This window comes from Paenibacillus pectinilyticus (assembly GCF_001700435.1).
Lineage (GTDB): Bacteria > Bacillota > Bacilli > Paenibacillales > NBRC-103111 > Paenibacillus_E > Paenibacillus_E pectinilyticus.
Window position 1 is genome coordinate 749,728 of record NZ_LYPC01000014.1, and the last position, 115,343, is coordinate 865,070.

Annotated in this window: 73 protein-coding genes (2 of these 73 only partly in view); 60 read left to right on the forward strand and 13 right to left on the reverse strand. The window is 46.2% G+C overall.

Annotated elements, in window-relative coordinates; genetic code table 11:
• The 3 genes in view from A8709_RS10315 to A8709_RS10325 are tightly spaced (at most 49 nt apart) and all read left to right on the forward strand, a layout consistent with a single transcriptional unit that may run on beyond the window.
• Positions 1–516 carry the 3' portion of an ATP-binding cassette domain-containing protein gene (locus A8709_RS10315; protein ID WP_065852264.1) on the forward strand. 507 nt of this gene lie to the left of the window's left edge, so the window shows 516 of its 1,023 coding nt (coding positions 508–1,023); the start codon falls outside the window, past its left edge; its stop codon occupies positions 514–516.
• Positions 517–536: 20 nt separating this feature from the next.
• Positions 537–2,237 (forward strand): putative 2-aminoethylphosphonate ABC transporter permease subunit, encoded by a 1,701-nt coding sequence (locus A8709_RS10320; protein ID WP_141692504.1) that lies wholly within the window; start codon positions 537–539, stop codon positions 2,235–2,237.
• Positions 2,238–2,286: 49 nt separating this feature from the next.
• Positions 2,287–3,072 carry a DeoR/GlpR family DNA-binding transcription regulator gene (locus tag A8709_RS10325; protein WP_065852266.1) on the forward strand — a complete coding sequence of 262 codons (786 nt, stop codon included), beginning with the start codon at positions 2,287–2,289 and terminating at the stop codon, positions 3,070–3,072.
• A gap of 23 nt (positions 3,073–3,095) precedes the next feature.
• On the opposite strand, the gene A8709_RS10330 is transcribed toward A8709_RS10325, so the two are convergent.
• Positions 3,096–3,983, reverse strand: a complete 888-nt coding sequence (locus A8709_RS10330) for a LysR family transcriptional regulator (protein ID WP_065852267.1) — start codon at positions 3,981–3,983, stop codon at positions 3,096–3,098.
• A 166-nt stretch (positions 3,984–4,149) separates the two neighbouring features.
• Here A8709_RS10330 and A8709_RS10335 point away from each other — a divergent pair, with 166 nt between their 5' ends.
• The 6 genes from A8709_RS10335 to A8709_RS10360 all read left to right on the forward strand — a co-directional run bounded on the left by A8709_RS10335 (position 4,150) and on the right by A8709_RS10360 (position 10,399).
• On the forward strand, positions 4,150–4,935 hold the full coding sequence (locus A8709_RS10335; protein WP_065852268.1) for a 3-hydroxybutyrate dehydrogenase: 786 nt from the start codon (positions 4,150–4,152) through the stop codon (positions 4,933–4,935).
• A 27-nt stretch (positions 4,936–4,962) separates the two neighbouring features.
• The gene (locus A8709_RS10340) at positions 4,963–5,670 is read left to right on the forward strand and encodes a CoA transferase subunit A (protein ID WP_065852269.1); all 708 of its coding nucleotides are present in this window, start codon (positions 4,963–4,965) and stop codon (positions 5,668–5,670) included.
• Positions 5,667–6,341, forward strand: coding sequence for a 3-oxoacid CoA-transferase subunit B (locus A8709_RS10345; protein ID WP_065852270.1), 675 nt, complete (start codon positions 5,667–5,669; stop codon positions 6,339–6,341). Before A8709_RS10340 ends, A8709_RS10345 begins: the two co-directional genes overlap by 4 nt.
• The gene (locus tag A8709_RS10350; protein ID WP_065852271.1) at positions 6,338–7,525 is read left to right on the forward strand and encodes an acetyl-CoA C-acetyltransferase; all 1,188 of its coding nucleotides are present in this window, start codon (positions 6,338–6,340) and stop codon (positions 7,523–7,525) included. Before A8709_RS10345 ends, A8709_RS10350 begins: the two co-directional genes overlap by 4 nt.
• A gap of 241 nt (positions 7,526–7,766) precedes the next feature.
• Complete coding sequence (locus A8709_RS10355; RefSeq protein WP_065852272.1) at positions 7,767–9,212, forward strand: hypothetical protein; 1,446 nt, start codon at positions 7,767–7,769, stop codon at positions 9,210–9,212.
• A 44-nt stretch (positions 9,213–9,256) separates the two neighbouring features.
• Complete coding sequence (locus A8709_RS10360) at positions 9,257–10,399, forward strand: winged helix DNA-binding domain-containing protein (RefSeq protein ID WP_244163152.1); 1,143 nt, start codon at positions 9,257–9,259, stop codon at positions 10,397–10,399.
• A gap of 276 nt (positions 10,400–10,675) precedes the next feature.
• Here A8709_RS10360 and A8709_RS10365 read toward each other — a convergent pair whose 3' ends face one another.
• Positions 10,676–11,512, reverse strand: coding sequence for an aminoglycoside phosphotransferase family protein (locus A8709_RS10365; RefSeq protein ID WP_065852273.1), 837 nt, complete (start codon positions 11,510–11,512; stop codon positions 10,676–10,678).
• A gap of 276 nt (positions 11,513–11,788) precedes the next feature.
• Between A8709_RS10365 and A8709_RS10370 the strand changes: the two genes are divergently transcribed.
• From A8709_RS10370 to A8709_RS10445, 16 genes are all read left to right on the forward strand, one after another.
• Complete coding sequence (locus A8709_RS10370) at positions 11,789–13,468, forward strand: sugar ABC transporter substrate-binding protein (protein ID WP_425262319.1); 1,680 nt, start codon at positions 11,789–11,791, stop codon at positions 13,466–13,468.
• Positions 13,469–13,539: 71 nt separating this feature from the next.
• Positions 13,540–14,514, forward strand: coding sequence for an ABC transporter permease (locus tag A8709_RS10375; RefSeq protein WP_065852275.1), 975 nt, complete (start codon positions 13,540–13,542; stop codon positions 14,512–14,514).
• 13 nt (positions 14,515–14,527) lie between these two features.
• Positions 14,528–15,439 carry a carbohydrate ABC transporter permease gene (locus tag A8709_RS10380; protein WP_065852276.1) on the forward strand — a complete coding sequence of 304 codons (912 nt, stop codon included), beginning with the start codon at positions 14,528–14,530 and terminating at the stop codon, positions 15,437–15,439.
• Between the two features lie 147 nt (positions 15,440–15,586).
• Positions 15,587–17,107: a response regulator gene (locus A8709_RS10385; protein ID WP_065852277.1), complete on the forward strand. Its 1,521-nt coding sequence runs from the start codon at positions 15,587–15,589 to the stop codon at positions 17,105–17,107.
• A gap of 32 nt (positions 17,108–17,139) precedes the next feature.
• On the forward strand, positions 17,140–18,963 hold the full coding sequence (locus A8709_RS10390; RefSeq protein ID WP_065852278.1) for a sensor histidine kinase: 1,824 nt from the start codon (positions 17,140–17,142) through the stop codon (positions 18,961–18,963).
• Positions 18,956–20,500 carry a response regulator transcription factor gene (locus A8709_RS10395; RefSeq protein WP_065852279.1) on the forward strand — a complete coding sequence of 515 codons (1,545 nt, stop codon included), beginning with the start codon at positions 18,956–18,958 and terminating at the stop codon, positions 20,498–20,500. The genes A8709_RS10390 and A8709_RS10395 overlap by 8 nt, the downstream gene beginning before the upstream one ends.
• A gap of 81 nt (positions 20,501–20,581) precedes the next feature.
• Positions 20,582–21,580: an endo-1,4-beta-xylanase gene (locus A8709_RS10400; RefSeq protein WP_065852280.1), complete on the forward strand. Its 999-nt coding sequence runs from the start codon at positions 20,582–20,584 to the stop codon at positions 21,578–21,580.
• 302 nt (positions 21,581–21,882) lie between these two features.
• A complete protein-coding gene (locus tag A8709_RS10405; protein WP_065852281.1) occupies positions 21,883–26,244 on the forward strand; it encodes a glycoside hydrolase family 10 protein in 4,362 nt (1,453 codons plus the stop codon).
• Between the two features lie 260 nt (positions 26,245–26,504).
• Positions 26,505–28,886, forward strand: a complete 2,382-nt coding sequence (locus tag A8709_RS10410) for a helix-turn-helix domain-containing protein (RefSeq protein ID WP_244163153.1) — start codon at positions 26,505–26,507, stop codon at positions 28,884–28,886.
• A gap of 234 nt (positions 28,887–29,120) precedes the next feature.
• Positions 29,121–30,761, forward strand: coding sequence for a type 2 periplasmic-binding domain-containing protein (locus A8709_RS10415; RefSeq protein ID WP_065852282.1), 1,641 nt, complete (start codon positions 29,121–29,123; stop codon positions 30,759–30,761).
• Positions 30,762–30,896: 135 nt separating this feature from the next.
• The gene (locus A8709_RS10420; RefSeq protein ID WP_065852646.1) at positions 30,897–31,832 is read left to right on the forward strand and encodes an ABC transporter permease; all 936 of its coding nucleotides are present in this window, start codon (positions 30,897–30,899) and stop codon (positions 31,830–31,832) included.
• A gap of 12 nt (positions 31,833–31,844) precedes the next feature.
• Complete coding sequence (locus tag A8709_RS10425; protein WP_065852283.1) at positions 31,845–32,717, forward strand: carbohydrate ABC transporter permease; 873 nt, start codon at positions 31,845–31,847, stop codon at positions 32,715–32,717.
• A 45-nt stretch (positions 32,718–32,762) separates the two neighbouring features.
• Positions 32,763–35,876 (forward strand): glycosyl hydrolase family 95 catalytic domain-containing protein, encoded by a 3,114-nt coding sequence (locus A8709_RS10430; protein WP_065852284.1) that lies wholly within the window; start codon positions 32,763–32,765, stop codon positions 35,874–35,876.
• A 104-nt stretch (positions 35,877–35,980) separates the two neighbouring features.
• Complete coding sequence (locus A8709_RS10435; protein WP_065852285.1) at positions 35,981–39,190, forward strand: galactose-binding domain-containing protein; 3,210 nt, start codon at positions 35,981–35,983, stop codon at positions 39,188–39,190.
• Positions 39,191–39,469: 279 nt separating this feature from the next.
• The gene (locus tag A8709_RS10440; protein WP_208607674.1) at positions 39,470–40,624 is read left to right on the forward strand and encodes an MFS transporter; all 1,155 of its coding nucleotides are present in this window, start codon (positions 39,470–39,472) and stop codon (positions 40,622–40,624) included.
• Between the two features lie 86 nt (positions 40,625–40,710).
• Positions 40,711–41,541 (forward strand): AraC family transcriptional regulator, encoded by an 831-nt coding sequence (locus A8709_RS10445; protein ID WP_065852287.1) that lies wholly within the window; start codon positions 40,711–40,713, stop codon positions 41,539–41,541.
• A 32-nt stretch (positions 41,542–41,573) separates the two neighbouring features.
• Here A8709_RS10445 and mgrA read toward each other — a convergent pair whose 3' ends face one another.
• The 3 genes from mgrA to A8709_RS10460 all read right to left on the reverse strand — a co-directional run bounded on the left by mgrA (position 41,574) and on the right by A8709_RS10460 (position 44,545).
• On the reverse strand, positions 41,574–42,566 hold the full coding sequence (mgrA, locus tag A8709_RS10450) for an L-glyceraldehyde 3-phosphate reductase (RefSeq protein ID WP_065852288.1): 993 nt from the start codon (positions 42,564–42,566) through the stop codon (positions 41,574–41,576).
• A 111-nt stretch (positions 42,567–42,677) separates the two neighbouring features.
• Positions 42,678–43,457, reverse strand: coding sequence for a class I SAM-dependent methyltransferase (locus A8709_RS10455; RefSeq protein WP_065852289.1), 780 nt, complete (start codon positions 43,455–43,457; stop codon positions 42,678–42,680).
• Positions 43,458–43,957: 500 nt separating this feature from the next.
• Positions 43,958–44,545 carry a hypothetical protein gene (locus A8709_RS10460; RefSeq protein ID WP_065852290.1) on the reverse strand — a complete coding sequence of 196 codons (588 nt, stop codon included), beginning with the start codon at positions 44,543–44,545 and terminating at the stop codon, positions 43,958–43,960.
• 318 nt (positions 44,546–44,863) lie between these two features.
• Between A8709_RS10460 and A8709_RS10465 the strand changes: the two genes are divergently transcribed.
• From A8709_RS10465 to A8709_RS10480, 4 genes are read left to right on the forward strand one after another with little or no spacing between them, the layout of a single operon-like run.
• Entirely contained in the window at positions 44,864–46,012 is a 1,149-nt protein-coding gene (locus tag A8709_RS10465) for a type III polyketide synthase (RefSeq protein WP_065852291.1), read from the forward strand.
• On the forward strand, positions 46,005–46,721 hold the full coding sequence (locus tag A8709_RS10470; protein ID WP_065852292.1) for an SAM-dependent methyltransferase: 717 nt from the start codon (positions 46,005–46,007) through the stop codon (positions 46,719–46,721). The genes A8709_RS10465 and A8709_RS10470 overlap by 8 nt, the downstream gene beginning before the upstream one ends.
• Entirely contained in the window at positions 46,721–47,860 is a 1,140-nt protein-coding gene (locus A8709_RS10475) for an NAD(P)/FAD-dependent oxidoreductase (protein WP_065852293.1), read from the forward strand. The genes A8709_RS10470 and A8709_RS10475 overlap by 1 nt, the downstream gene beginning before the upstream one ends.
• Before the next feature lie 28 nt (positions 47,861–47,888).
• Positions 47,889–50,042 carry an MMPL family transporter gene (locus tag A8709_RS10480; protein WP_208607667.1) on the forward strand — a complete coding sequence of 718 codons (2,154 nt, stop codon included), beginning with the start codon at positions 47,889–47,891 and terminating at the stop codon, positions 50,040–50,042.
• Between the two features lie 93 nt (positions 50,043–50,135).
• On the opposite strand, the gene A8709_RS10485 is transcribed toward A8709_RS10480, so the two are convergent.
• The 4 genes from A8709_RS10485 to A8709_RS10500 form a co-directional block, all read right to left on the reverse strand.
• Positions 50,136–51,593, reverse strand: coding sequence for an esterase-like activity of phytase family protein (locus tag A8709_RS10485; RefSeq protein WP_065852294.1), 1,458 nt, complete (start codon positions 51,591–51,593; stop codon positions 50,136–50,138).
• 236 nt (positions 51,594–51,829) lie between these two features.
• On the reverse strand, positions 51,830–52,549 hold the full coding sequence (locus tag A8709_RS10490; RefSeq protein ID WP_065852295.1) for a 3-ketoacyl-ACP reductase: 720 nt from the start codon (positions 52,547–52,549) through the stop codon (positions 51,830–51,832).
• 249 nt (positions 52,550–52,798) lie between these two features.
• Positions 52,799–53,782, reverse strand: coding sequence for an alpha-E domain-containing protein (locus A8709_RS10495; protein ID WP_065852296.1), 984 nt, complete (start codon positions 53,780–53,782; stop codon positions 52,799–52,801).
• A 43-nt stretch (positions 53,783–53,825) separates the two neighbouring features.
• Positions 53,826–55,298 carry a circularly permuted type 2 ATP-grasp protein gene (locus tag A8709_RS10500; RefSeq protein WP_084224809.1) on the reverse strand — a complete coding sequence of 491 codons (1,473 nt, stop codon included), beginning with the start codon at positions 55,296–55,298 and terminating at the stop codon, positions 53,826–53,828.
• A 278-nt stretch (positions 55,299–55,576) separates the two neighbouring features.
• Between A8709_RS10500 and A8709_RS10505 the strand changes: the two genes are divergently transcribed.
• The 3 genes from A8709_RS10505 to A8709_RS10515 are packed head-to-tail and all read left to right on the forward strand — an operon-like array spanning position 55,577 to position 60,920.
• A complete protein-coding gene (locus A8709_RS10505; protein ID WP_065852297.1) occupies positions 55,577–58,264 on the forward strand; it encodes a response regulator in 2,688 nt (895 codons plus the stop codon).
• 12 nt (positions 58,265–58,276) lie between these two features.
• A complete protein-coding gene (locus tag A8709_RS10510; protein WP_065852298.1) occupies positions 58,277–59,119 on the forward strand; it encodes a CheR family methyltransferase in 843 nt (280 codons plus the stop codon).
• Positions 59,091–60,920, forward strand: coding sequence for a response regulator (locus tag A8709_RS10515; RefSeq protein WP_065852299.1), 1,830 nt, complete (start codon positions 59,091–59,093; stop codon positions 60,918–60,920). Before A8709_RS10510 ends, A8709_RS10515 begins: the two co-directional genes overlap by 29 nt.
• Here A8709_RS10515 and A8709_RS10520 read toward each other — a convergent pair.
• Positions 60,904–61,725, reverse strand: coding sequence for a helix-turn-helix transcriptional regulator (locus A8709_RS10520; protein WP_167357048.1), 822 nt, complete (start codon positions 61,723–61,725; stop codon positions 60,904–60,906). The genes A8709_RS10515 and A8709_RS10520 overlap by 17 nt on opposite strands.
• Before the next feature lie 122 nt (positions 61,726–61,847).
• Here A8709_RS10520 and A8709_RS10525 point away from each other — a divergent pair, with 122 nt between their 5' ends.
• The 3 genes from A8709_RS10525 (at position 61,848) to ppdK (ending at position 67,026) form a co-directional block, all read left to right on the forward strand.
• Positions 61,848–63,875, forward strand: coding sequence for a beta-galactosidase (locus tag A8709_RS10525; RefSeq protein ID WP_065852301.1), 2,028 nt, complete (start codon positions 61,848–61,850; stop codon positions 63,873–63,875).
• A 293-nt stretch (positions 63,876–64,168) separates the two neighbouring features.
• Positions 64,169–64,345 (forward strand): GapA-binding peptide SR1P, encoded by a 177-nt coding sequence (locus A8709_RS34055; protein ID WP_167357049.1) that lies wholly within the window; start codon positions 64,169–64,171, stop codon positions 64,343–64,345.
• Positions 64,345–67,026, forward strand: coding sequence for a pyruvate, phosphate dikinase (ppdK, locus tag A8709_RS10530; RefSeq protein ID WP_065852302.1), 2,682 nt, complete (start codon positions 64,345–64,347; stop codon positions 67,024–67,026). The genes A8709_RS34055 and ppdK overlap by 1 nt, the downstream gene beginning before the upstream one ends.
• A 13-nt stretch (positions 67,027–67,039) precedes the next feature.
• On the opposite strand, the gene A8709_RS10535 is transcribed toward ppdK, so the two are convergent.
• A complete protein-coding gene (locus tag A8709_RS10535; protein WP_084224810.1) occupies positions 67,040–67,930 on the reverse strand; it encodes an AraC family transcriptional regulator in 891 nt (296 codons plus the stop codon).
• A 108-nt stretch (positions 67,931–68,038) separates the two neighbouring features.
• On the opposite strand from A8709_RS10535, the gene A8709_RS10540 reads away from it, so the two are divergent.
• The 3 genes from A8709_RS10540 to A8709_RS10550 all read left to right on the forward strand — a co-directional run bounded on the left by A8709_RS10540 (position 68,039) and on the right by A8709_RS10550 (position 72,916).
• Entirely contained in the window at positions 68,039–71,377 is a 3,339-nt protein-coding gene (locus tag A8709_RS10540; protein WP_065852303.1) for a DUF5107 domain-containing protein, read from the forward strand.
• Between the two features lie 11 nt (positions 71,378–71,388).
• Positions 71,389–72,315 carry an aldose epimerase family protein gene (locus A8709_RS10545; protein ID WP_065852304.1) on the forward strand — a complete coding sequence of 309 codons (927 nt, stop codon included), beginning with the start codon at positions 71,389–71,391 and terminating at the stop codon, positions 72,313–72,315.
• Positions 72,316–72,460: 145 nt separating this feature from the next.
• The gene (locus tag A8709_RS10550; RefSeq protein ID WP_065852305.1) at positions 72,461–72,916 is read left to right on the forward strand and encodes a GNAT family N-acetyltransferase; all 456 of its coding nucleotides are present in this window, start codon (positions 72,461–72,463) and stop codon (positions 72,914–72,916) included.
• A gap of 94 nt (positions 72,917–73,010) precedes the next feature.
• On the opposite strand, the gene A8709_RS34060 is transcribed toward A8709_RS10550, so the two are convergent.
• Both A8709_RS34060 and A8709_RS10560 read right to left on the reverse strand, forming a co-directional pair.
• Positions 73,011–73,577: a hypothetical protein gene (locus A8709_RS34060; RefSeq protein WP_141692486.1), complete on the reverse strand. Its 567-nt coding sequence runs from the start codon at positions 73,575–73,577 to the stop codon at positions 73,011–73,013.
• A gap of 103 nt (positions 73,578–73,680) precedes the next feature.
• Entirely contained in the window at positions 73,681–74,493 is an 813-nt protein-coding gene (locus A8709_RS10560) for a hypothetical protein (protein WP_065852307.1), read from the reverse strand.
• A gap of 329 nt (positions 74,494–74,822) precedes the next feature.
• Here A8709_RS10560 and A8709_RS10565 point away from each other — a divergent pair, with 329 nt between their 5' ends.
• From A8709_RS10565 to A8709_RS10670, 22 genes are all read left to right on the forward strand, one after another.
• Positions 74,823–77,078: a right-handed parallel beta-helix repeat-containing protein gene (locus A8709_RS10565; RefSeq protein WP_065852308.1), complete on the forward strand. Its 2,256-nt coding sequence runs from the start codon at positions 74,823–74,825 to the stop codon at positions 77,076–77,078.
• A gap of 169 nt (positions 77,079–77,247) precedes the next feature.
• Positions 77,248–82,167, forward strand: coding sequence for a carboxypeptidase regulatory-like domain-containing protein (locus tag A8709_RS10570; RefSeq protein ID WP_065852309.1), 4,920 nt, complete (start codon positions 77,248–77,250; stop codon positions 82,165–82,167).
• A gap of 70 nt (positions 82,168–82,237) precedes the next feature.
• The gene (locus tag A8709_RS10575; protein WP_065852310.1) at positions 82,238–83,938 is read left to right on the forward strand and encodes an S-layer homology domain-containing protein; all 1,701 of its coding nucleotides are present in this window, start codon (positions 82,238–82,240) and stop codon (positions 83,936–83,938) included.
• 527 nt (positions 83,939–84,465) lie between these two features.
• Positions 84,466–85,425 carry a carbohydrate ABC transporter permease gene (locus tag A8709_RS10580; protein ID WP_065852311.1) on the forward strand — a complete coding sequence of 320 codons (960 nt, stop codon included), beginning with the start codon at positions 84,466–84,468 and terminating at the stop codon, positions 85,423–85,425.
• The gene (locus A8709_RS10585) at positions 85,422–86,261 is read left to right on the forward strand and encodes a carbohydrate ABC transporter permease (RefSeq protein WP_065852312.1); all 840 of its coding nucleotides are present in this window, start codon (positions 85,422–85,424) and stop codon (positions 86,259–86,261) included. The genes A8709_RS10580 and A8709_RS10585 overlap by 4 nt, the downstream gene beginning before the upstream one ends.
• Before the next feature lie 84 nt (positions 86,262–86,345).
• Entirely contained in the window at positions 86,346–88,070 is a 1,725-nt protein-coding gene (locus tag A8709_RS10590; RefSeq protein ID WP_065852313.1) for a cache domain-containing sensor histidine kinase, read from the forward strand.
• Positions 88,071–88,083: 13 nt separating this feature from the next.
• On the forward strand, positions 88,084–89,640 hold the full coding sequence (locus A8709_RS10595) for a response regulator transcription factor (protein ID WP_065852314.1): 1,557 nt from the start codon (positions 88,084–88,086) through the stop codon (positions 89,638–89,640).
• 123 nt (positions 89,641–89,763) lie between these two features.
• Positions 89,764–91,095, forward strand: coding sequence for an ABC transporter substrate-binding protein (locus A8709_RS10600; RefSeq protein ID WP_065852315.1), 1,332 nt, complete (start codon positions 89,764–89,766; stop codon positions 91,093–91,095).
• A gap of 73 nt (positions 91,096–91,168) precedes the next feature.
• Positions 91,169–93,262 carry a glycosyl hydrolase 115 family protein gene (locus A8709_RS10605; RefSeq protein ID WP_244163154.1) on the forward strand — a complete coding sequence of 698 codons (2,094 nt, stop codon included), beginning with the start codon at positions 91,169–91,171 and terminating at the stop codon, positions 93,260–93,262.
• A 163-nt stretch (positions 93,263–93,425) separates the two neighbouring features.
• A complete protein-coding gene (locus A8709_RS10610) occupies positions 93,426–94,565 on the forward strand; it encodes a GntR family transcriptional regulator (protein ID WP_065852316.1) in 1,140 nt (379 codons plus the stop codon).
• A gap of 247 nt (positions 94,566–94,812) precedes the next feature.
• Entirely contained in the window at positions 94,813–96,141 is a 1,329-nt protein-coding gene (locus A8709_RS10615; RefSeq protein WP_065852317.1) for an ABC transporter substrate-binding protein, read from the forward strand.
• Positions 96,142–96,221: 80 nt separating this feature from the next.
• A complete protein-coding gene (locus A8709_RS10620) occupies positions 96,222–97,100 on the forward strand; it encodes a carbohydrate ABC transporter permease (RefSeq protein ID WP_065852318.1) in 879 nt (292 codons plus the stop codon).
• Positions 97,100–97,930, forward strand: a complete 831-nt coding sequence (locus tag A8709_RS10625; protein WP_065852319.1) for a carbohydrate ABC transporter permease — start codon at positions 97,100–97,102, stop codon at positions 97,928–97,930. The genes A8709_RS10620 and A8709_RS10625 overlap by 1 nt, the downstream gene beginning before the upstream one ends.
• A 44-nt stretch (positions 97,931–97,974) precedes the next feature.
• On the forward strand, positions 97,975–100,440 hold the full coding sequence (locus A8709_RS10630) for a glycoside hydrolase family 38 N-terminal domain-containing protein (protein WP_065852320.1): 2,466 nt from the start codon (positions 97,975–97,977) through the stop codon (positions 100,438–100,440).
• Positions 100,441–100,469: 29 nt separating this feature from the next.
• Positions 100,470–100,781, forward strand: coding sequence for an L-rhamnose mutarotase (locus A8709_RS10635; protein WP_065852321.1), 312 nt, complete (start codon positions 100,470–100,472; stop codon positions 100,779–100,781).
• Positions 100,782–100,817: 36 nt separating this feature from the next.
• The gene (locus A8709_RS10640; RefSeq protein WP_141692487.1) at positions 100,818–103,589 is read left to right on the forward strand and encodes a DUF7402 domain-containing protein; all 2,772 of its coding nucleotides are present in this window, start codon (positions 100,818–100,820) and stop codon (positions 103,587–103,589) included.
• Between the two features lie 76 nt (positions 103,590–103,665).
• Positions 103,666–107,235, forward strand: coding sequence for a carbohydrate binding domain-containing protein (locus tag A8709_RS10645; RefSeq protein ID WP_065852323.1), 3,570 nt, complete (start codon positions 103,666–103,668; stop codon positions 107,233–107,235).
• 44 nt (positions 107,236–107,279) lie between these two features.
• A complete protein-coding gene (locus A8709_RS10650) occupies positions 107,280–108,092 on the forward strand; it encodes an SDR family NAD(P)-dependent oxidoreductase (protein ID WP_065852324.1) in 813 nt (270 codons plus the stop codon).
• Positions 108,093–108,106: 14 nt separating this feature from the next.
• Positions 108,107–109,327, forward strand: coding sequence for an enolase C-terminal domain-like protein (locus A8709_RS10655; protein ID WP_065852325.1), 1,221 nt, complete (start codon positions 108,107–108,109; stop codon positions 109,325–109,327).
• Between the two features lie 15 nt (positions 109,328–109,342).
• Entirely contained in the window at positions 109,343–110,224 is an 882-nt protein-coding gene (locus A8709_RS10660; RefSeq protein ID WP_065852326.1) for an SMP-30/gluconolactonase/LRE family protein, read from the forward strand.
• Positions 110,221–111,267 (forward strand): DUF4432 family protein, encoded by a 1,047-nt coding sequence (locus A8709_RS10665; protein WP_065852327.1) that lies wholly within the window; start codon positions 110,221–110,223, stop codon positions 111,265–111,267. Before A8709_RS10660 ends, A8709_RS10665 begins: the two co-directional genes overlap by 4 nt.
• A gap of 340 nt (positions 111,268–111,607) precedes the next feature.
• Positions 111,608–115,343 carry the 5' portion of a DUF4082 domain-containing protein gene (locus tag A8709_RS10670; RefSeq protein ID WP_065852328.1) on the forward strand. The gene runs 683 nt beyond the window's last position, so the window shows 3,736 of its 4,419 coding nt (coding positions 1–3,736); its start codon is at positions 111,608–111,610; its stop codon lies beyond the right edge, outside the window.

Here is a 115,343-nt window from a genome sequence, read left to right on the forward strand (position 1 = left end):
GTGCGTGTGAAGCTGCGCGAGCAAATCTGCGATCTGCAAGAGAAGCTGGGCATTACGACGGTGATGGTGACGCATGATCAGGAAGAAGCCCTCACGATGGCAGATCGTATTGTCGTCATGAAGAACGCCGAAGTCATGCAGATCGGGTCGCCAGAGCAAGTCTATGACGAACCGAACTCGCCATTTGTAGCCGATTTTATCGGTTCTATTAACTTTTTGGGTGAAAATCAAACGAAAATCGCGGTAAGGCCGGAACATATTCGTATCTCCGCTCCTGGGTCGATGCAGGGGATTCCAGCTATCGTGAAACATATTGAATTCAGAGGCGCTTTCTACCGCTTACTCTTACAACCAGCTGGTCACCATGGCGGTCAACATGATTGGGAACTGCTCACGATTGACGTATCCGCGCATGTTTCACAGCATCTGAAACTGACTAAGCATGCGGAGGTAACGATCGAGTTTCCAGAGGAGAAACTAATTAATTTCAGTGAGGAAGCTGTGGTGAATCTGTAATGCAGAAGCAAGCCGTCATCATGAATACCACTCCGCGTCGCAATTGGAGCGAGCTGTTTTCCTTACAAAACCTACTGATCGTTGTGCTTGTTGTTACCCTTTCCATCAGTACGTTAATTCCACTTCTCTTGTTGTTTAGCAAGGCATTTCTCAATAAAGAAGCGGAATTCATTGGTTTGAAAAATTTTATTACCTATTTCTCCACGCCTGCCTTGGCACGGTCACTGGCGAATACAGTGTGGGTATCGGTCTTGTCCACAACGATCGCTGTCGTACTCGCATTCCTTTATGCGTATGGGATTAGCAGAGCTGCGATTCGTGGTAAAAGCTTTCTACACTACATCGCGTTGTTACCGCTCTTCGAACCAACGATGATGCATGGGATAGCCTTAACTTACCTGTTTGGTAATCAGGGGCTAGTTAGCACCGGATTCTTCGGATTGCTCCCGGAAATGCGTATTCCGATATATGGACCTATCGGGATTGTGATCTCGGAAGTCATTTACTTATTCCCGCAAGCATTTCTCATTTTTATCACGGCTTTATCGATTACGGATCAGCGGCTGTATGAGGCTGCAGAGTCCCTAGGCGCGAGTAAGTTCAAGTCCTTTATGAGTGTTACCTTGCCATCCGTTAAATACGGTTTGATCAGTGCAATTTTTGTCTGTTTTACGGCAAGCTTTACGGATTTCGGTGCGCCACAAGCGATTGGCGGCAAATTTAATGTACTGGCTACCGATATTTACAAGCAAGTGATCGGTCAGCAGAACATGTCGATGGGGGCAACGGTAGGCATTCTGCTAACGATTCCGGCATTTATCGCATTTGCAGTTGATCGGTTCGTGGATCGGAAGCAGCGCGCGATGACTTCCTCGAAGTCAACGCCGTATCAGATTCCAGAGGGGAAATGGCGTGACCGATTGTACCGTGTATTTTGCTGGATGATGACGATCGCCATTCTGATCCCGCTGTGTACGATTTTGTTCGCTTCCCTTATCAAGGTGTGGCCTTACAATATCAGCTTTAGTATGAAGCATTATAATTTTTCGACCGTTGCCGGCTCAGGTCTGGACCCTTTTTGGAACAGCTTAAAGGTATCGGGCCTCACAGCGATTGTCGGTACGATCGTGACGTTCGTTTTTGCCTATTTGATTGAGAAAACCAGGTACTTAAAAGGGCTGCGACAAGTTGGTTATTTCTTATCCATTCTGCCGCTTGCACTGCCGGGTATGGTTATTGGACTAGCTTATATTTTCTTTTTCAACGATCCTGCCAATCCTCTGAATTGGATATATGGAACCATGGCGATTATTGTGCTGGCGAATATCACCCATTTCTATGCAGTACCGTTCATCACAGCGACGACAGCGCTCAAAAAGTTAGATAAAGAATTCGAACTTGTTTCCGAATCGATGCGGGTACCCTTTTACAAAACATTTCTGAGAGTCACCGTTCCGATGTGCTTGCCATCCATTGTGGAGATCGCGATGTTCTTCTTTGTCAACTCGATGGTGACCGTTTCAGCAGTTGTGTTTCTGCGTTCTGCTGATATGAACTTGGCTGCGGTGGCGTTGGTGAATATGGAAGACGCTGGTGATGTTGCGGCCGCGGCTGCAATGTCGATGCTGATTGTGCTGACGAATATTGTGATTCGTTTTGCGTACGAGCTTGTGCTTAAGAAAGTGAAGAGAAGAACGGCAGCTTGGCAAAATCACAAGTAAAACCATATAATTACACTACAACGCAATAATAAATCGGGGGTTGCATGACATGTCATTGATTGGTGAAGAGCGCAAGGATTATATCCTTAACCAGCTGAATCTGGAAGGCAAAGTCAAGACGAATGAATTGGTCGAGAGTCTCGGTGTGTCTTCGGAGTCGATTCGCCGCTATTTAGAGGAGCTGGAGGAAGAGAACAAGCTTAAGCGGGTGTACGGCGGTGCGGTCAAAATCAACCTTTCGCGTGAAGAACCCTCGCAATTAAAGCGCGAAGTGCTGTACGCCGAGGAGAAACGTATCATTGGCCGAGCAGCGGCGACGCTAGTTGAAGACAATGATGTTATTTTCATCGATGATGGCACGACGACGCTCCATATGATTGATTATCTTTTGAACAAAAAAAATATTACCGTATTGACGAATTCCGTACCTGCTCTGTATTTACTGATCGATTATAAAAATAAAGAGCTATTCTCTGGCGATATTTTCTTTATCGGCGGCAAAGTAAGTTCTGTGCAATCTCGTGTGACAGGATCCTTAGCCGAAAAAATGCTAGAAAATTTCTACGCCGACAAAGCCTTCATCTCCATAGACGGGATCATGATCGACAAAGGCATCACCGGTTTTGACGAGGAACGCGGTCAATTAGCCCAAAAAATGATGGAACACGCGAAGCACATCATTGTCGCAACAGATCACTCCAAAATTGGACTCGTCCAATTTTATAAAATGGCTGATCTGAAAGACGTAGATATTATCGTCAGTGATGTCCCCGCGCCTAAGGAATGGGAAGAATATTTGGTGAAAAAAGATGTGACATGGGTAGCGGCTACTTAAGGTTAAATGATTGAATTCGATAACTAAGATCCGCTGTTAGCTATCTGAATAAATCGAATAAACTCCCTCATCGCGTAGGATTGATATTTATCTTTATGCCAAATAATGATCAGATTCCAGGGAATTGTAGGGTTCGTTAAACGTACCGTTGTCACGGATGGATTGTTGATTTTGCTGCAAATCGCTTGCGGAAGGATAGAGATACCCGTATTGGCCGCTACCATTTCAGCAAGAAGATCCCAGTGGGCGCTATTATAGATGACACGCGGCTCATAACCGATACTGCGACAAGCCTGCATAATATGCTTCCGAACAGCGAAGCCATCAGGAAACAAAATAAAGGGTTCATTTTTTAGTTCGCTAAGGTCGACAGCAGCCTTTTCCGCTAGGAAATGGGATTCATGGAGAATAAGCGCTAATTCCTCGTTTAAATAAGGCATGACTTCAAAATCATCCGATTCGACAGGCGCAACAACGACAGCAAGATCCAGGTTTCCCTCTAGAATGCGGCTCTCAACTTTCTTAGCGCCTTCTTCTACGATGTGGAAATCGATTTGTGGATAGGCCTTTTGGAATTTGGCAACAACGCTGGGAAAGAAGATCGTCCCAATGACTGGCGGCAAGCCAATTCGGATGGAACCGGTCTTCAAGTTGGCTACATCATGGAGTATGCTATGAAGATCTTGAACCGATTGCGTGATCAACTGAATCTGTTGGATGGCGGCGCTGCCTGCATCGGTCAATGATATATACTTTCCAGAACGATCAAATAGGATGACCCCGAGTTCTTCTTCGAGTCCCTTTACCATTTTACTCAGTGTTGGCTGAGTTAGGTGAAGGGACTCTGCTGCTTTTGTGAAGTTAAGCTGCTTTGCAATCTCAAGCAAATAGGATAATTGTTTGACATCCATTGTGTATACTCCAACCTATAGACTATTGGCATGATAATCATGCTATATATGAATTTTACCTATGGATCATAGGGTTGTAAAATAAAATTATATTTGTAAGCGTTTTATTACGTGCAGCCTGTTGAAATATTGCTTTCCTAATCTTTTTGCTGAGGAGGTACTTGCCGTGACAAGATTTTTAGAGAGTAGAGTCGCTTTAATTACAGGTGCCGCAAGTGGTATCGGTCTTGAAATCGCTCGAACTTTTGCACGAGAAGGAGCTAAAGTGATCGTTTCGGATGTCAATGCGGAGAAAGCTTGTTTGGCGGCAGAGGATCTGATAGCAGCTGGATGCGATGCCCTCGGACTAGGCTGCGATGTCACGGAGGAAGAGCAATTTCGTGAGGCCATTCTGACTGCAGAACGGACTTTCGGGCGATTGGATATTCTCGTCAATAATGCGGGTTTGCAGCATGTTTCGCCGATCGAGGAGTTTCCAGTGGATAAGTTCGATTTTATGCTAAAAGTGATGGTGACAGGCGCCTTTATCGGCATTAAGCACGCTTTTCCCATTATGAAACGCCAAAACTATGGACGCATCATTAACATGGCATCGATCAATGGTGTCATTGGATTTGCCGGTAAAGCTGCCTACAATAGTGCGAAGCATGGATTAATCGGCTTAACGAAGGTCGCGGCCTTGGAGTGCGCGTCACACGATATTACGGTGAATGCCCTATGTCCTGGCTATGTGGATACTCCGCTTGTGAGGGGCCAATTGGAAGATTTGTCTAGAACGCGAAATGTTCCGTTGAATCAAGTACTGGAAGAAGTGATTTATCCGCTCGTGCCGCAAAAAAGGCTATTACCCGTGGAAGAAATTGCTGAGTATGCCATGCTGATTGCCAGTGATAAAATGCGCGGGGTTACCGGTGCTTCTCTGCTCATTGACGGAGGATATACGGCGCAGTGATTGCCCAAATTGGAAGGAAGAGATCGCATGAATAAACTAGTTGCTTCTGTATCAGATGCCATAAAGGATATTCACCATGGAGCTACACTCATTGTCGGAGGATTTGGACTGTGTGGGATTCCTGAGAATTTGATTGGTACGCTCAAAGAACAGGGAACATCAGATTTGACCGTGGTCAGCAATAACTGTGGCGTCGATGATTGGGGACTTGGGCTGTTGCTGGCAAATAAGCAAATTAAGAAAATGATCTCTTCTTATGTTGGAGAAAATAAAACATTTGAGGGGCAATATTTAAGCGGAGAGCTAGAAGTCGAGCTAGTACCGCAAGGCACATTGGCGGAGCGTATTCGAGCCGGCGGTGCAGGTATTCCAGGATTTTATACCGCTACAGGTGTAGGCACTTTAGTCGCTGAAGGCAAGGAGCACAAAGTGTTCGATGGACGGACTTATCTGTTGGAGCGCGGAATTGTCGGTGACTTTGCCCTTGTCAAAGCTTGGAAAGCGGACACATTAGGGAATCTTGTCTTTCACTTGACATCGCGGAATTTCAACCCGCTTGCAGCAACCGCAGGGAAAGTGACAATTGTGGAAGCTGAGGAAATTGTGCAGGCTGGCGAGCTTCATCCAGATGAGATTCATACGCCAGGCATCTATGTGCAACGGGTTGTAAGAAGTGTCAGCAGTGAAAAGCGGATCGAACGCCTCACGGTACGAAGTGGAGGGCTGCGCAAATGAGTGATGATCGTAACAAAATTGTGATGCGCGCTGTTCAGGAAATTCATGATGGCATGTATGTTAATTTAGGCATCGGCATGCCGACATTACTCGCAAGCTATATCCCGCAAGACTTGACCGTCATGCTGCACTCGGAGAACGGACTGCTTGGCATTGGCCCCTATCCCTGGGAAGGAGAAGAAGATCCCGATTTAATTAATGCGGGCAAAGAAACGGTCACGGCAATCTCAGGCGCGTCTTGCTTTGACAGTGCGGATTCCTTCGCGATGATTCGAGGCGGGCATATCCACTTGGCTATTCTTGGCGGCATGGAAGTTGCTGGTAATGGCGATTTGGCGAACTGGATGATTCCAGGCAAAATGGTCAAAGGCATGGGTGGCGCTATGGATCTAGTCAGCGGCGCACAGCGCATTGTTGTTATCATGGAGCATGTCAATAAATATGGGGAGTCGAAAGTGAAAACGGCTTGCACGCTTCCTCTTACAGGGAAAGGCGTTGTGAACCGGCTCATTACTGATTTGGCGGTTTTTGATTTTATCGCTGGCGATATGGTTTTGGTTGAGCTCCAGTCTGGCGCTACGCTCGAGGAAGTACGTGCCAAAACGGAAGCTGCTTTTCTCATTTCCCCCCATCTGCATAATGGGCATATAACGGAGGGGACTCAAGGATGAGTAAAGATGCAGTAATTGTTAGCGCTGTGCGAACCGCAATTGGTAATTATATGGGAACTCTTTCATGGGTGAGTGCTCCTGAACTTGGCAGCATCGTTATCCGTGAGGCGCTTCAACGTGCTCAGCTTAATGATGATCAAGTAGATGAAGTGATCATGGGGAATGTGCTGCAAGCCGGATTAGGTCAGAATCCGGCTAGGCAAGCCTGGCTGAAAGCAGGCTTTAACCCATTTGTTCCTGCTATGACGATAAACAAAGTCTGCGGATCAGGTCTGAGTGCCGTTATGTTGGCGGCACAAGCGGTAAAGCTTGGCGATGCCGAGATCGTCGTGGCAGGCGGCATGGAGAATATGAGCCAAGCACCTTATCTGCTTCAAGGTGCGCGAGCTGGCCTTCGTATGGGTGATGCTCCCATGGTCGACGCGATGATTCGCGACGGATTATGGTGTGCGATAAGCGACACCCATATGGGCATCACCGCCGAAAATGTGGCGGAGCGCTATGGGCTTTCCCGTGCGGAGCAGGATGAATTCGCCGCTTGGAGTCAGGAGAAAGCGCAGCATGCGCTGCACTCCGGCCGCTTCAGCGATGAAATCGTGCCGGTTGCGATTCCGCAGCGCAAGGGTGAGCCACTGCTTTTTGGGGCGGATGAGTTCCCCCGGGCGGGAACAACGGTTGAAACGCTGAGTAAGCTGCGGCCAGCCTTTAAGCCAGACGGGACCGTCACAGCGGGGAATTCGTCAGGCATCAACGACGGTTCGGCCGCACTTGTCGTGATGTCCGCGGAGAAGGCGGCGGTGCTCGGTTTGAAGCCGCTAGCCCGCATTCGCGGCTATGCAAGTTCCGCACTTGAACCTGCGATGATGGGGCTGGGACCCATTGGGGCTGCTCGCTTGCTGTTTAAGAAAACAGGCGTTTCCGTAGGCGATATCGACCTGTTTGAGATGAATGAAGCTTTCGCGGCTCAATCGCTCGCAGTCGCGCGCGACCTCGGTATTCCATCCGCCAAGTTGAATGTCAACGGCGGTGCACTAGCTTTAGGGCATCCAATCGGAGCCAGTGGAGCGCGTATTCTCGTGTCACTGCTGCATGAATTAGCGAAGCGGAATGGCCGGTTAGGCTTAGCGGCACTATGTATTGGCGGGGGGCAGGGTATAGCTATGCTTGTGGAGCGAGGCGAGTAACAGAAGTCGAGAAAAAGATGCAGATTCGCATTTTTTTCTCGTCAGATGATCGTTTTCCGAGGCTGGCGTGACCGTTTATTTTGATCGATCGGTATGCGCCCCTCTGATGGTATCGATATGAATACCGGCAAGGGGCTATTTAGGACTTCTTCAGTAGAGTAAATTCCCAACTTTACAAACTTTCATTCTGCCCACATTTGGAAAACTATGGTATGATGGTGAAAACTTTTGGGGGAACTAGATGAAGAAGCTTGCCAATTTATTTGCTCTAATCATTGTAATTACTAGTACTGGCTGTAAAAATACGAATGAAGTAAATAGGCAAGCAGATTCTATCCATGCTGCTACTAGTCATGCTCCTATTTCCACTTCTTCTTCCTCTTCCTCGGTCGTGCAATCGCCTGTGCCGATTGTTTCCACACCTGCCAAAGATCAAGTAACCTCCATGAAAGACATGGATGTAATGACCATGACCGATTTCACGAGTTGGAATCACCCCATTAAATCCGTTTTGGACCATTACAATATGCTACCGGTTAAAATGGAGTTATCCCGAAATAAAACATATCCAACCTTCTATTTTAGTACGAATACGGGTTCCCTACTTCCGTTTGACAATAACGAAAACTATTACGGGCAATTGCTTCGAGAAATCTCGAAAGCCAACGGATACTGGGATTACAGTCTGGTGATTCAAGGCAGCAAACCGGCAACCATCGAGGTTATCGGAGATCGTGATGCCCTTAGAGTTCGAAGTATAAAGGTAAACGGCAGTGAAAAGGGATTTTTTTACTTTCCTGAGGATGACGAATTGTATCGCAGGCAAGATGAGGCAATTCGCACCTTACTTCTCTCCCTTAATCGAAATAACTGGCAGTTACAACAAATGCAAGATATTGACCTTGATCAAGACGGAATCCAGGAGAAGTTAGTATCTTTCAGTAAAAGCCTCAAAGATGAAAGTGCTGAGAAACAATTCTATGTCCTTCAAAAAAATGGTACGGGCTATCGGCAAGTTGGTGATCTGAACAGCGGATCTATTGGTTGGCTGAACGGGATGGATATACTCACACTGAATGGTGAAGGGCAGCCGTTCATCTATCTTGAACGAACGAATGGGTCCGGATCAGGCTTTAACCTATATAAGATGGAAAAGGGCACTATAGTAAGCGTTGATGGAAGTTTTCCGCCGAACGGTGATGGATTTCGGGGGATTGCTAAGGGGGCAGATGGACATTACATCAAGACTGCAGTTGAACTGTTCATCGATCGCAGGCTTATACAAACGTTCAAATGGGATGGAAACTCCTTTGTGATATCTTCAACGCAATATGAATATGGAAGGCAAGGGGATGCTTCTTTTGAGTACCCGGACTCACCAGAGAAAGTACTTGAATGTTTTCTAACGGATACTTTTTTCTTGGAGATAGGGGACGATGATCGGAATACGATTCAGAACGAGATGCAGCAGCTTGTTTTAGATCATAGTTTGCTTCAGCTGGACTTGCATCCCAATGACTTTGAAATATTTCCTTATTATGAGATGACACTAAAGACTGTACGCTTAGAAGTTAGTACGGACAGCGTTGTTTTGGTAATGGAAAAAGCGTCAAAGAAGCTTGTATCTGAATTGGTATTAGTAGAGGGACAGTGGAAAATTAAATCGATCACCGTTAAAGCTGCTTAAGCCTTAAGAAATATAATAATCCTTTATATAAGGGGGGCTTGTATGTGAATAAAGGGAAAATGAAGGAAGACATGTCCATATTAAAACAAGATGCTGTTCCCGTCCTTAGCAAGCGTGCTCTGAACCGCGCGTTACTCGCACGGCAGATGCTATTGAAACGCGTTAATTTGCCAGCACTAGATGTGATCGAACGATTAGTCGGTTTGCAGGCGCAGGCTCCGAATTCACCGTATTATGGTTTGTGGACGCGGATCGAAGGCTTCCGACAGGAAGAACTGAGCCGTCTGATTCAAGAAAAGAGGGCAGTGCGCATCGCGCTGATGCGTGCGACGATTCACTTGGTTTCTGCTCGCGATTATCGGGAGTTGCGTCCTTTGATGCAACTTGTCCTTGAGCGCGGACTTAAGGGGAACTACGGCAAGTACCTCTTGGGTGTAGATGAAAAAGCGCTTGCTGACGCAGGCCTTGCACTGGTCGAAGAGCAGCCGATGACATTCAGTGAGCTCGGCAAGCGGCTAAACGAACAATGGCCAGATCGAGATCCGGAGGCCCTCGCAGCGGCCATTCGGACGTGGGTGCCACTTGTCCAATTGCCACCGCGAGGCCTTTGGGGAGAAAGTGGACAAGCCTTGCACACTTCTGCAGAACGTTGGCTGGGATCATCCAACTCTTCCGAACCAGAGGTGGAGCAGATGATTCAGCGCTATTTGGGAGCCTTTGGGCCAGCCTCTGTCAAGGATATGCAAATGTGGTCGGGTCTAACCAGATTGCGCGATGTCGTCGATAAGCTTCGGCCCCACTTATTCCGCTTCTATGATGAGCAGGGGATTGAATTGTTCGACCTGCCTGAAGCTCCGCGCCCCGATACGGACACCCCATCGCCACCGCGCCTTCTTGGCGATTTTGACAATATACTGCTATCACATGCGGACCGATCAAGGATACTTGATGAGTCTTATCGGAAGCGGGTGTTTACCAATAACGGCATTATCCGCTCCGTGATCCTTATTGACGGATTGGTGAGCGGGTTATGGCGAATCAATCGAAGTCGCGGGACAGCTGTGCTAACCATTGAACCTTTCATCCCACTATCATCTGAGGAACAATATGAGCTAGAGCAAGAGGGGACTCAACTGCTGAATTTCGCGGCGGGTGAGGATCATACACATGAGATCTTGTTCATGTAATAACTATAAAAAACGCGTGTCGTTAACAAACGGCATGCGTTTGTTATATCTAAAAGTAAAAGGTTATTTCTGGCATGACTGGTCATTATTCAAGAAATCTGTTTATAATAACCTAAATTCATTCTGGAATCGTTAGGGTAGCAGGAACTACAACTATTGATTCTCTCGTTTATTTGCATTCTTTTACCGCTCTATATTCTCAGTATGGTCATTTACAATTGGGGAATCCAAACTTTGCAGTACGACTGCTTAAGAGACGATAATTTAAACGCTCTTCTACGCGAGTACCTTCTTTGCAACCTTAAACCAATGTTCTAACCATTCCGGCCAATGTTGAATACACCAACCTACTTGCCTCAGCAGTAAGTAGGACAAGTAGATTGAGATAATCTCCTTACCTACTTGATCCTCGGTGATCTTTTTCAATTTTATCCATGTTGCCGATTCAGGTTCTGAGTACAGCATTAAGGTTAGTAGATCAAAAGTACAATCACCTGCACACGGAAATTGCCAGTCGACAACGCCACTGATTTGATCATGATCTACCAGTAGGTTCTGGTGATGAAAATCAAAATGTACAATATCGTTTGTACGATATGGCTTATTTTCAAACTTCGCTGTTATAGACGTTAGAATGGTTAATAACTCTGCAGTTGTTGAAGAGAATTGGAGGAGCTGTTCATGGGAGCAAAACTCAGATTGTCCGTAAATGACAGCGTTTACAATCATTGAAGGCCAAGTACCTTGATCGGCTTCTCCTTTTTGAAGCTCGTTTAATTCCAAGATTTGTGGTAAATACTTGTGTAAATTATCAGGATTACAAGTAGTACCAGTAAGTTTTTCTTGTATTGTATATTTTCCTCCCAAAGCATGACCGATATGCGTGTAAAGAGGCAATGGATATCCCTTCCGTTTAAGCAAGGCTGTATACGAAGCTGCGTCATCTAGTCTGGCAAGGAGACTTGGGTGATCACTCCATTTTAAAACGTACGCTTCTCCTGATTGATCTTCAATGAAAAAAGCACCCTGTGCGCCATGATTAAATTTTGAAATGAGTCGAAAAGAAGTATCCTTATGCTCATTAATAATGTCTAGAAGATGGAGTGTATCCAAGCCAATCAGCCCCTTATTATGTGTAATGATAAATAGTTACGGTGCATGCATGTAGTGAGTTTCCTTATTATATATCACCCTATTTTTATCATGCCACTCCTGCTAAAATAAAAGGAATTCGTTTACAAGACTGCAATTCGTAGGGGTAAGACCTTTAGTTTGTGAATTGTAAGCGCATTCTTGAAAAGTATAATAAATAGTGTAAGCAGATAACGGATTCACCTAAACCATAATGAATTTTCATGAGAACAAAAAGGGAGGACTAGAAAAATGGTTATGCAAATGAAACGAAACACGTTAGCTGTAATGGTACCTGTTCTTGCCCTTGGATTGACGCTATCCGCATGCAGCAGCTCGAAGGATTCTGAGACTGTGAACAGCTCCGCTTCTCCAAGCGGCAGTCAGACAGCAACGCCTGCGGCAACGAAAAGTGATGCGATCAAACCTGTTACATTGTCGATGTTCATTGACAGCCCTTACCAACAGCCTACGCCTGATAACAAGATCTACAAGATGATTAAAGATAAAACAGGTGTGAGTCTGAAAATGGAGTTTCTGGTCGGTGACTTACAACAGAAACTTGGGGTCATGATTGCTGGCGGCGATTATTCAGATATTATGACTGGTAATGATAAGCTCATTGCGGCGGGTGCCTTTGTACCACTCGAAGATTTGCTTGACAAGTATGCACCGAATCTGAAAAAGCATTATGCCTCCGTGTGGAATCAGATCAAGGATCCTGCAAGCGGTCACATTTATGTGTTGCCAAATTTCAACGTGTTTAGCGGTCAATTTAATGAAACCACATATGAAGGCCCGGGTTTTTACCTGCAAAAGGATGTCCTGAAGGAAATGGGATATCCAACTCCGAAAACGTTGGACGACTATTTCGATATCATCGCAAAATACAAAGCGAAACATCCCGATATGATCGGGTTCGAGACGTTGAACTTCGACTGGCGAACATTCCCGCTGCAGAACCCGCCTGAACATTTAGCCGGTCACCCGAATGACGGTGGTGTTATCGTCGAAAATGGAAAAGCGCAAATTTTTGCGGACAAGGATATTGCTAAGAATTACTACAAGAAGCTGAACGATGTTAATGCACAAGGCTTAATGGATAGGGAAGCGCTCGTGCAGAACTATGATCAATATTTGGCGAAAATTGCTAGCGGTCGTGTTATTGGGATGTTTGACCAGCACTGGAATTTCGGTGACGGCGAGAATTCCTTGAAATCACAAAATAAAATCGGCAGTACGTATGTTGGGTTCCCACTTCTTTATCCAGGTGCCCAAGAGTACTATCGTGACCGTCCAGCGCTGAACATTAACCGTGGATACGGGATTTCGACGAAAGCTAAGGATCCTGTTCAAATTATTAAATTCCTTGACTCGCTGATGACGGAAGAGTGGCAGAAGACACTTCAATGGGGGATTCAAGGCGAAGATTATGAAGTGAAAGATGGCAAGTTCTACCGTACGCCTGAACAGCGCGCGAAAGCAGACGATAATACATGGAAGCTTGCGAATAAAGCAGAAGCGTTCTTCTTCAATTCGCCGAAGATGCAAGGGACGTATAGTGATGGAAATGCAACAGATCCGGGCACACAGCCGCAAGAATTCTTCGACAGCTTGAAGCCGCAAGATCAAGAAGTGCTGAAGGCCTACAACCATAAGACATGGGCGGAGTTCTTCAAAACACCTGTTGATAATCCAATTTACTATCCAGCGTGGAGCATTGACTTAGTGGATGGTTCACCGGCGAAAGTGGCCCAAACGAAGCTGAATGACCTCTCCGTGAAATATTTACCGAAAGCCATTTTGGCCAAACCGGATGACTTTGAAGGGGTATGGAAGGAATACACTGAACAGATTAGCAAGAACAATATGAAAGCATATGAAGATCGTATTAATGATCAAATTAACTGGCGTATTCAGAATTGGAGCAGTAAATAAGAGGACAACACACGCTGCAGAGTGGGGGAGACTCAGGTCTTCTCCGCTTTACTTCCTAGGAGGGAATGTCGATGGCCGAGACCGTACTGACCAAGAAACCAAAGAAAAAGCAAAAAATCGATCCGGAAATCGGCGTCGGTATAAGTTGGAAGACGATCAAAAATCAAAAGCAATTAATTCTAATGTCATTCCCGATCTTGATTTATGTAGTAATCTTCAATTATGTACCGATCTGGGGCTGGTTAATGGCGTTCCAGAACTATCGTCCCGCTTTGAAATTTTCCAAGCAGCAGTGGGTGGGGCTTAAGCAGTTTAAATTCTTATTTCAGGATGATACGTTTTTGACGGTGCTTCGCAACACGCTTGCTATGAGTATAATCAATTTGGTTCTTAGCTTTGGGACGGCTATTCTATTAGCCCTTCTATTAAATGAAATTAAAGTTCGTTTCTGGAAGCGTTCCATTCAAACGATTTCGTATCTGCCCCATTTTCTCTCCTGGATCATTGCTGCGGGGATTGTAGCAACATCGTTATCGGTTGATGATGGGATTGTTAATCAGTTGTTGATGAAGCTGCACGTGATTAAAGAACCCGTGATGTGGCTTAGTGAAGGCAAGTATTTCTGGGGAATAGTAGGTTTGTCTAATGTGTGGAAAGAGGTAGGCTGGAACACGATCATTTACCTGGCAGCCATCACCTCAATTGATCCGTCGTTATATGAATCTGCGGGGATCGACGGTGCCAACCGTTACCAAAAGATTCTGCACGTTACATTGCCCGGGATTAAGTCGACGTTTATCATTTTATTAATTATGAACATTGGACATATCCTAGATGCAGGTTTTGAAATTCAGTACCTGCTCGGTAACGGATTGATCGTCGATTGGTCACAAACGATTGATATTTTTGTACTCAAGTACGGGATTGCTTTAGGTAACTATTCGCTGGCAACAGCAGCAGGTATTTTCAAAACAGTTGTAAGTATAATCCTTATTGTAATTGCAAATTCTACCGCCAAACGCCTTGGTGAAGAGCGGTTGATATAAAGGAGAGATGATGATGGGAACTACGACAGCGCGCAGAACTCGGATGGAGCCGGTTCTGTTCCATACGATTAACGGCATCTTCATGCTCATTCTTGCTATAGTGACACTTTATCCGTTTCTTCATACCTTAACGATTTCATTCAATGAAGGCAACGATGCACTGCGTGGGGGCATTTATTTATGGCCACGATCCTGGTCGTTGCAAAATTATAAGGCGATATTTATTTCGGGGACGATTTACCATGCCGCTTGGATTTCCGTCGCTCGTACGCTTACAACGACTGTATTGGGCGTGTTTCTCACAACGATGCTTGCCTATACTTTAGCGCAGCCACAATACATTTTTCGGAAAATGATCGGCTTAATTTTTGTGCTAACGATGTATTTTAATGCGGGGCTTATTCCTAATTACTTTCTGATCAAAAGCCTGGGGCTGCTGAATAACTTTTGGGTGTATGTGTTTCCAGGCATGGTGAGTGCGTTTAACCTCATCGTGATTCGAACCTACATTCGAACCCTGCCATCAGGCTTGGTTGAGTCTGCGAAAATGGATGGAGCCGGTGATTTCACGATTTTTATACGGATTATTTTCCCGCTCTGTACGCCTGTTTTAGCTACCATTGCCTTATTTATTGCAGTAGGTTCTTGGAATTCCTGGTTTGATACATTTTTATATGCCTCTTCAGATTTGAAATTGAGTACACTTCAATATGAAATGATGAAGCTTCTTGGCTCAACGATGAACAGCAACAGTGATCCTGGCTTGTTGGCGGGGGCAAACACGAATCAAACCAAAGCAATGGTAACTCCATCTTCTATCCGTGCGGCGATCACGATTGTGGCTGCGGTTCCGATCCTGTTCGTGTATCCTTTTTTACAGCGGTACTTTATCGTCGGGATGAACTTAGGAAGTGTGAAGGAATAGCTAGATAAAATAAATAACGTTTTCCAATCATTACCTGCCGTTTAAGCCCTGTGCTGAGCGGTTTTATTTCCATTTAGGTAGGCTATTCCTATATTAAGATTTTCCTATATAATAGTCATATATATCCTCTAGAGTGAGGTGTTTTCCATGTTGAGGGTCCTATTTGCCGATGATGAGCCCTTCATGTTAGAGGGACTTCGGTCAATGATTGATTGGCATAAGTTAGGCTTTGTCGTGTGCGGTGAAGCGTTGGATGGGGAAGATGCGCTAGCCCTGATGAACGTGACTGAACCTCATTTGGTGCTAACTGATGTGCGCATGCCCGTTATTGATGGATTAGGTTTGATTGAACAAGCCTCATTCCTCTATCCAAACACGAAATTTATTATTTTAAGCGGCTATGCAGATTTTGACTATGCCAAAAGAGCGATGCGACATGGCGTAGCGAATTATCTAATGAAGCCCCTTATGGAATCGGAGCTTGAAAAAGCTGTGGAAGCGGTAACCATAACGATTCGAGAACAGGAAACTCGCAGTCAGTACGAAAACACGGCCTTAGATCGCATTCGAATGGAAACGATTTCAAGGCTGCTGAGAGGAGAAAAAAGGCAGATCTGGATCGAACAAGCGCAAGCTTTGCTTGATCTCGATGAGCATGTTCGATTTCGTTGTCTTTTGCTCGAACCAGCAGATGAAGGAACCATTGACTCCAATCCTATCGAGATGATTTTAGAAACGCTACAGTTTTCGCAAGCGACGCTTCTTCCATTCGGAGTAGGCAAAGAGCGTCAAGGATTTCTACTCATAGCGGGTCCAGAGAATCAATCGCTTACCCCTGCAGTGACTATGGAGATGATTGGCAAAATCCGCAGTAGTAGCGGCAGTGCTCTTTCGATGGCTGTCAGCAGCGAACATCGGGGACCTCACGCTTTAAATGAAGCATTCTGCGAGGCGCTAATGGCTGAAATTTGCAGATGTCCATCTGATTTTGATGGCGTCCATTTCTATCAAAGGGAACGCATAGCTGACACTGCGGATGTGCCTATCGGGATGACACAGTCCATTCTAGATGCCGTATCGAATGGAAATGGGGAAGCGGTGCGTGACCATGTGCACCAGTTATTCGTAGCACTTTCCAGGCAATCTGTCTCGGTGTCATGGGTGGGGGCTTATCTATCGAATATTAAGTTCGATATCCTTCGCGTCATTACCCAGTGCGGCGGTGAGCCTGATCTATGGGTCAGAAAATGGTTTGTTCCCGCACTTGCTGCGGATCTGGGTATCTTGGAACGAAGAATAACGCAGGAATTCCTGCAAGCCGCAGCGTGGATTGGCCAAGAAAAAAGCAACAAGCAAGATGCGGTCATTTCCGCAGCGGAAGACTACGTCAAAGCGCATTTCAGCGAAAAGCTGCAGCTCCAACATGTCGCAGAGCATTTCCGGATGAATTCGGCCTATTTTGGCCAGCGGTTTAAGAAACAAACGGGTCTCACCTTTAATGAATATTTGCATGTGGTCCGCATTGACGAAGCCAAAAAGTTACTTCGACGTGAAGAACTGAAAATATCCGATATTGCTGGCCGAGTTGGGTACTCGGATTCAGAGCAATTCGTATCCAAGTTCAAATCCCTTACCGGCAAGCTACCCTCCGCCTTCAAGAAGGGCTAACTAACGACTTATGACTGACAAGGAGAACGAAAATGAACCGGAGATGGAAGTTGTTGGGAACCGTTAATGATATTCCTCTTAAATTTAAATTTCTAATCATCTACTTACTGTGCGTTCTCCTGCCAATTATGTGTATCAACAGCTTATTTTATATGCAGGATAGTAAAAATACGGAACGAAGAGAGATGGACAATCTACGGATTTCTTTGGATCGCGCCGGAAATGAAATTATGCAAATGATCAATGAGGGTGTCGTGATTGGCAACGCCGTATCCGCTGATCGTGTCTTTAATGAAATGCTCGAATATACCTATTCGGATAATGTTGCCTACTACGAAGAATATGATAGTTACCTCCGAGATAAATTAGGACAGTATCCCAATATTTATCCCTATATATCTTGGATCGGAGTGTATACTTCGAATCCAACACTATCGAACGGTGGAAGCTACTTTATGCTGAAGCCTAATGATTTGCAAAGTGAATGGTATCGGAAAATGAACGATGAGAAAAATAAGGTAACCGTGACTTCCTATCTGGATACCAATCCGATGAATCCCGAGGAGAAGCTGGTGTATGTCAGTATCATTCGGAAGCTGGACAATTTCCCGGATCTCATGAAATTCCCGAAATATTTGCGCATCGACATTCGCATGGATAAGCTGCTTGAGCTTTTTGAGAAAGAGCACAACTACTTGCTAATCAAACTGGTGGATGAGGAAAATCGTCTTGTTCTGGAATCATCTGGCGCCTATAAAGGCGTAGGAGAGCTGCTGCCGACTCTACCTGTCAATAGCGCAAATCAACTGACAGGCTTGCCATCGAAGAGCTTCGTCAGTCCCCTTGGCACAGCGAGCTTTGTGCTAAACTGGCGGCTAATCGGGATTCCAGAAGGAAGTCGGGCGGCGGAAGAACGGAAAGGAGTTCTTCATTTCTTCACATGGTTGACGCTTATTAGCACGATTATTCCGACCCTCTTGATTTATATTATTATGCATTCCTTCAATTTCCGGGTTAGAAAGCTTTCTAAGCATATGCAACTCGTGAAAAATGAGCGATTTGAGCCAATCACGATGTATGAGGGTAAGGATGAGATAGGCGGACTCCTGCGCAGCTTCAATCTCATGACGGAGAAGATCCGTAATTTAATTCATGATGTTTACAAGCTGGAGATTCAAAAGAAAGACTTAGAGCTCGAACGTGTGCAGGCTGAGTTGAATTATTTGCAGAGCCAGGTCGATCCCCATTTCCTATTCAATACGTTGAATGCGATTCTTGTCGTTTGTAAGAAATATCGCTATGAGCATGTGACGGAGATCATCCAAAACTTATCTCAAATTTTAAGAAGGCTGCTCAGCTGGAAAGAGGATTTGGTGACATTGGAGGAAGAGCTGAGTTTCACAGAAATGTATTTACAGATCGAGAAATTCCGCTTCCAAGACCGGTTTCATTATGAATTGATCGCCGATGAATCGGTTCTTCCTTACCGTATCCCGAAAATGAGTATTCAGTCACTTGTTGAAAATTCATGCAAGCATGGGCTCCAATCGGTCAAAGGGAATCGTCGAATTCGCATTTCCGTAGAGATCGTAGGGGCGAAAATGCGGATGAGGGTTGAAGATAATGGCATAGGAATGAAAGCAGAGAAGCTGGACGAGATTGTGGGAAGCCTGTTCAAAGGCGAAGACAATGGCAAAAATGTCGGGCTGCGCAATGTGTACCGTCGTCTCAATCTGTTTTACGCAGAACGTTCCCTGTTTCAGATTGAAAGCATCCCCTATGAGAAGACGAGTGTTACAATACAAATTCCTCTGAGTTTAATTAAGAAGCAGGAGGAGGTACGAGAACATGTATAAGGTGATGTTTGCTGATGATGAGCCTTTCGCGTTAGAGGGGATAAGTTTCATGGCCGATTGGGAAGCGCTTGGCTTTGAGATTGTCGGTATGTGTGAGAATGGGGAGGAAGCGTTGGCTTGCATAGAAGCTCATAATCCCGATCTTGTGGTAACAGATATTCGGATGCCGGTAATCGATGGATTAGAATTGATTGAAACTGTGCAAAAGACAGGCAGTGACCCGATCTTCATCATTTTAAGCGGCTATAACGATTTTGAGTACGCAAGATCCGCTTTGAGGTTTGGTGTTAAGCATTATTTGCTTAAACCGGCCTTAGACAGCGAATGGGATGCCATCATGGGGCTCGTTATTCAGGAGCTGCAGCACCGCGAAAAGCAAAAGGTACAGCATGATCTCGTTTCTAACCTGCTCGTATCGACGATCCTTGCACAGATACTTCGAGGGGAAATCTCGGCAGCAGACGAGAACGTTAGGGAATCGCTGCAGCCTTTGGAGCAAGAAGGTGGGGGCTGGAGGTACATCCACATCGAATGGTTGAATGGAACTCCTCAGGGATTGGATTCCCACCATTTGCTCTCTGAAAATGCCATGCTCATCGATTTATCTGAGAATCAGAACGGACTTGTGGTACCCTCTTTTCCCGATATGAAGGAATGGACGCAAAAGCTGTACAAAGATTTGCAGCAACAAGGCAGTGAGTGCTGTCTTTCAATAGGACCACGAGTTGATGCGCTCAGTGATATAGCCTCATCTTATGCAGGTGCGCAAGAAGCTTCGATTTATGGTTTTTTTCATTCTGTAGGGGGACCGCTGGATTACGAGACGATCCATCACAAGGAAATTAGCTATGAACTCAGCGAGCTATCCATCGTAGATGAATGTTTAAGCGCAATTGAGTTGCTTCAGGAGAAGCGGGTCGAAGAGTTGATTAATGATCTGTTCCTACTGTTTACGGAAAATCAAACGGGCCCAGAAGTCGTTCATATGCTAGTTATTCGCATTGTTCTAAAAAGTGCCGCTGTCATGCGGGAGATGGGGATCGATTCGGAGGCACTTCCACAATTTCGTGATTTTACACGAAGGGAGCATCGTTCCCTCTGTGAAGTGAAGGTATCTTTACAGCTCTATATGCAGCAGTACTTGAACCAATTGAAGCAGCATAAAGACAAATTCTCAGGCCATCCGCTTCGCGCCATTGAACGATATATTCAGGAACATTTCCGGGAAGCGCTAACGATTAAAGAGATCGGCGAACGGTTCTTTATGAACGCTGTTTATTTGGGTCAAACTTATATGAAATGGGCAGGGGTCGGCATCATCGAGTATATTCATGATCTGCGTATTCATGAGGCGAAGCGAATGCTGTGTGAGTCAGAAGAAACGATTCGTGTCATTGCTGAACAAATTGGCTATGTCCACTATCATCATTTCCTCAAGGAATTTGAGAAACGCGTCACCGACAAACCTGCCGTTTACAGACAGATTAGCAAAACCCTGAAAAATGGGGGAGATGAAGCTATAGTCTGTGAATTGTAACCGTATTCAGAAGGTTTAATATAAAGGAGGAGACTTGCCTCAACTCGGTGGAGGCACAGATAAAGGAGAATGTGGACCACAATGAATAGAGAGCCGCTGTCTTTATATCAGGCATTTCAAGGGCAATTCAAGATCGGTGCGGCAGTAAGCACGGCAACACTGCGGTCATCCGGCGATTTTATCGCAAAGCACTATAATAGCATTACAGCTGAGAATCAGATGAAATTCGAGCATGTTCAGCCGCAAGAGGGGCTATATACGTTCGAGGCAGCGGATGCAATTTTTGATTTTGCAGCCAGTCATGGGATTGCGGTAAGAGGACATACGCTCGTCTGGCATAATCAGACACCAGATTGGGTATTTGAAGGACCAGATGGTGGACCCGCGTCCAAAGAATTGCTGCTATCTCGATTAAAAGCACACATTCATACGGTCGTAGGCAGATACAAGGGGCGCGTATACGCGTGGGATGTGGTGAACGAAGCGATTGAAGATAAGCAGGATCTAGTCATGCGAAATACCAAATGGCTGGAACTGATTGGTGAGGATTATCTTCGACATGCCTTCCAAATGGCCCATGAAGCGGATCCGAAGGCGCTGTTGTTTTATAACGATTATAATGAAATTACCCCCGTGAAGCGGGATAAAATTTACAATCTGGTACGTAGCCTGTTGAATCAGGACGTTCCAATTCACGGTATTGGCATGCAAGCCCATTGGAGTATCTATGGTCCTCCTCTCGAGGAAATTAAACAGGCTATCGAGTTGTATGCTTCATTAGGTGTTCAGCTTCATATCACGGAGATGGACCTCTCCATGTTCGTCCATGAGGATACGCGCACGGATTTGTTAGCCCCAACGGAGCAAATGTTGGAGCTTCAACAGCAACGGTATGAAGATATCTTCCGTTTGCTGCGTTCCTATTCGGACGTCTTGACGTCTGTCACCTTCTGGGGAGCTGCGGATGATCATACGTGGCTCGATCAATTTCCAGTGAGGGGACGTAAGAATTGGCCGCTTCTGTTTCAGGAGGATCACACGCCCAAACCGGCGTATTGGCGGTTGATTGAGAAAAGTTAGGCTGTCTGTGAAGACTCAACTATAAACTTTTGTTGTAAAGATGAGGCGTGGATTTCTTCGGTGAAATCCACGTCTATTTGCTATGAATATTAGGTGGAAATTTGTTTCTAGTTCCACTTATTGGTAAATATGCGATGGCGTAAAGTTAACTTAATAACTCGGCGTATATTTCCATATTTCCATAATTAAGGGGGGATACACCTATATTCTTAGTATGGGAGCGGATAGCATGGCCGATGTAGAATAATATAGAAAGCGTTTTCAAATGAAGTTAATCAAATTTGTTAGGGGGAATGTAACAAATGAGTAGAAAGCTCATAAGAGTGATCTCGGTCTTACTCGCAGCAGCCTTGATCATCCCAGCAGCTTGGCTTGTGCCGGCTGTGGAAGCTGCAGCGCCGGTAACGGTTTATCATGAAACCTTTGCGAGCGGTAAAGGTCTTGCAACGCAATCAGGTGGTGCCAGCCTAACACAGGTAACCGGCAAAGTTTTTGACGGTAACACTGATGGGGCCGCTTTATATGTAAGCAATAGAGCGAATACGTGGGACGCGGCAGATTTCAAATTCGCTGACATTGGTCTGGAAAACGGCAAAACATATACGGTTACCGCAACCGTATATGTGGACGCAAATGTGTCTGTACCTAGTGGTTCACAAGCGTATCTCCAAACCGTAAATAGTTACGGCTTCTTGGCTGGTGCAGATCTGGCAGCTGGAGGTGCGGTCACGCTGACGAAAGAATTTACGGTGGATACGAGCAAAGATACGAGCCTGCGTGTTCAATCCAACGAGACTGGGAAAGCTATTCCCTTCTACATCGGAGATGTCCTGGTTACGGCTGTAGCAACCAGTACAGATCCAGCTACAGTAACGGTTTATCACGAAAACTTTGCAAGCGGCAAAGGATTTGCAACGCAATCGGGCGGTGCTAGCCTATCGCAGGTCACAGGCAAGGTATTTGACGGCAATACAGACGGTACAGCCTTGTATGTTACGAACAGAGCAAACACGTGGGACGCGGCAGATTTCAAATTCGCTGACATTGGACTGGTCAACGGCAAAACCTATACGGTGAGCGTATCCGTCTTTGTAGATGCGAATGCTACTGTGGCCAGTGGTTCTCAAGTTTATCTTCAAACCGTAAACAGCTACGGTTTCTTGGTTGGTGCAGATTTGGCAGCCGGAAGTGCGGTCATACTGACCAAAGAGTTTACGGTAGATACAAGTAAAGATACGAGCTTGCGCGTGCAATCTAACGAGGATGGAAAAGCAGTTCCTTTCTACATTGGCGATATCTTAATCACCGAGAAGGCAAATTCGGGTGGTGCGGTCGAAGAGCAGCCTAGACCTCCTGCTTTAAATTTCTCAACGATTAACTTCGAGGATCAAACGGCAGGAGGTTTTGTAGGCAGAGCAGGCACGGAAACGTTGACTGTGACCAATGAAGCCAATCATACTACGGACGGTTCTTACGCATTGAAGGTGGAAGGTCGAACAGATAGCTGGCATGGCCCAACACTTCGTGTTGAGAAATATGTGGATAAGGGCTATGAATATACAATTTCGGCTTGGGTAAAATTGATCGATCCTTCAAGCTCGCAGCTCCAGCTATCCACGCAAATTGGTCAAGGAAGCAGCGCTAACTACGTTAGTCTTTCACCCAAAACAATCAATACAAGCGACGGCTGGGTGAAGTATGAGGGAACTTACCGTTACAACAATGTAAGCAGTGAATATTTGACGATCTATGTAGAAAGTTCATCTAACAAAACGGCTTCCTTTTATATTGATGATATTAACTTTGTTAAATCAGGATCAGGGCCGATCGCCATTCAGAAAGATCTTATACCAATCAAGGATGCTTATCAGAACGATTTCTTGATCGGAAATGCCATATCGGCAGAGGATCTGGATGGTGTCAGACTTGAGCTGTTGAAGAAGCATTTCAATGTCGTCACAGCAGGCAACGCCATGAAGCCGGATGCGCTGCAGCCTACGAAAGGCAACTTTACGTTTGACGCAGCGGATGCACTCGTCGATAAAGTCCGGGCTGAGGGCATGCAGATGCATGGACATGTACTGGTATGGCATCAACAATCGCCTGCGTGGCTGAATACGTCGAATGGCACCCCCTTAGGGCGGGAGGAAGCGCTCACTAATTTGCGGAATCATATCCAAGGTGTCATGGGGCATTTCGGCAACAAGGTGATTTCCTGGGATGTCGTTAACGAAGCAATGAATGATAACCCGTCAAACCCGGCGGATTGGAAAGCGTCTTTGCGCCAAACACCATGGTATAACGCTATTGGATCAGACTATGTGGAGCAGTCGTTCTTAGCGGCAAGAGAAGTGCTGGATGCACATCCTGATTGGGATATCAAGCTTTATTACAACGATTACAACGATGATAACCAGAATAAATCACAGGCCATTTATAATATGGTCAAAGAAATGAATGATCGGTATGCACTCACGCATCCCGGCAAACTTCTCATCGACGGCGTAGGCATGCAAGCACACTACAGTGTAAACACGAACCCGGACAATGTGAAGCTGTCCCTCGAGAGATTTATTTCCTTAGGCGTCGAAATAAGCATAACTGAGCTGGATATTCAAGCTGGAAGCAACTATCAGCTTTCCGACAAGCTTGCTGAAGCTCAGGGCTACTTGTACGCCCAATTATTCCAGATCTATAAGGCTCACGCTGCACATATCAAACGGGTTACCTTCTGGGGAATGGACGATAACACGAGTTGGAGAGCTGCTAACAATCCATTGCTATTTGATAAAAATCTGCAAGCTAAGCCGGCGTATGATGGCGTAATTAACCCGGATGCCTTCATTCAAGCGCATTCGACAGAGTCAGCACAGGCGAATCAGTCAACTGCTCATTTCGGCACTCCTGTCATCGACGGTACGGTTGACGCGATTTGGAGCCAGGCACCTGAAATTGCGGTTAATCGTTATCAGATGGCTTGGCAGGGGGCAAGCGGTGTGGCCAAAGCTCTCTGGGATGATACCAACCTGTATGTGCTAGTCCAAGTAAGCGATGCTCAGCTCGACAAAACGAGCGTTAACGCGTACGAACAGGATTCCGTCGAGATCTTCTTGGACCCTAACAATGCCAAAACATCGTTCTACCAAGATGATGACGGACAATACCGAATCAACTTTGACAATGAAACATCATTTAATCCAGCCAGCATCTCTGAAGGTTTCCAATCAGCGACCAAGGTGACCGGCACGAATTACACGGTTGAATTGAAGATTCCGTTGAAATCAATTACACCGGCTGACAACAAAAAATTAGGTTTTGATGTGCAGATCAATGATGCAAAAGACGGTGCCCGTCAAAGCGTTGCTGCATGGAATGATACGACAGGCAACGGATACATGGACACATCTGTATATGGCGTGCTAACGCTTGCTGGCAAAGGCAGTGATAGCGGTTCAAGCGGCGTCGGGTATAGCGCGCCAACAGGAAGCGTTGAGAAGGTGGATGGCGTTGTTACGATCAAACCGGTTGTCAATACGAACAATGGGCACGCGATCGGCACGATTTCTGGCGACAACTTGGCAAAGGCGCTTGAACAAGCCACTGTAACGGCAAATGGTAATAAACAAGTCGTAATTGAAGTGCCGACACAAGCAAATGCGACTTCGTACGAAGTACAATTGCCAACGAAAAGCCTGAACGGTGACGATACTTTCGAGCTTTCTTTGAAGACACCGAACGCAACTATGCTCATTCCAAGCAACCTGCTATCCAATGTGACAAATAACGGTGAGCAAGTGTCCATTCGCGTAGCGAAAGCTGCCCTTGATAACTTGGATGAAGCTACTCGCACACAGATTGGCAGTCGTCCTGCTATCGATCTAAGTCTGGCCGCCGGCGATACTGTTATTGCTTGGAACAACCCGAATGCGCCTGTGACGGTTGCGATTCCATACACGCCGACAGCCGAAGAGCTTAACAACACAGATCATATCGTCATTTGGTACATCGATGGCGATGGCAAGGCAATCTCGATTCCGAATGGTCACTATGATGTGGCAAGTGGAACGGTTGAGTTCCAAACGACACACTTCAGCACCTATGCGGTAACCTCCGTCTTCAAGACCTTCGGAGATCTACAAAATGTAACATGGGCGAAGCCAGCGATTGACGTCATGACATCACGAGGTGTCATCCAAGGCATCTCAGAGGATCACTACGCTCCTGAGACTTCCATTAAGAGAGCGGACTTTATCGCGTTGCTTGTACGAGCGCTTGAGTTGCAAAGCACAGGCAAAAAGGATGTCATGTTCAGCGATGTCCCTGCTAACGCTTATTATTATCATGAGCTGAGCATCGCGAAGGAACTGGGGATTGCCAATGGCTTTGACGGCAATATGTTCAAGCCAGAAAGCACAATCTCACGTCAGGACATGATGGTGCTTACTACACGCGCTTTGGCAGCAGCAGGTAAACCAGTCGTAGCAAGCGGAACTTTAGACGCTTATTCTGACGCGGCCAGCACATCCACTTACGCGAAGGACAGTGCTGTCGCTCTGACGAAATCTGGTATTGTGAATGGCAAGGATGGCAATCGTATGGCGCCGAATGATTCGTTGACCCGGGCAGAAACGGCTGTTATTCTGTATCGGATTTGGAAGTTGTAATTAGAGGTAATGAAGATGGATGCTATTATCCAGCATTCATAGTTCTGTAAAATCGAGATAGCGAAGATCTTTTCCTGATTGAATGGGAAAAGGTTTTCGTTATTTTTTTGCGCTGAAAGTTGAAGCTGAGGGCGACGTAGCCGTTTTTTGCGCGGTTCTGGATGAGCTGAAATTGAGAGCCACGGTTTAAGCTCCCCCAAAAAGTTATATTGCAACTTTGATGAAGAGAAGATACAATTTCTAATAAATTCATTTACGGAATGGACGGTGAGCTTGATTTGAAAATGCCTTTCATTTTACGCCTTGTAGATAGTCGCAAAAGTGCTCTTTCGACGATCATCGCCTCCAATTTATTCATTTTATTGATACCGCTTGCAATGGGTCTTTTTTTGTACGCCAAGGTCGAACAGAGTCTGGAGAAGAGCACGACAAGATCCAATGTAGCAATGCTCGAGCAGCTGAAACTGTCCCTCGATAATAAAATATCGGAAGTGGATACGTTAATGCGTCAGGTTGTGTTTGATCCGAAGCTGGATTATATGCTTAGAATCCCTACCGGTGCGAAAGATGCTGACAAGTATGAGTTTATTCAATTCATGCGAGATAAGATGAGTAAGTATCACAGCATGACCAGCAATTTCATCCTCGATTACTATGTGTATTTCGCTAGCAGCGATACGATTGTCAAATCGGATTTGGTAACAGACTCACGAACCTTTTATTCCATCTACTACGCTTATCAGAACATGCCTTACGAGAATTGGCGTCAGCTTCTGGCCAAGGAGCATAGGATGTCCTACTTACCGGTAGCTCCCTTAACTAACAATGGGGATCAAGCCCCAAAGAATGTGATTACCTATATCCAGACGCTTCCCGTTCAATCACAATCCCAGAATCTCGGAAGTTTTATTGTGTTAATCGATGTTGACCAAGTTAAGGAATTATTTGCGCAAATGGAATCAGCCAGTCATAGCTCCGTCTATATTATTGATAATGCTGGTCAAACCATCATGAGTAACAGCGATTTGCCATTCCCATCTGATTTGCAAGGGCGCATTCAAGGGAGCAAGGGTCCATTTGATTATAGACTAGCAGGTGTAGATCAAGTGGTTTCGACCACTTCTTCACAAAAAGCTGGCTGGAAATATGTGTCCATTATGCCCAACGACGTATTTATGCAGCAGGTGAATCAAATCCAGAGCTGGTCGATCGGTTTATTTATCTTATGTCTCATTTGTGGGCTTGTTGCTGTCAGCATTGGGGCGTACCGTACATATAAGCCACTCCAAAAGACCGTTCACGCGATTATGCGCGGAAAAGACATGCTCCTGCGTCCTGCCGCCAATGAATACGAGTTCATACAACAAACCGTCGAAGGTTCGTTTCATGAAGAGAAAAACCTGCGTATGACCTTAAAGCAGCAAGTGCCATTTATCCGAGCGAACTACCTGTCCCGTTTATTAAATGGATACATGGATGTAGATATCTCGGCGGATAACGGAGATTCTCTTCAGTTTATGGATTTGAGTTTCATTAGCGACAGTTTTGCGGTTCTCCTTGCCAAAATTGAGGATGTCCCTTTCTTAGCGGACGAAGACGAACAGCAATGGGCTCATGCCAGATTTATCGTCTCCAATATAGGTACGGATCTGATCGCGGTGCATCATAAAGGATTTTCTGTTGAACTGGATCGAGATCGTCTTGCGTTCCTCATTAACGTATCGCCAGATCGAGCGGAGACGGCTGAAACCAATATTCGCGAAATCGCGGAATCACTCTTAAGTATCATCGCCCAACGGTTCCAAATTGGCATGACCATCGCAGTTGGCGGTGTACATGCGGGGCCCAAAGCCATTCGAGATTCGTACCCGGAAGCACTCGCAGCCCTTGAATATAGGTTAATCTTAGGCAAGCATGCAGCGATCCATTTCCAGGATATCCTCGAGGTGAAACAGCATTACTATTATCCGCTCGAAATTGAGATCCAGCTGATCAATTTTGTCCGCAGCGGAGATACCGAGAATGTGGAAAAGCTGCTCGATAAAATTTACTCGATGAATTTCGATTCTGGCCAAATGACACCGGAGTTGGGGAAATGTCTTTTTTTCAATGTGACGAGTACGCTTTTGAAAATTGTGAACTCCACGAATACGAACCAGGAAGAAGTATTGGGCGCTGACTTTGATCCTATTAAGGAAGTGTTCAGTTATCCGACAGCGCAAGGCATGTATACGAAAACGAAGGAGCTATACGAGACGCTTGCCGGCTCGTTTAATCTAGAACGTTCGGATCATAGTACCAATCGACTGCAGGAAATCCTTAGCATTGTACACGCCAATCTGAGTGATTCAAATCTTGGCGTCGCACAAATTGCTGAACGTATCCAAATGACACCGCAATATTTGTCCACTTTCTTCAAAAAAAATCAGGGGCAGAATCTGCTGGACTACATCACGCATAAAAGAATTCAGCAAGCTAAGCAGTACATGGAGAGTAAGGAAATGACGATTGTTCAGATTGCCCACAAGGTTGGCTATAACAATGATGTCGTGTTCATCCGAGCCTTCAAAAAGCTTGAAGGCGTAACGCCGGGTAAATACCGTGAGTCGATGTTCGCGGAAATCATCTCCTCAGACGCATAATAAAGCAGCCTCGTTGAGGCTGCTTTATTGTCTTCCTAGCTGCAACTGATGAATTCTAATATGGACTGATGATTTCTCAGCAAGCCCGTATTTCTTACTTAAATACAACGAAAACGAGAAGTAGGCAGTATTCAGACCTAGGCCAGTGCAGCATACTTGGAATCAGGTGCTAGGGAAACACGGAACGGCGCCATCGATGATAAACGTTATATATACGAAGGGGAGGCAAGAAGAATGAAGAAGAGTTTGAAACAAGTTGGATCCGTTATGTTGCTTTCGGTATTAACCATTTCGGTAGCTGCGTGCAGCAGTAATACGGGAAGCACAAGTTCATCCGCAACACCGCAGTCAAGCAGTGAAACACAACCGCCTAAGTTGACGAAATTGACGTATTGGGTACCTAATCACTCGGCTGCGTCAGGCCAAATGAAAACGTACGCTGAAATGGGCATGTATAAGGAACTTGAGAAAGTGACTGGCGTCAAGGTTGAGTTCCAGCATCCACCACTTGAAGTACCACAAGCGCAAGAGCAATTCAATTTAATGATTGCGACCAACGATCTTCCAGATGTCATTGAAGCAAGTTGGGGAGCGACAAGCGGTGCGGTCATTCGATATCCTGGCGGCCCGGAAAAAGCCATTTTAGATAAGAAAATTATTAAACTGAATGATTTAATCGATAAATACGCACCGAACTTGAAGAAGCTGCTTACGGATCATCCAGATTGGAAAAAGCAAATTTCCACGGATGAAGGAAGCATTTATGCATTCCCTTTCCTGCGTGGAGATGACAAAACGAGAGTGAGCTTTGGCCCATCCATCCGCCAGGACTGGCTGGATAAGCTAGGATTGAAGATGCCAACGACGATTGACGAATGGTACACGGTATTGAAAGCGTTTAAAGAAAAAGATCCGAATGGCAATGGTAAAGCGGATGAAATTCCAATTTACATAGACAAAAATATGTTTTCTACGGATGCACCTTTCCTTGGTGCGTGGGGTATCAACTATAGTTTCTATCAAGATAACGGTAAAGTGAAATACGGCCCGATCCAACCAGAATATAAGGAATTCCTTAAGACTATGAACAAATGGTACAAGGAAGGTTTGCTCGACAAAGATTTCGCAGCACCGAACGAGAAATTGTACGATAACAAAATGACGACAAATCTCATGGGCGCATCTGTTTCTTATAATGGGGGAGGGCTAGGTAAATATGCCGGCCTCATGAAGGACAAAGATCCGAGCTTTAAGCTGGAAGCTGCTCCTTACCCAGTATTGAAAGCTGGCGACAAAGCGATTTGGGGACAACGGGATTTTGCTTATAACGGCGTTGGAGCAGCCATTTCGGCAGCCGACAAAAATCCGATTGAAACCGTAAAATGGCTTGATTATGCTTACGGCGAAAAAGGAGATCTGCTGTTTAATTACGGGATTGAAGGCACGAGTTACAAAATGGAGAATGGCAAAGCAACCTTCCTACCAGAAGTTCTAAATCCTCCAGCAGGAACTAGTGTACAGCAGTCGATTGCCAAATATACGCGTGCAACGTGGAGCGCACCTTTTGTGCTTAGTGGCAATTTCCAATTGCAATATCTAGGACTTCCGCAACAGAAGAAAGCTTTGGAAATTTGGTCGCAGCCAACAGCTGAGCGTAAGCTGCCACTTGTTTCACCGACACAGGAAGAAAGCAGCAAATTCGCGTCCATCGTGACAGATATCCAAACGTATCAAGATGAAATGCTCTTGAAATTCATCATGGGTGTTGAACCGATTGATAACTTCGATCAATATGTGAAAAAGATTCAAAGCATGGGCATTGATGATGCGATTAAAATCCAGCAAGGGGCTTTGGAGCGTTTCAATAAACGCTAAGTCATAGAGCTGGTGGGGATGAACAGGGGTTAGGGTTTATCCCCTTTTTACTAGAGACTAGAAAGAAAGGCTAGGATGACGATGAGACCAAGTGCAGCAAATGGGAAGGCTGATTATGCCGAAAATAGAACCGCAATGACAACGAAAACTTATCGTGATCCGACCGTCCTGCAAACCATACGTGCTGATGTAAAGCGGCATTGGTCCATTTATGTGATGGCACTTCCCGTCATTGCGTATTATCTCATTTTTCAATATGGACCGATGTATGGCTTGCAAATCGCTTTTAAAGACTTCTCGCCTGCGCAAGGAATCTTGGGAAGTCCATGGGTTGGGTTTAAACATTTCGAGAGCTTCTTTAACGGCATATACTTCTGGCGATTGATTAAAAATACGATTCTCATTAACTTGTATGATCTGTTATTCGGTTTCCCGGCTGCCATTATTCTGGCCTTGCTGCTGAATGAGATCCGTCACAGTGTATTTAAACGGGTGGTTCAATCCATCTCGTATTTACCGCATTTCATTTCCATAGTCGTCGTCGCGGGGATGATGATTGACTTTTTAAGCCGAAATGGTCTCATTAACCAGCTGCTAGGCAACTTTGGCATCGAACCGATTGACTTTTTGCAAAAGGAAAGCTGGTTTCGTTTTCTATTCGTTTCGTCAGGCATCTGGCAAGGCATCGGTTGGGGCTCCATTGTGTATTTGGCGGCAATGTCTACGATCGATCCGACCCTGTATGAAGCTGCCAGGATGGATGGCGCTAACCGCTGGAAGCAAACACTGCATATCACGATTCCGGGTATTATGCCAACGATTGTGATCCTGTTTATCCTGCAAATGGGGAATATGCTGACGGTCGGCAGTGAAAAGGTGCTCTTGTTGTACAATCCACTTACCTACGGAACAGCCGATGTGATTTCCACCTATGTTTATCGTAAAGGGGTATTAGAGGCAAGTTATAGCTTTACCGCAGCTGTTGGGCTTTTCAACTCCGTCATCAGTTTTATACTGATCGTCGCAGCCAATAGCTTTGTAAAGCGGATCAGTGAGAACAAATTGTGGTAAGGAGATTTGCACATGAAACTAACCGGCGGTGAGCGAACATTTGGCTACTTCAACACGCTACTCATGCTCGCACTTTGCGCGATCACCCTTTATCCGTTACTATATGTCGCCTTCGCTTCATTTAGCGATGCAACGTCATTGCTGCAACATCGAGGTTTAATGCTTAGACCAGCAGGCTTTGATCTAAGTGCTTACAAAGCTGTGTTCGAGAACCCGATGATTATGAAAGGATATCAGAATACGCTGATTTACGTTGTACTTGGTACGACCATCAACCTGTTTATGACGGCAATCGGTGCTTATGTATTGTCGAGGCCCAATCTCTATTTTAAAAATATCATCATGTTCTTTATCGTCGTCACGATGGTGTTTCACGGCGGGCTAATTCCGAGTTATTTACTGGTGAATTCGCTCGGGATGATGAATACGATGTGGGCCATTCTGATTCCAGGTGCGATTAATACTTTTAATATGATTATCATGCGAACTTCGTTCCAAAGCATTCCAGTTAGCTTGGAAGAATCAGCTCGAATGGATGGTGCCGGTGATTGGAAAATTTTATTCCGCATTGTCATCCCCCTTTCAATGCCGGTGATGGCCGTCATGATCCTGTGGTACGCGGTAGGTCATTGGAATTCTTACTTTAATGCGCTCGTTTATTTGCGGAATCGTGAAGCCTATCCACTTCAGCTTGTACTCCGGGAAATTCTAATCTCCAACAACACAGATTCGATGATGGCCGGTGGTGGAGACGATAAATATGCCATCGGAGAAACGATTAAGTATGCGGCCATTATGGTCTCGACGCTTCCCATCATTTGTCTCTATCCGTTCCTTCAGAAGTATTTTGTCCAAGGTGTGATGATCGGGGCTATTAAGGAATAAGGGTGAACAGGACAACACGATAGGGTTGCAGAAGGAGGCATACTTGTGAGAAGCGTGACATTTGAGAATGCGCCAAGCAGCTGGAACGAGGCTTTACCGATGGGGAATGGCCATTTCGGCGGTATGGCGTATTTTGAGGATAACCAATTGACACTAGCGCTCAATCATTATGAGGTCTATTATCAGAAGCTTCATCGTTATAGCCAAAAGTATCGGAATGGTGAAGTCGCTGACTTCTCGTTGCAATATGGACGTACGTTGGACGAACTCCGAAACCTGGCAGAAGAAAGGTATCGAGATCCAGCGCAGAACCCAATCTTTCTATATGGCGATGCGTTATCACCGAACAGCATGTATCGGAAATATGGCAAGCCTTCAGGCGGTGTTTCCCACTATCCGACAGGTGAACTTCATCTTACTCCTTCGGAAGAGCTTGCAGAACCGGATGATTATTCGCTGAGGCTTGATATAGAAAGGGCTGTTGTTCAGTTTCGCGTGGAAAAAGGCCAAGATCGGCTTGACGTGTGTACACGCATTGCGCAAGATGGCGATTATGTCATCACAGACATTTATCAGTCCAAATCATCTTTGTTATCGTCTGTAGGGATGTCAGTTCCCACAGGGAGATACGTGGATATGAACGTGACCTATCATCAGTTGGATGAGAGAACCTTCTACTATCTTGGATCCTTCTATCCCGATGGTGAAGAGAAAGAGCACTACGATCCGTTCTCGTTTATGGTGATGATGAGAATCATCGGGGCCAAAGGCAGCGTCATCTCAGATTCCCAAGATGGGCTTCGCATTGCGATTCACAAGGCGGGTTCTAACCTAACTTTGCTTACAACGGTGGTTACGGAAGAGGAAACGAAGGAGCTCCTCCCAACCGCACTTTTGAGATTGAATAAGTCCATCTCAGATGTTGAAGATATCGTAGACGATCATCAAGCCCATTGGCATGCTTTCTGGTCTCGTTCCTCGGTCACCCTACCGGATCCCATGCTCGAAGATCTCTGGTATATCAATCTATACGCCATTGCATGTTCTAGCGGTAAAGGCGGAAGGATGCGCGAGCAAGCGTGCGGGTTGAATGGCTTGTGGGATATTAAACAGCCAACGAAGTGGGGCAGCATGTGGTACTGGGATGTGAACATTCAAGCTGCATTTTGGCCGCTTTATACGGCTAATCATCTTGAAGTGGCGGAAGCATTCAAAGAAGGGTTGCTTTCCTATACTCAACTTGCCGAGCAAATGTCGAAGCAATTTCATGGTCTGGAAGGCATTGCTGGGGATTATCCCCATGCGTTATATATGAGCATTTGGCCATGGTGCGCGCAATTTCTTTGGGACTATTATCGATACAGCATGAATCTTGGCTTCTTGCGTGATAAGGCGTATCCGTTGTTCAAGCAGATTGCTAGATTTTTCGAAGGCTATTTGCAGCAAAATGCTGAAACAGGACGTCTGGATATCTTTCCAGATATTTCACCGGAGCAGGGGCCTTTGACTCGCAACTCAACTTGCAGCCTCGCCACAGTTAAATACTTATTCAGGATTGCTGCAGAAGCGAATAAACGGCTTGACGAAGCGGAAGCGGATCGGCTCAAATGGGAGAAAATCGCAGACAGCTTGGCGGCGTATCCTACGGCGATGTCCAATCGCTATGGTGATGTCTTATTGGATTCGCAATGGGCGCCGCCTGACTTGCATTTGCGGCATCCTTCGCTTCTCATGCCGATTTATCCGATTGGAGAAATTGGTAAAGAAAGCGCGCCTGATCTCAAGCAAAGGGCGGAGAACACGCTTCGCTATGCTGCCAATCAGACGGAGTACGGCATGTTTCAATTCGGTTGGCTCTCCTGTGCCGCTTCCAGATTAGGGAATGGCGCGTTGGCACTTCGGCTGCTTTATGAGCAAGGCATTGACTTATCGCTCAGGTGCAATGGTTTGTTCGCTGAAGAAACGGAACGCTGGATGAACTACTGCAACATTACGAATGAACCACTGTACCATCCGCACATGATGGAAGCATCGGGTGAAATGGTGGCTGCTGTGAATGAAATGCTGCTGCAAAGCTATGACGGGGTGATCGAGGTGTTTCCTGCGCTGCCATCCGGCGAGTTTGAGCAGGAACGGTCGATTGGACTGTACGACCATGAGGTCGCGAGAAAGGTAAAGAAATATGAGAAATGGAACCAATGCGCCTTCAAGGGTCTACTAGCAGTAGGAGCTTTCGAAGTGAGTGCGGATTTCAAAAATGGACGCACAACATGGGTACATATACGAAGCAAGGCGGGATCGAAGGTCGTTATTCGCAACCCTTTTCGACTAAGTGAAAATGTATTAGTATCATTCAAAAATAATCAATCCTGGCACGAAGTGGCGTATCACCAGGAAGATGGACGGATTTCATTCGAAACGGAGAAGAATGGGGAATATGCGATGTATCCTCAGACCGAATCCTTACTACCAGAATTATTCCTATCCAATCCTGATCGCATAGCTGCGCAAAGATCCTATCCGCTCGTTCATGAAGCCCATACGCATCGACGCGTATTTCTTGGTAAAAACCAAGATACGCAGCATGCGAGGATGCTTGATCATGTCACGTTTGACTACTACGCCGGCAATTCCCGTGAGTCGAGATTGGCCGCTTATCGTTTGGATTTTGGCGTGGAAACGCAGGTGCTGGAGAAAGATTACTCCGACGTGCTGCCTAGACAGATTCATATGGACGGGGTCCTAGGGCAAACGTTTCGCAAAATAACACCGGAAATGGTGTTCACACCCTATTCAGGAATCGGCTGGGAAAGCACGCAGGCCATCGTTTCGGCAGACCGAGGGGAACCCGATGAGCTGCGCAGGGATTTCATTGGAGGAAATGGCGACGCAACGTTCATCGTAGAACTTCCGAAGGGAAGGTATGATCTGCTCTTCGTATCGGGAGATAGAGATGAACCGTCCTACACGGAAGTTGAGATCGCAGGTCAATGCATGTGGAAGCCTGAGAAAGCCCTGAAAGCAGGCGAGTTTGCCACGGAAATGTTGCCGATCACACAGCGAAGGGACGGCTACGTGAACATACGCTTTAGCACATGCGCAGGTTCGCAATGGCGAGTGAATGTGCTGATCATCAATAAAAATTACACGTATTTATGAGAAGTACAATGGGAGAGATTTGTCCATGAAAGGGGGTGAGTTATTTAAGGGAAGAACTGCGGTAAAGGTAAGTTTATACCAAATTCGAACGTGGAGGTCATGGTATGCGAGTTAACAAGAAAGTGAAAATGACAAGTGCATTTGCCATTCTGACATGCTTAGCCGCTCAGGTCTTAGGCGGAGTACAGACAGCATCGGCAGCAACAGAGAAATTTCCAACCTTTGTACAAAATGCAGCAGTTCCAAGCCTCACAGCCGGCACCGCTGATATTGCCGCTTCGGCGTTCGTTGACAAGGACGGCGAGTTTCATTGGATGTATTCGTTAGCTAACTATGAACAGGCAGACAATGGAGGTTCTTGGATCAAATACAACACGAGCAAAGACTTAGGTACGTTGAACACGAATTGGGGGACGACCACAGTTTACAATTCGTATTGGAATAAGCCAGGAACGATTAATTACAAAATCTATCAAACTTACGGCATCCCAACACCGTATCAGGATGACCACAACGACGGGATCGGTGTCTGGATTGATCCAGATACAGGGTATTGGTATTCACTGACGAACGATGAATATCAATTCTCGCCTTTTGCCACGAATAACCCGACGACCAATGATCGAATTGCCACAGGCATTCATAATAACCGTGTACTTGCCACTTATTCGACAGATAAAGGAGCTACTTGGCAGTTGATTGGGCAAGTGGCTACGTCCCCGTGGAACGATAGTAACGAATCAGCAAACAGTACAAACTTTTCGGGTTCAACCTGGTCGTATGGCGTTGCGGGAACCCGCTTTTTCGTGGACAATGTAAACGGTTACTTTTATGTGCTCTATAACAATCACATCAATTGGAAGCCGGGGTACAGCAATATCCTGACCTATTTCAGTCTTGCCCGCTCTCCCATCAGTGCCAAAATGGCGGAAGGATCATGGGATGTGTGGTATAACGGGACTTGGACCCGCTCTGCACTGAAAGGTTATGCAGGCTGGATCGGCAGTCCAATGGGAGCTGGCAGCGATCATAGCCTGACCGTCAACTATACACCGGCGACGGATAGTCTTACTTTAACTGGAACGGGCATGGACGGCTCCTCTTTGAACATTGGCTACTTGAAAGTACCAAGCAGCGGCGATTTTACTTTCAGCGATCCAGCAGGTAATTCGTATACAGCGAATACAGTGAACGGTACGCTCAAAAACGCGGGAGGCACCAGCATTCCGTCTGTCTCTTACTCCGATCCAGCGCTGGATGCGACGATAACGGTTACTATTCAAAGCAGCCAAGTCGTGATCACGCAAGAAAATAACGCAACTGGTTACGTAACGACGGTGAAACCGGGAGGCAGCACGCCGGTATTCAAAAATACGGCTACGCAAAGGTTGTTCCTCCCAGTGAACACACAATATGAGAACGCTTTTTCCTATAATGTTTACAGCGGCAAGTACCGTTCCGTCGGTTATGACGGGTACATGTATGAGACCGATGATTTAGGCGCTCCGGATACATTTAAAGTCGTCGGCAAATTGCCTGCTACGGTAGGCAGCTATTTGTCTCAAATCGACACAGGCAGTCTGACCAATCAGCAAGTCAGCGGCTATTCGTTCCGAACGATTTCTGATTTATCGGGATCACAGAAAAATTATTCCGCAGCTGCTCCTAGTGCTGGGCAAACGTACTATTCAGCATACAATCCGCCAAAGGATCAAGCCGGAACGGCCTTATCTCCATCTACCGCTTATACGATCTCCATTGGTGGAAATTCACTTCAGGATGGAACGGCAACTCAATGGCAATTTGTCCCTGTACCTGATGAATTTGACCCATCAAAGAATAGCGGTTTCTACCGGTTACAGAACACGAGTACAGGCAAGTTTCTGAAGGTATCTGGCGCAACCACGGCCGCAACACGGGCCATGGGTGCAACGGTGAGTGTTGGAACAGCGGACGCAAATGCGAATCCGAACGGAAATGGCGGTAACGGAGCTGCTGTCGGCAGTGACCAGTGGTATCTTTTGCCTGTGGGAAATGCCACTCCAGCTTATCTCACGCCATCTTCCTCGAGCGCTGCGATTGCAGCAGCAACGAATACAAGCCTAAGTGGCTTAACGACCTATCGACTGGTCAACCGCTCTAGTGCATTGGGCGTTGAATTTAGCGCAGGTCAACCAACCGTGCAAAGCATGAAATTCGGTGCGGGCAACCCGCAAGCCTTGGTCATTACACCTGTAGCATCCAATCCTAACCTGCCGTCCGTACCGACGAGTTTGACTGCGACAGCCGCAAGTATGTCCCAAATCAACGTTACTTGGAATAGCGTGGCAGGAGCAAATGGTTATGATCTGATGGTTGATGGTGTAACGGTCAGTAATGTTAGCAGCCCGTATACGCATTCAGGACTTACGGCAGCCACAACGCATACCTACGAGGTGAAGGCTAAAAACAGTCAAGGCGCGAGTTTGTGGAGTTCACCTGTGAGTGCTACGACCCAAACGGGAATTGTATCCCAAGGGAAGACGGCTACCGCAAGCTCTCTACAAACAGGCTATGATATCAGCAATGCGAATGATGGCAACGCGGGCACGCGGTGGGCAGCGGTCACCAATACGTACCCCCAATGGTGGAAGGTGGATCTCGGCAGCAGCATGAATCTGACGAAGCTTGAAAGCAATTGGTATAACAGCGCAACCTACCCAAGGTCCTACCAGTACAAAATTGAAGGCAGTAATGATGATGTGACTTACACGACAATCAATGACAAGTCAACGAATACAACACAAGGGTTGACGACGGACACACTGACGGGAACTTACAGGTATGTGCGAGTTACGGTGACGGGCTCCAGCTACAGTGGCGGAAGTGCTTCGGCTTATGAATTCAACGTATACGGCGATGCGACCCCGACAGGACAACTGGTCTCACAGAGTAAAACTTCCACAGCAAGCTCGCTGCAAACAGGAAATGAGGTAAGTAACGCCAATGACGGGAACACAGGTACTCGCTGGGCTGCAGTCACCAATACCTACCCCCAATGGTGGAAGGTTGATCTCGGCAGCAGTATGAATCTGACGAAGCTCGAGAGCAACTGGTATAACAGCACAACTTACCCAAGGTCCTACCAGTACAAAATCGAAGGCAGCAATGATGATGTGACGTACACGACCATTCTTGACAAGTCGAGTAATACGACACAAGGCTTAACTACGGACACTTTTACCGGGGATTACAGGTATGTACGGGTTACCGTAACGGGTTCCAGCTATAGTGGCGGCAGCGCTTCTGCTTATGAGTTTAAGGTGTATAATTAAGGAAGACGATTCCGTATAAAAACACATCGATTAGCCTGACATGCGAGAAATCCTGGTTAACGGGAAATAGGTGTAAAAGTGTCATGAATTCAAAAACCAGCGATAGACTAGGCATATCTAACCTAATCTGATGCTGGTTTTTGTTTTTCCAAGAAATACATATTTCCTAGCCAGTGACAGCACAATAGGTAGACACATTACGCAAATTGAATCGGAGGTTACCACTTGACGGTTTCAAAGAAAGAGACAATCGAGAACACGATTCCCGCCTGGTTAACCATGCTGCTGGCAGCCGCGTGCGGAATCATCGTAGCTAATCTCTACTACGCACAGCCATTAGTTGGCTTAATTAGTGCTTCCATCGGATTATCTTCTAGCGGTGCTGGTTTAATCGTAACGATTACGCAGATTGGCTACGTGATCGGCTTGCTGTTCATCGTACCGTTGGGTGATCTTGTTGAAAATCGAAGGCTGGTGTTCGTCGCACTGCTTCTCACCGCTGCTGCGCTAGTCGTTGCGGCGGTCGCGAAGAACGCGCTTTTTTTCTTAAGCGCATCACTTTTGATTGGGTTAGGGTCTGTCGCAACACAAGTCCTCGTGCCTTTTGCCTCCTATCTGGCATCTGAATCTTCGCGCGGCCGTGTTGTCGGCAATGTCATGAGCGGACTGTTGCTTGGCATCATGCTCTCACGCCCATTATCCAGCCTGGTGGCTGATCTCCTTAGCTGGCATGCCATTTTCGCTTTATCAGCCGCTGCGGTTGTTGTGTTGGCACTGCTACTGCTAAAGGTGCTGCCAACGAGAAATCCTACGGCGAACACCACATATGGGGCTCTGCTTGCTTCGATGTGGTATTTACTGAGAACGACGCCGATCTTACGTCGCCGCGCAGCTTATCATGCCTGTGTATTTGCGACGTTCAGCTTATTCTGGACCACGGTTCCATTACTATTGTCGAGCTCAGATTATCATTTTTCACAGAAGGCCATCGCGTTGTACGCACTTGTCGGAGTCGCAGGTGCCGTTGCCGCCCCAATGTCCGGCCGAATAGCGGACCGTGGTTGGACGCGGCCTGCAACAGGAGTTGCGCTCGTTACCGTCATCGTTTCAGTATTGTTGTGTTTGATATTTCAGACCAGCTCAACACTTGGTATAGCTGTGTTAGTCCTTGCCGCTATCCTTTTGGATGCTGGCGTATCTGCTAATTTGGTGCTAGGGCAACGTGCAATTTTCTCGTTAGGGCCTGAAATTCGCAGTCGACTAAATGGGCTGTTCATGGCCATGTTCTTCTTCGGTGGGGCGATCGGATCCGCTGTTGGTGGATGGGCATTCGCCTCAGGAGGTTGGAGTCGAGCCTTATGGATCGGCGCTGCTTTCCCAATCTTAGCTTTCCTGTATTTCTTCACTGAAAAAAACAGCCGGACACACGCTTAGCGAGGTGATCTCGGCTTTTTTTAATGGAGTCCGAGAAATCTTGTATGGTATAATGTCTGTGAATATGAGGGGGGCGAGAACTGTTTATGGCGATATTTCAGTACAATCAGGAACGTCTGTACCGTAAGGATCCTGATCTTCATTTGCTGTATTGGGGTAAAGAGGCATGTAAACCTGGCCATACTGTCGGACCTGGGGTCCGTGATTTATATAAGATTCATTTTATACATAAAGGAAAAGGGCTTGTTCGTATTGGAAGCCAGACGCATCATCTGACACCTGGACAAGGATTTCTCATCTATCCGGATGTGATTAGTTACTATGAAGCGGACCAGGAAGAGCCTTGGACGTATTCGTGGATTGGTTTTCGTGGGGCGCAGGTCGAGTCGATCTTAGCACGAACAAGACTGACGCCAGAACAGGCCGTGTTTCCCATGGACAGGCAGGTCATGCCGCACATGTATGAACAGTTAACAGAGGCGAATGCACATGCATTCAGTGCGGATTTGAAGCTTAAAGTGATCATCTATGAATTTATGGCGGTGCTTCTTGAAGTGGCTCCCGCCTCATCCAGTGGGGAGGAGGTACGTCCTAACAAATGGGATAGTTACCTCATTCAAAGTATGGAATTCATACATGCTCATTATAATGAACCTTTTTCCATCGAAGACCTTGCTTCTCTACTCAAACTGGACCGTAAATATTTCTCGGCTATTTTCAAAGAAGCTACCGGGCTGCCTCCCCAGCAATATCTGCTGCAATATCGGATGAATAAAGCATGTGAACTGCTGGAGAAGAGCAACTATGCCATTGGAGAAATAGCCAACTCGGTAGGATATCAGGATCAACTGATCTTTTCGAAAATGTTTAAACGTGTAAAAGGTGTGTCACCTAAATTATTTCGCCATATGAAGTGAAATAACGCTAGACATTCGTCTTTTACGTACGCTTAGGCATTCAAAATGGCATCAATGCGATCTAGCTCCTCTTGTGTAAATAGAGGGGCTTTCAACGCATCGACCGCATCTTCAATTTGGCTGACCTTACTTGCGCCAATCAAAGCTGATGTAACACGTCCCCCGCGCAATACCCACGCAAGTGCCATTTGAGACATTTTCTGTCCGCGCTGTGCTGCCAGTTCGTTGAGTAGTCTCACTTTGGAAATTCGCTCTTCATTAATATCGGACTCCTTCAGAAAGACACTGGAGCTTGCCGCTCTAGAATCCGGAGCAATACCATTCAGATAACGGTCGGTGAGAATGCCTTTAAATAAAGGTGAAAAAGCAATCGAACCGATGCCCTCTTCATCTAACACATCCTGAAGCCCCTCTTCAATCCAGCGGTTCATCATGGAATAACTCGGTTGATGAATGACACAAGGTGTTCCTAGTCGTTTCAAAATGCGAGAAGCTTCTTTCGTCTCCTCAGGCTTGTAGTTCGAAAGACCAACGTAGAGCGCTTTGCCTTGTTGCACGATCTGATGCAAGGCAGCCATCGTTTCTTCCAACGGCGTATTCGGATCTGGACGGTGATGGTAGAAGATGTCGACATAGTCCACTTGCATACGCTTCAAGCTTTGATCCAGGCTGGCAATTAAGTTTTTCTTAGATCCCCATTCCCCATAAGGCCCCGGCCACATATAGTAACCTGCTTTAGTCGAAATGATCATCTCATCACGATAAGCTGCGAAATCCCCTTTGAGCATGTTCCCAAACATTTCTTCGGCTGAGCCCGGCGGCGGCCCATAGTTGTTCGCTAAGTCGAAGTGCGTAATGCCTAAGTCAAACGCTTTTCTGAGCATCGTACGGCCATTCTCGAATGTATCGATACCGCCAAAATTATGCCATAGCCCTAACGAAATGGCTGGTAGCTTAAGACCGCTGTTTCCACTACGGTTATAAGTCATGGCATCATATCGGGATGAATGAGCTGAATAAGTCATGATTGAACCTCCTAATGATGTGAATACGTTTTATTTTAGAGAGATTCGCTAGCTATGACAATGTTCATAAGGATGTTGTTTATGTCCTAATGTCAGTTTGTATTGGTGGAGTTATGGACGAATAGCTTGTAAATAAACAGCTTCGCCAGTAAAGCTAGACAGTCTATTCGATTCATCCGTCGTGATTGAGAAGAAATCTTTGAATTCCTGTGACGCTTGCAAAAACTTAGCTTCCAATACGGCCTTTTCTTCCTCGGGAAGCCCAGAACGTTCACACCAGTCATGAAACTGGAATGGTTTTGGGAAGCTAAGCATCATTTCAATGCGAAAGCTTACCTGTTCTAGTAGGTGGATCCATGCTGATTTTTTCCAAGCACGGACATGACTCGGGTCTCTATCCTTTTCGATTTCATTATAGAAGTGATCGAAAACATCCTGTTCTGGTGCCACATTATCAATCAGCAAGAGCTTGCCGCCAGGCTTGAGGACACGGCGTGCTTCGCTTGCAAATGAAGGAATATTCGGAAAATGATGTGCGGCTATTCGGCATGTCACGAGGTCGAAAGCAGCATCTTGGAAGGGAAGCAACTCCGCGTCACCTCTAACGAAATCAACGTTGGTATGTCCGTTCCCGGTAATAAATTGGGCAGCCGTTTGTAACATTTCTTCGGTCAAATCATAGGCGGTCACTCGACGTACAAGAGGTGCTAAAGCGTTCGCGACATGCCCGCCACCCGTAGCAATATCAAGCACATCCATCATCTTATCTGCCTTCGAATTGGCGACGAGTGCAGATAAATCCTCTCCTTTGGCATGACGAGTGCTCGTAACATATTTACTGGCATGTTTGGCGAATTGCTGCTGCACGTTTTGTTTAATGAGGTCATCCATGGTTGTTTCCTCCTTAGAAATGAAAGAATCAGTTTCGTTATTTGTATTTCATTAGATGAAACTAAGTATCATTTAATGAAACTATAATTAATTTACCACACATGTGTTTCACTGTAAATGGGAGAGTAGCGGTGTTTTCCGAAGAGGCTGTCCCAAACCAATCTATCGCTTAGATCTTGCTAGACCTTTAGAGACAGGCTCGTTTGAGCGAGTGCTTGCTAAATAGGTAATCCTTGTGTGCTTATTGCTTCAGAATTCGTGATTATTCGTGCGATAAGCCCACGTCGAGTGCGTATTGTGGTATGAGGTGCCATTTTTGAGTTCATATGTACATGATAAGCATTCCTAGCGTGCCTATTGCTTCAGATCTCGCGATTATTATTGCGATAAGACCACTGCAGGTGCTTATTGGTTTAAAAGAAGAGAGCTGCGCTAGAAGTAGTAAAAACTACTTCTAGGACAGCCTCTAGGATACCATTCGTACATGGAGCAACGATGATCTATGAATTTGTAGAACTGCTGGAAGATGAACTTGAAGAAGTTTCAGAAACCTTAGAACTGTTTTGTGCATCCATTTCTGCTTGAATTTCTTGGATAAGTTTAGTCATGGGATCGGTTTCGGTATTCTGGGCACCTTGTGAGTGTTGGGCATCGAGTGCGGCTCGAATATCTTGAATAAGGTTATGCATCGGATCATTGTCTGAAGGATCGGATGGTTGAGCAGCTTCCGGGTTCGATTGTGTAGTCAAAATCGCTTTGACATCTTGAATGATCTTGGAAACAGGGCTAGCGTCAGATGAACTTGAAGAAGTAGTCGGATCTGGACCGGATACATCTGTTGAACTAGGCAATGAATGCTTAACGGTATCGATGATTTGTAAAAGAGGATTGATTTGAGAATCTTGAGGCGAATAGCCTTGTGTGTTTTGGACATTACTCTGACCTAATTCAACTGAATCGGTCTTTTTCGCATGGTGATGATGCCCATGTTTATGGCTAGTTTGAGTAGAGCCTGGAAGAGGATTGTTCGGATTTAACTTGTTAACTGGATTGCTTGAATAACTTGAATTCGTTGGTTGAATGCTCATTGTCATCACTCCTGTTTAATAGATGTATGTAATTTGTGCTCGGGAATCCGCGACATAAAGGAACTCCTTTTTAAGTCATCGGTTATGAAAACGATGGGTGTTATAGACAAAAGTACGTTTGAGTAACATTTATCTTAGATTAAGCTTGTGTTCATCTTGCGATCAAAAAAAATTTACAAAGCGATCTAAATAGCTAAAAACTAATTTCTAGTTTTTGGCTATTTTTTTCATATTGAAAGCCATTCTGGAATAGATATCTGTAAAGTGCTGTGCATGTCCAATCTTACTACGTCTGATAACAAAGGATGAGGATACGTGATGAAACAAGACAATAGAGTTATAGCCATTCTAGGAATAGGTACAGCCGTGCCCGAATTCCATCTGGATCAAGCCGATACATCCCAACGTTTAACGGAAGCTTTACGTGATACGCCGAACTCTGCGAGATGGGCTAAGAAGATTTTCAAACAGTGCGGTGTAGAATCTCGCTATACGTGTGAACCGAACCTATTGGAATCCGCAGAGCATTGCCGCTATTTTTCACAAACGAATCAAACAGCACCCTCGACTTCAGATCGCATGGCAACGTATAAAAGAGAGTCGATTCCCTTAGCCTTAGACGCGGCCAAGAAAGCTTTGGCGGACGCCAAGGCGGATGTCTCGGATATTACACATGTGATCACGGTGAGTTGTACGGGACAATTTCTTCCAGGACTTGATGCAGTATTGACGCAGCAGTTGGGATTAGCCCCTGATGTCAATCGAATTCCGTTTAATTTCCTTGGATGCGCTGCGGGATTGAAGGCGATCTGTTTGTCCAAACAAATCATTTCCACCAATCCGACAGCCCAAGTTCTCGTCGTTTGCGTAGAATTATGTACACTTCATATTCAGCCATCCAGTGATCGCGAGGCGTTATTTGGCGCTTCTTTTTTCGGGGATGGCGCTTCGGCCTGCCTGGTTGGTGTTACTAGTGATAAGCATAGCCGCGTATTCCAATTAGGGAATGATCGTTCTATTCTGCTGCAGGACGGTGCGGATGACATGAAATGGGACGTGGGCAATTACGGCTTCGATCTGTATCTTTCCCCGAATATTCCCAAATTGATAGGGACCTGGATTCCTGAACAAATCGAACATTTGCTAGATGGCGGTCCAAGACCTGCGCTTTGGGCGATTCACCCGGGAGGGAAAGGGATTCTGGATACGTTAGAAGAGGTATACGATTTAGAACCGGAAGATACCCGTCCAAGCCGCACGGTATTGCGGAATTATGGAAATATGTCTTCGGCGACGATTCTATTCGTTTTGGATGAAACCAGGAAGGAACTCGAGAACCGTGAGGCAGGGCCCACAAGCGGGATCTCTCTCGCCTTTGGACCAGGTCTAACTTGTGAGATGATTCAAATTACGTACCTTGGTGTTGGTGCCAAACGCACTGCCATCCTAGATGAAATCCATGTTTAAGGAGCTAAAACATCGTGCTGTGCAGGAGGAGCTAATGGATGATTTTTCCTCTGGAGGAGAGGAGCTCAGGCAAGCTTTGCGGCATCTGCGGAGGCTGAATCGTATCTTCGGTGCCGCAGGCCCGACCGTATATGGCTTTAGACGCTTGTGGCTGGAAGCGGGCAAACCGCAGTCCCTCTCCATCCTGGATGTTGGAGCCGGGTCCGGTGATGTCAATCGCCATCTCTTGCGCTGGGCTGATGAGAACGGTGTGAAACTGAGCATCACGCTCGTAGACATTACGGAAGAAGCTTGCGAGGAAGCGCGACAGTTATTCCGTAACGAGCCGCGCGTGAGTGTGCGAAGAAGCAGTTTGTTTCAGCTCCCGGAACAGAGCGTCGATATCACGACAGGTACGCAATTTGTGCATCATTTTACAGATGCGGAGCTTCCTCAAGTTGTAGATTGCATGCTGAAGGCATCGCGGATCGGTGTAGTGATTAATGATATCCATCGACATTGGCTGGCTTGGATGGCCGTCTGGGTGACCGCGCGTGTCATCTCTAAGAACCGCTATATACGGAACGATGGTCCCTTATCTGTGGCTAAAGGCTTTCGTGCAGGCGATTGGCATGCACTTCGGAAAGCGATGAACATCTCGGAAATGTTCGTGTCTTGGCGGCCTTTATTCCGGTATGCGGTCGTCATTCAGAAAAGGGAGCGGGTGTGATGACTCACACATATGATGTCGCCATTATTGGTGGAGGAATCGCAGGCAGTGTGACAGCTAAGGCTTTGGCCGATCAGGGATGGCATACGGCGTTGTTCGATCGCAAGGCATTCCCTAGGCATAAGGTTTGTGGCGAATTTCTTTCACCTGAAACGCAAACGATGTTTGCCAAGCTCGGATTGCACGAACTGATGACCTCTTTGCAGCCAAGTTCCATTCATCGGGCACGCTTAATTCCGAGCAGGGGAAAGCCACTTTCGATCGCGCTTCCAAGCGAAGCCTTGGGTGTGAGTCGGTGCCTGCTGGATACTGCACTTCATCAAACTGCATGCCGCTCAGGCGCAGAGCTATTTACGGAAACAGCGGTAACGATGGTGGAACGGAATGAGCATGGGTACAGCTTGGTAACCAAACAGCAGGGAGATCGCGTCGACTACCAAGCGCGAGCGGTTATTGGTGCGTGGGGGGCTCACAGCTTTCCTAGCATTCAAAATCAGCGAACTCAGATTCAAGGGACGCATATTGGTGTAAAGTCTCATTATACGGGGATCGATATGGACCCGGTGGTAGAGCTATACTTTTTCAAAGGCGGCTATGTAGGCTTATCTCCCATCGAAAATGGCCATGTAAATGTCGCCGGATTGTTGGACAAGAAGTTTTTTCTGCAAACGGACAAATCCATTCTAGGGTTTATTGACGCAGCTTGCCGTAAAAACTCAGCACTATCCCGAAAGCTAGCGCTAGCATCACCAGTTTTAGGCACTCAAGCAGCTGTCGCACCTGTCCAATTAACCCGGAAACCCCTTGCCTGGGACAAGTTTCCACGACTGGGAGACGCCTCCATGATGTTGCCGCCGCTTTGCGGAGACGGGATGTCCATGGCGCTGCGCTCTGCCATGATTTGCGCTCCGCTGGCCTCACGATATCTGCAAGGGGAGATCACCTTAGAAGCGTGGGAGTTGGCGTACACGCAGGGAATCCAAAAGGAGTTCAAAGGACCCTTAAAGTGGGGCCATTTGCTGCAAAGCATGTTGGACGTGCCATTGCTACCGCAATTTATGCTGGCTGCAGCCCGGTTTACGCCCGGATTAGCGGGTAAATTTGTACAAGTGACGAGGCTGAAAGAAATCGAATTGTAAGTCTTTGATCGGAAGGAGCAGGGTGGTCATGAATTTGCAAAAGCTGTCCATGCTCTCGATCCGATACCCTAAACTAATCCTCTGTCTGTGGATCCTTTTCTTCCTGTACTTTGGCTTCTTTGCACCTCGATTACCTAGTGTTCTGAAGGATCATGGTCTGATCTCGGATGGGACTTTTGCTCAAGTTGAACAGAGGTTATCTGCTGATTTTCATATTCCCGATCATCCTGTCATTCTTGTTTTTGAGAAAAAAACCAGCTTGGCCCCCAAAAAGTTTCAATCGCTTATTCAACAGGAGATATGGTCGTTACGTGGCATGGAAGGGCTTAGGGAAATTATTTCCCCGCTCGAAAATGAGGGCATGATACAAGGCAATTTCGCCTATGTACTGCTTGGTTTTAATCAAAATCCGTATGAGATGAAGCCGGTCCTACATGAGATTCAAACCCGCTTGCCGTCGCATCGAGATTTGACAGTGAGGATGACCGGGAAGTCTGTCGTGCAAGAAGATGTGAATCGTGCGAGTCAGCATGACCTGCGCAAAGCAGAAAGCTTAGGGCTTCCTGCGGCTTTTCTAATTCTATGGATCGCATTTGGCGGGCTTGCCTCTGCTTTGATTCCGATCATCGTTGGGATTATTGGCGTTGCAGGGTCTATGGGGATCATGTATTGGATCGGTACCCGAATCGATTTGTCTAACTTCGTGCTCAATGTCATCCCGATGGTGGGTTTGGCTCTGAGTATTGATTTCGCCTTGATGATGGTCAGCCGATTTCGAGAGGAAATTCACGCAGGACCTGTAGGACAAGCCTTGCTGGTAACGATGCAGACAGCCGGAAGAGCGGTCTTATTTTCTGCGCTCAGCGTCTTCTTAGGCCTTATGGGAATTCTCTTTATTCCTCTTCCGATATTTTCAACCATCGCCTTAGGTGCCATGACCGTATTAGCAGTTTCGGTATTACTGACGTTAACCTTAGTACCCGCACTATTAAAGTTGTGGTGGCCAGCCATTCTAGCAGAACGTAAACCTCATGTTACGCCTAGCCGAAGAAATGTTTGGTTAACCATCGCACATCTCGTAATGAGACGCCCCGTCCAAATGAGCGTATTAGCCACTTGTATTCTTCTATGTTGTATATTGCCGCTCTCGAAGATGAAAATAGTCATTCCGGATGCGACTTCCTTGCCCCAAGACTACGAGTCGCGCATCGCTTATGAGGATTATCAAGCTCACTTCGGTTCGCAAACAGGGACGGATGTGTACCTTATTATGCAAGGAAAGTCAGCTTCTTTATCCAGAAGCGACTGGATGAATGCGGCAGCTTTGATTGCGAAAGTAGAGCGTGATCCCCTTGTCGAAGGGGTGACTTCGCTCTTCTCCACATTGCGTATGACAACAGATCAGTTATATCCGCTCTCTCAAAATCCGAGCTCAAAAGCGAAATACGAGCGAGTGTGGCAATCATTTGTGCATAACAATGAAATGCTTGTTCAATTTCGCTTAAAAGGCGAATCTTCCTCACCAGAAGTGATGGATTGGCTCAGACGTTGGGAAAGGGAGGGGACGTCATCCGCAGCGCTTCCTTTCTTGCTCGGGGGGGAAGCGAAATATCAGCAGGAAATTTTCGATGATATCTTCGATAACATTCCAAAAGTGCTTCTATTTATCCTCGTTTCGAACTACATCATCTTGTTCATGGCATTCCGTTCCGTGCTCATTCCCCTAAAGACCATCTTAATGAATTTATTAAGTTTAGGGGCCTCTTTCGGGATTCTAGCTTGGTTGTTCCAAGAGGGACATCTTGGTTTGGAACCGAGTCGAATTGCGATTATGATTCCTGTTTTTATCTTCGGATTAGCTTTTGGGATCAGTATGGATTACGGGGTATTTCTAGTATCACGGATCTACGAGGAGTATCAGCGGACAGGAGATAACCATCGTGCTGTGCTTATTGGTTTGGGGTGCATAAGCAAAATCATTAACTCCGCTGCCGCGATTATGATTGCGGTTACGCTGCCCTTTGCATTTGGCGATGTTGTAGGTGTCAAGCAGCTAGGAATTGGCATTGCGGCTGCCATTTTTATCGATGCAACTGTTATCAGGTTGATGCTTGTACCTGCTTTGATGGTCATACTCGGAAAGTGGAATTGGTGGGGACCCCATCGGGGAAGAACAGGATGATAAACGTTATAGGCATGTGCCAAATGGTCGAAAAGCGCAAAAAAGAGCAGTTCCCTCAGCGGGACTGCTCTTTTGGTTTACTTCATACTGTTATTATTGCAACTTCGTAGGTAATTTAAAAGTCCACAGCAGTGTACCGTTCTCAGGTGATGTACTGTCAATTCCGAAATCGTTATCGTTCGTGATAACAAGCGTATCTCCGTTAACGAGCGTAACACCTTCAATTTTTTCGTAAGGGAATTTGAATTCTACCGCGTCAAGGATCGTTCTTTTCTTAGCAGGCAGAATGCCGTTTGTTTTCAAATCTTGAATCGTCATACTCTCAAGTGTTTTACCTGCTGCTTGAGCTGTATCATATTTACCAAGAACATTGGTGGATGTTGAAAGATCAATCGCGTAAATGCGTTTCAGTTGAGCTTTATCTCCCGAGAATTTATCGCGCTCATCGATCAATAGTGTATTCTCGTTCACAACAACCATATCGGAGACGACGATATCGCCTTGAGCGAGATCCTTAAATTGCTTTGCATCTTCTAACAAGTAAGTGAATTCCGCTACCGGTTTCAAGTTAGTAAGATCGAACTTGATGATACGAACTTGACGTGAATTATCCATGGATTTATCTGGATTGCGAAGGGCATTTTGCATAGCCATGAACATGTATTTGCCGTCTGGAGTAATACCAACAGCCTCAGCTCCACGGTTTTGGCGCAGCTTGTTGTAAACTTCAGGAAGCATTTCACGTGTTGGTACTAGTGGAGTTGCCGCCAGCGCGGACCAGCCCTTCGGCACGATGCGTTCGATGATCGTACCATCACGTTTCACGTGTACAATGGATGGGCCGTATTCGTCCGAAATCCAGAACGTATCATCTTTTTGATTATAAGCCAATCCTTCAATATCCAGGCCGTAAGGATCGTAAGCCAATTGTTTCTCGCCTTTAGCATCGAATGGCACTTCGTCTCTTCCTTTAATATTAGGCAGACCCGTGATCAGCGGAGTTCCTGTCACTGGATCATTTCCAGTAAGTTTTAAAGGGAATTTATCGAGAATGTTGATTTCACCATTGCTTACAGAGATTTTATAGATCGTAGGTGTATAGTTTGGAAGAGGGAACGTACGTACAGTCACGCCATTCACTGTAGGTTGGCCGTTCGGACCACGATCTGCCGTCGTGTAGAACACGTTGTCAGGATCTCCTGGAAGGTGAGTTAAGGAAGAGCCCACACCCATTTTGATGCCCGCTGCCAAGTCCGGCGCTTTGAGTTCGTATTTATTTGTCAAAGTAGGCTTGTCTGTCAATGAAACGCTGCTGCGGAACTCATCCCAATCCACATATTTGCCCATTGCCTCGCCAAGTGCACGAACTGGCAAATATAAGCTTCCATCCATATTCACTGCCGGAGTGGAAGGAACAACCGTTTTACCATTGTTAGAATACGTTACTTGATCGGAAGTTTCGCCTGTCTTTGTTGCTGCTGAAGCCGTCCCTGCCAAAGCTACGGTAAGTGCAAGAAGCATCGTTGTGTTAGCAATCCATTTTCTATTCATCTTTTCTTTAACTCCCTTTCATAGGCCAGAAGTATGTACGTAACATCTCTAGTTATATCAAAGTTATGTTAGTAGAATGCTATTGGAATGTTTATGAATTGTAAATTTTTGGATTTGGTAAAAGGATGTACAGGTAGTAATGAAAAAAAGACCGTTCTTAGCCTGTGAAGTGGCTTAAACGGTCTTTTGTTATTAATCAAATGTGTGAGACAGGAATACCTCAATTTAATAGGCGGTTACTGCGGATTCGTTGTCCAGATCCCAGCGGTTTTTAGGAAAACGCGTTGCGGTAATTTTAAAGCTGCCAAGATAAGTTCGGCTACATCCTCCGGTTGCATCATGCGATCTTCGTCACCAATGGGAAGTCCGGCATTGACAGATAGCTCCGTATTCACGGTTGATGGGGTGAGTGCAGTGACACGGATGTTCGATTTGCGAACCTCCTGTAAGAGCGCTTCGGTTAAGCCAAGAATAGCGAACTTTGAGGCGCAATAGGCCGAGCCAGTCGCGAAGCCGCGTTCTCCAGCGGTTGATGCGATGTTAATGATGCTGCCGCTCTTTTGATTCAACATGGTTGGCAATGCGGCGCGCGTCACGTAGTAGGTGCCCATCAGATTGGTTTGGATGATTTGCTCCCAATGTGCTGGGTCCATATCAACCAATGTACCGAACTGGGCCGTTCCAGCATTGTTGAGTAAAATATCAACGGATCCGAGCTCTTTAATGAGTGTCTCTACGGCCAGTTCTGCTTCAGCTCTGTTAGAAATATCGGCAGTCGCGATGTGCACTTGAATACCATAGGTGCTTGTCAATTCGCGTTGAAGAGATTCAAGGTCGGCACGACTCCGGGCGAGTAATCCAAGATTAACACCTTCTTTGGCTAAGGCAATGGCGGTCGATTTACCGATTCCTTTTCCTGCTCCAGTAATAATCGCTGTTTGATTGTGTAGGGTCATAGTGATCGCTCCTTCTAGCTTTATGTATGAAATCTCCCCGAATAAGGGGTTCATTTGCAACTCGCGGTTACGCGATTTATTATCAATGAAAATGCAAGGATAAGCAAGTTTTCCGGGCAGTCGTGTGAGGAGTGACACGGGTAGTTTTGAAATAAGAAGGAGTGGGGGGTTATGGAATTGGTAGGATAGATGTCAATAAACACAACAAAAGCTGCCTCCGTATAACAGGCAGCTTCCTAACCAATGAATCTATCTCCCGCCAACATGTACCATCACAGAATGAGTTGCCTCTTGAAAGAATCCTTCCGAGAGACCTAAACGTAGATCGTTATATGAATCTAGCAATTGCTGTATCAACCGTAATTCATCCCCTTGGTTAATCTCACCGGAGTCTTGTTGATTTGCACGAATACAGGCGATTACATAGCTTACCTGATTCGACAACGCTTCAATAGAAGGCAGCTGTACAGGATCCGATTCGAGATACCCCCGTAAGGAAGTGGTTGCAAATTGAACGGAACGTGGAAATTCGGAATTCTGAAGTAGAAACACCATGACTTCACTAAGTTTCATGTGATTCGCATGGAATTTGCGGAACGCTTCATAGCCGCCGCAGGATTTCAGAAGCACCATGAGTCGATTATAACGGTTTTCGTCATCAAGCCATTCAGCATCTGTGATTAAATGGCTGTAACTGGCATTTACCAGGTAGAGCGTATGACGTATGCGTTCTAAAAATTTACCTGCTTGAAGTAAATTCCAATTCTCTCCTCGAACCATCGCTGAATCCGCAGCGCCGTTAAACAGAGAGAGGGATTCACTTATGCGCTTATAGAATAAATAAGGAGACTGCGCCATCACATGGCTCACATCTTGATCCTTCAACCATAAATAGAACGCATTGATAATATCCCAGAGCTCAACAGGCAGCATGGGCCGTATGGTGCGAATATGATTTCTAACCTGCTGAATTGTGGATAAAAGGCAGTCGGGATTCGACTGTTCAAAGGTCAAATAGTTCAGGATGGTCCATTCATTTGCATGAGGGTAGCGGTGCTTCAGTTCGTTAACATCGCCAACGGCTGCTGCAAGCCGCTCCCATGCATAGCCTTGCTCACTATCCTTTAAGTCATGACGCATCGTGTAGTTGATGTTGATGATGCGAGCATAATTCTCTGCCCGTTCTAAATAACGTCCGATTGTAAACAGCAAGTTCGCATAGCGATTAATCATATCTATCCTCACCTCGTGGGAGATCAATTTTATGGGGGAAAGGTTACACGAGAACCCACGTATCCTTTGTCCCCCCGCCTTGAGACGAATTCACGACAAGCGAACCTTTTTTGAGTGCAACACGGGTTAATCCGCCAGGCACGACATAGGGTTCAGGACCCATGAAAGTAAAAGCACGCAAATCGATATGACGCGGAGCAATGGTGTCATTGGTAAGCGATGGGCTGCAGGAAAGCTTCATTGTAGGCTGGGCAATATACCGCTCAGGGTACTGAACTATTTTTTCAGCGAACGCTTTAATTTCCTCTTCTGTTGCAGCAGGGCCGATTAACATGCCATATCCACCCGACAATGAGCGTTCTTTGACCACCATTTGGGATAGGCGGGAGAGGACATATTCTCGTTCATGAGGTCTGTTTAAAAGGTACGTAGGCACATTGTTTAATATTGGTTCTTCGTTTAGATAGTAGCGGATCATATCAGGAACAAATGCATACACCGCTTTATCATCAGCTACCCCGGTGCCTGGCGCATTAGCGAGTGCTACATGTCCGGCGAGGTACGCGTCCATCAACCCTGGCACACCCAGTACGGAATCCTTGCGGAAGGTGAGCGGGTCTAGGAATTCATCATCAATACGTCGATAAATAACATCCACTTGACGCAGCCCGTGTCTGCTTTTCATATAAACGAAACGGTCAAGGACAACAAGATCCCCGCCCTCGACGAGTTCAATTCCCATTTCTTGTGCTAGAAAGGTATGATCGTAATAGGCTGCGTTATAAATGCCAGGGGTAAGCAGGACGATAAGTGGGTCAGGTTTAGAAGTTGGAGCCAAGCTGCGCAAGCTACTTAATAGGGCATTCAAGCCTTGATCAATATCACGTGTCTGGTAATCAAAAGACAATTTCGGGAACAAGCTCGTCATTAGCGATCGGTTCTTATACACATAAGACAAGCCTGAAGGGGTTCTTAAATTATCCTCAAGCACATAGAACTCTCCAGAATGACCGCGAATGATATCAATTCCCGACAGGGGAATGTATACACCATTGGGAACATCTAAGCCGACCATCTCTGGCACATAGTAAGGATTGTTCATAACCATGTCACGTGGAATCAGCTCATCTTTCAAAATGTTCTGTTCATGATAGATATCCCAAATGAAATGATTAAGTGCTTTAACTCGCTGTTTCAAGCCGGAATCCAGATGAGACCATTCGTTCGAAGTGATAATTCTAGGAAGCAAATCGAATGGAATCGTCCGCTCCTGAGAGGACTCCTCTGGATCATTACCGTATAGTGTAAAAGTGATACCTTGCTTAACCATCTCCGATTGCATGATCGTATCACGTTCCTGCAGTTCCACGAGGCCCATGTTCAGCAGTCGCTGCAGCATGTTGCCATAGTGGGCTCGCACTTTTCCCCGCCCTTCAAACATTTCATCGAAAAAAGCTTGATGTTCGTAATCTGCAAAAAGCTGGTTCATGTTATCCTTTATCATCAGCATGGCCATAATAGAATCCCTCCACAGTTTGTTATCACTTCATCCACTATTTTTGTGTAAACTTTTATAACATATGGATAACACAGCTAAAGTATAGAGCAAGCGAACATCTAAAGTATGTCGAAACCGCACGGTGTAATTGTGTCTATTTTATGACGATTAAAAGACAAGCTCGTTCACAATTTTTTTTACTAACTTATGTATTGTCATAAAAACTAGTAAGATTAAGATAGTCGTTGTATTAAAACAACAAATACAATTGCATAAATGATTAGGGAGGAAACCCTGTGAGGTTCACGATTCGAAGTAAGCTGCTTATCGGCTTTTTATCCGTTGCTTTCTTTGTAACCGCGGTCAATATTACTGCCTATTTGTATAATGATAAACTAAATCAATCATTCAATGAGCTATTAGACCAGCAAGGCGTGGTGCTGAGTAAAGCAAAAGATATTCAGTATTTATCCGTGCAGCAAACCAATAGCTTGAGAGGCTATCTTCTGACCCATGATTCCGATTTCTTAACTGAACTCCAAACATCGAATGAACAGTTGAATCTACTTACTGGGCAAGTTGGATCTATGATCAAAAATTCTGATGTGAAGGAATCTTTCCAGAAGTTATATGAAATGAATCAATCTTTCCTGAGAAAATACGAGAAAATGTTGGATAATCTGAAGAGGGATAATGATCAAGAGGCAGCTTTAGTTTATTTTAAAAACGAAGTTCTGCCGATCGGCCAACAGTTAGGCGCACTCTCAAAGACGTTTGCTGACGCTCAACAGGCCTTATTAGATCAGGGGAAAAAAGAAAATACATCGATGGTTAATTTTGTTAACGGAATGACGGCCATCTTAACCGTCATCACCTTTCTATTAACCTTGCTTATTGGCCTCATTTTATCTCATCGTATTACCAGCAATCTCTTCAAAATTACAAGTGTGATCACAAGTGTTACTTATGATTCCAAGACCGCCTCCAAATTACCTCACATTGAAGTTCGTACACAAGATGAAATTGGCGACATTGCTAGTTCGTTTAATGAAATGGCGAAAACGTTGAATCAATATGCCACCTTGGAGCAAGAGCAGCGTTGGCTCGAAACCAACGTCGTTGAAATGGCTATGAAATTTCAAGGCGTTCATAATTTAGAATCTTTAGCACAGCTGTTCATTACCACAATTACCCCACTCGTTGAAGCAAGCTACGGCGTATTTTATTTGAAGCAAGGCAATGGTTGGCGTCAGCAGTTGAACAAACTGGCTTCTTATGCCTATCAACCATCGCATATTGGTATGGAATCCTTTAAGAACGGAGAGGGACTGGTCGGTCAAGCCGCATTGGAATGCCGCACCATTCTGTTAAATAACGTTCCAGAGAATTATATTCAAATTTCCTCAGGGTTAGGAAAGGCATCACCCGCCAGCCTACTGATTATGCCTGTGCAGTTCGAAGGTGAAGTCGTGGCTGTCATTGAACTAGCATCATTTGGGATATTTAGCCCGATTCAACAAACGTTTCTGCAGCATGTATCCACTCATTTGGGAAGTGTATTAAGCAGCATTGCAGGACGTATGAAGGTTGAGCAACTGCTAGCCGAGTCCCAGGTGTTAACAGAAGAGCTGCAAACCCAGTCAGAAGAACTGAAAGGCATTAACGGGAAATTGGAGGAGCAGTACAAAAACTCGGAGCAGAAGACGAAGGAAGTGGAAAAGACAAAGACGCTGTTGGAAGAAAAGGCTATCCAGTTGGCGCTTAGTTCACAGTATAAATCCGAATTCTTGGCCAACATGTCACACGAGCTGCGTACTCCGCTTAACAGTTTGCTCATTTTGTCTAGTATTCTTTCTGATAATGTGGATGGTAATTTGAACGCAAACCAGGTGAAATATGCCCATACGATCCATCAATCGGGTAATGACTTGCTTCAATTAATCAACGATATTCTCGATTTATCTAAGGTTGAATCGGGTAAAATCGACTTGATCCATGGGATGGTCGGCCTGCATGACATTATCGAATTTGCGGAGCAGCAGTTTCTCCCGGTCGCCCATCAAAAGGGCCTTACCTTCACTACGATACGGGATGAGGATCTGCCTTCTTCTATATTTACAGATGAGCAGCGTCTGTTACAAATTGTTAAAAACTTGCTATCCAATGCTTTTAAATTTACGGAGCGGGGGGAAGTTAAGCTGCACATTCACCGTGCGCACCAAGGCATGTTGGCTGATCACGAGAATGCCAATATGATTCAAGCTGGGGTTGCTTTTTCAATTAGTGATACTGGGATCGGAATTCCGAAGGAAAAGCAAAATCTGATCTTCCAAGCGTTCCAACAAGCGGATGGGACGACAAATCGCAAATACGGAGGTACCGGACTCGGACTCTCGATCAGTTCAAACATGGCGCATTTGTTAAATGGCGGAATCGTCGTCAATAGTGTGGTGGGGAAAGGAAGTACCTTCTCGCTTATTCTGCCTTGGGGCGAGATGGATGTGCTTGCTATTCCAGTCGAGCATCACCAAGAATCAGCTGCAACAGGTACCAACTCACCAATCATAGTTGAGTCCCAAGCCTCGGAAGCAGAATGGAACGATGCAGTATGGGTAGGTAAAAAAATATTGATTGTCGACGATGACATGCGAAATATATACGCCACAACGATTGCCTTGGAAAGCAAGAAAGTGACCGTACTTTTTGCTGAAAACGGGCTGCATTGTTTGAATGTCCTACAGGAACATCCTGATGTGGACCTTGTACTGATGGATATTATGCTGCCTGAAATGGATGGCTATGAGACGATGCGTACCATTCGACAAATGTCAGATTTCGAGTCGCTGCCTATCATTGCGTTAACGGCAAAGGCGATGAAAGAAGACAAAGAGAAATGCATGGAAGCAGGTGCATCCGATTACATCAGTAAGCCGGTAAAGTTGGATCAGTTATTTGCCATTATTCATTATTGGTTAGATAGATAGGTGGTCAGATAGGTGTGTACGAATGATAATGAACCGATAGATGAACTTGAAAAGATAGAAATTGAACTTTTACTTGAAGCGCTTTATCGGCATTATGGCGTTGATTTCCGAAACTATGTATTCCCTACCATACGTCGCAGAATTTGGTACCGTATCCGAGCAGAGCGCCTGAAGACCATCTCTGGCTTGCAGGAGAAAGTCTTGCATGATCGCAATACGTTTAAGAGATTAACGAATGATTTCTCCATTAACGTGACGGAAATGTTCCGAGACCCTAGTTTCTTTCAAGCGTTCAGAAATAAAGTCGTCCCCCTGTTGAGGGAGTACCCCAGCATTCGCATTTGGCATGCAGGCTGCTCAACGGGTGAAGAAGCCTATTCCATGGCAATATTGATGCATGAGGAAAAACTGCTTGCCAAAACAAGAATATATGCCACGGATATGAACGAAGCAGTCATTGAAGAAGCCAAGCTTGAATCGTTCCCTGCCGAACGCATGCAGCAATATACGGAGAATTACATGCTGGCAGGTGGCAAAAAATCAATGACTGAATACGTTTCAGTCAGCAATGGCCGAGCCGAATTTCAACCTTTTCTTGGCGGTAAAATAACGTTTGCTCAGCATAATTTGGCAGTTGATGAGTCATTTAATGAGTTCCATGTTATTATTTGCCGCAACGCGATGATCTACTTTAATACACATCTTCAAAACCGTGTTCATGAATTGTTTTATCAAAGTTTGATTCCATCCGGGTTCCTTGGTCTTGGACATAAAGAAAGTATAACTTTTACAAGCTTCGCAGACTGTTACAAGGAGATGGAACATAATGAAAAACTTTACCGCAAAGTTAAATAACACAGTGTCCAAAGTTAATATTTTGATGGTGGATGATCGCCCGGAAAATTTAATCGCACTGGAAGCGATTTTGGACTCACCGAATTATCGGTTATTCTCTGCACACTCTGGCGAGGAAGCTTTGCGTCATATGTTAACAACCGAATTTGCCGTTATTTTGCTAGATGTGCAGATGCCGGGGATGACGGGTTTTGAAACAGCTAGGCTTATTAAAATGAGAGAGCGTTCCAAGTATGTTCCAATCATTTTTATCACCGCCATTAGTCAGGCAGCAGAGCATGTGAAGCATGGGTATTCTGTCGGTGCCATTGATTATATTTTTAAGCCATTCCACCCCGAAACGTTGAAAATGAAAATCGAAGCCTTCGTCCAACTGCATCACTATCAGGAGCAAATTAAGCTCCAGAATGAAGTGTTAGAGATGGTTGGAGAAACGTCTAATGACACGATTGTTATGGTTGATGAGCATGGCTATATGCAAACCTTGAATACGGTAGCTGCCCAAATGTTCGGCTATTCCTCCGATAAATTGATTGGTCAGTCTATTGATCGTATTGTGCCCGAGCTGTCATCCTTTCTTTTGGCTGAAAAAAGTAGTGGCACGCAGCTCATTGAAACAACGGCTGTACGTAAAGACGCGATTCCATTTCCTGTGGATATTCAAGTTGGCAAAGCCAGCATTGTTGGACAACAGCTCTACGTTTGTTCGATTCGTGATGTCTCGGATCGTAAAATGATGGAGGAAGAGCGTTTTCGCAAAATTTTTGATACGACGCCTTGTCTAATTGCCTTGAGGTCGATGAAGGATAAGCGATACATCAATGTAAATGATAGCCTGCTTAAAGTTACTGGGTTTAAGAAAAGTGAAGTGATTAATGGAAACTCGGACGTGTTGCAATATCTTGTTGATACGGATGATCTACGTGAACGCGAGTCGACTTGGGAAAAGCATGATCCATGGAAGCCGGCTCGAAATATCCGAATTCGGTTTATGACCCATACGGGCGACTTGCACGAAGGCTTGTTATCGAACGAAGTGATGCAGATTCATGGGGAAGATTGCCTCCTTAGTGTCGTGACAGATATCTCAGAACGGGTGTTTCTGGAAAAGGAAATGGTTCGCTTGGATCGGTTAAATTTAACGGGGGAAATGGCAGCTGGCATCGTTCACGAAATTCGAAATCCGATGACGACCGTGCGCGGGTTTTTGCAATTGTCTAAAAGCCATCCATCCAAGGAACACACTGACATTATGATCGAAGAGTTGGACCGGGTGCACAATATTGTGACCGAGTTTCTATCTGTCGCCGCGCAAGCTCCGACAAGCCGTAAACTAAACCAGATCAATACGATCATCGAAACATTGTTTCCTCTCATACAATCGAAAGCCATGATGGGCAATCACACGATTGTGCTTGAATCAGGCGAATGTCCGCTCATTCCATTGGATGAAAAAGAGATACGCCAGCTCATTTTGAATATCGTTCTTAATGGGCTGGACGCCATGCTTATCAGCGGCATCTTAACGATCAAGACATACGCAGATGATAAACAAGTTGTGCTGGAGATTAAGGATCAAGGCGAAGGGATTAAGGAAGAATTCCTTGAGAAGTTAGGAACGCCGTTCTTCAGTACGAAGTCCAAGGGAACAGGTCTGGGCTTATCTATTTGCTATGGGATTGCGGAACGGCATAATGCGGTGATTAAGGTGCAAACCAGCCTTAAAGGAACGACATTTTTTGTACATTTTAGTTTGGGTAATGATGGAAAATCGGCTGAAAGATTTAATTCAACTCCCTAAACCGCTCTGGCGTATAGCCGATGTGCTTGCGAAAGCTGGCAATAAAGTGACTCGCATCACGGAATCCCACATTGACGGCAATATCTTTAATTGACCGCTGTCTGTCACTGAGCAGGATCTCTTTGGACTTACGAAGCCGCATCATAATGAGGTAGGCATAAGGCGAGAGACCGAAGGCATGTTGACACAGTGTATTCAAATGTCTTGGCGTTACGCGAAGGACTGCTGCCATCTGTTCGATCCCGGTGTCCGGATTTGGATAGTGACCTTCGAGCCATTCCGTCAATGGCTGGAGATGCAGCATTTGATTGCGAATCGAGGTACGGTTATTGGTTTGGGCATGTTTTTTAATCTGGATTAGAAAATGATATAAATCCGCCGAAGCATCATAGCCGGAATAATCTTCGCGTGTCTTTAAGTTATTGAGCATATGTCCAACGGCGTGATGCAAAGGACCATCCTCATCCCATCGATAAACGGAGGAGACTAGCATGTCTAATGTACTTAGAATGGATTGCACACAATGTCCTCCGAAGGTGACATACTGCGTGCACCATGTCTCGGTAATGGCATAATAAGCATGGGGAACGTCAGGGAGCATAAGTACGCCCATGCCTGGTGTTAATCGAATCTTTTTCCCATGCAGCTCAAACTCTCCTTCACCCGCATAAGTCTGCAGCCAGTGATAGGAAGGGAGCCCAGCGGTTCTTATGAGTTTCTCCTGATCTTCATGATGACCAATGCTTTCGATATATAAAGGGTAAGGCTGCGCGGTAGTGGGGGTTAGGACAAATCGGGTATGCATCATGAACCATCCTGTTCCATTTTCTTATATAGGTATGTAAATATATTATATTTTAACATGATAATGAATCCAATATAATGTATTTATTCTTATATGAAATAATAATCGAAGAGGTGCGAGACGTGATTAATACCAGGCTTCCTAAGATTTGGTACGGCGGAGATTATAACCCTGAGCAATGGGATAAAGTAATCATGAACGAGGATTTACGCATGTTTAACCTTGCGGGCATAGATGTAGCGACAATTAACGTATTCTCCTGGGCGCTTTCGCAACCGAATGAAGATACGTATGATTTTACATGGCTGGATGAAACCATTGAGCGTCTTTGGGCAAATGGGACTTATGTTTGTTTAGCGACGAGTACAGGCGCACATCCGGCTTGGATGGCACGGAAATATCCGGATGTTTGTCGTGTGGATTTTGAAGGGCGTAAACGCAAATTTGGGGCTAGACATAACTCTTGTCCCAACAGTCCAACGTTTCGTACCTATTCCGAACGGATGGCGGCCAAATTAGCAGAACGCTATAAAGATCATGAGGCCATTCTCATTTGGCACGTTTCCAATGAATACGGGGGTTATTGCTATTGTGATCATTGCGCGAGCGCATTCCGCACATGGCTGCAAGAGCGTTATTCAACGTTAGAGCAATTAAATAAAGCTTGGTATACAGGATTTTGGGGTCATACCTTCTATGATTGGGAGGAAATCGTGCCGCCAAATGCCCTTTCAGAGGAAAGACCTGGTGATCGCTCCTTCTTCCAAGGTATTTCTTTGGATTATCGTAGGTTTATGTCCGATAGCTTGTTAGATTGCTATAAGCTTGAATATAACGCCATCAGGGAGCATTCTCTTCAAATACCTATCACGACGAATTTAATGGGGCTTTACAAAGAATTAGACTATTTCAAATGGGCGCCTTATTTGGATGTCATCTCATGGGACAACTATCCTTCCCTGGATACGCCCGTGAGCCTCACTTCGATGACGCATGATCTCATGCGCGGATTAAAGGACGGCATGCCATTCATGCTGATGGAACAAACACCGAGTCAACAGAACTGGCAGAAGTACAACTCCTTGAAACGTCCAGGTGTTATGCGGTTGTGGAGTTACCAAGCAGTTGCACATGGTGCGGATACGATCCTCTTTTTCCAACTACGTCGTTCGGCAGGAGCCTGTGAGAAATTCCATGGTGCGGTCATTGAGCATGTCGGGCATGAACATACACGGGTATTCCGAGAATGCGCGGAGTTAGGTCATGAGCTGCAACAGCTTTCTGATAAAGTGCTCGATGCAGAAGTTAAAGCGCGTGTCGGTATTGTTTTTGATTGGGAAAACCGCTGGGCTATTGAACTTTCAAGCGGTCCGACGATTGCTCTGGACTATGTAAATGAAGTTCATAAGTATTACGATGCGTTATTCCAGCAAAATATTCAGGCTGATATGATCGGTGTGGATGCCGATCTATCCCATTATGATATCGTCATTGCACCCGTTCTTTATATGGTGAAAAGTGGATATGCGAAACGAGTCGAAGACTTCGTACAGGCCGGCGGTACCTTTCTTACCACTTTCTTCAGTGGCATCGTCAATGAACATGACCGCGTAACGCTTGGCGGCTATCCAGGTGAGTTGCGAAGTGTTCTCGGCATTTGGGCCGAAGAAATCGATGCGCTTTTTCCTGATCAGAGCAACCAAATGCAGTTGAACGAGCAGTGGGGTGAGCTTGAGGGCAGCTACCAATGTGGCATTTTGTGTGATTTAATTCACGCTGAAGGCGCGGAAGTGAGAGCTGTTTATGGCAAAGAGTTTTATAAAGGCATGCCTGCTCTCACTGTAAATAAATACGGTGCGGGTGAAGCTTGGTATGTCGCTTCTAGTCCAGAGCCTGCTTTCCTCCAAGGACTGCTCAGCAATTTGTGCAGAGAGAAAGGGATTACTGCGCCACTGCCACATGTGCCTGGCGTTGAAGTTTCAACGAGAACTTCGGCAGATCAGAAATCGTATGTCTTTATTTTAAATCATAATAATGAAGCTGCGGCGATTATGTTAGGCGACATCAAGGGGACGGATCTACTTTCAGGGGAATTTATAGAAAATGAGGTCACTCTGCAGCCTAAGGCTGTATTGATCATTGAGAGGTAAATGTAGCACATCGAGTAGCTAGGATGGATTAATCATATAGAACCCTACGATAAATTGTAGGGTTCTTTGTCATGAGTTTAGAAATTAGATGTTTCATACCCCACTATTATTACGTCATATATATTGTTTTCATCTAAAAATGGACGCAAATATGTCTATTTTGTTACAAATACCATCTATATATTGTGTAATATATAATGTAATGTTACATTTATGACATACTAATAAAGACGAAGAGGAAGAGCATCAAGCTTAACTGAAATGGTAAGTACATGACGAAGGGGGAAGCGACAATGTCTGATACAAAGCATGTAGCATTGGCGGCCATTCATCGGTTTGATCTTGGAGTTATCATTTGTAAATCGTGTCATCAAGTGATTCGTACGGTACCAACGAACGGCTATCGAAGGTTGTATGGTTTGTGTAATTCAAGCGCATGCAGGGATAAAAACAAGGAGGCCGACCAATAATGATCCAGAAACTCGCCATACCTTTTCAAGATGGAAATGCTTCAATGAAAGCTGAGCTGGGAGGAAAGGGAGCCAATCTCGCTGAGATGACACGTGCAGGACTTCCCGTACCGCCAGGTTTTACGATTACGACGCAGGCTTGCTTAGCTTTCTTTAAACAAGGAAATCGGATCTCGGATACACTGTTAGAACAACTAGCAGCAGCGCTTAAACATTTAGAACAACAGAAAAATCAGACATTCGGAAACGGAGACAACCCACTGCTGGTTTCTGTGCGATCCGGATCAGTCAGCTCCATGCCGGGGATGATGGATACCATATTAAATCTGGGGCTTAACGACAGAACGGTTCTGGGCTTAGCTTCACTAACAAGGAATGAAAAGTTCGCTTATGACTGCTACCGCCGATTAATGCAGATGTTTGGAAGTGTGGTACTTGGTATTGAATCTCACCATTTTGAACAAGAGTTACACCGTGTAAAAGAGAAAGAGGGTGTACATCACGATCAAGATGTGACTGTTGAAGGATGGAAGGCACTTATCGAAGCTTACAAGTTGGTGATTTTGGCTAAAACAGGCACAGCATTCCCTCAGGATGTCCACGAGCAATTGCAAATGGCCGTTGAAGCTGTCTTCAAGTCTTGGCATAATACGAGGGCGCAAATTTATCGCAAGCTTAATCGCATCCCAGATGAACAAGGTACAGCTGTTAACGTGCAGAGCATGGTATTTGGAAACATGGGCGACAATTGTGGCACTGGCGTTGTTTTTACGAGAAATCCTTCGACGGGAGAGGATACTTTCTTTGGCGAATATTTGATCAATGCACAAGGGGAAGATGTGGTAGCAGGAATCAGGACGCCGCTCGCCATCGCTGCATTGGAGAAGGATAGACCTGATATTTATAGGCAATTGTTTGAGGCATCCAAGCAGCTGGAGAAACATTATAAAGACATGCAAGATATTGAATTTACAGTGGAAAATAATAAGCTGTACCTGCTTCAAACACGAAACGGTAAACGAAATGCGCAAGCTGCGCTCAAGATTGCTGTCGATCTAGTCTATGAAGGTGTATTGACGAAAGAAGAAGCGATTAACCGCATGGAGGTGTCGCATCTTGATCAATTGTTGCATCGAGGGATCGATGAAGGGGCTATCACAGATGTAATTGCCACAGGTCTTCCTGCTTCGCCAGGCGCAGCGATAGGTCAATTGGTATTTGATGCCGATACGGCAGCAGAATGGAGTCGTGCAGGCAAAAAAGTTATTCTAGCTAGAACAGAAACGACACCGGACGATATTCATGGCGTGATCGCTTCAGAAGGTGTACTCACAAGTCGTGGCGGGATGACAAGCCATGCAGCAGTTGTGGCAAGAGGCATGGGCAAGCCTTGCGTGTGCGGCTGTGAAGAAGTGCGCATCGTGTTGGATGAGAAGCGGATGATTATCGGGTCTACAATTGTAGAAGAAGGTGAGTGGCTTACCCTCGATGGCGCAACCGGACGAGTTCTTCAAGGGGAGATGCCCTTGCATGAAGCTCGGATGACGAACGAACTGCTCGTGATGCTGAAATGGGCAGACGAAATTCGCACACTCAAGGTGTTCGCGAATGCCGATAATCCGCAGGATGCGCGAATGGCTAGAGAGCTGGGTGCGGAAGGAATCGGATTATGCCGGACGGAGCATATGTTTTTTGCACCGACGCGTCTGCCGGTTGTTCAACGAATGATCCTAGCGGATGACAAGACGGAGCGGTTGAAGGCACTTGCCCAACTGCTGCCTATGCAACAGTCCGATTTTGAAGGCATGTTCGAGGCAATGGACGGTCTCCCGGTGACGATCCGGTTGCTCGATCCACCGCTGCATGAGTTTCTCCCTAACCTCGAGGATTTACAAAAAAGACATGCGCAATTGGCGTATGAAAACGAGGAATCTGGCGTGGAAAAAGAGGAAGTTGCACATCTCCTTCGCAAGGTGCAGGCGCTGCACGAGGCGAACCCCATGCTGGGACAGCGGGGCTGCCGATTGGGGATTGTCTACCCGGAAATCTATGATATGCAGATTGAAGCTATATTCCGAGCAGTGTCTCGTTGTTTAGATAGAGGCATTCGTGTGCTCCCGGAAATCATGATTCCTTTAGTCGGTCATGCGAATGAACTGCGAATTTTGCGAGAGTTAGTTGAGTTCGTTGCCCCCCAGGTGTTGGGGAAAGAGAAACTTCGCGAATGTCCTTATAAGGTTGGGACGATGATTGAAGTCCCGCGTGCCGCACTTACTGCCCGTCAAATTGTGGCGCATTCCGATTTCTTCTCCTTCGGTACCAATGATTTAACGCAAATGACGTTTGGATACAGCCGTGATGATGCGGAAGGGAAATTTCTGTCTCACTATGTCGATCAAAAGCTGCTGCCGCATAATCCGTTTCAAGTCTTGGATACAGAAGGCGTCGGGCAATTAATTGAGTTGGCTGTAAATACAGGACGACTCGTTAAACCGTCTTTGAAAACGGGCATATGTGGTGAGCATGGCGGAGATAAAGATTCGATTTTCTTTTGCCACCTCATTGGACTGGATTATGTGAGCTGTTCGCCGTACCGAATTCCAATGGCTCGCATAGCTGCCGCACAAGCGTTTATTCATCATGGGATTTCTGGCGCTGTTAAGGTAGCTGAGGCCATTTAAAGCTATGGACGCCTTACCCTTTGGGAACGTTCCGGTAGGCACTGGGGGAAGAACCCGTCATTTTTTTGAACAGTCTGGAAAAATAATAGGGGTCAGAGATGCCGATATTGGCGGCAACTTCTTTGATAGACAGCCCGGTTAAACTAAGCATCTGAGCGGCTTTTTGAATTTTGATACGCAAAAAGTATTCGATCGGCGGAAATCCCGTTTCCTCATTAAATAACAAAATTAAATGCTGTTTAGATAAGCCTATATGCTTGGCCAATTCAGGGAGCTTTATCGAATCCTCCAACCGATCATTCATGTATCGGATAGCGAGTTCTAGATATTGCTCTCTTTTTTTGTCTTTAGCCGTTCCACCTGTGCTAATTCCTATTCCACTCAGCAGTTGGCGGATAGATTGAGAGACGTGCGTGTGGATGGGAAGAGAGTAGGTTTTGTCAGAGAGCAGGATATAACACTTATCAAAGACATCCTTGAACTCCGACATAGCCCCGATTGGAAGATGCATGGGACCTCTATCCATACCAAACATGTGGATAAATGCTGCCGCATGTTCTCCCTGCAGGTGAAACCAGTAAATACTCCATGGTTGATCCGCAGATGCCCCATAGCGATGTGGTGTATGAGCTGGTATGACAGCGAGGTGGTTTTGGGTCAAAGGAATCGCCTTTTGGTGATCCTGCTCAATCCAGCCTTCCCCATCCGAACAAAAAATGAAAATGTGGGAAGGGCTGCCTTCCGGTCGTTCCCGATAATGATGAAGGGCACGCGGGAAAAATCCGATATCACTTACGAATAAATCTCGCGTCAGCTCTGAGCGGGATAATTCAGTTTGCATGTAAGCAGGCAGAATAAACAATTTCTCTTCTTCAAAGCCTTCTGGCTTCCTTTCCATATCCATATGTAGCCCTCCCTTATAAATAAGAATATAATCCATCACATTAAGCATTTTGTCAATTGGCGATTGCTGGCGCACGAGGTAAAGTTAAGATAATCAGATTAGGGAGTGATGAGAGTGAGTCAGAAAGTTCGCGTATGGGAAGAAGACATGTCGATTCCGACTTATGGTATTGGAGAGCCGGATCGCAATCCGATGTTCTTAGAGAAGCGCGTGTATCAAGGAAGCTCCGGTAAAGTATATCCGCATCCGGTTATCGATAAAATTGAAGATGAGAAGAAGCCACAGGTGTATCGCATGGTTATTCTGGAAAATGAGTATGTTCGCATTGAGATCATGCCAGAGCTTGGGGGACGCATCTACCGCGCTGTAGACAAAACAAATGACTACGATTTTGTCTATTATAACCGTGTCATTAAACCTGCATTGGTGGGTTTGGCAGGGCCGTGGATTTCCGGCGGTATCGAATTCAACTGGCCGCAGCATCATCGTCCGAATACGTACGGTCCGGTTGAATATAAGCTCACGGCGAATGAAGATGGAAGCGCTACAGTCTGGGTAAGTGAAATCGATCGTATGTATGGGACAAAAGTAACGGCGGGCTTCAGCTTATATCCAGGTAAGGCTTACCTCGAAATATCCGCGCAGTTATATAATCGAACACCTGAACCGCAAACGTTCTTATGGTGGGCGAACCCAGCGGTTGCAGTGAATGATCAAACGCAATCCGTATTTCCTCCAGATGTAACGGCTGTATTCGATCATGGTAAGCGAGACGTATCCAGATTCCCGATCGCTACGGGAACGTACTACAAAATGGATTATTCTGCCGGCGTGGATATTTCACGGTACAAAAATATTCCTGTACCTACATCCTATATGGCTTATAAATCGGATTATAACTTTGTCGGCGGTTATGACCATGGTGTGCAAGCAGGCTTGCTGCATATTGCGAATCACCATGTTTCGCCTGGGAAGAAGCAGTGGACATGGGGGAATGGCGAATTCGGACAGGCTTGGGATCGCAATTTGACCGATGAAGATGGTCCCTATATCGAATTAATGACCGGTGTATATACGGACAATCAACCCGACTTTACGTGGCTGCAGCCGTATGAAGAAAAGTCGTTCAAACAGTATTTCATGCCCTACAAAAATATCGGCGTTGTCAAAAATGCATCTCTCGATGCTGCTGTTAACCTAGAAGTTGACGAGAAAACGCGTGAAGCGGTCGTTTTTGCTTATGCAACGTCCCTTTTTGCAGGCGCGGTTGTGGAACTAAAAGGACGCAGCCGTACGTACCTGAAGGAAGTTGTGGAGTTGTCACCGACCCAAACATTCAAGTCGATCATTACGCTTGACGAAAATGATCACGTACACGACTTGAAGCTGACCGTTCGTGATGCGGAAGGCACTTTACTTACAGCTTACCAACCTGCTAAGCCATCGATTGAGCAAGTGCCAGATGCTGCTAAGCCACTACAGGAGCCTGCCGATCTCAAAACGAATGAGCAACTCTATTTGGCAGGGTTGCACTTAGAGCAGTATCGCCATGCCACGTTCGAACCCGAGGATTACTATGTTGAAGGATTACGACGCGATCCCAACGATAGCCGGATTAATGTAGCCTATGGAACACTTCTGCTGCGCCGTGGTCTGTTTCAGGAGGCGGAAGGCCACTTCCGAACGGCTGTAAAGTCACTCACATGGCGGAATCCGAATCCTTACGACAGCGAAGCTCTGTATCAGTTAGGCGTCGCACTGAAAGCGCAGGGACGATTGGAAGAAGCCTTCGCGGCGCTTTACAAATCAACATGGTCCGCTGCATGGCAGGATGCAGGTTACTTCACGCTCGCACAAATTGCTTGTGAGAAGGGAGCTTTCGGCGAAGCGCTGGAACTCATTGAGCGTTCACTGGTCCGTAATGCACGCAATTACAAAGCACGCCATCTGAAAGCGGCGCTGCTTCGTAAATTGGGGCAGCATCAAGAAGCGTTAGCTTATGCGCAAGAGACACTCACAATCGATATCGCTGATTTCGGTTCGGCCAACGAACGTATCTTGATTCTTTCAAGTCAAGGAGAGCAAGAACTCGCTCGTGAAGTGAAAGTAGAGCTGGTACGATTGATGCGTAGAGATGCTCATAATTATCTGAATTTGGCTTCCGATTACGCAAATTGCGGCTTGTTCGAAGAGGCGATTGAAGTGCTCAATCGGATGATTGAAGGTCATGGATCTTCCGGCGTGTATCCGATGGTTCATTATACGCTCAGCTACTTACATGAGAAAATAGGAAACTCGGAACAGGCTCAACTTCATAGGAAAGCTGGTAACGAGGCACCGTCTGATTACTGTTTCCCGAACCGTTTATTCGATTTGCAAATCTTAACACATGTCATTGCAGCGGATTCTCAGGATGACAAAGCACATTATTACCTGGGAAATTGGTTTTACGACAAAAAGAGACATGGAGATGCAATCACGCATTGGGAAGCTTCTCGTTCGATCAGCGACAATTTCGCGACCGTGCATCGGAATCTGTGTCTCGCATATTTCAATAAGCGCGGAGATGTTGCGTTTGCACGCATTGCGATGGAGAAGGCTTTTGCCTGCAAGCCTGATGACGCACGCGTATTCTATGAGTTAGATCAATTGTACAAAAAACTCGGCTATACAGCGGAAGCTCGTTGTAATAAGCTTGAGGAGCAGCTTGCACTAGTCAATAAACGTGATGATCTCTATGTGGAATATATTACCCTTCTGAATGCGCTAGGTTACCATGAGAAAGCTGTAGGAGCACTTCAAGCACGTATTTTCCACCCTTGGGAAGGTGGGGAGGGGAAAGTAACTGGTCAGCATGTTTTTGCCCATATTGAACTGGCGAAACAAGCTTTGGCTTCTAATAAATTCGCAGAGGCCGTCACATTACTGCAACAAGCTCTCATTTATCCTGACAATCTAGGTGAAGGTAAGCTCTCAGGAGCCCAAGAAAACAATATTTATTATTATCTCGGCCTCGCCCATGAGGGTTTAAAAGAAAGCGAACAAGCCGCTGCTTGCTTCCATATCGCTTCCCAAGGCTTGGATGAGCCGGCTAGCGCGATGTATTATAACGATCAGCCGCCTGATATGATTTTCTACCAAGGGATGGCATGGCTTGCGCTGGGCAATGAAAAAGAAGCGAAGCGTCGATTCAATAAATTGATCGATTATGCAGAGAAGCATCTCTTCGACGAGGTGAAGTTCGATTATTTCGCTGTTTCCTTACCTGATTTCTTAGTGTTTGAAGACAATTTGAACGTTCGTAATGAAATCCACTGCCGCTACATGATGGGGCTCGGGCAACTGGGTCTAGGGCAGTTGGCGCTTGCTCGAGAACAATTTGGGCTGGCACTTCTGAAGGAACCGAACCATACGGGCGCACGCATTCATCAGGGCATGTGCCTTTAAGGAGAGAAAGCATGGTCCATATCGCCACGGGAACCTATAAAGGGTTCCCATCCATCACCATGGAAAGCGAACAAATCCGTATCGAAACGATACCTGAACTTGGTGGAAAGATTGTCTCCATTGTGTATAAGCCCACAGGGAAGGAATGGCTGCTGGATTCCGGTCATCGAAGGTTGCGCACTCCGGTATACGGTTCTACCTTCACGGATTGGGATATGAGCGGTTGGGACGAATGTTTCCCGACGATTAATACTTGTCCATCGTTCGTGAATGATGGGGTTCATCTGCCCGATCATGGGGAACTGTGGGCACTCCCTTGGGAGAATACGGTGGAGGAAGAGGCAGTCGTCAGCTCGGTGCGAAGCCCGCATCTTCCGTATCAGTTCACTAGACGAATCACATTCGCTTCTGCGGAGAGAGTCCGGTTGGATTACCGAGTGGATAACCGAGGTGATCAACCCTTGCCTTTTTTGTGGGTACCGCATCCACAATTCGCAGTGTCAGAACCGACACGTATTCTTCTTCCGACGTTTACGGAGGGGATGTTGTGTGTATACGGAGGCCTTACTTTAAAGCAAGGGGAATCGTATGATTGGGATGGCGTATCGCGGCTATCTCCCGTGGTTAATGGCGATGGACAGAAATTTTATTACCAAGGCGAGGTTCCGACAGGCTGGTCTGGCTTATATGGGGAAGAGAGTGGTAATTACTTAATCGTATCTGTTCCGCCAGAGAAAGTACCCTACTTAGGTGTTTGGATAGACCGAGGGATGTTTAACGATCGGGTGACTTGCGCATTGGAACCAAGCATTGGCTACTACGACTCCTTAGAGAGAGCTATCGAAAATGGAACAGCAGAAGTGATACCGGCCTTTTCATCCTTCGAATGGCACCTAGAGCTCACACTAGGTGTAGGAGATTGGCACGAAACGATCTGAAAGTGGAAGGGCTCTACGAGAAATCGTAGGGCTTTTACAGGTTAAAAAGTGATGTAAGCAGCTATTTTAGTAAGAATTGACATCGACGTAAGGTTAATTAACATGTATACTTCTTAGTAAAAACAAAAAAGTGGAGTGGAATGGTATGGAGATTCAAATTGACAATCTAACGGGATCCGAAATTATAGCTTTAGTTGGCGAGCATTTTCAGAATATGGCGGATCAGTCTCCGGCTGAGAGTATGCATGCTTTGAATTTGGATGGCTTGCGTAAACCAGAGATTACCTTTTGGAGTGTGTGGGAACATAACGAATTAATGGGATGCGGAGCCATCAAAGAATTGGATGGACAACATGGCGAGATTAAATCCATGAGAACGGCTAGTGCTCACTTGCGAAAAGGTGTCGCCAAACGATTACTTGTACACATCATTGAAGTAGCTAAGCAACGCGGATATGTGCGTTTGAGTTTGGAGACAGGATCCATGGCATCTTTCCAGCCTGCCATCAAGTTGTATGCCAGCTTGGGCTTTCAATATTGTGAGCCTTTTGCTGATTATATCGAGGATCCGAATAGTGTATTTATGACATTGGAGCTTTAATCAAAGACAAGAACAAAATGAAAAAGGAGTCTCGCGTAGGCGAGCTCCTTTTTTCCATTCATGGTCTATTTCGTATGTGTATAGAGATCTGCTACTAATTTTGTGTGTGCTGGTTATGGTGAGTATGCTGCTGTTGATTGTGTTGAGTGTGGTGAGTCTGCTGTCCTTGGGTGTGGTGAGTATGATGTTGCTGCTGATGGTGATGAGGATGCATCATATGTTGGTGATGACCATGGTGCATATGGTGATAAGGCGGATAGTAAGCTAGGTGATGCATTGGATGATAAGCCATATGATGCACAGGGTGATAAGCGAGATGGTGCATCGGGTGGTAAGCATGCGGATGTTGAGCATGATGTGGATGCGGGACAAATTGATGGTGCGGATGGTAGACATGAGGCTGAACATAGCCGCCATGTGGCTGTGCTACGCCGCCAACTTGCTGCGGCACAGGTTGAAACCCGCCAGGAACAGCCATAGGTTGTTGATAAATCGGGAGGTTATCTCCCGTCCATGTCGGCGGTTGTTGCTGGATTGGCGCTTGAACAGGAACTTGAACAGGAACTTGAGTAGGTACGGGAACGGGAAGATGTGTCTCCATCCGAGCCTCGTTAGGATTAATCGGGGTAATGCCCCCAGTTAGTGAATTTCTTGATGTCATTATTTGTCTTTCCCCTTTCGGTATAGGCATACATCATCCTATGCACGCAATAGTTAGTAGGGCACATGTCTATATAAAAATCGGGCTCATACCATTAAATCGATTACCATAGCTCGTTTTTTCGAACATAGATCCAATCTCCGACTTTCGCAATGAGGGGTTTCTGTCGTCGATCATGTTGAAACATGGCAAAGAAGGAAAAGTCAGGATGCACGTAACGGTCCGTCCGAAAGGCAGAGAGTGTACTCTCTGGTTTTCTGTGTTTATTCAGAACGGTAATTACGTCTTGCTCGGAGGCGATTCCAAGGCCGTAGCCATGTCCATAATAGTTGCCGTTTTCCATCATGACGACATTTTCACCTTTTCCCCAAGGGATGGCAGGTTCGAACTCCGGGTTTTCAAAATAAATAATATCCCCCATCACAGCTTCCTCAACCACAGTCCTGTCTATCAGGTGCAGGTTCCTGTTCGATTGTCCATCAAATAATAATAGATTCGAGAATAGCTTATCGAAATGAAGCGGCTCTATGGACTCGGCGATCGCCTTGTACAAAACGACGATGACTGCCATGGAACACTCGAAAGCATAAGAGGTGCCGTTCGTGAAAATATCCTTAATTGCCACTTGGGGGGCAACACCTCGTTTCAGTCGAAACCTTCCGTGCTCCGTAATGTGCCAGTAGGCCCGATTGCATTGCGAGTTTTTGAAATCAGCAAAATAAACACCGCTTTTACTTAGCGCCTTTGAGGATTCAGCGATTTGGTTACGCATGTAGAGCTCGAATAGCAAAGTGTCAACCGAATCATATCGATAGGCATAAGGGCTATTCTGCTTTTTATGGTAGATGGCAAGTTCTGACTCAGACAGTGTACCTTCTCCAAAGGCTAGTTTATTGGTACCTTTGATTACGATCATGGACTTCTCCCCATTTTCAAAGATCGGTATGCGTGATTCACTATTTTTATGTGAGAAAAGGTGGTTATGTGCGGATTATTTCTTGCCACCCTTCGGTTATTCCATCAAAACTGAAAGAGATTTGTTCATTCACCCCCTATGTTATCCACCTATTCTCAACTATACTGAACTCAAATTTGAATGAGCGGGCATACAACAAGACAATGAAGTGCGAGCTGCCAGGCTGATAAAAGGGGGGAGCAGTGGAGCGGAAGCTGGTGGGAGGAAGAGGAAACGTAATATTTCATTTTCAAATTTATTAAGCGCTTACAAATGAGGAGGCTATTGTCATGCGTAACCTATTGGGGAAAAAGAAGAGCTTTGGCGCATTCCTAGTGTCAGCCATGATGCTAATGTCCATGGCTACGGTGATGGCACCGGCAGCCGTGTTTGCTGCGAATACTACGTATTATGTGGATTCCGTCAACGGCAGTGACTCGAACAATGGCACAAGCACGTCGACAGCGTGGAAAACGCTGACCAAAGTAAATGCCACTACGTTTCAGCCCGGTGATCATATTTTGTTTGAAGCGGGTGACACATGGGTCGGTCAATTGTATCCGAAAGGTTCAGGGACCTCAGGCAGCCCGATCGTGATTGATCAGTATGGCACAGGTGCGAAGCCAAAGTTCCAAGGCCAAGGCGCCGTCAAGGATACGGTTCTTTTGTACAATCAGCAGTACTGGGAAATTCACAATCTAGATGTGAGCAACCAAGCAACGGGTTCAGTCGGGGATCTTAGAGGGGTTCATATTACAGGGGCGGACATTGGAACGCTGAATTATTTCCGTTTGGATGGATTGAGCGTTCACGATGTCACGGGAGAAGTGAATTGGATCGGCGGGGATGTTGCAGATAATGCAACGGGCATTACGTTCCAGACGGGATGGGATCGCTCGAAGCGGACTGGCGGCATCGTGTTTGACATGACGTCGAATGTACTTGCACCAGCGGCAGCAACGGTAAAGAGTAAATTTAACGATGTGATTATATCCAATAGCTCGATTAAGAATACTTCGTTCGCGGGGATTGTCTTCAAGCAATACACGGGGGATGGATTGGATACAAACGGGAATGCTGCCGTTTCGGTCGGTTGGGGCGTGCGCAACTCATCAACGGACACGAATTGGTATCCTTTTACCAACGTGACAATTAAGAATAACTATATTACGCAATCGGGTACAACGTTTGGTTGTAATGGGATTTATTTGACGGATACGAAAGGCGCTGTCATCGATAGCAATGTGATTGCAGCGGCAGGCACGTCAGGCATCGAAACGTATTATGCGGATGATGTCGTGATTCAGAAGAATGAGACCTTCGGTGTTGTTAAAAAAGCCGGCGGTGCCGATTATAACGGCATTGATACGGATAAAGGCACGACCAAACAAGTTGTCCAGTACAACTATATTCATGGAAATGGGGATGGCATTCTCTTGTGCCAGTTCAGTTTCGGTGACTCGATTATCCGTTACAATATCATCACGGGCAATTCCAGGTATCAAATGTATCTGCACTCCGATTCCGCAGCGAGCTCGCAAATCTATAACAATACTATTTACAACACGAATAGTACGTATTTGATATATGGGTATGGTACGTATATTAATGCCGCTTATGCGATTCGTAATAACATTCTAGATTCTACGCAAAGTTCTGCCGTACTGACGACAGGCGGCGGTATTTCGTATAATACGAATAGTTATTACGGAACGAGTCTGACTGTACCAGCCGGAGATGCTAACCCGAAAACAGGTGATCCGAAATTGGTGAATCCGGGTACTGGCGGTACAGGAACTGAAGCGAGCGGACCAGCACTAAGCAGCTTGAGCGGGTACCAACTGCAAACGAGCTCCCCGCTTATTAACCAAGGAGTTACCATTGCTTCGAATGGCGGCTTGGATTTCTGGGGAGATACCTTGTACACCGATTCAGCGGATATTGGTGCCGATGAGACGGCGGTAACTGGCGGAAGCAGTGGACCCACGTACCTTGTGAATGATACGTTTGATGCCATGACAACAGGCAGCGCACCAACGGGGTGGACGATCAGCAATGGCACAAGCCCGAATGCCATTACGGTGCAAGCTGTGCCAAGTACTACAGATAAGAGCGTACAGCTGAGCAAACCGACAGCATCAGGCAAAACGACCATGTACAAATCATTTGCAGCGACAAGTGGCACCGTGACGATTGAAGCAAGAGTGAAACGAAGCGAAACGACCACGTGGTGGTGCCTGCCGTACATCTACGACAGCACTGGTGTTGTTGCTGAATCTATTGCTCTAGATACGGGGAATATCAAAGCAAATGTGAACGGTACATGGACGACGATTCAAGCTTTTTCAGCGAATACGTGGTATGACTTGAAGGTTGTATTGAATACGAGCACAGATAAATTCGATTTTTACGTCAATGGGACGTTAATGCTATCTCAAGCAACGATGCGAGCTGCGGTCTCTAACGTTTCCAAGATCGAATTCTATGCGGATAACACGCAAGCGGGTACAACGAATGTCGATAATGTGAAGGTGTATACGCCGTAATCCTGAAATCCCGAATTGCTGGAAACAGCGATTTGGGATTTTTTCACCGCAAAGGGGAAATGAGGTTAAAAGATAGGAATAGTGAAAGAAAAACGTTCATTTGCCTACTAGTTTTATCAAGAAAAGCGATCCTATAATAGGGCATACTGATATTCAGAGGAGGTCAAACATGTTGGTTTCGAAAATAAGGTTGAAATGGTCATCCTTGTTGCTTGCCGTTGTTCTTGTACTCAGCAGTGTAAGCGCTATTTTGCCGGTTTCTCACGTACAGGCTGCGCAAGGAACGGGGACAACCTATTATGTGGATTCACAAGGAGGCAGTGATAGTAATGATGGTAAAAGCTCCGGTGCAGCTTGGAAGTCGTTGACGATTGTCAATCAAACGACGTTTCAGCCCGGTGACCGCATCCTTTTTAAAGCGGGAAGTGAATGGAAGGGACAACAACTGTATCCGAAAGGTTCCGGAGAAAGTGGAAATCCCATTGTGATTGATATTTATGGAGGGGCAACCCCGAAGCCGAAATTTAGCGGAGCTGCTGCTATAGATTCCGTGGTTAATTTTGAAAATCAGCAATATTGGGAAATTAATAATCTTGAAATCACGAATACGGCGGCAGGCGCACCTGCTGATCCATCGAAATTAGCAGATTTAAGGGGGATCCATGTTGCGGGAAGAGATGCAGGGGTGCTCAAGCATTTTTATTTAAAAAACCTGTTCATCCATGATATAACCGGATGGGATTGGTGGATTGGCGGAAGTTCCGCATCGGATGTGCCAGGAAGTGGGTTTGCCCACGGTACTGGATGGGATGCTTCTAAGCGTACAGGTGGTATTCTTTTCGAAACGTTGCAGCCTGGGGCTAACCCAGTACCGACGAAATTCGATGATGTTATCATTGAGAATAGCGTTTTTCAGGATAACTCCTTTGGCGGCATTATTTTTAAGCAATATGAAAATGGTGTGAACTGGGCTTCCCGGGATGATGGAAAAGGTCATTCGTCACCGTCAGATTCGCTTGGCCAGTGGTATGATCCGCAATGGGTGCCTCATACGAATATTACGATTCGTAACAATTATTTCAGCCAATATAACTCTGATTTTGCCTGTGATACGATCTATTTGACCAGTGTGCAAAATGCGCTAGTCGAGCATAATGTATCTGCTGGTGCGGGTACCAGTGCGATTGAAATGTACTATGCCGATAATGTAACGGTGCAATACAACGAGATCTACGATACGACGGCCAAAGCGGGCGGAGCGGATTCGAATGCCATCGATCCGGATAAGGAATCGACGAATATTCTCATTCAATATAATTACATTCATGATACAGGGGATGGCATTCTCTTATGTGGCTTCACATTCGGAACAGCAACTGTTCGATATAATATTCTCAAAGACGCAGCGCCGGCAAAACGCTTTCTGAATCCACACGGTGATAAGGGAACGCAGCTGGTGTATAACAATATTTTTTATAATACCCGAGCCGGGACGGATGTCACTTTCGTGAATTCATCGGGCGGAAGCGCCTATTTAAATGACTCCGATTATTTCGTGAAGTTGTACAATAATATTTTTTATAATGCGGCTGGCGGTGCTTTGAAAACGGTTACGATCGCTTCAGGCACCGGAACTACCTATGATAACAATGTGTATTACGGTCAAAATGTAGCTGCTCCTAACGGGGATGCGCACGCTGTACTGGGTGATCCTAAGTTTGCAGGACCAGCTCCGACAACCAAAGGAAATGCGACAACGGGTCCAATTCTGGATATGGATGTCTTCCGTTTGCTGTCGGGATCCTCTGCCATCGGTAATGGCTTAGATGGTGTTGGGATGAATTTGAGCAATTCAACGATGACTTTTACAGATAATGGCGGCAAAGATTTTGCAGGTCAGGCTTTATATAACGGCAAGCCCGATATCGGCGCATTTGAATATTATGGCGCATTGAACAGCGGGACGGAAGCCATCACTGGCGTCGTTAAGGATGCTGGTGGCGCCTTGATTTCCGGTGCAGACGTGAGTGTGACGGTAGGCGGGACGAAGTATTCGGCTGTATCCAATACGACTGGATTCTACAGCATACTGAATGTGCCTGTCGGAACGAATTATACCGTCACAGCGAGCAAAACTTTTTATTATGATGGGACCGTAAATAATGTCAGTGTGGTCGCTGGTGATACGACTTCTGGGGTCCATGTGACGATGATTTCAACGAATCCGACAGGAGCGATCTCCGGGACTGTGAAAGATACGTCTACGCCTAGCAGCCCACCTGTTGTAGCAGGAGCGAACGTTAGTATTAGCGATAACACGAATACTGTAGTAGCGACGGCAGTGACGGATGCATCAGGTAATTTTACCGTTTCCAATTTGGCTGCCAAATCGGGCTATTCCGTGACGGTTGCTAAACAAGGCTATCAGCCTTGGACGGTAACTACACTAACAAATGTACCGATCGCGGTTACAGCTGGCACGACAACCTCGATAGGAACCGTATACCTGTCACCAGGGAAGCCGATCTATGTGGTGAATGACAATTTTGATTCCTATAACGTAGGCAGTGCACCAACTGGATGGACGGCAACTACAAACGTTGCTGGAGCTAGCATAGGGGTAGCGGCGAACCCGAGTGCATCGGATAAAAGTGTATGGATTTCCCAGCCTACGAAAGGATCCGGCAGTAGTCAGAAGACCGTATTGTCAAAGCCGCTTAACAACCTGAAAGGCATTGTTTCAATTGAATATGCGATTAGTAAAAGCAATACGTCTGATTATTTCACAGTACCTGCGGTGAATGGCAATAGTACGTCTAATATCGCTGTAACGGTGGGAATGGACAGTACAGGAATTCTTTATAAGGATGGCGGATCTAGCGGTGTCGCGCACGTCATTCAAGCCTATACTGTGGGCACATGGTATAATTTCAAAATTATTTTGAATACCATCACGAAAAAGTTTGACTTGTACATTAATAACGTGAAGAAATTAGATCAAGCTGCTTTCAGATTTACGGATTCAACGACAGATTACTTGACGGGTGTAGATTTTACCGCAGCCTATAATGTCACAGGCTCGGTGTATCTCAACAATTTTAGAATCAGCAGCGGAATTGCCTATCCAGTGAATGATACGGACCTAACAAGTCTTACCGTTAGTCAAGGAGCGTTAACGCAAGTTGATAAAACACATTACTATTTGAATGTGCCGAATTATGTGAATCAGCTTACGTTGACGCCAACGGCAGACAGTATTTTCGCCAAAAGCATATCGGTAAATGGCAGTCCTGTTGCCAGTGGGCAAGCATCTCAAAGCATTCCGCTTTCAGACGGAGACAATGCGATTCCTGTTGTCGTTACGGCAGAAGACGGTACAACGACAGGTACGTATACGGTAACCGTCAATAGAACGCCGACTGAAATTGATGCAACGTTAAAAAACTTAACCGTAAGCAGCGGAACGCTCTCGCCAGCTTTCACAACGGATACGACTAGCTACACAGTTAGTGTGCCTTATTCCGTTGATCAGCTTAACATCACGCCAGTCACCAGTGCTCCCGGCGCTACATTAATGCTGAACGATGTTGAAATATCGAATGGTCTAGCCCGCAATGTTGCACTAGCCGAGGGTGTGAATACATTCGTGATTAACGTGAATTCCGTGGATGGCACGAATAATCAAGATTACTCAGTGACTGCGACACGGGCGCCGAATCCGAATGGTCGTTTCCAAGGTGTAGTGAAAGATACACTAGGCAACCCAGTTTCTGGAGTGGCCGTCAGTGTCACAGGTAATGGGCAAGTCTACACAAGCACAACGAACGCATTGGGCGCTTATAATTTCTCTGACATTGTACCTGGAGCTGGATATACAATTACAGCAAGCAAAACAGGATACAATGATGCGAATGTGACTGGGTTCAGTGCAGTTGCAGGTACAACGACTGCAGTAGGTGACATTCTTTTGACACTGGCATCACAACCGCCTCAACTTACTACCGTAACTGTATCTGGTACAATTTCGGCATTAACAGCGGGGAGCACTGGATATGATGTAAGCAATCTGACTGTACGTGGTAAAGATCAATATAATGCACAGTTTGATCTTAGCGCCATGCCTATAACATGGTCCCTTGCATCTGGCGGAGCTAGTGCAGTCCTAAGTGGCAGTATATTGACACCAATGAGTGTCGGAACAGGGACTATCACAGCTACAGTGAATGGCGTGACGAGTAATCCTGTCGGGTTTGCCATCGTAGCCGCATCTCCTACGAATACGACTTCCTATCAGTTGACGGGGCCAGCTTCCGTGGAAACGGGAGAGAGCCTTGAGCTGACGTATGGACTAACGAATGTCATCGACAGTGTGTATGCGAAATCGGTGACAGTCAACTATGATCCTACCGTGCTCGAATACGTGAATGTGAGCCCTTTACTGAATGGATTTACCGTAATTGGCTCTTCGACAGCACCAGGTAAAGTTAAAATTATTGAAGCCAGCACGGGTTCTACTAGCCCAGTAATGGGTACTGTGAATCTGCTGTCGCTCTCCTTCCGAGCTTTGAACCCATCGGTGAGCACCAATGTGTACATGACGGGTGTTGTCATAGGTGACCAGTACGGTAACGAACAGACGTTGAGCACTGGCACAGATCTTTGGCTTGCTGTGGTTCAGCCCGTTCAGGTAGATAAGACATCATTGTCCGCTGTTCTTGGCGAGGCAGCATCTGCTGTCGCCAATGCAAAGGAAATACAGCCCAACGGGCCGAACTTCGGCGCTTACCCAAGCAGTGCGATTGAAGCCATTCATGCAGCGATTCTAGCAGCGAATACGGTGTATGGTCAAACTTCTGCCACACAATCTCAAGTGGATGATGCCAAAAGCGCACTTTCGCTAGCGTTAACGGTCTTCCTTGCGGCGGCTAATCAGTCTGTTAGTATTGGCGATCTAGCTGTGATAGCAAGAAATTATCATGCTGCCAGCAGCGATGTGAATTGGCCATCTCTTCGCAACTATGACTTAAACAAGGATGGGAAACTGGATATCTACGACCTTGTTGCCATGGCACAACGCATCTTGAATTAATACTTGCCTACGGATGGGGGAAACCGCCAGGTTTCCTGCCATCCGTTGATGCATAAACGGAGGATTTCACATGAGGCGCATTTTTCACATGTTCTTTCTAGCTATCTTACTTATAGCGGCAATTCTGCCTATTTCAGTTGAGGCACAAGCCCTAGATTCCATCCAGTTAGCTGCTTCATCGAGCAGTGCCAAAATGGGGGAGACCCTATCGGTTACGGTAGCGGGGAAATCGCTATCCGATCTTTACGGTGCTGAAATTGAACTTGCTTATGATGCGGCAAAGCTGCAATACGATGGATACTCAAGCCCTTTGACGGGTCAAGCTTTTATCATGGAACCAACATCAAAGGACGGCAAGATCATGCTTGTGTTTACGTTCACTGGGCAGAAGCCAGGATTGAACGGGGACGCGAATTTGTTTGCAATTTCGTTTAAAGCGATTGGCACGGGCGAAGCATCCGTAAGTCTGAATACGGTGACGGGTTTGAATCACCAAGGGCAACCAACGGTTGTATCAATGGGTAACCCTGTAACAACCACGATTTCGAACAACAACACGGTGCCGCCGGTCACCAATCCCGGTACGGACAAGCCCCTCACACCAGGCGTGGTCACCGTTGAAGCGAGCCCATCCGATAAAGGGGTTGTCTCGATCCGTGTCACACCGAAGGACTTACTTGCAGCGGCTGAGTCCTCGAAGGATCGATCTGTACGGATTCAAGTCAATAAGGTATCCGATGCCAAAGAGGTGCTGGTTAATCTCCCAGTTGCCGATTGGCGGCAAGCGGGAGCTCAAACGGGCAACATTGACACGATTAAGCTGGAGACAGAACTGGCAAACGTCACCATCGATACCAAGATGTTAAGGAGCATCCAAGTCACGGATCCAGCTAATCTTCAATTGCGCATCGCGAAGGTGGATCCTGCTGCCCTGCCATCAGGTATCAGCCAAGTAGTGGGCACTGGGGTTGTCTATGATTTTACAATAACGCTGGATGGGCAAAAAATAACGAACTTTAGCGATAAAGAAGTAATGGTTGAATTGCCTTATGTCCTATCACCAGGTGAGAATCCCAACCAAGTTGTTATTTACTATTTGACGACTAGCGGCAATTTGGAGGTCGTAAAGAACGGTTACTATAATGCAACTACAGGCAAGGTGGCGTTTAAGCCGAGCCATTTCAGCCAATATACAGCGAAACATGTACCCGTTTCCTTTCAGGATATGAATGGGTATGGCTGGGCTAGCGATGCTGTGCTTGGGCTTGCCGCTCGCGAAGTCATTCAAGGCAGGAGCGAGGGAAATTATGTGCCGGATGGACAAGTTACACGCGCTGAATTCGTGCAAATGTTGACGAAGCTGTTCGACCTGAGCGATATATCCGCCGCAACTGTCTTCACGGACGTAGCTCCGGGCGCATGGTACTACAAAGCGATCGCTTCAGCGCAGAAGGCTGGCCTTGTGCAAGGCAAGGATGACGGAAGCTTCGGTGTGAATGATCTGATCAGCCGTGAGGACATGGCTGTGCTCATTGATCGTTTCGTGAAGCAACGAGGATTATCCTCGGTGGCCGCCAGCGGCACAATCAGCCCACCTGCTGATTTCCTTGATTTGGGGCTGACCTCGGCTTATGCCAGAGATGCTGTCTCATCTTTGCAGCAAGCGGGTATCATGAACGGAATGACTGAGGGTTATTTTGAACCTAAGGGGAATTCCACACGCGCACAAGCGGCATCTGTCTTATATCGACTATATCAAGCGATACAATAACTGTCTTACAAAGAAATCTCTCCTAATGTTCAATGGTTGGGTCATGCAACCATTGGCAAAAGAGAGATTTTTTTGTTGATGGTATGCTCGTAAACACGGCGTAATAATAAGACCATTGAGAGAGCTAAGTTGTCCTCAGCAACGCTGGTCAAAAAACAATAAGCACGCGAAGCGGGCTTATTTCTCACGCAAAGTTGCTGTCAGTGCCTGTTGCCAGCCAATAAACACCTGTGGTGGTCTTATAACCTAAATAACGGCTAAAGGAAGAAGAATAAGCAATCCACGCGTACTTATTGCGTCTGAATCGGTAAATAGTCTCACTAGACGGCCGTGGGGAGACCACTGAAACACGTTTCTTTCTACGGAGAATGGTACCATTTAGTTCAAATCAAACGGATATTTTTATTGTGAAATAGTGAAAGAACTTCATTCGATGCGCAATGTAACAAACAATCGAGGCATCTTATAATAAATGTATCAGATAACAAGCGAATCACGTAACGCTTTGAACAGGAGTGGAACCTATTATGGAAAGTAACGTGCTACAAACGGGTGGTTTGCTTGCAAAAACGAAGAAAAGGAAAATCCGATTTCTGAGCCGTTGGGAATCGCCATTGGCCGGATACCTCTTTTTATCCCCTTGGCTGCTTGGTTTTTTCCTCTTAACGCTGGGGCCGATCCTCATGTCCTTGTATTACTCCTTTACGGATTATTCCTTGCTGGATGCGCCGCATTGGCTTGGAACCCAGAACTACAAACACATCGTCATGGAAGATGACACCTTTCGTGAATCGATCAAAGTAACCCTGCTGTTCGTCGTTTTCTCTGTACCGCTGAAGCTCATCACCGCTTTGCTCGTGGCGATGCTGCTCAACAAGAAAATCCGAGGGATTTCATTCTACCGCACCATGATCTACTTCCCATCCTTGATCGGGACAAGTATTGCGGTATCAATCCTCTGGAAAAACATTTTCAGCAAAGATGGCTTCATTAACCAAGCGCTATCACTTGTTGGCATCCATGGCAAATCGTGGATTGCGGATCCAGATACCGCGCTTGGGACGATCATCCTGCTCGTGGCTTGGCAATTCGGTTCGGCGATGATCATCTTCCTTGCGGGACTCAAACAAATTCCAACAGATTTGTACGAAGCCTCCTCGGTCGACGGTGCAAGCAAGTTGCGACAATTCGTCACAATCACATTACCGATGCTTTCACCGATCATTTTGTTCAATTTTGTTCAATCAACGATTAACTCTTTCCAGATGTTTACGCAAGCGTTCATCATTACGAACGGCGGACCGGTGAATTCAACCTATGTCTATGTCATGTATCTCTATGAGCGTGCTTTTTCCAAGTTTCAAATGGGGTATGCATCCGCACTGGCGTGGATCCTTCTCGTGATCATCGCGGTAGTAACGGCGATCATATTCGCTACTTCGAAGTACTGGGTTTATTATGAAACGCAAGGAGGGAAGGGGAAATGACCGCCCAACGCAAAGGCCTAACCCATCTCGTATTACTTGTTTCAAGTATCATTATGATGTATCCGGTTTTCTGGTGGCTTGGTGCTTCGCTCAAAACGAATGATGAAATGCGTTCACCGAACTTATTTCCATCCACTTTCCATTGGTCAAACTATACAGAAGGCTGGGTTTCAGTCCCGAACTATCACTTCAGCGTGTTTTATATGAATAATTTGCAATTGATAGCGGGGGTATTGTTTACAAGTATCGTATCTTGCTCCTTGGTGGCATTTGCTTTTGCCCGCCTAGATTTCCCGCTGCGCAAGCTATGGTTCGGTATCTTACTCGTGACCTTAATGCTGCCAACACAAGTTACGATCGTGCCGCAGTATGTCTTGTTCAGCAAATTCAACTGGATTAACACGTACTTGCCTTTCTATGTCCCGCATTTATTAGCTGGCGGTGTAGGTGGACCTTTCTTCATCTATTTGCTCGTACAATTCATACGTTCCATTCCAAGAGAACTCGATGAGTCGGCCAAAATAGACGGTGCTTCCTGGTTCGGTATTTACTGGCGCATCATTATTCCGTTGACCAAGCCTGCGCTTGTTACTGTTGCGATCTATTGCTTCCTCTGGAACTGGGATGATTTCTTTGGTCAATTACTCTATATCAATTCCGTTGATAAATACACGGTTAACTTAGCGTTAAAGCTGTTCATCGACTCCGCAGGAACGGTGCCATGGGGGCAAATGTTAGCCATGTCCTTATTATCGGTTGTCCCTGCTGTTGTGATCTTCTTCATTGCTCAGAAGCATTTCGTAGAGGGTATTGCGTCAGGTGCACTAAAAGGATAAGCTTAATTTGAAGAGGGAAGCTGCTGCATTTGCCGCGGCTTTCTTTGCATAACAGCGGAGAATGAATCAGACGGGGGCAGGCCTATGCTGCAAAATCCATTTAAAACCTATCGCATTATAGCGGTTTATTTTTTTAGCTCGGCGATTATCATTGCGCTTCTGATCGGGATTGTCGTTTCCGTCAGCTACTCAGGTACGTCGGATCAAATCGCAAAGAATACATCTTTCTATCAGCAGCGTCTGCTGAATGAATTAAGCAAGAAAATGAGCACGAGCTTGATCGGCATTGAACAAACCTCAGGCACCTCTGCCAAAAATGTGGATCTTCTCTATGGCCGACTTCGTGATGATGACGCTTACGAGCGTTTGCGTGTCGAAACGGAGATCAAGAGTCAACTGAATTATGTGGTGTTCGGAACGCCGATCCTGCAGTCGATTCATGTCTATTCGGATTATCCTTTCACTTCAGACACGCAAGGACCTGTTACGTTTCTTCCGATGACGAAGTTAAATGAGGAAGCGTGGTATCCCAGTATTTTAGAAACAGACAGCGCTTGGCTCGGTGAACATAAGGTCATGTCCAATGGACGTGAGGAATCGGTCATTAGCTTCGCGCGCAAAGTGATCAATAATAGCAACCAATACTACAGCCTCATGGTTTTCAATATTAAAGTAACGAGTATTCGGCATTTGATATCCTCTGAGGATGATACGACGAATATGGCGTTGTTGGACGCAGCAGGCAGGCTAATTACACATGCCGGCAATGAGACGAAGCTGCAGCAGGCGGCACTGACACTCAAAGGAGAGCTGGATAAACCCAGCGGCTCGCTGCGCTCCGGGGATGATTTCTTCGTCTGGGCCAAATCACCTGATTCCCAGTGGACGCTCTTCGAGGCAAGCTCGTGGAGTGAGATGACGAGCGGAAGTAAAAGCATGGCGCAGCTGTTCCTCATACTCGGAGCATCCACCATCGTGCTTGTCTTGCTGCTAACGTTGTTTCTATCCAGGCGTTTCATGCTGCCGATGAACCAATTGATCAGAGCCATGGGGCAATTCTCTCCCGGCGAAAAGCAACTATTACCAACGGATTATAAGAATGAATTTGGTAAGCTATTTCATGGGTACCGCAAGCTGACGCAGCGGATCGAAGATCTCTATGAATCACTGCGACAACAGCATATTCAGCAGCGGGCAGCCGAGCTCAAATCATTACAAATGATGATTAATCCACATTTTTTATACAATACATTAGACCAAATAAACTGGACGGCGATCGAAGCGGATCAGACGAAAATCAGCACCATGCTCGCGCAGGTGGCAAGTATGTTCCGGCTAGCGCTTTCGAATACGAATAGTCTGGTAGCTGTGCAAGAGGAAGTTGCCCATATCGAGCACTATTTGAAATTTCAGCAGGTGCGCTGGGAAGATAAGCTGTCCTATACAGTTACAGTCGATGAGAGTGCGAAGACGTGTTTAATGCCCAAAATATTTTTGCAGCCTTTCGTCGAAAATGCCTTTATGCATGGTTTCCATGGCGCTATTCAAGCTGAAATTCAGGTAGATATCCGGCGGGAAGAGAACGATTTACATGTCACCATCACGGATAATGGCAAAGGACTTAGTGAGAATTGGGAGAACAAGCCTAGGAAGCGTGGAGGTTATGGTCTCCGAAATGTAAGGGAAAGGCTGGATGCGTTATTCGGACAACAGTACAGCCTGCAATTAAGCAATCGTGAACAAGGCGGAGTTCAAGTGGATATTCGATTCCCACTTTCTGACCCCGCACAGGATGAAAAGACATCGTAAGGGAGTAACGCACATGTGGAAAATAGCGATAGTGGATGATGACTTTCAGGTTTTGCGAGGATTACGGCATATTATTCCATGGGCGGAGCTCGATGCGGAATTCGCTGGGGAAGCGATTGACGGGGAAAGCGGGCTGGAGTTAATTCGCGAGGTAGAACCAGATATTGTCATCACGGATTTATACATGCCGGGCATCAGTGGCATTGAAATGATCGAGAAATTGCGGGGCGAGGGCTTTCAAGGCCGATTTGTGATCCACAGCGGATATACGGATTTCGAGTACGCGAGACAAGCGATCCGTTTGGATGTTGATGATTATTTGAATAAGCCGATTACGATTGCCCAGATTCGCGAGGTTTTATTTCGTACGATCAGGCGGCTAGAAGATTCCTATTTAGAAAAAATGGAGAAGAAGAAGCTGGTCAGTTTTGTGCAAAATTATGAGAAGCAAATGGCCGACGAACAGCTGGCTTCCTTATTGAATGGTACGATGCAAGCCAGCGCCCCTGAGCTGAAGTTGGCAAGTATGGATCGTCGTTGGCTGGATATGGATCAGCAAGTTGTCGTACTTGAACTCGTAAAAACAGATCGGGTCAGCGATATTTCTGTCGCAGATTGGCACTTATTTCGCTTCGCTATGTCCAATGTGACGAAGGAACTCACGCAGGAAGCATGGCCAGATTCAGAATTCGTCTGGTTATTCGGTCCGTATTCAGCCTTGGTTTTACATCTTACACGTACGGAAGCGATGGCAGAAGTGCTTGAACGTACGACACAATTCTTACAAACACTGACAAGCAGCATGCTGCGTTATTTGGGACTCACGGTGAAAGCTGCGGTTGGCCAGCGGGTTACGAAATGGGAACAGCTGAAAATATCGGCCGACGAGGCTTTCGAAACGCTGAATGCTTCTGAACAGGGGCATGGCGCGTTGGAGCTCGTTAGACAGGTATCCCAAGCGTTGGAGCAGAGCAATGAGGATGAGCTGTGGACGCATATGCAGCGGTATATGGATAGGCAGGAAGCCTCTGGGCAAGCAGGTGATCCGAAGCTATTTTACCGTGTGCTTGCTACGGAAATGTGGACGCTGTTGCAATATGCGGCGCAGCAGGCTGACATGTCGATTGCTCATTCGGATGAGAATGAGCTGGTAACAACGACGGAAACGATTATTAACCGCGTCGATTTGGAGAACTTTTTACAAGCTAAGGTGAAAAGTATCGGGTTAAAAAGACAACCGCTCATTAGTCAGAAGCATAAGGCAGCTGTTGATTTCATGCTGGGCTACATTCATGAGCATTATGCCAAGGATATTACGATGGATGAGCTTGCGGGGCAGCTCTTTATTTCCAAAAATTATTTGAATCAGCTATTCAAAAAAGTGACCGGGGAAACCTTTATGAACTATGTCATCCGTGTCAGACTCGAGAAAGCAAAGGCACTCTTGTTAGAAGGTAATTTGTTAATTTATGAAGTCGCTGAACAGGTTGGATATCAAAATGTGCCATATTTTAGCACTCTTTTCAAAAAATATTGCGGTATTAATCCTAGTGATTTGCTAAAAAAGTAAGAATTTGTACCCCGTTGTTTCAAATACTGAAAGAAATCAGTTCGATTCTCTCCTATACCGTACACGCTTTCAGAGATACGATAAGGGTGTGAGATCGACATATGCGAGAGGGGTAATTATAAAATGAAAAAACAATTAATGACCGTTGCACTATCTGTTATTGTCATGGCTTCACTATCCGCTTGTGGTTCCAAAACGGAGACTGCGGCTACTCCATCAGCATCCGCTGGGCCGACTGCAGCAGCAGCTACGGCAACGCCAAAAGCGGAACCAGCTACACCAGTTAAATTGCGTATTGCTTGGTGGGGGGCACAAGAACGTCATGATGCTACGCAAAAGGCACTAACGCAATATACGGCTTTGCATCCGAATGTTACTTTTGAAAGCGAATTCTCTGGTTGGGACGGCTACTACGACAAGTTGGGCGTACAATTCGCAGCGAAAAATGCACCGGACATTATTCAAATGGATGCGGCCTACTTGAACGAGTACGTAGCTCGTAACTTGGTTGCAGACCTAGCTAGCATCAACATTGCTGACATGGATAAAGGGTTGATTGATTCAGGTAAAGTTGGTGGGAAACTATACGCAATGCCATTGGGTACAGCTGCACTTGGGATGGCGTATGATAAAACGGTAATTGAAAAGCTAGGTTTAAAAGCGCCAGCTTGGGATTGGTCATGGGATGACTACTATAAGTTCGGTCAAGAAGCGAAAGCGAAGCTTGGCAAAGATAAATATGTGTTCGTCGATCAAAGCTCTGATTTAGTAGACTACACAGCGTATCAGCTTAGCCAAGGTAAAGGACCTGTATTCGCTGATAACAAGCTTTCGATTGATAAAGATACTTGGATTACGTATATGAATAAGCAAAGTGAAATGAGAAAAGCCGGGATTGTAACACCAGCAGATATCACAGTTACGGACAAAGAGCTTGATCCGAAAATGGATAGCGTAGTTAACGGCACAGCGCTTGCTCGTCATATTTTCTCCAACCAAGTTGGGGCGATCAGTGGTCTTAAGCCAGATGCTTTCGCCTTCACAACATTGCCTAAAGCTGCACAATCCGGTGGCTGGTTGAAACCAGGTATGTTCTGGAGTGTGAACGCAGGTTCCAAGCAACAAGACGAAGCGAAGAAATTCGTAGACTGGTTCATTAATGACCAGGAAGCGGGTAAAACATTGGCGTTGACTCGCGGGATTCCAGGAAATGCGAAAATCGTCAGCATGCTGACGCCTAACTTCAGCGCAACAGACAAAACTTCCGTAGATTTTATTAACAAAGTAGCTCCTGCTGCACAAAAATTCGTTGCTGAACCACAAGGTTGGGGTAACTTCAAAAACGATTACAAAATGATCGTACAAAAAGTGATGTTCGATAAAGCAACAGCGGATCAAGCCTATGATGAAATGATGAAAAAGGCGAAAGAATATGATTCAGCGGTTAAAAAGTAAGAGATAACATGGAATCATGGCGGTGTCGCTTCCTAGGACGCGCCATGATTTTTCAATTTGAGGGGTGTGGAAATTGAAATTGCTTACACAGGATAACAACCAATCGAGTTTACGACTACAAGGTCAAATTGTCATCTGCCCGCCGGATCGCTTGGTATCGTCAGTCCAGCATGCTATGCAAATGTTGACGAGAGATTTCGCGACTGTGCTAGGCGTAGAGCCTGAACTCGTACATGCATCTTCCGAGGCAGACATTATCATTCGCTATGCGGTGGAGAGTGACGGCTGTGCGTCACATCCGGAGGCCTTTGCTATCCGCTATACGCAGGAGGGAGAACATGCCCAACTCCATATCGTGGCTCATGACGATTTGGGACTCGTTTACGGGATCCTGCATGTGAGTGAGACGGTTCTAGGGATTCAACCGTTCTGGTTCTGGGCCGATCAGTCGATTGCGAAGCGGGATGCTGTCGTAGTGGAGTGCAAGTCGTATGACTCTCCGGTACCGAAAGTTAGATTCAGAGGCTGGTTCGTCAATGATGAGGTGTGCCTCATCGGTTGGAAAGAAGCCTACCCGCCTACGCGCGAGGTCTGGCTGCCCGTATTCGAAGCGTTGCTTCGCTGTGGCGGGAATATGGTTATTCCTGGCACGGATTTACCGAAGACGGGCATTCACTTCGACCTCGCAGCCGAAATGGGGCTGTGGATTACACACCATCATGCTGAGCCACTTGGGGCAGAGATGTTCCTGCGCGCTTACACGGGGCGATCGGCCAGCTACAACGAAGCACCGGAATTGTTTGAGAAGCTATGGCGCAAAGCGATTGAGAAGCAGAAGGATCAGAAGATCCTATGGGTACTATCCTTCCGAGGACAAGGGGATAAACCGTTTTGGGAAAATGATCCTTCTTATGATACGCCGGAGAAGCGCGGAGAAATGATTTCTCGTGTGATTTATCGGCAATATGACATGATTGGTGAAGCGGTCCAGAATCCTGTGTATTGTGTAGCTCTATATGGGGAAATCGCGGAGTTGTATAAGGGGGGATACATTGATTTACCGCCTGATGTGATCAAAATATGGGCAGATAATGGCTATGGTAAAATGGTTTCTCGCCGACATGGCAATATCAATATGCGTATGCCGGCATTGCCTTCCGGTGAAGACCAAGGCCGGAATGGCATCTATTATCATGTAACCTTTCATGATCTTCAGGCGTCCAATCATTTAACGCCGTTTCAGGCTTCCGCTTCTTTTGTCAAAGATGAGATTGAGCGTTCATTTGAGGCGGGCTGTACGGATTATCTTCTATTGAATTGTGGGAACATCCGCCAACACGTTTACATGCTAGATATGATACGAGAACTTTGGAACACGGGGACGATAGAGACGGGGGCTCATCTTGAGGCGTTCGTATCCTGTTACTATGGTGAGGCGAATCCGGACATAATGGCGTTATACCGTACCTATGCTGAAGCAGCCATTTCGTATGGCCCCAATTCCGATGATTTGGCGGGAGACGAATTCTATCATCATCCTACGCGAAGATTGATTGGCCATTGGCTGCAAGGACGTACGGCGGAAGCGGATCGCGGGTTACTTTGGGCCACAGGTGAAGGGACATTCGCTGAGCAAGTACAGTGGTTTGAGCAGCGAAGTGAAGAAGGGCATAGATCTTGGTCGCAATGGTTGGCAACATGTGAGGCTTTGCTCGCTACCCTAGAAGGCGATGAGAAGCATAGGGTCAGCGATCATCTGCAATTGCCAGGTATTCTTCACCAATCCGGTGCGGAAGGAATGCTATGGGTATGTCGCGCTTACGCAGCAGCAGCTCGAGAGGAATACGCGCAAGCCTTCGTCTATGCATCCCAATCGATGTGGTGTTACAAGAAGGGCTTGCAAGCCATGCGTGAGGCTGAACATGACAAATGGACGAATTTCTATCGGGCAGATTGGCTAACGAACATTGCAAGTACCGTGAATAATGTCGATACGTTGCGCCGATTTCTTCGCATGCAAGGCGATAGCCCGGATTTCTTCCACTGGTACAAGGAATATCTGATGCCAGAGACCGAGAAATACATCTATCTCGAGAATACACATCGGAATCCGCTGTCGGATGACGAGCTCGCAAGTCGATTGCAGACTTATTTTGAGAATAACTAGCACATACTAGAATGAAGAATTTAGGAGCTAAGCAGCTTGTAGTTGCTTAGCTTCTTTGTTATTGGTAAACCTTCTCGAAAATAATTGGATAATGCTAGGAATTACTGGTATCCATACTTGAAACTATAACGCAACTAAAGTATACTAAAGAGGAGGTGGAGATATGGAAAAAGAACAGAAGTTATTTTTGTATCAGCAAATTGTCCAGGAATATAAACAGAAAATACTTAACGGCGAGCTCAGACCTCACGATCCTATACCTAATCAAACTGATTTAGCCCGATTGTACAACACAAGTGAAATGACGTCTCGAAGAGCACTAACCGAATTGGTGAATGAAGATTTAATTTATCGGATTCGAAGTAAAGGTACTTTTGTTAAAGACAAGAATGCCAGTCGAGCCATTGAACCTAATACACCAGTGAAACCCGTCACTCAGCTCAAAAAAATCTATTTTGCTCATCCAGGTGTTAAAATGCGCATGTTTGCGCTTGATTTCTACCGCAATCTGCTCCTGGGGATTCAGCGCGTTTGCGAAGATAATGAAGTCGAGTTCCGCATATGGGATTTAGGACCTAAGTTCGAGCTTCCCGACGAGGAAGATGCCGGATTTATTCTGATAACGGACGTACCAACCGCTAGGATGGACTATGTAGAAGCGCTGCAGCGGTGGAAGAGAGAAGACCGCAAAATGGTCACGGTGCAGTTCAGCTATCCGCATCTCCAAATTCCTTATGTGATTGAGGATAATTTGACCGGCGGGTATCTGGCGACACAGCATTTGCTCTCCTTAGGTCATACGCGCATCGGTATTATTTTGACGGGGACGTCGCAGCTGCACTTGAATCATGAGTTTTCGATGCGTCTTGAAGGGTACAAGTTGGCTCACTCTCTCTATCATCTTGATTTCGATCCGGAATTGGTATGTGTGGTCAATAAAGCGTTCGAAGATGAAAGTATGGGAGTCGAAGGGTTTGAAGCCTTAATGCTATTGGACAATCCACCGACAGCTATTTTTGCAGTGGGGGACTACAAAGCACTTGGCGTCATTAATGCAGCACGTGATAGATCGTTAAGTATACCAAATGACCTGAGTGTGATTGGGTATGATAATGAAATGTTTGGTGAGCATATTGAACCAGGACTAACGACCATTGACCATAATACATTTTTGTTTGGCACCCGCGCGGCGGAAATCCTGCTATTTAGCTGGAAACCTTACAACGAGAGTGAGACGATTATGGATACAATTGTACCGAAACTCGTCATTCGCGATAGCACCAGTGAATACCGGAAAGATTAATTTCATAAATATACCAAATAAGGTTGTTTTGTTTAACAATTCGTTTATCCTCGGATAAACGAATGTTTTTTTATAAATAAAGTATTTAAATTTAATAAAGAATATTTTATTAATACTATTTACACATTAAGTTTAATATAGTATTCTAAATACATCAGACAACGAGCATTACTCCTGAGTTAAATGATCGCGATGCTAAAAAAGGGGAGTTTAGCTTGCACACTAGTCTAGAGAGGGAGTTCTAATTATGAAAATCAATAAGATATCCGTAGCAGCATCAGCCGTTGTTATTTTGTCCAGTATGCTAACGGCATGCGGTTCAAAGACTGCTGACAATGGAAGCGCTTCACCAGCGGCATCAACGGCTGCTGCCACTGCAGCACCGGCAGCAACAGCTAAAGCGGGGAGCGATCCATTCACGCTAAGTGTTTACTACTGGTCCGAGACAGAATCTAAGCCATATGTAGAAGCAGCAGAGAAAAAGTTCAAAGCGAAATATCCGAACGCGAAACTAGATTATAAGGTTGTACCTGGTGCTAAACTAACGGAAATCCTGAATACGGATCTCGCTGCAGGTCAAGGTTCGGATGTCTTCTTTAACCAGACACCTACGGTTCTTGCTAAAGCTGGTTATACCGTAGATCTATCCGATCAGCCATATGCGCCGCAAATGTTGGACGCACTCAAAGATGCGAATACATATAATGGTAAGCTTTATGGCGCCGGCTTGAATACAGCGACGTTCGGCGTGCTTTATAACAAAAAGATCTTCACGGATCTAGGGCTTACAGCACCTAAAACATGGGATGAATTCTTAGCCGTCTGCGAAAAAATTAAAGCGAGTGGTGTCACGCCAATTACGGGCGGGTTCAAAGACAATTGGACAGCATGGGCTCTGACGTTACCAATTATCGAAAATTCAACGTATGGCACTCATCCTAATTTTGAAAAGGATCTATTTGATGGCAAAGCGAAAGTGAATTCACCTGAAGTTAATAATGCATTCAGTAAAATCGAACAGTTAGCGCAAAAAGGTTACTTGAATACGAATGCATTAACAATCAATTATGACCAAGAGCAGCAAATGTTTGCGGACAGTAAGGCGGCAATGGTTATTTTCGGACCATGGTTCCTGGCTGACGTAGCCAAAAAGACGCCTCAAGTAGACACTGGATTCTTCCCGTTGTTCGACGAAAAAGGAAAATCCACGTTAATCTCTGGTGTAGACGTATCGATCTCCGTAAATGCAAAATCCAAACATATTCAAGAAGCCAAAGATTATGTATCCATTCTTATGGATAAAGATATTTTGCCTATCTATTTGAAAGATAAAAACTCATTACCAGGTATTAAGGGTGTAACGGCGGATTACCAATTCTCAGCTATGAAAGATATTGTTAATGCCCTTTCAACACTGCCTACGGCTCCGCAATTCCAAATTAAATTGCCGCCATCTGTACTGAACAAGTTACAGGATATTACCATTAAAACGGTTTCTGATAAAAAGTTTGATCCGAAAGACTTGGATCAAGCAGATAAGTTATACGAGAAAGATAAGTCCACTGTCTCCTTCTAAAAATCATAATAAAAACTGGTTAAGCAATCCGGCTGCCCACTATCGGCAGCCGGAAACCATTTCCGGATGGGGTGAGAGATTTGAAGTCGTCACACAAGAATTTGCTAGGATACTTATTATTTGTTTTACCAGCCTTATTAATCTTTCTCGTATTCGTGTATTATCCCTTGTTTCGAACACTTGGTTACTCGCTAACGGAGTGGGACGGCATGAGTGCTCCGAAGTTCATTGGACTAAAAAACTTTCACTATTTGATTGAAGATGAGTCGTTTCTGCAATCGGCTAAGAATAATGTGTATTTTGCCGTCATTACAATGATCATTGGAAATCCGCTTTTCTTGCTTTTAGCCTTAGGTCTGAATTTACCACTGAAGTCCCGTGGTTTTCTTAGAACGTTGTATTACTTGCCGCAATTGATGAGTCTGATGGTTATCTCCGTCATTTGGGGGTTAATCCTACAGTTCGACGGCGTGTTTAATACGCTGTTACATACGATTGGCATAGACGGACTAATCCACGACTGGCTTGGAAGCAGGAAGTTGGCTTTAAATACGATTGTCCTTATTAATGAGTGGCAGACCGCTGGTTTTGGTGCCGTCATTTACTTGGCAGGCTTGCAGTCCATACCGGAAGATTTGTACGAGGCAGCCAAAATCGATGGCGCTTCCGCATGGCGCAGACTATGGCATATTACATTGCCGCTGCTTATGCCTTCCTTCAGTGTCATCAACTTTCTGCTCCTCGTAGGTGGCATGCGGTATTTCGATATTCCTTTCGTGATGACCAATGGCGGTCCAGGTGACGCTACGTCAACCATGGCGCTTAAAGTGTATAAATTCGCATTCGTTGATCGGCAGATGGGCTATGCGACAGCAGCATCGGTTGCTTTCATGGTCGTTATTGTGGCACTGACTTCGATTCTACTATATTTCACCAGGAAAAGAGAGGTGGAATATTAATGGTTACGGAAATGAGAAAATGGAAGCTTTGGCTGCTTGAAATCATTATTATCCTCTGTGGATTGGCGGTATTCTTTCCATTCGCCTTATTGATTATTACTAGTTTCAAAACGGACCACGATGTGTTCAACTTCTTAACAGTCCCTGATTTTACTTACTTTGATAATTTTACTAAAGTGCTTGAGAAAGCTAGCTTTTTCCAATCTCTGGGGAACTCGCTTTACATCACCTGCCTAAGTATTTTACTGCTAATCGCTGTTTCCTCGATGTCAGGTTATGCGATTTCCCGCCGAGGTGGCAAGTTGTTCAACTTCATCCTGATGGTGTTTCTAAGCGGAATGATCATCCCTGTACAAGTGAGTATGGTGCCATTATTTAAACTAGGTGTGACGTTAGGTCTTGCCAATACACGCACCATGCTGGTTCTTTTGTACACAGCGATTAACATCCCATTTGCGACATTTATTTATGTCGGTTTTACGAAGACGATCCCACGAGAGCTAGAAGAAGCTGCCAAAATAGACGGATGCAACCGATTTAATATGTTCTGGCGCATTATCTTTCCTTTACTCCTGCCGGCTACAGGTACTGTTGTTGTGACAACGATCTTCCCAATCTGGAACGATTTCCAGTATCCGCTTATTTTCTTGCGGGGAGAAACGAAACAAACGCTAGTCTCGCTGATTTTCAGCTTTAAAGGTCAATATGCGACGGAATGGGGACCGGTCTTCGCTTTGTGTCTGCTGTCTACAATTCCACTAGTGGCCTTATTCCTCCTCGTACAAAAACAGTTCTTCAAGCAAGTTACCAGTGGAGCCTTGAAAGGGTAATTTATAGATCGACATGCAACAGTAGAAAGGGGAACTCCGACATCATGCAAGCACTCAACAAGAAGTGGAAAATTGCGGTCCTACACCATTCACATACCGATATCGGTTATACAGCGCGTCAAGAGAAAATTGAACGCTATCATATTGATTTTATACGTCAAGCAGTCGAGATTTGTGAACTAGTAGAGAATGGCAGTAAGCCGGAATGGCAAGGTTTTAAGTGGGTTTGTGAAAATTTCTGGCCCGTCGAGCGGTTCCTCGCGAAGTCCGACAGCGTTCTGATTGAGAAGTTTGAGGCAGCTGTTCGTCGAGGAGACATCGAGCTGACAGCTAACTATTTGAACATGACAGATCTAATCAATCAACCTGTTTTGCAAAAAAATACAGAGAAATCCTTCGCTTATGCAGCAAAGCTGGGTATCCAAATGCGTTCGGCGATGATCGCCGATATTAACGGGATGAGCTGGGGCTACGCGCAAACGCTGGTTGATACTGGCGTTGAGCACCTCTTCTCATGCCTGCATCCGCAGCACGGGATGTTCCCGTTAGGGCGTAAGCAAATCCCATTTTGGTGGGAAATGCCAGACGGTAAGAAGTTACTGGTCTGGAACGGGGACCTTTATCACCTGGGAAATAATCTCGGACTCGTACCCAGAGCGTTAGATTCCTATATGCTGCAGGACGAATTCCAGATCTCAGCAATCATGGATAACCACCTTGAAATCGCAGAAACACGGGTTTTTAGATATCTGTCTCAGCTGGAGATGGATGGTCATCCCTATGATTTTGTTCCGATGATGGTGTCAGGGCTCATCACGGATAATGCGCCGCCTAGCGGCCATATCGTTTCTTTTATTCGGACATGGAATGAACGATATGGGGACCAGGTGGAGCTCGAGATGATGACGCTTGGTGAATTTTTTGATCATGTCCAGAGACAACCGCAAGAGATTCCCGTATACCGGGGAGATTGGCCGGATTGGTGGTCGGACGGTGTTGGCTCTACGGCGGCTGCGACGAAGTTATTCAGGGAAGCACAGCGCCAGTTGGAGCAAGTGCGAAGACTTGACCCTAAAGGCATTCACACAGATGCCGAGCGGATGAAAGAAGCTGAATATCAATTAACGCTGTTTGCCGAACACACATGGGGCTATTCTTCTTCAGTCAAAGAGCCATGGAACTCGTTAGTGCAAACTTTAGGCTCGCGCAAGGAAATGAGCGCCACACGCGCGCACCAAATCATTTACGATACGTTGGATGAAGTGCTTGCGGCGAAGGGGGAAGCTCAGCTTGCGGTAGATCTGCCTTTTCGATACGCGATTATCAATCCGTATGATCATGCGATCGAAGATATGTTCAAGCTTCACTTTGATTACTGGGAACAGTCGTTGTTTACTCGTGATTTCGAGATCGTGGAGGAAGAAAGCGGGGAGGTTCTGCCGCATCAGTTGCTTACGATCGCCCGTGGGACGATGATTTGCGTCGTCGCTAAGCTAAAGCCGAAGGAAGAAAGAAAGCTGTTCATTCGCTTTTTGACTACCGTTACTGGTCAAACCATCTCATCTGTTCAGCTTCGTGGGACGGATGGTGTATCCGATATTGCCACGAATTTCGGACAGGAAGGAACGCGTAACCCTGCGGAAATTCGGTTTGATGGAACGTCGATCGAATCGGCTGGCGTGAAGATCGCTTGGGAAGCTGGCAAAGGAATTACAAGCTGGATTGCCAAAGAGACGGGTATGAATCTGATCCAAGAGGATACATTCAGTGGTGCATTTACACCTGTGTATGAGGTTTCGCCGGTAGCTTCGAAGGAAAAGATGGTTGAATCCCGTGTGAGCATGGGAAGGAACCGCAAGGGTCCGCATGTCAAACGCTCGGTTGGAAATCTGACAGGTGTCCGTGAAGTCACCAATGGGGCACTGTTTGCATCCTATGAATTCGATTATGAGGTGCAAGGAATTAGCTATTATTCAGTTCTCATCACGTTATATACCGGAATGCCAAGGGCAGATGTGCAAGTGCGTATGCATAAAGATAGTATTTGGCAGCCGGAGAACGTCTACATTGGCTTGCCATTCCAAGCTAGTCAGGGTGAAGTCAGTGAAGATTTGTGGTTGGAGAAGACAGGAGCAATGATTCGCGCTTGGAAAGACCAACTGCCGGGTACGAACACTGATTACTTCTGTATTCAAGAAGGCGCTGTTGCTACGGATGGCGGATATGGCGTTACTATAGCGATTCCAGATACACCGTTGATCCAGCTCGGCTCGTTAGATTTTAAAAAACGTCTTCTGGCAGGGGACACTGCATTACGTCATGAAACGAAAACGATGTACGCATGGGTGCTGAATAATTATTGGGAAACGAATTTTAAAGCAACCGTTGGCGGCTTTTATGAATTCGATTATCACATCGGCTGGGACTCGGAATATGCCGATCCTAGGCAAGCGATGGCTTGGTGTCATCGTGTGAATGCAGGCTCCATCGGGATTCGACTTCAGGCGTAATCGCCTCTAAATGAAAGGTGGCACACACCATGGCTCGCGCTTCATTTGTACTTCGTATTTCACCTTCTAACTATGAGTCCTATGTAGATCGGCATAAAAATGTCGACCCCGAATTGCTAGCTGCTTTCGGGGAAGCTGGCCTCAAATCATACAGTATTTACTATTATGAAGGGCTGCTTTTCGCTTATATGGAGGCTGACAATTTGGACGATGTGTTCGCCTCCTTATCCAACCACCCTGCAAGTCATAGGTGGGGGGACTTCATGTCGGACATTTTGCACAAATGGGAAGATGGCAATGATTCGAAACGAATCGAGGAGGTGTTTCAATTTACATCGTAGTTGGATAGAGAGATTCAAATCGGGCGGAGATCAGCCATGCGAAATGACAAAGAGGTGGGACAATTGAAGAAGCTATCATATTTTTCTAAAGTTATGTTCACAAGTATGCTCTCAATGGTGATAGGACTCGGTACATTTACGGCAGCCATGCCAGCTTATGCAAGTGGTACTACGTATTATGTGAATAATCAATCAGGTTCGAATTGCAGTGATGCTGGTCCAGGAACTTCAACGAGTGCGCCATGGTGTACATTTAATCAAATCAATACGAAGACTTTCGGTGCTGGTGATAAAATTCTGCTTGCGCGAGGCGCGACTTGGAATCAAGAAATGGACATCGCCGGCTCAGGGACTTCTGTTAGCTATGCGGAAATCGGTGCTTACGGGACTGGTAACCGTCCGAAGATCATCCGCAACGGTGCTACGTTTGACAAGGGTATCAAAATCGTCAATCCTTCGTACTGGAAAATCAGTTCAATTGAAGTTGGAAATGCAGGTGTAGGCATCTATGTGATCTTTAACACGAAGGCGCACGATAGTCTCAGCTTTAACGATATATATGTACATGATATGCGAGGGGTTTGGGCGGCGCAGACGGTCGCGTACCCATCGAATGGAAATCACGCTGCTTCAACCGATGATCCTACAGCGGCTAGTGATCGTATTTTCATGTCATCCGGCATTCTATTTACGACTTCTGGTTTTGCTTTTACAAGCTCTGAATATGCGGTCCGAAACGTATCCATCACGAATGTCGAAGGCACACACAATGTGGATAGTCTCTCCGTGGATTCTTATAACGGCTATAATTCATCGGATGGAGGCGACGGAAACAATCTCTTCCAGAATTTTGTGATGAGCAATCTGTACTTTCATGATGATGACGGGCATGCGGGTACGGCTTATCAAAATGCGGGGCTTGGCTGCAGCGACTCTCTTCGCTTGTCAGGCGTGAGCAACTCTATTGTGATGAACTCTGTTCTCCAGAATGTGGCAGCATGTCACACATCGGCAGGTACGGCTGCGATCTTCTTAGGAAGAGCTTCCAACATTAAGCTGATCAATAATATCATCACGGATACGGCGGACACGGGTTCGTACGATCAAACAGCGGTTGATCACGAATATTTAACGAATAACATTCAGTTTATTGGTAACTATATTGGCCGAAATGCGGGTCCGGGCATTGAATATTTAAATATTAATTCAGGCATGGGTGTGGCTGATCATGCAACCAATGAAGTGGCTTCCGGCAATACATTTGAAGGGAACGGACTTCACTCACTAAGTGGTTCACCGCAAGTTGGTGCAGGCTCCATCTTCCAACATGGCTCAACCGCAGTGACAACGGGCAGTATGACGAATAATTTTTATAATGAAGGCTCACTTCCATTCTTAAGTGGTGATAATACGAGCCAGATTAGCAATCTCAATAATGTGAATGCCAACAAAGGTCTGTATCATGCGATGAATGATTTCTCAAACTCACAGGTTGCTAACGCGTGGACGTATCAGTATAAACCGAACGGTGGCAGCTGGACGAATCTTCCTTACTATGATGGGACAGCCCGAAGCTGGTATCAGGATGCAAGTAACCATTCGAATCAGATGGTCGCGATATCCGAGATGCATCCAGGCAATTGTGTATCCTGTGATGCAGGACGTGCATGGACAGCACCTAGTGCAGGTACGATAAGCATCCGTGGTCACATATTGAAATCGGATATAGGCGGCGGTGATGGAGTTGTCGCCAGGATTACGAAGAATGGTGCGCGTATTTGGCCATCAAGCGCGGATCAAACGATCGCTTATAACGATCAAAGCGGAGTTGATACGAACTTAGATACCATATCGGTTGCTGCTGGGGATATCATACGATTCGAAGTTGGGAATAACGGTGACAATACGTACGATTCCACGAGTTGGGCACCTGCAATTGCTTATACATCCGGCTCAGGCGGCAGCGGAAGCGGGAATATAGCTCCAAGTGCAACGGTTAGTGTCTCGTCGCAATTCAGTGCAGCATATGCGGGTGCGAAAGCAATCGATGGTATTATCGGTCAAGCGGATGTTGGCGAGTGGGCTTCCAATGGGCAAACAACACCTTGGATTCAATTAAATTGGAGCAGCGCGCAAACGCTGAATACGGTTAAGTTATATGATCGTCCTAACTTAACGGATACGATTACGGCGGGGACACTTACCTTTAGCGATAATTCATCGGTTAGTGTCGGTGCTCTTCCAAACAATGGCGGGGCCCTCGTAGTTACGTTCCCGAATAAAACGGTCACGTGGATGAAATTTACGGTCACTTCTGGTGCAGGCTCGAATGTCGGGTTGTCCGAGATTGAAGCTTATGGCACCACCGTTCTTGCGAATGCTGGTTTTGAATCACCGAGCACCAGTACATATCTGTATGGGCCAATGACGAACGGATGGACGTTCGACAGTTTGACAGCAATACAGCACAGTGGAAGTGCTTTTGGCGCTACAGCCCCAGAAGGTGTGCAATGTGCTTTGATCCAGTACGGTGGGCAAATCTCGCAGTCGGTTAATTTCAGCACAGCAGGGTCCTACAGTTTGTCATTCCAAGCCGCGAAACGGACGAACTTCGGTGGTCAGCAATCCTTTGATGTCTATGTGGATAGTACGAAAGTAGGCAGTTATACGCCGACGTCAGGTACGTTTGCCAGCTTCACGACAAGTGCGTTTACGGTCACCACAGGTGCACATACGATCAAATTCATCGGTACGACGACTGGAGATAATACAGCTTTTATTGATGACGTGAAACTGATTATGAATTAGGAACTAAGCCTGCGAGTTGTTGACCCGAAGTCAATGGCTCGCAGGTTCAACCCATTCGTCCTAAGGGGGAAATGTCATGTCCATGGAAAGGCAAGCGCAACGAATTATAAATCGGATTTTGTTTCTAGTTTTGTTAGGTACTTGTTTGCCCTTATTCGCTCATCTGGCAAAAGCGAGTGCTACATCGTATGACATTGGAGCCATTTATTTTACAGACTGGAACCCTGAATTAAACGTAACCATGAGCACGCTTACACAAAAACGGTTTTATCGCAGCAATGATCCTTATGGCGGTGTTCGAGATGATCTGACTGCGCCAGGGCCGTTCGCTTTCGGTCCAATTCCAGATCGTGAGCCTATTGATGGCTGGTACGATGATCGTCAACAATCCGTGATGGATCAACATATCCTTGAAGCGGCTAGCCGAGGTTTAGGTCATTTCACGTTCTATTGGTTCTGGAACATTTGGGGAGGAGGCCAAGCGAATCCAGGCCAGCAAGCACTAACGAATTATACGAATTCGCCATATAAGAGTTTGCTTAAATACGATCTCATGTACGTAGACAGCGGCGATTATCCTGCCAGCGATTGGAATTCAAAAATTGTCCCTGCCATCGTTAATTTCATGAAGGATGGTCAATATGACAAAACTCCGGACGGCAGACCGTATTTTCATTTCTTTTCAATTAATACGTTTAAAGGCAGAATGGGCGGGGACAGCGGTCTGAGTAACGCGATTACCCAACTTCGGAGTGCGATCACGGCTGCCGGTATGCAGACGCCTTTCATCACCTCAGACAATTCACCGAATGCTTCGGATATCAGCGATGGTGTAGATGGCTTCATGCCGCTGAATAGCAACGATAATAATACTGGATATTCGTATCCATTACTTGGCAACGGCGCGTCGCAGTTTAATCCGAACCCTTGGCGGGGCACTGGTTACCCAGGCTGGGCGAACGGCACCCAATATGCTATCGATTATGGGATTACAGAGCCAGTGAAACCAGATAGTTTCCGCTATGGCGTGCTTCCCGCAGCAAAGAACCTGCTCGATACGAAAGCATCAGCCAACGGATATGCCTCCTTTTATGCATGGAATGAAACGGGAGAAGGCGGCATGATTCAACCGGATACGTTATACGGTTACGGATTCCTGAATGCGATGCAAGACGTATTTGGCTTAAGCAACGCCGCTTATAAAAGCTATGTATCTTCACACGGACTTACCGATCTAGATCCAAGTGTCCGATTGGAATTTGCACCTGATCATCCGACAAGAGTGCAAGGGGATACGGTCGTCATCGCGGGTAAAATCACGAATAAAACAGGATCTGCCATTACAGGCAATTCTTCTATTGCGATTCCAAGCGGATGGACATTGGCTAGTTCGAGTGGGACTGCTTACACAGGTCTAGCTGCAGGAGCTTCGCAAAACGTTTCCTTTACCGTAACCGTAGGAAGTGGCGCGCTCTGGAACAAAAATAACATAACGGTTACCGCGACATATGGAGGATCGAGCTCGGTCCAGTTTTCGACTTTTGTTGTTTTGGCGCAGCCGCTATCAGGTGTGATTATGCCTGCTGTGAATACCTTATCCACAAGCGGTGGCTCAGCGGATTTACCCGTACGGATTCGCAATTATACCGCAGGTACTACGCTCAGCGGCACTTATACCATTACGGGACCGGCAGGTTGGACGATTTCCGCCGGGGGCGCAGGCTCATTCTCTAATCTTGGAGGCAGTTCATGGACGAATGTATCGAATGCGTATACGTTAACGGTACCTTCAGGAACAGCCGCAGGGGATTATGACCTGAAACTCACCATCACGCAAGGGAGCAATACGTATACGAGCATGAATAAAGTTCGCGTTGTGAACCAAGGCGATTTCACGTGGGAATCTGATGGGAATGCGAATGGCTGGAACGGCGGGAACAATGTGCTGAATAATATTTATGATATGGTCGGCACCAATAACGATCCCTATATCTTATCGCCTGATAATTTAGGAATTAATGCGGCAGCCAATAGTTACATATCTCTGGGTTTACAAAACATGTCGGCTGTTACAAATGCACAGATCTATTTCACGACTACAACAGATCCCAGCTTCTCTGAATCGAAATCGCTTAAATTCCAAATCTCATCTGGCGATTTGCTGTTGAAGAATTATGTGATCAACATGAGTGCCAATTCACTCTGGTCCGGAACGATTAAACAGGTGCGTATTGATCCGATTGATGCACCAGGTGTAGTCAAATTCGAACATGTGTATATCAATAACAGTGGAGATCTTGCGTATCATACACTTGTCACACCGAGTGATGATTTCTCCGCACCTGGAAATGAAGCAGGAAGAGCGGTGGATGGGACAGTCGGTATAAACTCCAGATGGATTTCAGGCAGTGCAACGGGGACTCACTGGTTGCAACTTGATCTAACAGCTCCTTATGCCGTCAATCGCTGGACAGTTGCTCACTCCGGAGCCGCAGGGGATTGTACTTGCTACAATACGAAGGATTATAAGCTGCAGTATTATAACGGTTCGAGTTGGGTTGATGCGGATGCCGTCACAGGCAATACGGCGAATTCGACAGACAGAATGATTACGCCGATCACGGCGCAATTATGGCGTTTATACGTAACGAATCCAAATCAAAGTATGGATAATTTAGCTCGGATTAGCGAAGTGCAATTATTCGGTTCATATCCTACAACGCTTTCAACAGGCAGCGGCGGTACAGAAATTCTGAACAATCCTAGTTTCGAAAGTGGAACTGGCGGATGGACGACAGCGAGTTTATCTATCAATGCGGTTAGTACACCTGCACCCGTAGATGGAAGCAAAGTCGTACAGGCAACAAGCAGAACGCAGGTTGACTCGTGGGTTGGCCAATATATCGGAAATGCGCTCACAGCGCAAGGGATGGGAACTTATAATATTTCAGCTTGGGTCAGGTCGGCTTCTGGGACTAAGAATGATACCCGTGTCACGGTCGCTGTATTCTATGGCGGCGCATGGCATGAGTATAGTATGACTGGCACGATTAATGCTTCTGGCTGGACTGAAATTTCAGGCGTCATTGATGCAGCATGGACTGGGACGCTAGCCAATACAGATGCGGTATTCCTTGTTCGTCAAAATAATGATACGACCGACTATTATGTTGATAAAGTCTCCATAATGAAAACGACAAATGTGCTGCAAAACCCGAGTTATGAAAGTGGTACAACAAGCTGGACGACATCACAGTTGACTGCGAGTACAGTAACGAGTCCAACGCCAATGAATGGCTCGTATGCTGCGCAAGCGGCGAGTCGGACACAAGTGGATTCCTGGATTGGCCAGCATATGTCAAGCTATCTCGCAATGAATGGGCAGGGCACATATAACATATCTGCCTGGGTGAGATCATCTTCCGGTATCAAAACGGATGCGCGAGTTACCATTTCTCTTAATTATGGAGGCGCCTGGCACGAAGCAACCATTACAGGTACGATCAATGACACGGGTTGGACGCTCATGACGGGCACTGTGAATTTAGCTTGGACAGGTACGTTGGACGATGCGATTTTCCTCGTCAGGCAAAATAACGATACAACCTCTTATGTTGTAGATGATTGTATTTTAGCCAAAAAATAACGGATATGAATAGACTCGCTATTTAAGGGAGGAGAGACCATACGATGGAGGAGTTACAACAGTTCCAAGAGTTCAAAGGCAAGGTCGCGTTGGTTACAGGTGGTACGAAAGGGATTGGCTTTGGTGCAGCCAGACGGTTGGCTCAGGGAGGCTGCAGCGTTGTGATTTGCGGCTCTCGTACCGATGATGGAGAAGAAGCGGCAAGCATGCTGCGAAATGAACAATTGGAAGTTCGTTTCAAGCATGCGGATGTTCGCTATTCAGATAAAGTGCAGGAGTTAATCCGATTCACCATTGCAACGTATGGCAGACTCGATATCCTGGTCAACAGTGCAGGCGTGCAGCGGTATGGGGACGCAACGGAAACGAGTGAGTTCGTATGGGATGAAGTGCTGGATATTAATCTGAAGGGTATGTTTCTAACGAGCAAATATGCGATTCCGGAAATGCGCAAAGCCGGTAAGGGCGCCATTGTGAATGTGTCCTCTGTGCAGGCGTTCGCTTCGCAAAAAGGGGTTGTCGCCTACACGGCAAGCAAAGGCGGCATTAATGCGATGACACGTGCGATGGCTTTAGATCATGCCCATGAGCAGATTCGGGTGAACGTCGTTTGTCCTGCCTCCGTCGATACGCCGATGCTGCGTTGGGCAGCAGATCAGCATAAAGGTGAGCAGACACAAGAAGAGGTGCTTGCTTCTTGGGGCAACATGCACCCGATTGGACGCGTGGGGACGATGGAAGAGGTCGGTGAGCTGATCGCATTCCTAGCCAGCGATAAGGCCGGATTCATTACAGGCGCAGAGTACAAAATCGATGGCGGCATGCTAGCGGCATTAGGCGTGCATTTGCCAGAATAAGAGGAGTTAGGAACATGAAAATCACAGATATCCGCGCAACAACGGTCATGATGCCGCTCGAAGCACCGCTTCGTCATAGTAATGGGGCTCACTGGGGGAAGTTCGTACGTACAATTATTGAAGTGGAAACGGACGAAGGTATCATTGGATATGGGGAAATGGGTGGAGGAGGAGAAAGTGCAGAAGCTGCTTTCGCTGGATTGAAATCCTATCTCCTCGGACATGACCCGTTTCAGCTGGAGGAACTTCGTTTCAAAATCTGCAATCCAACGGCGAGTTTGTACAATAATCGTACACAGCTACATGCTGCGGTGGAATTCGCTTGTTTGGACATTATGGGGAAAAAACTCGGCTTACCCGTACATCAGCTGCTTGGCGGTAAAGTCCGTGATGAGGTCAAATTCGCCAGCTATTTATTCTATCGGCTGCCTAACGAGCAAACGGGTGAGGGCGAGGTTCGCACAATTGAACAACTCGTAGCCCATTGCACAGAGTTGAAGGAAAAGCACGGGTTCCACGTGCATAAGCTCAAAGGCGGCGTTTTTCATCCAGACTATGAATTGGCCTGTTATAAAGCGTTGGCGGAAGCTTTTCCCGAGGATCGGCTTCGCTATGATCCGAATGCAGCCTTGTCTGTTGAGGATTCGATCCGTTTCGGGCAAGCGATTGAGGGGCTTAACAATGACTATTTCGAGGACCCAACTTGGGGCTTAAATGGCATGCGCCGTGTTCGTTCCATGGTGCGAATCCCGACAGCTACGAATACGGTCGTCGTGAATTTCGAACAATTAGCTGCGAACATCCTTGATCCCGCAATCGATGTCGTGCTGCTTGATACGACTTTTTGGGGTGGAATTCGCCAGTGCATCAAGGCCGCAGGCGTTTGTGAAACATTTCAACTCGGGATTGCCGTACATTCTTCAGGCGAGTTAGGGATTCAATTAGCGACGATGCTGCACCTCGGTGCTGTTGTGCCGAATCTAGCTTTTGCGGCGGATGCGCATTATCACCATTTGCAGGACGATATCCTCGTTGGCGGTAAAATGAAATATGTGAATGGCGCGATTAGCGTGCCAGAGGGTCCAGGTTTGGGGATCGAGGTCAATCTGGACAAAGTTCGCGAATATGCAGAAATGTATAAGGAATTCGGCGGTTATCCTTATGACCGTGATCCATCGCGTCCAGATTGGTTTCCGCTTGTGCCGAACGATCGTTGGGCGGATCATCGCCGTTAAAAGGGAGGACATCAGATGGCTTATTATCCTAGCTGGCAAGGCAAACAAGCAGTCATCCCGTTCGAGGATGGTGAGGTGTTTTTTGACGGTATATTTACGGAACCGCAGCTTAACCATCCAGAATGTCTCGTTTTCGATGAGTATGGAAATATCTGGTGTGGTGGCGAAAAGGGAGAAATCTACCGGATAGCGTCCGATGGCAGTCGAATCGAGGAGATGGCTTCCACGAAGGGGTTCACGCTCGGGCTTGCTTTTGATCAAGCAGGCATATTATATACTTGCGATCTAAAACATAGTGCCGTATTTCGCTTCAATCCGCACAATGGGGAATTGCTGCCCTTCGCTGAAGGAGATGGCCAAGGGAGAAAAATCCGTGTACCAAATGTACCTGTGGTGGACCAAGCTCGCGGGGTGCTTTATGTTAGCGATAGCTACGATCCGTATGAGGCAGGGCCTGGGATATGGCGTTTTGATTTGGCAACGGGCAAGGGACAGTTGTGGTATAATAAGCCTTTAAGATTTGCGAACGGACTTGTGCTAACGGCAGCTGGTGATGCGTTATTTGTAGCAGAAACCTTTGCACGGCAAATTAGTCGAATCCCCATTCTTCCTGATGGATCCGCTGGAGAAAAAACCGTTGTTGCCAATATCGATGCGTTGCCTGATGGCTTGACACTAGATGCCGAGGGTAATCTGTATATATGCTGCTACGAGCCTTCGCTGATCTATCGCTGGAGGGAAGATACGGGCGTCGAGCTACTGTTCTACGATCCAGAGGCGCACCTGCTCTGTCATCCAACAAACGGTGTCGTCAGAGGTCAAGAGCTATTCGTGTCCAATTTAGGTCGATGGCACATTACACGGATTCGCTTAACGAATGAGGTGAACAAGGATTGAATCGATATCGTAAACAGCGCAATTACGGCTGCCGCATTCATGATGCTGTAACGTATCAAGGCATGCGGACGATTGTTATGGAAAATGAGCTCGTTCGTGTTTCCATTCTGGCGGATAAGGGAACGGATATTTTTGAATTTCTATACAAACCGCTCGATTTGGATTATATGTGGTTAAGTGAGCAAGGCGTACATAATCCTAACGCTTATTTACCCACTTCGCCAGACGCCGTGTCCACGTTTATTGACTATTACGAGGGGGGCTGGCAGGAGGTGTTTCCAAATGGCGGTCCGCCAAGTGGAAATGCTGGAGCTGCATTCGGACAACATGGCGAGGTGGCTCAAATGCCGTGGGATGTGGACATCATCGAAGATGTCCCTGAACGGATCACGGTCCGTTTCTCGGTTCGAACGAAGAAGCTGCCTTGCCGACTCGTGAAGACCTTAACGCTGGAGAGCGGTTCAGCTGCGTTGACCATTCATGAGCAATTGGATAATGAAAGCGATGTGGCCCTGCGGTACATGTGGGGGCAGCACATCGCACTTGGCCAACCCTTCCTTAGCCCGGGCTGTGTAATCGAGCTTCCGCAAGGGGTGCGTATTCAAACCGAGACTCCAGAATCTGAGATGAGTGCGCCAGGACGAATAAGGCGTGGAGACTCACCGTTGTGGCCAATTGCGTCAGATCACCAGGGCAATGAACTTGATTTGTCGATCCTGCCTGAACGTGAAACGGCTTCGGACATTGTCTACCTGTACGGATTCGAATCTGAAGCGTGGTACACGGTTCGGAATCCAAGCATACAGGCGGGCTTGAAGGTGGAATGGGATGGCGCGGTGCTGCCGTACTTGTGGTATTGGCAGGAGTTTGGCGCTAGCAAAGGGTATCCCTGGTATGGCAGGCACTATAACATTGGTCTTGAACCGTTCGCTGGCTACCCGACCTGGGGACTGGAAGAAGCGATTCACAATGGAAGTGCGGGTACGATCGGACCGCGCGGTAGGAATCAGTTCACGATGAGGGTGACACCGTTTCAACTGTAATTGCCTGGATTTGAAAATGATGAAATCTTGAAGAATAATGAGCGATGAGAGAAACAGTAACCTTAGGGTTGCTGTTTTTTTTGATGTTGTGGGGTAAGCGGAGCTTCTACGTTGTAAGAGTAGCCGTTTATTCTGTGTATTTTTAGTCAACGTATCGAAAAAGTAAATTGACTACAAAAATAAATAAATGTATACTAAAATTGTTGTAAGTGCTTTCATTTCTTCATGACGAAAGGAAGGAGGAGATGGATTGGCTAGGTACTAAGCAGCTAGTACAAGGCAAAAGTGTTTGGGTTATCCATGCTTTAGCACAAATGACAAGGTGGAAGGTGGAAAATAAATGAGATGGTTCCGGCAAATAACAAGCGCCAGAAGTGCAAAACACACCAGAAGCACAAAATGGCACACTAGCACCACAAGCGCCAAGCTGCTTTCATTTTTACTTATTTTGGTTATGTTCATGTCCTTCTTGCCGGTACAGCAGGCATTCGCAACAGATACACAAATCAATGATAACAACGGCTCCATTACCTATTCAGGTGCATGGACGTATGATACGACCGGTGCTTCAGGATACATCAATAACGATCAGCATTATGCAATTACGAACGGGAATTATGCGCAATATACGTTTACGGGTACATCGATTAAATGGATCGGCCCGAAGAATGTGGACTGTGGCATCTCGCAGGTCTATATCGATGGAACCCTGGTGGCGACGGTAGATATGTACGCAAGCTCATGGCTGAAGCAGCAAGTGTTATACAGCAACACGTCCCTGACGAATGCCAGTCATACGATTAAAGTGGTCGTGACTAACACGAAGAATGCCTCGTCTGCAGGTTATTATTCCTCTATTGATGCATTTGCTTATGACACTGTCGTGACGACTGGGGAGAAAATTTTCGCGGATAGCCTAGCTGGAACAGCACGTAGTAACGCTACCCAACACGAGCTGGGGCAGGTGTTCAATGTCACCGTATCGGGACAAATTACAAAGGTTAGACTGTATGCCGTTTCGCAAGAATCTGGCAATCATACGGCTCGCATCTGGCGGAATTCAGATGGCGCGAAGCTTACGGAATTCACAGTGCCATCGTCTGTATTTACGGGTGTTAACAGTTGGGTCTCCTATTCGCTGCCAACGCCGCTAGCGATATCTCCGAGTACGGACTATACCGTTTCGGTATCGACGGGTACGGACACAGGCTATTATTGGGGCGGCGGTACGAATGCCAGCGCTGGCAGCAATGGACAGCATGTGAATTGGCCTGCCAATTCAGCCCGATTTACAGATACGATGGGCGCGATGCCAGCAACGACACCATCTGGGGGGGAGAGCTACTTGCGGGATATTGAATTTGTACCTGACACGATCACGTCAGAGAAAATCTTCACAGACACGACAACGGCACCTTCCGTTAACAACGGGTTTCCGGTAGAGCTGGGGGAAGTCTTTCAATCATCCGTTCCTGGTCAAATTACGGCAATCCGGGTCTATGCGACTGCAGCGGAATCGGGCAGCCATACAGCGCGAATCTGGCGTAATCATGATAATACCGTTGTTGGAGGACCTTACACGATTACGTATGGTGGAACAGCAGGGTGGATTACGTATTCGCTGCCAACGCCGATTTCAATCACAGAGCTGATCGATTATACGGTTTCAGTTTCAACCGGCACGGATACGAACAAGGCAATCCCGCTGACTAGCTTGCCGAATGCAGGCAACAATGGTTCCCATCTGAGTTATCCGATGAAAGCGGGTCGATTCACTGCCAATGTGGGCCAGCGTCCCAATGTCGTACCTTCTGCGGCTGACAACTATTTGCGAGATGTCGTTTTTGTCGCGGGAACATTACCTGCACCAGATGCAAGTCTAACGAAGCAATCGCTTGATGGCAGTTGGCGAATTGCCCAAGACACGGGAAATACGGGCATTTCAAGCCAATGGTTCAATGTCGCGAACTATCCCTTTAATTCAGCTATGAATATACAAGTACCGGGAACCATTTATGAGGCATTCCCTAGCTATAACGGCATAACATGGTATGGGCGCTTCTTCAATGCCAATCTAACGGTTGCCTCTGATATGAAATATTATATTAAATTTGGTGCTGTGCAATATAAATCGCAGGTATGGGTCAACGGTCAGAATTTGGGTACCCATGAAGGCTCAGACACACCTTTCGAGGTAGATGTTACCTCTGCGCTAGTCCAAGGAGGCAATTTCATTTCCGTAAGAGTGGAAAATCCGAAGGGCGTATTAAGCAGTGGAGCTGTGCCAGTCTTTTGGGATAATGGCGGGATTGTACAGCATGTTGATTTGGTCAAACAACCGAAGCTGAGGGTGCTAGATGTATATGCTAAACCTGATATTTCCACGGGTAATATTGATCTACAGATCACACTTGAAAATAACACGGGGGCATCGCAAGGGGTTACACTTAGCACCGCTTACGGTGTGTTTAATGGCAGCAATATTGGCACGGTGAATGCCAGTGTGACAGCGCCTACAGGGCAATCGGTGTCCACGATGACAGTAACAGTACCGAGTGTCCATTTATGGAGCCCGAGTGATCCCTACCTCTATTCGCTCAGCATTTCTGCCGTTTCGGGTGGCAAAACAGATGTTTATGCCATTCCAAGGTTTGGCTTCAAAGATTTCCGTATCGTGAACGGCTACTTCATGCTGAACAACCAACGGATCTTCCTCAAAGGCGTTCATCAGAATTTCTATGATCCCGTGAATGTGCAAGGGACGGCTCGCGATATGAGTCTCTTGGGACAGGATTTTGATAAGCTGAAGCAGGCTGGCTTCAATATGTATCGCTCGATTGCAGCAGCGGCACTGCCCGAGCAGTTGGATTTGGCCGATGAGAAAGGCATCCTCATTTATGAGGAGCATCAGGGCTCGTGGAATTTGTCTGACGCAAGTAAATTCAATCTATCTGTTTCTGATGTGATCAAACGAGACCGCAATCGAGTGAGCGTAGCTATGTTCGGGCTTTTGAATGAAAACAAGAATAATGCCGTCTATACAGCAGCGAAAAACTTCCTGCCTACGCTTCGTACCATCGACACGACCAAGTTAGTCATGTTGGGCAGTGCACGGTGGGATAATGATCTCACGACCGGATCGGCATCCAATCCAGGCTCCTCCACATGGAATGTCTACCTCGGAGGGGAATCACCGACATCTCCTGTATCGACAGGAAGCATTTCGGATCTCCTGCCGATGAACCCGGCGGGAGCGTTTACCCCAGGAGCGGGTGATGTTCATGTGTATAATACGTTTCCAAATACATGGAATTTCATCAACTCCTTTGCAAGTCTCGGTAGCACGACAAACAATATTTTTGTATCTGAAGCGGGTGTTGGAGGCATGTTCAACGCGATTGATGAAGATCGCAAGCTCCATCAATACAACGCGGGACCACTAGTCGTGCCTTGGTCATGGACAACGAATAAAATAGCGGCCCTGAATGCGATTTGGACGAAATATGGGATGTCTAGTGTGTATCCGAATATCGAAGATGCAGCGATCGACAGTCAAAAATCAGAGAGCAAGCAAAGGGCGCAATTGTTCAGCACGATTCGGAGCAATCCGAAAATCATGGGTTACAGCTTAACCAGTCTTACGGATTCTGGCGGATCGCAAGAAGGAATTATGACAAACTTCCGAGATTGGAAAGCAGATATTCTCCCTGTACTTCAAGATGGCTGGGCCGAATTGAAATGGAATCTGTTCGTCAATCCGATGACGATCTACACGAATAGCACTTTCCACGTCAGAGTGAATCTGTCGAATGAAGATGTTCTTACGGCGGGTACGTATCCATCAACGCTGACGATTAAAAATGCAGGGGGAACAGCCGTGTGGACGCAGAACGTTAATATTGTGATCCCAAGCGGCACGAATCCGCCATTTAGTTATGCGGTTTATGATGCGGATATCACCGTACCTGGCTTGGTCGAGGGCGATTATACGCTGAACGCGACACTGAACACTGTAACGAATGCGAAAAGCAATACGCTGGGCTTCAAAGTGTTTAGCACGGCGAATCACCCAGGCA

Bases quoted from the DNA above. Each gene is read 5' to 3' on its own strand.
- A8709_RS10320 (WP_141692504.1), top strand. From the start codon at position 537: ATGAATACCACTCCGCGTCGCAATTGGAGCGAGCTGTTTTCCTTACAA.
- A8709_RS10325 (WP_065852266.1), top strand. From the start codon at position 2,287: ATGTCATTGATTGGTGAAGAGCGCAAGGATTATATCCTTAACCAGCTG.
- A8709_RS10330 (WP_065852267.1), bottom strand. From the start codon at position 3,983: ATGGATGTCAAACAATTATCCTATTTGCTTGAGATTGCAAAGCAGCTT.
- A8709_RS10340 (WP_065852269.1), top strand. From the start codon at position 4,963: ATGAATAAACTAGTTGCTTCTGTATCAGATGCCATAAAGGATATTCAC.
- A8709_RS10345 (WP_065852270.1), top strand. From the start codon at position 5,667: ATGAGTGATGATCGTAACAAAATTGTGATGCGCGCTGTTCAGGAAATT.
- A8709_RS10350 (WP_065852271.1), top strand. From the start codon at position 6,338: ATGAGTAAAGATGCAGTAATTGTTAGCGCTGTGCGAACCGCAATTGGT.
- A8709_RS10355 (WP_065852272.1), top strand. From the start codon at position 7,767: ATGAAGAAGCTTGCCAATTTATTTGCTCTAATCATTGTAATTACTAGT.
- A8709_RS10370 (WP_425262319.1), top strand. From the start codon at position 11,789: ATGCAAATGAAACGAAACACGTTAGCTGTAATGGTACCTGTTCTTGCC.
- A8709_RS10375 (WP_065852275.1), top strand. From the start codon at position 13,540: ATGGCCGAGACCGTACTGACCAAGAAACCAAAGAAAAAGCAAAAAATC.
- A8709_RS10380 (WP_065852276.1), top strand. From the start codon at position 14,528: ATGGGAACTACGACAGCGCGCAGAACTCGGATGGAGCCGGTTCTGTTC.
- A8709_RS10385 (WP_065852277.1), top strand. From the start codon at position 15,587: ATGTTGAGGGTCCTATTTGCCGATGATGAGCCCTTCATGTTAGAGGGA.
- A8709_RS10390 (WP_065852278.1), top strand. From the start codon at position 17,140: ATGAACCGGAGATGGAAGTTGTTGGGAACCGTTAATGATATTCCTCTT.
- A8709_RS10395 (WP_065852279.1), top strand. From the start codon at position 18,956: ATGTATAAGGTGATGTTTGCTGATGATGAGCCTTTCGCGTTAGAGGGG.
- A8709_RS10400 (WP_065852280.1), top strand. From the start codon at position 20,582: ATGAATAGAGAGCCGCTGTCTTTATATCAGGCATTTCAAGGGCAATTC.
- A8709_RS10405 (WP_065852281.1), top strand. From the start codon at position 21,883: ATGAGTAGAAAGCTCATAAGAGTGATCTCGGTCTTACTCGCAGCAGCC.
- A8709_RS10410 (WP_244163153.1), top strand. From the start codon at position 26,505: ATGGACGGTGAGCTTGATTTGAAAATGCCTTTCATTTTACGCCTTGTA.
- A8709_RS10415 (WP_065852282.1), top strand. From the start codon at position 29,121: ATGAAGAAGAGTTTGAAACAAGTTGGATCCGTTATGTTGCTTTCGGTA.
- A8709_RS10420 (WP_065852646.1), top strand. From the start codon at position 30,897: ATGACAACGAAAACTTATCGTGATCCGACCGTCCTGCAAACCATACGT.
- A8709_RS10425 (WP_065852283.1), top strand. From the start codon at position 31,845: ATGAAACTAACCGGCGGTGAGCGAACATTTGGCTACTTCAACACGCTA.
- A8709_RS10435 (WP_065852285.1), top strand. From the start codon at position 35,981: ATGCGAGTTAACAAGAAAGTGAAAATGACAAGTGCATTTGCCATTCTG.
- A8709_RS10440 (WP_208607674.1), top strand. From the start codon at position 39,470: ATGCTGCTGGCAGCCGCGTGCGGAATCATCGTAGCTAATCTCTACTAC.
- A8709_RS10445 (WP_065852287.1), top strand. From the start codon at position 40,711: ATGGCGATATTTCAGTACAATCAGGAACGTCTGTACCGTAAGGATCCT.
- mgrA (WP_065852288.1), bottom strand. From the start codon at position 42,566: ATGACTTATTCAGCTCATTCATCCCGATATGATGCCATGACTTATAAC.
- A8709_RS10455 (WP_065852289.1), bottom strand. From the start codon at position 43,457: ATGGATGACCTCATTAAACAAAACGTGCAGCAGCAATTCGCCAAACAT.
- A8709_RS10460 (WP_065852290.1), bottom strand. From the start codon at position 44,545: ATGAGCATTCAACCAACGAATTCAAGTTATTCAAGCAATCCAGTTAAC.
- A8709_RS10465 (WP_065852291.1), top strand. From the start codon at position 44,864: ATGAAACAAGACAATAGAGTTATAGCCATTCTAGGAATAGGTACAGCC.
- A8709_RS10470 (WP_065852292.1), top strand. From the start codon at position 46,005: ATGTTTAAGGAGCTAAAACATCGTGCTGTGCAGGAGGAGCTAATGGAT.
- A8709_RS10475 (WP_065852293.1), top strand. From the start codon at position 46,721: ATGACTCACACATATGATGTCGCCATTATTGGTGGAGGAATCGCAGGC.
- A8709_RS10480 (WP_208607667.1), top strand. From the start codon at position 47,889: ATGAATTTGCAAAAGCTGTCCATGCTCTCGATCCGATACCCTAAACTA.
- A8709_RS10485 (WP_065852294.1), bottom strand. From the start codon at position 51,593: ATGAATAGAAAATGGATTGCTAACACAACGATGCTTCTTGCACTTACC.
- A8709_RS10490 (WP_065852295.1), bottom strand. From the start codon at position 52,549: ATGACCCTACACAATCAAACAGCGATTATTACTGGAGCAGGAAAAGGA.
- A8709_RS10495 (WP_065852296.1), bottom strand. From the start codon at position 53,782: ATGATTAATCGCTATGCGAACTTGCTGTTTACAATCGGACGTTATTTA.
- A8709_RS10500 (WP_084224809.1), bottom strand. From the start codon at position 55,298: ATGGCCATGCTGATGATAAAGGATAACATGAACCAGCTTTTTGCAGAT.
- A8709_RS10515 (WP_065852299.1), top strand. From the start codon at position 59,091: ATGAAAAACTTTACCGCAAAGTTAAATAACACAGTGTCCAAAGTTAAT.
- A8709_RS10520 (WP_167357048.1), bottom strand. From the start codon at position 61,725: ATGCATACCCGATTTGTCCTAACCCCCACTACCGCGCAGCCTTACCCT.
- A8709_RS34055 (WP_167357049.1), top strand. From the start codon at position 64,169: ATGTCTGATACAAAGCATGTAGCATTGGCGGCCATTCATCGGTTTGAT.
- ppdK (WP_065852302.1), top strand. From the start codon at position 64,345: ATGATCCAGAAACTCGCCATACCTTTTCAAGATGGAAATGCTTCAATG.
- A8709_RS10535 (WP_084224810.1), bottom strand. From the start codon at position 67,930: ATGGATATGGAAAGGAAGCCAGAAGGCTTTGAAGAAGAGAAATTGTTT.
- A8709_RS10540 (WP_065852303.1), top strand. From the start codon at position 68,039: ATGAGAGTGAGTCAGAAAGTTCGCGTATGGGAAGAAGACATGTCGATT.
- A8709_RS10545 (WP_065852304.1), top strand. From the start codon at position 71,389: ATGGTCCATATCGCCACGGGAACCTATAAAGGGTTCCCATCCATCACC.
- A8709_RS10550 (WP_065852305.1), top strand. From the start codon at position 72,461: ATGGAGATTCAAATTGACAATCTAACGGGATCCGAAATTATAGCTTTA.
- A8709_RS34060 (WP_141692486.1), bottom strand. From the start codon at position 73,577: ATGACATCAAGAAATTCACTAACTGGGGGCATTACCCCGATTAATCCT.
- A8709_RS10560 (WP_065852307.1), bottom strand. From the start codon at position 74,493: ATGATCGTAATCAAAGGTACCAATAAACTAGCCTTTGGAGAAGGTACA.
- A8709_RS10565 (WP_065852308.1), top strand. From the start codon at position 74,823: ATGCGTAACCTATTGGGGAAAAAGAAGAGCTTTGGCGCATTCCTAGTG.
- A8709_RS10570 (WP_065852309.1), top strand. From the start codon at position 77,248: ATGTTGGTTTCGAAAATAAGGTTGAAATGGTCATCCTTGTTGCTTGCC.
- A8709_RS10575 (WP_065852310.1), top strand. From the start codon at position 82,238: ATGAGGCGCATTTTTCACATGTTCTTTCTAGCTATCTTACTTATAGCG.
- A8709_RS10580 (WP_065852311.1), top strand. From the start codon at position 84,466: ATGGAAAGTAACGTGCTACAAACGGGTGGTTTGCTTGCAAAAACGAAG.
- A8709_RS10585 (WP_065852312.1), top strand. From the start codon at position 85,422: ATGACCGCCCAACGCAAAGGCCTAACCCATCTCGTATTACTTGTTTCA.
- A8709_RS10590 (WP_065852313.1), top strand. From the start codon at position 86,346: ATGCTGCAAAATCCATTTAAAACCTATCGCATTATAGCGGTTTATTTT.
- A8709_RS10595 (WP_065852314.1), top strand. From the start codon at position 88,084: ATGTGGAAAATAGCGATAGTGGATGATGACTTTCAGGTTTTGCGAGGA.
- A8709_RS10600 (WP_065852315.1), top strand. From the start codon at position 89,764: ATGAAAAAACAATTAATGACCGTTGCACTATCTGTTATTGTCATGGCT.
- A8709_RS10610 (WP_065852316.1), top strand. From the start codon at position 93,426: ATGGAAAAAGAACAGAAGTTATTTTTGTATCAGCAAATTGTCCAGGAA.
- A8709_RS10615 (WP_065852317.1), top strand. From the start codon at position 94,813: ATGAAAATCAATAAGATATCCGTAGCAGCATCAGCCGTTGTTATTTTG.
- A8709_RS10625 (WP_065852319.1), top strand. From the start codon at position 97,100: ATGGTTACGGAAATGAGAAAATGGAAGCTTTGGCTGCTTGAAATCATT.
- A8709_RS10630 (WP_065852320.1), top strand. From the start codon at position 97,975: ATGCAAGCACTCAACAAGAAGTGGAAAATTGCGGTCCTACACCATTCA.
- A8709_RS10635 (WP_065852321.1), top strand. From the start codon at position 100,470: ATGGCTCGCGCTTCATTTGTACTTCGTATTTCACCTTCTAACTATGAG.
- A8709_RS10640 (WP_141692487.1), top strand. From the start codon at position 100,818: ATGCGAAATGACAAAGAGGTGGGACAATTGAAGAAGCTATCATATTTT.
- A8709_RS10645 (WP_065852323.1), top strand. From the start codon at position 103,666: ATGTCCATGGAAAGGCAAGCGCAACGAATTATAAATCGGATTTTGTTT.
- A8709_RS10650 (WP_065852324.1), top strand. From the start codon at position 107,280: ATGGAGGAGTTACAACAGTTCCAAGAGTTCAAAGGCAAGGTCGCGTTG.
- A8709_RS10655 (WP_065852325.1), top strand. From the start codon at position 108,107: ATGAAAATCACAGATATCCGCGCAACAACGGTCATGATGCCGCTCGAA.
- A8709_RS10660 (WP_065852326.1), top strand. From the start codon at position 109,343: ATGGCTTATTATCCTAGCTGGCAAGGCAAACAAGCAGTCATCCCGTTC.